Origin of the sequence: Cellvibrio polysaccharolyticus, assembly GCF_015182315.1 — a bacterium.
Taxonomy (GTDB): Bacteria; Pseudomonadota; Gammaproteobacteria; order Pseudomonadales; family Cellvibrionaceae; genus Cellvibrio; species Cellvibrio polysaccharolyticus.
In genome coordinates, this window is the sequence record NZ_PRDL01000001.1 from 4,030,858 (window position 1) to 4,146,200 (window position 115,343).

99 protein-coding genes (2 of these 99 only partly in view) are annotated in these 115,343 nt (G+C 54.0%); 60 read left to right on the forward strand and 39 right to left on the reverse strand.

What is annotated here, in order from left to right; all coding sequences use genetic code 11:
* The 4 genes from C4F51_RS17015 to C4F51_RS17030 form a co-directional block, all read left to right on the forward strand.
* Positions 1–2,414, forward strand: partial view of a TonB-dependent receptor gene (locus tag C4F51_RS17015; protein ID WP_193911862.1) — the 3' portion only. Its footprint begins 331 nt before the window's first position; the window shows 2,414 of its 2,745 coding nt (coding positions 332–2,745); its start codon lies beyond the left edge, outside the window; its stop codon occupies positions 2,412–2,414.
* A gap of 242 nt (positions 2,415–2,656) precedes the next feature.
* A complete protein-coding gene (locus C4F51_RS17020) occupies positions 2,657–5,176 on the forward strand; it encodes a DUF4861 family protein (protein WP_407926926.1) in 2,520 nt (839 codons plus the stop codon).
* A 111-nt stretch (positions 5,177–5,287) separates the two neighbouring features.
* A complete protein-coding gene (kduI, locus tag C4F51_RS17025) occupies positions 5,288–6,130 on the forward strand; it encodes a 5-dehydro-4-deoxy-D-glucuronate isomerase (protein WP_193911864.1) in 843 nt (280 codons plus the stop codon).
* 12 nt (positions 6,131–6,142) lie between these two features.
* Entirely contained in the window at positions 6,143–6,937 is a 795-nt protein-coding gene (locus C4F51_RS17030) for a gluconate 5-dehydrogenase (protein ID WP_193911866.1), read from the forward strand.
* 82 nt (positions 6,938–7,019) lie between these two features.
* Here C4F51_RS17030 and C4F51_RS17035 read toward each other — a convergent pair whose 3' ends face one another.
* Positions 7,020–7,268: a hypothetical protein gene (locus C4F51_RS17035; RefSeq protein ID WP_193911868.1), complete on the reverse strand. Its 249-nt coding sequence runs from the start codon at positions 7,266–7,268 to the stop codon at positions 7,020–7,022.
* A 313-nt stretch (positions 7,269–7,581) separates the two neighbouring features.
* On the opposite strand from C4F51_RS17035, the gene C4F51_RS17040 reads away from it, so the two are divergent.
* The 3 genes from C4F51_RS17040 to C4F51_RS18375 all read left to right on the forward strand — a co-directional run bounded on the left by C4F51_RS17040 (position 7,582) and on the right by C4F51_RS18375 (position 9,850).
* A complete protein-coding gene (locus C4F51_RS17040) occupies positions 7,582–8,475 on the forward strand; it encodes an SDR family oxidoreductase (RefSeq protein ID WP_193911870.1) in 894 nt (297 codons plus the stop codon).
* A 33-nt stretch (positions 8,476–8,508) separates the two neighbouring features.
* Positions 8,509–8,754, forward strand: a complete 246-nt coding sequence (locus C4F51_RS17045) for a hypothetical protein (protein WP_193911872.1) — start codon at positions 8,509–8,511, stop codon at positions 8,752–8,754.
* 256 nt (positions 8,755–9,010) lie between these two features.
* On the forward strand, positions 9,011–9,850 hold the full coding sequence (locus tag C4F51_RS18375; protein WP_202987716.1) for a phosphatase PAP2 family protein: 840 nt from the start codon (positions 9,011–9,013) through the stop codon (positions 9,848–9,850).
* Between the two features lie 46 nt (positions 9,851–9,896).
* On the opposite strand, the gene C4F51_RS17055 is transcribed toward C4F51_RS18375, so the two are convergent.
* The 5 genes from C4F51_RS17055 to C4F51_RS17075 are packed head-to-tail and all read right to left on the reverse strand — an operon-like array spanning position 9,897 to position 17,155.
* A complete protein-coding gene (locus C4F51_RS17055; protein ID WP_235992357.1) occupies positions 9,897–10,805 on the reverse strand; it encodes a siderophore-interacting protein in 909 nt (302 codons plus the stop codon).
* A 29-nt stretch (positions 10,806–10,834) separates the two neighbouring features.
* The gene (locus tag C4F51_RS17060) at positions 10,835–11,374 is read right to left on the reverse strand and encodes a glutathione peroxidase (protein ID WP_193911874.1); all 540 of its coding nucleotides are present in this window, start codon (positions 11,372–11,374) and stop codon (positions 10,835–10,837) included.
* Between the two features lie 26 nt (positions 11,375–11,400).
* Complete coding sequence (locus C4F51_RS17065; RefSeq protein WP_193911877.1) at positions 11,401–11,589, reverse strand: hypothetical protein; 189 nt, start codon at positions 11,587–11,589, stop codon at positions 11,401–11,403.
* A 50-nt stretch (positions 11,590–11,639) separates the two neighbouring features.
* Positions 11,640–15,308, reverse strand: a complete 3,669-nt coding sequence (locus C4F51_RS17070; RefSeq protein ID WP_193911879.1) for a translocation/assembly module TamB domain-containing protein — start codon at positions 15,306–15,308, stop codon at positions 11,640–11,642.
* On the reverse strand, positions 15,305–17,155 hold the full coding sequence (locus C4F51_RS17075; RefSeq protein ID WP_235992358.1) for an autotransporter assembly complex protein TamA: 1,851 nt from the start codon (positions 17,153–17,155) through the stop codon (positions 15,305–15,307). The genes C4F51_RS17070 and C4F51_RS17075 overlap by 4 nt, the downstream gene beginning before the upstream one ends.
* Positions 17,156–17,461: 306 nt before the next feature.
* Between C4F51_RS17075 and C4F51_RS17080 the strand changes: the two genes are divergently transcribed.
* The 3 genes from C4F51_RS17080 (at position 17,462) to C4F51_RS17090 (ending at position 20,013) form a co-directional block, all read left to right on the forward strand.
* The gene (locus C4F51_RS17080; protein WP_193911882.1) at positions 17,462–18,301 is read left to right on the forward strand and encodes a 23S rRNA (adenine(2030)-N(6))-methyltransferase RlmJ; all 840 of its coding nucleotides are present in this window, start codon (positions 17,462–17,464) and stop codon (positions 18,299–18,301) included.
* 88 nt (positions 18,302–18,389) lie between these two features.
* Positions 18,390–19,907 carry a sodium-dependent transporter gene (locus C4F51_RS17085; RefSeq protein ID WP_193911884.1) on the forward strand — a complete coding sequence of 506 codons (1,518 nt, stop codon included), beginning with the start codon at positions 18,390–18,392 and terminating at the stop codon, positions 19,905–19,907.
* A complete protein-coding gene (locus tag C4F51_RS17090) occupies positions 19,900–20,013 on the forward strand; it encodes a methionine/alanine import family NSS transporter small subunit (protein WP_193911886.1) in 114 nt (37 codons plus the stop codon). Before C4F51_RS17085 ends, C4F51_RS17090 begins: the two co-directional genes overlap by 8 nt.
* Before the next feature lie 9 nt (positions 20,014–20,022).
* Here C4F51_RS17090 and C4F51_RS17095 read toward each other — a convergent pair whose 3' ends face one another.
* From C4F51_RS17095 to C4F51_RS17110, 4 genes are all read right to left on the reverse strand, one after another.
* Positions 20,023–20,859 (reverse strand): M90 family metallopeptidase, encoded by an 837-nt coding sequence (locus C4F51_RS17095; RefSeq protein ID WP_193911889.1) that lies wholly within the window; start codon positions 20,857–20,859, stop codon positions 20,023–20,025.
* Between the two features lie 9 nt (positions 20,860–20,868).
* Positions 20,869–22,434, reverse strand: a complete 1,566-nt coding sequence (locus tag C4F51_RS17100; RefSeq protein ID WP_193911891.1) for a TonB family protein — start codon at positions 22,432–22,434, stop codon at positions 20,869–20,871.
* Positions 22,435–22,544: 110 nt separating this feature from the next.
* Complete coding sequence (locus C4F51_RS17105) at positions 22,545–23,927, reverse strand: MATE family efflux transporter (RefSeq protein WP_328701412.1); 1,383 nt, start codon at positions 23,925–23,927, stop codon at positions 22,545–22,547.
* Positions 23,928–24,374: 447 nt separating this feature from the next.
* Complete coding sequence (locus C4F51_RS17110) at positions 24,375–25,946, reverse strand: GDSL-type esterase/lipase family protein (RefSeq protein ID WP_193911893.1); 1,572 nt, start codon at positions 25,944–25,946, stop codon at positions 24,375–24,377.
* A gap of 200 nt (positions 25,947–26,146) precedes the next feature.
* On the opposite strand from C4F51_RS17110, the gene C4F51_RS17115 reads away from it, so the two are divergent.
* The 4 genes from C4F51_RS17115 (at position 26,147) to C4F51_RS17130 (ending at position 27,561) form a co-directional block, all read left to right on the forward strand.
* Positions 26,147–26,413 (forward strand): type B 50S ribosomal protein L31, encoded by a 267-nt coding sequence (locus tag C4F51_RS17115; RefSeq protein WP_193911895.1) that lies wholly within the window; start codon positions 26,147–26,149, stop codon positions 26,411–26,413.
* 5 nt (positions 26,414–26,418) lie between these two features.
* The gene (gene ykgO / locus C4F51_RS17120) at positions 26,419–26,547 is read left to right on the forward strand and encodes a type B 50S ribosomal protein L36 (RefSeq protein WP_193911896.1); all 129 of its coding nucleotides are present in this window, start codon (positions 26,419–26,421) and stop codon (positions 26,545–26,547) included.
* A gap of 486 nt (positions 26,548–27,033) precedes the next feature.
* Positions 27,034–27,303 (forward strand): type II toxin-antitoxin system Phd/YefM family antitoxin, encoded by a 270-nt coding sequence (locus C4F51_RS17125; protein ID WP_193911898.1) that lies wholly within the window; start codon positions 27,034–27,036, stop codon positions 27,301–27,303.
* Positions 27,304–27,561, forward strand: coding sequence for a type II toxin-antitoxin system RelE/ParE family toxin (locus C4F51_RS17130; RefSeq protein WP_193911900.1), 258 nt, complete (start codon positions 27,304–27,306; stop codon positions 27,559–27,561).
* Positions 27,562–27,600: 39 nt separating this feature from the next.
* On the opposite strand, the gene C4F51_RS17135 is transcribed toward C4F51_RS17130, so the two are convergent.
* The 4 genes from C4F51_RS17135 to C4F51_RS17150 all read right to left on the reverse strand — a co-directional run bounded on the left by C4F51_RS17135 (position 27,601) and on the right by C4F51_RS17150 (position 35,187).
* A complete protein-coding gene (locus C4F51_RS17135; RefSeq protein ID WP_193911902.1) occupies positions 27,601–28,848 on the reverse strand; it encodes a dicarboxylate/amino acid:cation symporter in 1,248 nt (415 codons plus the stop codon).
* Between the two features lie 534 nt (positions 28,849–29,382).
* On the reverse strand, positions 29,383–30,639 hold the full coding sequence (locus tag C4F51_RS17140; protein WP_193911904.1) for a 3-phosphoshikimate 1-carboxyvinyltransferase: 1,257 nt from the start codon (positions 30,637–30,639) through the stop codon (positions 29,383–29,385).
* Positions 30,640–30,947: 308 nt separating this feature from the next.
* On the reverse strand, positions 30,948–33,341 hold the full coding sequence (gene pbpC, locus C4F51_RS17145; RefSeq protein ID WP_235992359.1) for a penicillin-binding protein 1C: 2,394 nt from the start codon (positions 33,339–33,341) through the stop codon (positions 30,948–30,950).
* Positions 33,342–33,423: 82 nt separating this feature from the next.
* A complete protein-coding gene (locus tag C4F51_RS17150) occupies positions 33,424–35,187 on the reverse strand; it encodes a DUF4153 domain-containing protein (protein ID WP_193911907.1) in 1,764 nt (587 codons plus the stop codon).
* Positions 35,188–35,571: 384 nt separating this feature from the next.
* On the opposite strand from C4F51_RS17150, the gene C4F51_RS17155 reads away from it, so the two are divergent.
* Both C4F51_RS17155 and C4F51_RS17160 read left to right on the forward strand, forming a co-directional pair.
* On the forward strand, positions 35,572–37,005 hold the full coding sequence (locus C4F51_RS17155) for a phospholipid carrier-dependent glycosyltransferase (RefSeq protein ID WP_235992360.1): 1,434 nt from the start codon (positions 35,572–35,574) through the stop codon (positions 37,003–37,005).
* Positions 37,006–37,009: 4 nt separating this feature from the next.
* Positions 37,010–37,570 (forward strand): PA14 domain-containing protein, encoded by a 561-nt coding sequence (locus C4F51_RS17160; protein WP_193911911.1) that lies wholly within the window; start codon positions 37,010–37,012, stop codon positions 37,568–37,570.
* A 285-nt stretch (positions 37,571–37,855) separates the two neighbouring features.
* Here C4F51_RS17160 and C4F51_RS17165 read toward each other — a convergent pair whose 3' ends face one another.
* The 5 genes from C4F51_RS17165 to nudE all read right to left on the reverse strand — a co-directional run bounded on the left by C4F51_RS17165 (position 37,856) and on the right by nudE (position 41,895).
* A complete protein-coding gene (locus C4F51_RS17165) occupies positions 37,856–38,821 on the reverse strand; it encodes a GGDEF domain-containing protein (protein WP_193911913.1) in 966 nt (321 codons plus the stop codon).
* Positions 38,808–39,626, reverse strand: a complete 819-nt coding sequence (locus C4F51_RS17170; RefSeq protein WP_328701413.1) for an alpha/beta fold hydrolase — start codon at positions 39,624–39,626, stop codon at positions 38,808–38,810. Before C4F51_RS17170 ends, C4F51_RS17165 begins: the two co-directional genes overlap by 14 nt.
* 434 nt (positions 39,627–40,060) lie before the next feature.
* A complete protein-coding gene (locus tag C4F51_RS17175) occupies positions 40,061–40,276 on the reverse strand; it encodes a hypothetical protein (RefSeq protein ID WP_193911917.1) in 216 nt (71 codons plus the stop codon).
* 163 nt (positions 40,277–40,439) lie between these two features.
* Positions 40,440–41,354: a 3'(2'),5'-bisphosphate nucleotidase CysQ gene (cysQ, locus tag C4F51_RS17180; RefSeq protein WP_235992361.1), complete on the reverse strand. Its 915-nt coding sequence runs from the start codon at positions 41,352–41,354 to the stop codon at positions 40,440–40,442.
* Positions 41,347–41,895, reverse strand: coding sequence for an ADP compounds hydrolase NudE (gene nudE / locus C4F51_RS17185; RefSeq protein ID WP_193911919.1), 549 nt, complete (start codon positions 41,893–41,895; stop codon positions 41,347–41,349). The genes cysQ and nudE overlap by 8 nt, the downstream gene beginning before the upstream one ends.
* A 36-nt stretch (positions 41,896–41,931) precedes the next feature.
* Between nudE and yrfG the strand changes: the two genes are divergently transcribed.
* From yrfG to hslO, 3 genes are all read left to right on the forward strand, one after another.
* Positions 41,932–42,600, forward strand: coding sequence for a GMP/IMP nucleotidase (yrfG, locus tag C4F51_RS17190; RefSeq protein ID WP_193911921.1), 669 nt, complete (start codon positions 41,932–41,934; stop codon positions 42,598–42,600).
* 44 nt (positions 42,601–42,644) lie between these two features.
* Positions 42,645–43,034: an RNA-binding S4 domain-containing protein gene (locus C4F51_RS17195; RefSeq protein WP_193912654.1), complete on the forward strand. Its 390-nt coding sequence runs from the start codon at positions 42,645–42,647 to the stop codon at positions 43,032–43,034.
* A 133-nt stretch (positions 43,035–43,167) separates the two neighbouring features.
* On the forward strand, positions 43,168–44,067 hold the full coding sequence (hslO, locus tag C4F51_RS17200; protein ID WP_193911923.1) for an Hsp33 family molecular chaperone HslO: 900 nt from the start codon (positions 43,168–43,170) through the stop codon (positions 44,065–44,067).
* Here the strand turns inward: hslO and C4F51_RS17205 are convergent.
* Positions 44,010–45,257, reverse strand: a complete 1,248-nt coding sequence (locus tag C4F51_RS17205; RefSeq protein ID WP_193911925.1) for an MFS transporter — start codon at positions 45,255–45,257, stop codon at positions 44,010–44,012. The two genes, hslO and C4F51_RS17205, sit on opposite strands and share 58 nt — an antisense overlap.
* Before the next feature lie 110 nt (positions 45,258–45,367).
* On the opposite strand from C4F51_RS17205, the gene C4F51_RS17210 reads away from it, so the two are divergent.
* Positions 45,368–45,964 carry a TetR/AcrR family transcriptional regulator gene (locus C4F51_RS17210; protein ID WP_193911927.1) on the forward strand — a complete coding sequence of 199 codons (597 nt, stop codon included), beginning with the start codon at positions 45,368–45,370 and terminating at the stop codon, positions 45,962–45,964.
* Between the two features lie 96 nt (positions 45,965–46,060).
* Here C4F51_RS17210 and dbpA read toward each other — a convergent pair whose 3' ends face one another.
* Entirely contained in the window at positions 46,061–47,449 is a 1,389-nt protein-coding gene (gene dbpA, locus C4F51_RS17215; RefSeq protein WP_407926938.1) for an ATP-dependent RNA helicase DbpA, read from the reverse strand.
* Between the two features lie 125 nt (positions 47,450–47,574).
* Between dbpA and C4F51_RS17220 the strand changes: the two genes are divergently transcribed.
* Positions 47,575–48,384, forward strand: a complete 810-nt coding sequence (locus tag C4F51_RS17220; protein WP_193911931.1) for a MipA/OmpV family protein — start codon at positions 47,575–47,577, stop codon at positions 48,382–48,384.
* On the opposite strand, the gene C4F51_RS17225 is transcribed toward C4F51_RS17220, so the two are convergent.
* Together C4F51_RS17225 and C4F51_RS17230 are read right to left on the reverse strand one after the other, a co-directional pair.
* The gene (locus C4F51_RS17225; protein WP_193911933.1) at positions 48,378–48,614 is read right to left on the reverse strand and encodes a helix-hairpin-helix domain-containing protein; all 237 of its coding nucleotides are present in this window, start codon (positions 48,612–48,614) and stop codon (positions 48,378–48,380) included. The genes C4F51_RS17220 and C4F51_RS17225 overlap by 7 nt on opposite strands.
* Positions 48,615–48,649: 35 nt before the next feature.
* Positions 48,650–50,245 carry an ABC-F family ATPase gene (locus C4F51_RS17230; protein ID WP_193911935.1) on the reverse strand — a complete coding sequence of 532 codons (1,596 nt, stop codon included), beginning with the start codon at positions 50,243–50,245 and terminating at the stop codon, positions 48,650–48,652.
* A gap of 396 nt (positions 50,246–50,641) precedes the next feature.
* Between C4F51_RS17230 and C4F51_RS18280 the strand changes: the two genes are divergently transcribed.
* From C4F51_RS18280 to C4F51_RS17245, 4 genes are all read left to right on the forward strand, one after another.
* A complete protein-coding gene (locus tag C4F51_RS18280) occupies positions 50,642–50,767 on the forward strand; it encodes a hypothetical protein (protein WP_268905066.1) in 126 nt (41 codons plus the stop codon).
* A gap of 158 nt (positions 50,768–50,925) precedes the next feature.
* Positions 50,926–52,260, forward strand: coding sequence for a glycosyltransferase family 4 protein (locus C4F51_RS17235; RefSeq protein WP_193911937.1), 1,335 nt, complete (start codon positions 50,926–50,928; stop codon positions 52,258–52,260).
* Positions 52,247–52,972 carry a class I SAM-dependent methyltransferase gene (locus tag C4F51_RS17240; protein ID WP_193911938.1) on the forward strand — a complete coding sequence of 242 codons (726 nt, stop codon included), beginning with the start codon at positions 52,247–52,249 and terminating at the stop codon, positions 52,970–52,972. The genes C4F51_RS17235 and C4F51_RS17240 overlap by 14 nt, the downstream gene beginning before the upstream one ends.
* Positions 52,969–54,006 (forward strand): prenyltransferase/squalene oxidase repeat-containing protein, encoded by a 1,038-nt coding sequence (locus C4F51_RS17245; protein ID WP_193911940.1) that lies wholly within the window; start codon positions 52,969–52,971, stop codon positions 54,004–54,006. The genes C4F51_RS17240 and C4F51_RS17245 overlap by 4 nt, the downstream gene beginning before the upstream one ends.
* 41 nt (positions 54,007–54,047) lie before the next feature.
* Here the strand turns inward: C4F51_RS17245 and C4F51_RS17250 are convergent, their stop codons facing one another.
* Both C4F51_RS17250 and C4F51_RS17255 read right to left on the reverse strand, forming a co-directional pair.
* A complete protein-coding gene (locus tag C4F51_RS17250) occupies positions 54,048–54,398 on the reverse strand; it encodes a DUF805 domain-containing protein (protein WP_193911942.1) in 351 nt (116 codons plus the stop codon).
* A gap of 194 nt (positions 54,399–54,592) precedes the next feature.
* Entirely contained in the window at positions 54,593–55,597 is a 1,005-nt protein-coding gene (locus tag C4F51_RS17255) for a metal-dependent hydrolase (protein WP_193911944.1), read from the reverse strand.
* Positions 55,598–55,674: 77 nt separating this feature from the next.
* On the opposite strand from C4F51_RS17255, the gene C4F51_RS17260 reads away from it, so the two are divergent.
* Positions 55,675–56,406: a 16S rRNA (uracil(1498)-N(3))-methyltransferase gene (locus C4F51_RS17260; protein ID WP_193911946.1), complete on the forward strand. Its 732-nt coding sequence runs from the start codon at positions 55,675–55,677 to the stop codon at positions 56,404–56,406.
* Here the strand turns inward: C4F51_RS17260 and C4F51_RS17265 are convergent.
* The 8 genes from C4F51_RS17265 to pilG all read right to left on the reverse strand — a co-directional run bounded on the left by C4F51_RS17265 (position 56,366) and on the right by pilG (position 68,922).
* On the reverse strand, positions 56,366–56,893 hold the full coding sequence (locus C4F51_RS17265; protein ID WP_193911948.1) for a chemotaxis protein CheW: 528 nt from the start codon (positions 56,891–56,893) through the stop codon (positions 56,366–56,368). The genes C4F51_RS17260 and C4F51_RS17265 overlap by 41 nt on opposite strands.
* A complete protein-coding gene (locus C4F51_RS17270; RefSeq protein WP_202987718.1) occupies positions 56,868–57,848 on the reverse strand; it encodes a chemotaxis protein CheB in 981 nt (326 codons plus the stop codon). The genes C4F51_RS17265 and C4F51_RS17270 overlap by 26 nt, the downstream gene beginning before the upstream one ends.
* A 4-nt stretch (positions 57,849–57,852) precedes the next feature.
* Positions 57,853–64,260 carry a hybrid sensor histidine kinase/response regulator gene (locus C4F51_RS17275; protein ID WP_193911950.1) on the reverse strand — a complete coding sequence of 2,136 codons (6,408 nt, stop codon included), beginning with the start codon at positions 64,258–64,260 and terminating at the stop codon, positions 57,853–57,855.
* A gap of 18 nt (positions 64,261–64,278) precedes the next feature.
* Positions 64,279–65,136 carry a CheR family methyltransferase gene (locus C4F51_RS17280; protein WP_193911952.1) on the reverse strand — a complete coding sequence of 286 codons (858 nt, stop codon included), beginning with the start codon at positions 65,134–65,136 and terminating at the stop codon, positions 64,279–64,281.
* Positions 65,137–65,168: 32 nt separating this feature from the next.
* Positions 65,169–67,310 (reverse strand): methyl-accepting chemotaxis protein, encoded by a 2,142-nt coding sequence (locus C4F51_RS17285; RefSeq protein ID WP_193911953.1) that lies wholly within the window; start codon positions 67,308–67,310, stop codon positions 65,169–65,171.
* Positions 67,311–67,389: 79 nt separating this feature from the next.
* Positions 67,390–67,935, reverse strand: coding sequence for a chemotaxis protein CheW (locus C4F51_RS17290; protein WP_193911955.1), 546 nt, complete (start codon positions 67,933–67,935; stop codon positions 67,390–67,392).
* A gap of 108 nt (positions 67,936–68,043) precedes the next feature.
* Entirely contained in the window at positions 68,044–68,406 is a 363-nt protein-coding gene (gene pilH, locus C4F51_RS17295) for a twitching motility response regulator PilH (RefSeq protein ID WP_193911957.1), read from the reverse strand.
* Between the two features lie 120 nt (positions 68,407–68,526).
* Entirely contained in the window at positions 68,527–68,922 is a 396-nt protein-coding gene (pilG, locus tag C4F51_RS17300; protein WP_193911959.1) for a twitching motility response regulator PilG, read from the reverse strand.
* A 276-nt stretch (positions 68,923–69,198) separates the two neighbouring features.
* Between pilG and gshB the strand changes: the two genes are divergently transcribed.
* From gshB to ruvX, 4 genes are all read left to right on the forward strand, one after another.
* Positions 69,199–70,152: a glutathione synthase gene (gene gshB, locus C4F51_RS17305; protein WP_193911962.1), complete on the forward strand. Its 954-nt coding sequence runs from the start codon at positions 69,199–69,201 to the stop codon at positions 70,150–70,152.
* A gap of 9 nt (positions 70,153–70,161) precedes the next feature.
* Positions 70,162–71,070: an energy transducer TonB gene (locus C4F51_RS17310; RefSeq protein WP_193911964.1), complete on the forward strand. Its 909-nt coding sequence runs from the start codon at positions 70,162–70,164 to the stop codon at positions 71,068–71,070.
* Positions 71,071–71,200: 130 nt separating this feature from the next.
* Positions 71,201–71,788 (forward strand): YqgE/AlgH family protein, encoded by a 588-nt coding sequence (locus C4F51_RS17315; RefSeq protein ID WP_193911966.1) that lies wholly within the window; start codon positions 71,201–71,203, stop codon positions 71,786–71,788.
* A gap of 3 nt (positions 71,789–71,791) precedes the next feature.
* Positions 71,792–72,214: a Holliday junction resolvase RuvX gene (ruvX, locus tag C4F51_RS17320; protein WP_193911968.1), complete on the forward strand. Its 423-nt coding sequence runs from the start codon at positions 71,792–71,794 to the stop codon at positions 72,212–72,214.
* A 13-nt stretch (positions 72,215–72,227) separates the two neighbouring features.
* On the opposite strand, the gene C4F51_RS17325 is transcribed toward ruvX, so the two are convergent.
* The 3 genes from C4F51_RS17325 to C4F51_RS17335 all read right to left on the reverse strand — a co-directional run bounded on the left by C4F51_RS17325 (position 72,228) and on the right by C4F51_RS17335 (position 75,521).
* A complete protein-coding gene (locus C4F51_RS17325) occupies positions 72,228–73,373 on the reverse strand; it encodes a PilT/PilU family type 4a pilus ATPase (protein WP_193911971.1) in 1,146 nt (381 codons plus the stop codon).
* A gap of 12 nt (positions 73,374–73,385) precedes the next feature.
* On the reverse strand, positions 73,386–74,420 hold the full coding sequence (locus C4F51_RS17330) for a type IV pilus twitching motility protein PilT (protein WP_193911973.1): 1,035 nt from the start codon (positions 74,418–74,420) through the stop codon (positions 73,386–73,388).
* Positions 74,421–74,669: 249 nt separating this feature from the next.
* A complete protein-coding gene (locus C4F51_RS17335; RefSeq protein ID WP_193911977.1) occupies positions 74,670–75,521 on the reverse strand; it encodes an SDR family oxidoreductase in 852 nt (283 codons plus the stop codon).
* Positions 75,522–75,643: 122 nt separating this feature from the next.
* On the opposite strand from C4F51_RS17335, the gene C4F51_RS17340 reads away from it, so the two are divergent.
* The 6 genes from C4F51_RS17340 (at position 75,644) to C4F51_RS17365 (ending at position 83,438) form a co-directional block, all read left to right on the forward strand.
* Positions 75,644–76,621 carry a hydrogen peroxide-inducible genes activator gene (locus C4F51_RS17340; protein WP_193911979.1) on the forward strand — a complete coding sequence of 326 codons (978 nt, stop codon included), beginning with the start codon at positions 75,644–75,646 and terminating at the stop codon, positions 76,619–76,621.
* Entirely contained in the window at positions 76,621–78,171 is a 1,551-nt protein-coding gene (locus C4F51_RS17345; protein WP_193911981.1) for a tryptophan halogenase family protein, read from the forward strand. The genes C4F51_RS17340 and C4F51_RS17345 overlap by 1 nt, the downstream gene beginning before the upstream one ends.
* 23 nt (positions 78,172–78,194) lie before the next feature.
* Positions 78,195–80,294 carry an ATP-dependent DNA helicase RecG gene (recG, locus tag C4F51_RS17350; protein ID WP_193911983.1) on the forward strand — a complete coding sequence of 700 codons (2,100 nt, stop codon included), beginning with the start codon at positions 78,195–78,197 and terminating at the stop codon, positions 80,292–80,294.
* 281 nt (positions 80,295–80,575) lie between these two features.
* A complete protein-coding gene (locus C4F51_RS17355) occupies positions 80,576–81,976 on the forward strand; it encodes an aminoacyl-tRNA deacylase and HDOD domain-containing protein (RefSeq protein WP_193911985.1) in 1,401 nt (466 codons plus the stop codon).
* A gap of 194 nt (positions 81,977–82,170) precedes the next feature.
* A complete protein-coding gene (locus tag C4F51_RS17360; RefSeq protein ID WP_193911987.1) occupies positions 82,171–82,956 on the forward strand; it encodes a 2-keto-4-pentenoate hydratase in 786 nt (261 codons plus the stop codon).
* A gap of 80 nt (positions 82,957–83,036) precedes the next feature.
* Positions 83,037–83,438 (forward strand): acyl-CoA thioesterase, encoded by a 402-nt coding sequence (locus C4F51_RS17365; RefSeq protein ID WP_193911989.1) that lies wholly within the window; start codon positions 83,037–83,039, stop codon positions 83,436–83,438.
* Positions 83,439–83,477: 39 nt separating this feature from the next.
* On the opposite strand, the gene C4F51_RS17370 is transcribed toward C4F51_RS17365, so the two are convergent.
* Positions 83,478–84,761, reverse strand: coding sequence for a dicarboxylate/amino acid:cation symporter (locus C4F51_RS17370; protein WP_193911991.1), 1,284 nt, complete (start codon positions 84,759–84,761; stop codon positions 83,478–83,480).
* A 437-nt stretch (positions 84,762–85,198) separates the two neighbouring features.
* Between C4F51_RS17370 and C4F51_RS17375 the strand changes: the two genes are divergently transcribed.
* The 24 genes from C4F51_RS17375 (at position 85,199) to C4F51_RS17490 (ending at position 111,741) form a co-directional block, all read left to right on the forward strand.
* Entirely contained in the window at positions 85,199–85,810 is a 612-nt protein-coding gene (locus C4F51_RS17375) for a chorismate--pyruvate lyase family protein (RefSeq protein ID WP_193911993.1), read from the forward strand.
* A 52-nt stretch (positions 85,811–85,862) separates the two neighbouring features.
* Positions 85,863–86,759 carry a 4-hydroxybenzoate octaprenyltransferase gene (gene ubiA / locus C4F51_RS17380; RefSeq protein ID WP_193911995.1) on the forward strand — a complete coding sequence of 299 codons (897 nt, stop codon included), beginning with the start codon at positions 85,863–85,865 and terminating at the stop codon, positions 86,757–86,759.
* A gap of 101 nt (positions 86,760–86,860) precedes the next feature.
* Positions 86,861–87,559, forward strand: a complete 699-nt coding sequence (gene phoB, locus C4F51_RS17385; RefSeq protein WP_193911997.1) for a phosphate regulon transcriptional regulator PhoB — start codon at positions 86,861–86,863, stop codon at positions 87,557–87,559.
* Between the two features lie 168 nt (positions 87,560–87,727).
* Positions 87,728–89,011 carry a phosphate regulon sensor histidine kinase PhoR gene (gene phoR / locus C4F51_RS17390; RefSeq protein WP_193911999.1) on the forward strand — a complete coding sequence of 428 codons (1,284 nt, stop codon included), beginning with the start codon at positions 87,728–87,730 and terminating at the stop codon, positions 89,009–89,011.
* Positions 89,012–89,127: 116 nt separating this feature from the next.
* Positions 89,128–91,503 (forward strand): ATP-binding protein, encoded by a 2,376-nt coding sequence (locus C4F51_RS17395; protein ID WP_193912001.1) that lies wholly within the window; start codon positions 89,128–89,130, stop codon positions 91,501–91,503.
* A 155-nt stretch (positions 91,504–91,658) separates the two neighbouring features.
* Positions 91,659–92,009 carry a thioredoxin TrxA gene (trxA, locus tag C4F51_RS17400; RefSeq protein WP_235992362.1) on the forward strand — a complete coding sequence of 117 codons (351 nt, stop codon included), beginning with the start codon at positions 91,659–91,661 and terminating at the stop codon, positions 92,007–92,009.
* Between the two features lie 363 nt (positions 92,010–92,372).
* Positions 92,373–93,632: a transcription termination factor Rho gene (gene rho, locus C4F51_RS17405; RefSeq protein ID WP_193912003.1), complete on the forward strand. Its 1,260-nt coding sequence runs from the start codon at positions 92,373–92,375 to the stop codon at positions 93,630–93,632.
* A 229-nt stretch (positions 93,633–93,861) separates the two neighbouring features.
* Positions 93,862–95,331 (forward strand): 4-hydroxy-3-polyprenylbenzoate decarboxylase, encoded by a 1,470-nt coding sequence (ubiD, locus tag C4F51_RS17410; RefSeq protein ID WP_193912005.1) that lies wholly within the window; start codon positions 93,862–93,864, stop codon positions 95,329–95,331.
* A gap of 28 nt (positions 95,332–95,359) precedes the next feature.
* Positions 95,360–95,494 carry an entericidin A/B family lipoprotein gene (locus C4F51_RS17415; protein WP_193912007.1) on the forward strand — a complete coding sequence of 45 codons (135 nt, stop codon included), beginning with the start codon at positions 95,360–95,362 and terminating at the stop codon, positions 95,492–95,494.
* A 316-nt stretch (positions 95,495–95,810) separates the two neighbouring features.
* Positions 95,811–96,224 (forward strand): large-conductance mechanosensitive channel protein MscL, encoded by a 414-nt coding sequence (gene mscL / locus C4F51_RS17420; RefSeq protein WP_193912009.1) that lies wholly within the window; start codon positions 95,811–95,813, stop codon positions 96,222–96,224.
* Between the two features lie 397 nt (positions 96,225–96,621).
* Positions 96,622–97,677, forward strand: a complete 1,056-nt coding sequence (gspC, locus tag C4F51_RS17425) for a type II secretion system protein GspC (protein WP_193912011.1) — start codon at positions 96,622–96,624, stop codon at positions 97,675–97,677.
* Positions 97,678–97,689: 12 nt separating this feature from the next.
* Positions 97,690–99,705, forward strand: a complete 2,016-nt coding sequence (gene gspD / locus C4F51_RS17430; RefSeq protein WP_193912013.1) for a type II secretion system secretin GspD — start codon at positions 97,690–97,692, stop codon at positions 99,703–99,705.
* Entirely contained in the window at positions 99,702–101,249 is a 1,548-nt protein-coding gene (gspE, locus tag C4F51_RS17435; protein ID WP_193912015.1) for a type II secretion system ATPase GspE, read from the forward strand. Before gspD ends, gspE begins: the two co-directional genes overlap by 4 nt.
* 11 nt (positions 101,250–101,260) lie before the next feature.
* Positions 101,261–102,487 (forward strand): type II secretion system inner membrane protein GspF, encoded by a 1,227-nt coding sequence (gene gspF, locus C4F51_RS17440; protein WP_193912017.1) that lies wholly within the window; start codon positions 101,261–101,263, stop codon positions 102,485–102,487.
* A 32-nt stretch (positions 102,488–102,519) separates the two neighbouring features.
* Entirely contained in the window at positions 102,520–102,981 is a 462-nt protein-coding gene (gspG, locus tag C4F51_RS17445) for a type II secretion system major pseudopilin GspG (RefSeq protein WP_193912019.1), read from the forward strand.
* 30 nt (positions 102,982–103,011) lie between these two features.
* Positions 103,012–103,620 carry a type II secretion system protein gene (locus C4F51_RS17450; protein ID WP_193912021.1) on the forward strand — a complete coding sequence of 203 codons (609 nt, stop codon included), beginning with the start codon at positions 103,012–103,014 and terminating at the stop codon, positions 103,618–103,620.
* On the forward strand, positions 103,620–104,021 hold the full coding sequence (gene gspI, locus C4F51_RS17455) for a type II secretion system minor pseudopilin GspI (protein ID WP_193912023.1): 402 nt from the start codon (positions 103,620–103,622) through the stop codon (positions 104,019–104,021). Before C4F51_RS17450 ends, gspI begins: the two co-directional genes overlap by 1 nt.
* The gene (gene gspJ / locus C4F51_RS17460) at positions 104,011–104,706 is read left to right on the forward strand and encodes a type II secretion system minor pseudopilin GspJ (RefSeq protein ID WP_328701414.1); all 696 of its coding nucleotides are present in this window, start codon (positions 104,011–104,013) and stop codon (positions 104,704–104,706) included. Before gspI ends, gspJ begins: the two co-directional genes overlap by 11 nt.
* Complete coding sequence (gspK, locus tag C4F51_RS17465; protein WP_193912025.1) at positions 104,675–105,685, forward strand: type II secretion system minor pseudopilin GspK; 1,011 nt, start codon at positions 104,675–104,677, stop codon at positions 105,683–105,685. The genes gspJ and gspK overlap by 32 nt, the downstream gene beginning before the upstream one ends.
* 115 nt (positions 105,686–105,800) lie before the next feature.
* Positions 105,801–107,060 (forward strand): type II secretion system protein GspL, encoded by a 1,260-nt coding sequence (gspL, locus tag C4F51_RS17470; protein WP_193912026.1) that lies wholly within the window; start codon positions 105,801–105,803, stop codon positions 107,058–107,060.
* 14 nt (positions 107,061–107,074) lie between these two features.
* Positions 107,075–107,557 (forward strand): type II secretion system protein GspM, encoded by a 483-nt coding sequence (gspM, locus tag C4F51_RS17475; RefSeq protein WP_193912028.1) that lies wholly within the window; start codon positions 107,075–107,077, stop codon positions 107,555–107,557.
* Positions 107,558–107,594: 37 nt separating this feature from the next.
* A complete protein-coding gene (locus C4F51_RS17480; protein WP_193912030.1) occupies positions 107,595–108,398 on the forward strand; it encodes a type II secretion system protein N in 804 nt (267 codons plus the stop codon).
* A 405-nt stretch (positions 108,399–108,803) separates the two neighbouring features.
* Positions 108,804–111,068, forward strand: a complete 2,265-nt coding sequence (locus C4F51_RS17485; RefSeq protein ID WP_193912032.1) for a TonB-dependent receptor — start codon at positions 108,804–108,806, stop codon at positions 111,066–111,068.
* 139 nt (positions 111,069–111,207) lie between these two features.
* Complete coding sequence (locus C4F51_RS17490) at positions 111,208–111,741, forward strand: DP-EP family protein (protein WP_193912034.1); 534 nt, start codon at positions 111,208–111,210, stop codon at positions 111,739–111,741.
* Positions 111,742–111,776: 35 nt separating this feature from the next.
* Here C4F51_RS17490 and C4F51_RS17495 read toward each other — a convergent pair whose 3' ends face one another.
* A complete protein-coding gene (locus C4F51_RS17495) occupies positions 111,777–114,404 on the reverse strand; it encodes a serine/threonine-protein kinase (RefSeq protein ID WP_193912036.1) in 2,628 nt (875 codons plus the stop codon).
* Positions 114,401–115,343: the 3' portion of an FHA domain-containing protein gene (locus C4F51_RS17500; RefSeq protein ID WP_193912038.1), read on the reverse strand. It continues 65 nt past the right edge of the window; only the last 943 of its 1,008 coding nucleotides appear in the window; its start codon lies off the right edge, out of view; it ends in the stop codon at positions 114,401–114,403. Before C4F51_RS17500 ends, C4F51_RS17495 begins: the two co-directional genes overlap by 4 nt.

Below are 115,343 nucleotides of genomic sequence, written 5' to 3' on the forward strand. Positions count from 1 at the left end.
ACGGTATTGAAGCAATCTCCACCACTGGTGGTACAGACGCCGTTGGCGGTACCAACCGTGGTCGTGGTTTTGACTTCAACACCTTCTCATCCGATCTTTTCTCAAGCCTGACCGTTAACAAAACAGCCATGGCTTCTATTGAAGAAGGTTCACTCGGTGCAACAGTTGACCTGAAAAGTGCGCAGCCGTTTGATTACAACGACTTTGTACTGACCGCGTCTGCTCAGGGTGGCTACAACGATTCATCCGAAGAAGTAGATCCATCTGCTTCATTCCTGATCAGCAACGTATTTGCTGACGGCACTTTGGGTGCGCTGTTCTCCGTGTCCTACTCCGAGCGTACTGTACGTGACGAAGGCTCTTCCACTGTTCGTTGGGACGATGCATCCAACCAGCGTTTTGGCAGCCTGAACGGCAATGCGATTGACGCAACTCACGAAGCCAATACCGCCTTCCGTCCGCGTATCCCACGTTACGATTCTTTCAACCATGACATCTCCCGTCTCGGTGCCAGCACCTCTTTCCAGTGGCGTCCAACCGACGTTACCGAAGTGAGCCTGGACGTGCTTTATGCAAAACATGAAGCCAACCGTCAGGAAGTTTTCATGGAAGCTTCCTTGAATGGTACGCACAACAACAACGTTAACATCAATGATTACGCCATTCAGGGTAACTCTTTGGCGTACGCCGATTTGTCCAACGTGCGTTTGCTGGCTGAAAACCGTTACGACGAAATGGAGACCGAGTTCCATCAGGCTACCATCAACGTTAAACACGATTTCTCTGACAAGCTGAAAGGCTCTTTCACTATCGGTACCGTGAAATCCGAATACGACAACCCGCTGCAAAACACCGCGATTACCCGTGCTGATGGCCAGAACTTCAGCTACGATTTCCGCGATGGCAAGAAAGGTGATTTCGTATTTGGCAGCGGCGCTTATGAAGGCAGCTCCTGGTACCTGACCGAAATGCGTCAGCGTCCACAAGGTTCTACCAACGAATTCAACAACGTATTGTTCGACCTTGAGTACGCCATTAACGACGTGCTGACTGTTAAAGGTGGCCTGAACTACAAGAAGTTTGAGTTCTCTACCTTCGAACAACGTCTGAAGTCTGAAGCGGCTCCGGCTGGCGCTAACAACGTAACCGTTGGTGGCTCTACTATTGCACGCATCGACCCGCAATACCTGTTCAACTACAACTCCGGTCTGGGTAGTGGTGGTGCATGGTTGATTCCAAACCGTGGCGCTATTGCCAGCGATTTCTCCATTTTTGATCGCGGCTACAACTTCCACAACCCGAACACCTTCAATTCTGAAGAAGAAACCACCGGTGGTTTTGTTCAGTTGGATTTCGATACTACCTTTGGCGACACCCCGATCCGCGGTAACATCGGTCTGCGTCATTACTCTACAGAGCAGTCCACTTCCGGCTGGCTGGCTGGCCAGCAAATCTGGGTAGACCACAAGTACGACGACATTCTGCCGTCTGCCAACTTGTCTATCGAACCTATCGAGAACGTCATCATCCGTATGGCTTACTCTGAAGGTATCGCTCGTGCCGGTCTGGGTTCAATCAAGGCGGATACTTCTGTCAGCGTGGCAGGTTCCAACCTGAGCGTAAGCGGTAGCAACCCGTTCCTTGAGCCGACCAAAGCCAAAAGTTATGACGTCGGCATAGAGTTGTATTTCGACAACGAAAGTGCTCTGGCCATGACCTTGTTCCGTAAGGATCTGGACAGCCAGGTACAAACTTACCGTACCACCAAGCCTTTCCAGGAAATCATCTCCGGCTACTCACCTTCCGAGCAAGCGGTGCTGACCAACCTGGCAAATACCCAGTGTGATGCGCAAATTGCAATCGGCAACGTTTCTGCGGCTGACTGTAACACCAACGCTGTGTGGAACTACTCTGTTCCGTTGAATGCACCCGGTGGTGATCTGTACGGTTTCGAAATCAGCTACCAGACTCCATTCACCTTCCTGCCAGGTTTCCTGAGCAACTTCGGTTTCATCGGCTCCTTCACTTACGTGAAAGGTGAAATCCAGTATCTGGATGGCGACGGTAACGTAGAGCTGGTAAGCGACCTGGAGAACATGTCTATCAATACCTCCAGTGCAACCCTGTACTACGAGCAAGACAAGTTCAACGCTCGTGTGTCCATGGCTGACCGTAGCGGTTACATCACCAACGCCCGCGGCAGAAACAACAACTCTGCTGAAGGTACTCGCGGTACTATCAACGTTGACGCCTCTGCCGGCTATCAGCTCAATGACAACTGGAAGGTAACTTTCGAAGCATTGAACCTGACCGACGAAGCGGATGATCAGTGGGTAGATAGCAACGACGGTCGTCTGTCGTACTATCACAAAACCGGTCGTCAGTACTACCTGGGCGTTCAATACAAGTATTAATACCGCTTGTATTACCGCTTGCATGACAGGGATGCCGGGTTCCGGCATCCCTGTTTGCACAAACGGGGTTATGATTATCAAGCGATGTGCTATTTCCACAATGGCGACGATAACAACAGGTTTTCGCTATTTTCGAAATATCATGTAGCCATGAATTTACCAGGGATGTCTCTGCACATTTCCCGGCTTGTAAAAGAGGTTTGAGTAATAACATTCCTGTTCAATAACATCTCATAACAAAGGTGATTCCATTGAAACTGAAACAATTTGCCTCCGTTACCGGTAGTTTGTCCGGCGGCATCCTGCTGGCGCTCCTTGCCGGTTGTGACTCCGGAAAAACAAACTCCGCACCCGCCGCCGTTACCGAACAACCGGCGTCATCCACTGCTGCATCCATCCAGGTTGTTGCCAACATTCAGGTTTCCAACCCGTCTGATTTTGAACGCACGCAAGAGCCGCTGTATTTCTCCTTTTACGATCTTGGTGTTGACCCGGGCAAACTGGCCACCGACGATTTGCTGGCGAAAACTGGCGGTCGTGTGTTGCCTTCGCAGCTGATTGATAAAGATGCCGACGGCGCGCCCGATGGCATTTTAATTTCGACCGAATTCGCCGCCGGTGAAACCCATCAGCTGACGCTGGAAGTTGACGCCAATGCAACCCGCCCCAATGTAATCAAACAAACCCAGGCTGAAGTTTCCCAAAAAGTGGGTGGCGAATGGCAGGACAAGAAATACATTGGCGGCACTTTTGAAAATGTGCAAACGCTGACTACCCCGCCGCAGTACACCGACCATTCCGAATATATTCGCTACGAAGGCCCGGGCATCGAGTCCGATAAAGTGGCCTACCGTTTTTATATGGACTGGCGCAACGGCTTTGATATTTTCGGTAAAAAAATTCCGGACATGGTGCTGCAAAACGTGGGACAGGACGGCTACAAGTCCTACCACGAAGATGCCGACTGGGGTCTCGATATTCTTAAAGCAGCCAAATCATTAGGTATTGGCAGCTTCGGTTTCTGGAATGGTAAAAATACCGAACTGGTTTCCGATGTACGCGAGCGCACGGCAACTATCGTTAACAATGGCGATTTGTATTCCGCCTTGACCATTGACTACGCCGACTGGAAAGTGAATGATCAGACCCTCGACGTAAAAGCACACCTGGCAATGAACGCTGGCAGCCGCCTGGTGCACACCCGCATCACCCTGTCGGAAGATTTACCCAACCTGGCGATCGGTTTTGTTAAACAACCGGACACCAAAATTTTCCACGGCCCGGAAGAAATCAGCGGCTATGCGTGGACCTATGTGGCCAGCTGGGGCAAACAAAGCCTGAGCGGCCCGGATAGCAACCTCGGTTTGGCAGTTATTTTCCGCAAGCAGTATCGCAGAGAACAAACCGAAGATGATTACAGCCATGTGTCAGTCATGAGCACTGCCGGCAAGGAAATTGAATATTACTTCCTGGCGGCATGGGACGGCGAACACAACGGTATTAAAACCGAAGAAGAGTTTGTTGCTTATCTGGATTCAGAAATCAAACGTCTGACCTTCACTCCACGTGTTCGTCTTGACACGGCTTTGGATGATGAGCAAAAACAATTCCCGATCACCGCTGAAAGCGCCCTGAAGTGGAGCCAGCGTCTGGCTGATTCCGAACTGGAGCGTAAAGCACTGGATTACCATGCTGACGGCTGGGACCTTAACCGTCGCCGTGTGCCCAACTTTGAATACGACATTATCGGCTTGCAGCCATTGGCGTTTGATGAGTTGGCCAAAGTGATTCCGGACGATAAATACCAGCAAGTTATTCATAAAGTAACTGGCAGCTTCATTAAAGACGACGGCGGCATTCGCGGTTACAAGATCGAAAATTACAACATCGATGCCATCAAACCTGGCCGCGCGGTACTGCGTTTGTATCAGCACACCGGTGAAGAAAAATACCGCAAAGCAGCAGACCTGCTGAACAAACAATTGCAGCAGCACCCGCGCACCAGCGAAGGCGCCTTCTGGCACAAGCAGTCTTATCCGCATCAGGTATGGCTGGATGGCGTTTACATGGGCATGCCGTTCCTTGCTGAATACTCCTCGCTGTTTGAAGAAGGCAAGCATTTGGACGAAGCGGTAAAAGAATTCAAACTGGTTCATGAAAGACTGCGCGATAGCAAAACCGGCCTTTACTACCACGCGTGGGATGAATCCCGCCAAATGAACTGGGCGGATGACGAAACCGGTTTGTCATCTTTCTTCTGGGGTCGCGGTTTGGGCTGGTTGGCCATGGCGCTGGTGGATGTTCTCGATTACATTCCGGAAGACAATACCGAACTGCGTCAACCGCTGCTGGATATGATTACCGAACTGGGTAATGACCTGAAAACCTTCCAGGACACTACCGGTACTTGGTTCCAGATCATGGATCAACCGGAGCGTATTGGTAACTACCGTGAGTCCAGCGCTTCGGCCATGTTTACCTACTTCTATGCCAAGGCCATCAACAAGGGTTACCTGCCAGATTCCTACAAGGAAACTGCGGTTAAAGCGTACGAAGGTCTGATCAATGAATTCGTTACTGTGCATCAGGATGGCTTGATCAGCATGACCAACCAGTGCCTGGTTGCCGGCCTCGGATTTGGCCGTGACGGCAGTTACGATTACTATATGAGCGAGCGCATTTTTGAAAATGACCCGAAAGGCAATGGCCCTTTCATCCTCGCAGGTATTGAAGTTCACAAACTGCTAAAAAATCATCCGTGATCGTTGTGCGGGCAGGATATGATTCTGCTCACTGAAATACTCTGCGGTACCCGGGAGCTCCCCGGGTACCGTTTTCTTTTATGCAATATCAGGTAACACTGCAGGTGCCTTATGAGAACCATTACTGACGAACGTTTTGCCGTCCATGCTGATGATTTCAAACACTACGATACTGAAAAGCTGCGCAAGCATTTTCTAATCGAAAAAGTTTTTGTACCGGGTGACATCACCTTCTCTTACACCCATTACGACCGTTTGATGGTTGGCGGCGTTCAGCCAACCGTGCAACCGATCAAACTGGACACTTACGACCAGCTGAAATCCGAACATTTTCTGGATCGCCGTGAACTGGGTGCCATCAACGTTGGCGGCAATGGCAAGGTACGTGTTGACGGCGAAGAATATGCTGTTGCCCACAAAGAAGCCATTTACGTAGGCCGTGGTGCCAAAGAAGTTATTTTCAGCAGCGACAACGCTGAAAGCCCGGCCAAGTTTTATTTAAACTCCACCCCGGCGCATCACACCTTCCCGACCCGCAAAGTCGGCAAAGCCGATGCCAACGTGTTGCAACTCGGCTCGTCCGAAACCTGTAACGAGCGCTCTATTTATCAGCTGCTGATTCACTCCGTGCTGGAAACCTGCCAGTTGCAAATGGGGATGACCGAGCTGAAATCCGGCAGCATCTGGAACACCATGCCGATGCACACCCACAGCCGCCGTATGGAAGCCTACTTCTACTTTGAAGTACCGCAAGACCAGGCCGTTTGCCACTTTATGGGCCCGGCCCAGGAAAGCCGTCACCTCTGGGTAACCAACGAGCAGGCTGTTGTTTCTCCGCCCTGGTCGGTACACTCCGGTGCTGGCACCGCCAACTACACCTTTATCTGGGGTATGGCGGGTGAAAACCTCGATTACTCCGACATGGACTTTTACAAGCCCAGCGAATTGCTATAAGGATTACTGACCATGACAACTTCTCTTTTTGATCTGACCGGCAAAGTTGCGCTGGTGACCGGTGCCACTCATGGCCTGGGTATGGCGATGGCTTCCGGCCTTGCCGGTGCGGGCGCAACCCTGATTATCAACGGTAACTCCTCCCAGGAAAAAATTGATAACGCGGTTGCGGCTTATCGTGCAAAAGGCTTCAAGGCTTTCGGTTACAAATTTAACGTAACCGACGAAGACCAGGTAGAAGCTGCTGTTGCGCAAATCGAAGCCGATCATGGCCCGGTAGATATTCTGGTCAACAACGCCGGCATCATCAAACGTATTCCGCTGCTGGAAATGCCGCTGAGCGAGTTTGAAGAAGTGATCAAAACCGACCTCACCGGTGTGTTCACCATGACCCGCCCGGTTGCCCGTCGCATGGTTGAACGCCGTGCCGGCAAGATCATCAATATCTGTTCCATGATGAGCGAATTGGGCCGTAACTCGGTAGGCGCTTACGCGGCGGCCAAAGGCGGTTTGAAAATGCTGACCCGCAACATGGCGACCGAATGGGCGAAATACAATGTTCAGGTTAACGGTATCGGCCCAGGCTATTTTGCCACCGCCCAAACCGAGCCAATCCGTGTTGATGGCCACCCGTTTAACGATTTCATTATCAACCGTACCCCGGCTGGTAAATGGGGTGATCCGGACGACCTGCAAGGCGCCACCGTTTTCCTGGCATCCAAAGCCAGTGATTTTGTGACCGGTCAAATCGTGTATGTGGATGGCGGTATTCTCGCCACGATTGGCAAGCCGTCCAACGAAAATTAATCGTCGACAGCTAACCGAAAAAGCCAATTAAAAAGGGCGCCCCGCAACAGGGCGCCCTTTTTAATTCAGAAAAAAACCCACGTTATGGCCAGGGCGCCGGGCTCACATTAACGTATTGCGCGCCGCCATCCTCCGGCTCGGGTTCAGCCTCCAGCGGATTTTCCAAATGGCTGGCGATACGAAGAAACTGCTCCCGTACCTCAGCAAACTCATCTACAGACAAGGTTGACCGCCGCACCGGTGCGTTTTCTGCTGCCCATTGAATAACCCCATCAAGCCGTGCTGACAGATCCTGTAAAAAATCGTCATCAAAAGTTTCATCAACCATCATATTCTCCCATTCAATTAAGCCATCACCTTAAAGATAGTGCGTCCTTGTCAACAAAACAGGCGTGGCCTCTCTTTAAACACAGCGGGCAGCTGCAGTTCACAATTTGACAACTTTATCGCAGCATGGAAAAACTGCGTCGCAAATTCACTATCTCCAGGAAAATTTTCTTTGCAATTCAAGCTCCCAGCATCAATGGTTACTTAAACGTAACGATTGTTGGCAGTCGCTCTCATCCATGCAAAACACCTATGCAGGATTTTTTCAAAAAAGGCGGGTAACAACAATGTCCACTGATTTGCAAAGGAGATTTGATATGTCAGCAGCGGTACAACCTCGCCTTCAGGATCCGCGTTTCAAACACCCGCGCCCGGATTTTTCCGATCAACCACAATCCATTCCTGGCGATGAAAAAGATATGCATCCTGCTGCTGATCATGGCGAAAAATCCTATCGTGGCAATCAACGCCTGCAAGATCAGGTAGTGCTCATCACTGGCGGTGACAGCGGTATTGGTCGCGCCATTGCCCTTGCCTGCGCTCGCGAAGGTGCCGATATTTTATTTACCTGGCTGGATGAAACAGACGATGCTCAAATCACCAAGGAATTAATTGAAAGTACCGGACGCAAAGCGGTTTCGGTGCAAATGGATCAGACCTCACGCCAGGCCTGCGATGAAAGTGTCGCCCGTTGCATTGATGAACTGGGTCGCATCGATGTATTGATTAATAACGCCGCTTTTCAAAAAACTTATGAAACCTTGCAGGATATTACTGACGAAGAGATTTCATTGACCTTCAAAACCAATATTGAAGCCTTCTTTTATTTTTCCCGTGCGGCACTGCCTCATATTCCACCGGGTGGCTCCATTATTAATACCACGTCCATTCAGGCGTTCGCCCCCAAACGCTTCCTGCTGCCTTATGCGGCGACCAAAGCGGCTATCGCCAATTTCACCATTGCCCTGGCACAGGAAGCCATCGACTACGGCGTGCGGGTGAATGCGGTGGCTCCGGGCCCGGTGTGGACACCGCTGATTCCATCCACCATGCCCGCTGAAAAAGTCGCGACTTTTGGTGAGAACACCTTGTTCGGCCGACCTGCGCAGCCTGCCGAACTGGCTCCACTTTACGTTTTTCTGGCGTCTGAAGATGCCAGTTATATATCCGGTGAAATTTACGGTATCACCGGTGGCAACAAGCAGTTGTAGTACTCCATTTTATTGTTCACAGGAGATTTTTTTATGAACAGAGTTGATGTTGATTCACTGAAGCAAAGCAATGGTCGATTGAAAGAAAATTTTTCCAATCACACCCTGAAACGCCAGGCGCTGAATGTTTCTCGCAAACCATCGCATTTATCCATAGATAATATGAGCTACGAAAATTGGGGCTGGGATGATCTCTATCGCGAAGCTGCAGACATGGGCATTAAAAACTGCGCTCGTTTGACCCGGCGTGATTTGATCAGCAGCCTCACCAACCATTAATAATGGCTGTAATTATTTACAAGGGTGTAAATAAAGTGGGTGAAATTTTAGTGCTATTCAGGTGATGCAAAGTCAGGCAATACCGGGTGATGCTCCGCAATACAACTTTGCGTTTTAAAAAAATGTAAAGTTACGTTTGAAAAATTCGGGGCTTCCGACATTTTTAGCACCACGCTTTTGCGGCGCCGTTCATTCGGAAAACAGAGGCCATTAACCTATAATAGCTCCCGATTTTTTAAGCCGTAGGGGAGTTATTGTGAAAAATTTTGGTCATCAAAAACCTGTTAGCACTAAACCTATTACTGCAGGATGGCAGTGGAAACCTTTTATTGTATGCCAGCTTCTCGCCGTGCTGGTGTTATGCAGCTGGCTGTGGAGCCCTACCCGCACACTTTGGGATTTGGCAGACGACCAATTGTTTTTATTGCTCAATCAGCCGCTGGCCAATCATGGTTGGTGGGCCTGGATCTGGGCGATCGGCAGTTTGCGCCCCATGGATATACTGGTGGGTGTGGTGATGCTGGCATTTTTGATGCGTGGCAATTTTATTTTTCCTACCCGCCAGGTACAACGCGCGCTGTTTATGTTTATCAGCGTACTTTTTCTTCTGCTAATAATGCGCACCCTGTTCAGTGAAATTCTCAAATTACTGGATTGGCAGCGCGCCAGCCCGTCCCTGATATTTGAAGATGCGGTACGCCTTTCTGAATTATTTCCCGACTGGCAATACTGGCAACCGAAAGATTCCTCTTCGACCAGCTTTCCGGGTGACCACGCCTCGGTAATGTTGTTGTGGGCTTTGTTTCTGAGTTTTTTTGCACGCGGCTGGCCGCTGGTGATGATCTGGCTGTTTGCCACCGTGGGCATGTTGCCTCGCCTGGTAGCTGGTGCACATTGGGGTTCAGATGATTTTGTGGGCGGTTTATTTTTAGTGTTGATAGCAATTGCCTGGGGATGTTACACACCCTACGCGCATCGCTGCAGCGAAGTGATGATGCGCATCATGGCACCGCTGTTTCGCTTTGCAGCCCGCATTCCCCCGCTGCACCGGTTAAGTCTGTTGAAAAAACCCTCGGCGGAATTACCGACCCGATGACGAAATAAAAAACGGGCCGCGAGGCCCGTTGTTATTTCTCTGATGCTCAACCGGCGGGTTGTGCATCGGCGTCTTCACGCTTATCGGCTTTGTGCTGGTCTTCAGAGCGACCAATTTTCCAATAGCTGCTGATGTAAAAATCACCGCGTCCTACTTCACGGTCACGCTTGAGATATTCGCGCAAATTACGCATGGTGGAAAACTCACACGCGACCCAGGCCGATACACGACCTTCTTGCCAGGGCACCGCACGCACCGCATCGGCCAGCACGGTGGATGGCTGGTCAGGGTGAGGATTGATAACCCAGCGAATATCTATTCCGGCCGGAACCGTCAATGCCTGCTTGTCGGCCTCATCAATAATTTCGATGACGGCATAACCGCGTGCCGTAGCGGGCAATTGCTCCAGGTTACAGCTGATAGCGGGCAGCGCGGTCATATCGCCCGCGATTAAAAACCAGTCGGCTTCATTGTTCACCAGCTTGGTCGGGCCGGGCCCGGCAATGCTGAGTGTGTCACCCGGTTGTGTGTGTCTGGCCCAGCCGGAAGCGGGCCCGGCATCTTCGCCCTCGCCATGCAGCACCAGATCAACCACCAGTTCTCTGGCGGCGAGGTTGAAGGCGCGAATGGTGTAAGTGCGCATGATGGGCCGCAAGGCTTTGGCGTCGGGTTCTGCGGGCTGGTCGGCGGGCTCCCGCGGGAATAACAACTTGATATAGCCACTTTCCTGGCCTTCGGGGAAATCGGCCAGATCATCACCGCCCAGGGTTACACGTTGCATGTTGGGCGTAATACGTTCGGTTTTCACGACCGTCAACTGTCTGATCGTTGGTCCTGCCATTAATATTACCTCTATCAGCCTGTGGTTTTCCTCACTGGAAAAACCCGGCAACGACTCTATCACAATGCCAACTGACAACAAGGCGTTGCCATTGATACCGAACAACAGGTTCAACGGCAACGCCTTGTAATAAGGCTAAACGATCAAAGCACTTTTTCGATGGCACCGGTCAGTTTTTTGGAGTCTGGCGCGGTGGAGCTGCCGAAATGTTCTACCAGCTTGCCCTCGCGATCCAGCAGGTATTTGTTGAAGTTCCACTTGGGGGCGTCGGCCTTGTCAGCCAATTCTGCGAAGAGTGCGTTGGCATCGTCACCTTTTACATGGGTCGGCGCAATCATGGTGAAGCTGACGCCGAAGTTGGTGAAGCAGATGTCGGCAGCCTCGGCTTCGTCTTTGGCTTCCTGGTCAAAGTCGTTGCTGGCAAAACCGATCACCACCAGACCTTGATCCTTGTACTGCTGGTGCACCGCTTCCAGCCCTTTGAATTGCTTGGTGAAACCGCAGTGGCTGGCGGTGTTGACCACCAGTACCGGCTTGTTTTCTACCAGCTGGCATAAATTGACGTTGTCACTGGAATGCAGCTTGCGGTATTCGCCTTGCAGATAATCCGGGCAGGCGGCAAACGCGCCGGAGGTCATCACCAGCAGTGCCGCAACACCGGCGATTTGAGAATGATTGTTCATTGATAAACTCCATACCTTGTTCAAAGTTAGTCAGCTGCAATACGGCAAAAGCCGCCGCAGGCCAGGCACACGTTATAAGCCGGAAAGTCGGTGGTAATGACCAGCCTCCAGGCAACCCTGAGATGGAGTTGTTCACTACTGGACGCAGCTTGCCACTGCTGCACCCGCACTGCAAGAAAGGCGATGCTGCCGAGTTCTGACAGCCCGCTTGCCACAGGCGTTTACTGGCGCGCCGGGCAGCCATCACTGGCCGGCGAGCCGCTGATCAGCGCTCGATCTTATAGATCAGATCCACGCTTTGTGCTTCGCCGGACTCCGCCTCGAGGCGCAACCGGTCAGACATCTGGTAGCGCATACCGATGCGCGAGCTCTGGTCAAATAACCCCACCACATAACGCACAAACAAGCGCGGGGTGAGGTATTTACCCATCCATAAAGCACTGTGCTCCAACCCGTCATCGGCGTTGATAGAGAGTTCGTCCAGTTGCAGGGTTTGCGCAATTTGCCCGGTAAAGGAACCACCGCCATCCATACCAATACCGCTCATGGCGGCCACAATGGCGTAGGCATCACCAGCGGAAGCTTCGGACAAAGGCTTGCCGGTGAGCAACAGCGCCATCGCCTCACCATCGCTTTCTACCGGCGGGTCAGAGTAAACGCTGCTGGTCGGTTTTTGCAGTGAACCACCGATTTCCAGGCCAACAATATGATCATTGGTGCCCTTCAATACCCGCTGGGCGCGAATTTCCAGCGCCGGATTATCGGCAGGCCCCTGGAATACCAGACGCCCGCGGCTGATGGTCAGTTCCTGGCCGTAGGCTTTGTATTTACCATCAGTGACGGCGACAAACCCGCTGGTCAGCAACTGCCGGTCCGGGGTTTTGACCAGCTCCATCCGACCGGATAATCCGCTGGTAAGGCCGAAGCCGTTAAAGGTCACGTCCTCACCCACTTCAATTACCAAATTCATGAAGAAGGCCATGGGTATCGGCAGGTCGGTGACTTCATCTTCATCTTCAAATACCACATCGCTGGACACATTGGTGGCCGAGGGTGGCAGGGTTTTGATGTCGATACGGGCATAGGGAATCAGCGCCCGCCCGGTGAGACGCGCTTCGTGAGGCGTAGCACTCAGCTGGATGTCAGGGCTGACCCGCGCCTTGATTTGCGATTGATCAATCACCTGGAAGTTTTCACCACGCAGCGCACTGGTCAGCTGCCAGTCGGTTTTGCCCAGCCCATCGAATTCACCACTCAGCTGCATATTGCCTTCGCCCGACTGCGCGTTGCCACGGAAGGTAATGCGCCCGTCGCTGTGGCTATCGAGCGTAAAGCCCACCGCCTGAATATCCAGCCCCAGCTCGGTCATGGTGGCGCCGCCCTCAACCAGGGTTAACTGCCCGCTGAGCTGCGGTTGTTGCAAGGTGCCGCCGAAGCTCAGGTCCGTCACCAACCGACCGCGCAAATCATCAACGGTGGGAATAAAGGCGGCAAAAGGAGAAAGATCAGCAAAGGTGCCAACAAGTTGACCGCCCAGCTGCTGGTTGTCGAGATTGAGGTTAAGGTCAGCGTCCAGATTACCGAAGGGCGCCCAGTCGATATCGGCTTTGGCGTTCAGGCGGTTGTTTTTGAAAGAAGCGGTGACACCGGCATGTTGCCAGCGATAGCTTTCTTCCGCCTCTTCATCAAACTGCAGCTGCAATTCGCCATCGCGGGTTTGCAAGCTGGCCTCGCCTTCAATTTTGCCCTGCGCATCCAGCCGACCTTTCAGCTGGCCGTCAATCACACCGGCGATATCGACACCCGGCTTGAGAAAACCGCGCAACTGACGCAGCGGAATGGCACTGAGAATAGCGTTGATATCGGCACCATTGGCCACTGACCAGCGGCCATCCACACACAACTCCGGCGGCTCGACGCTCACATCTTCCGACCGGGTTTCGGTGTTGTCCACCACCGTAATATTGCCGTCTGCGCCGGTGGGCTGTTCGGTTTGCGGTGGGCGGAATCCGGTGCGGGTGGTCAGGCATAATTCGGCCAGCTCGGCTTTTTCCCGCGTAGCGGTGGAAGTGCCGCTGCGCAATAGCCACCAGCGCGGCAACTGCGGGTAACGCACATCGAAACGGGTCCATTTGCCTTGCCATTGTTCCTGCTGGTAGCCGCTGTCCAGGCCAAGGCCAATATCGCCGTATTGCTCGCTGATCACATCAAGCGCGATTTTGTGCGCTTCCATCGAGCCGGTAGCGGCCAGGCTGACGTTCTGCACCAAAGTGCCGGCGGCGTGAATGTTGTTGGCCTGCAGCTGAATATCGTATTGATCGCGGCGTGGCGAGCTCGCTTGCACGTCCAGGCCGGCCAGCTCATAGTCCTGCCACTTGAGGTTATTGGCGCGGATTTCCAGTTCGATTTGCGGATTTTCCAAGGTACCTTTTACATCGCCCCGGCTGCTGATGGCACCGGTCAGGGCGCTGTCGATTTGCGACAATAAAGGTGCTTCCAGCTGCCAGCGGATATCGGCCTCGTCGCCCACCAGCCCGTCGATGCGAATGTGGTTGGCGCCCATCGACAACAGCAGGCCATCGGTTTGCAATTGGTTGTCGGCCCAGGATGCGGCACCGCTGGCGCTGACTTCACGCCCGCGTAACTGCCCCCCAAGATCCAGCTCTTCCAGCAAGGCCTGTATTTGTCCATCCTGAAGCTGCCCACGGGTTTTCAGAGCCAGCGTCATATCACCCGGCCAGTCCGGGGTGTAAATAGCAGGGTCCAGCCCGGTGCCACTCAGGGCAAGATCCCAGACAATAGCCGGCAGCCAATCTACCCGGCCTTGCAAGGTCAGCGCCATATCCTGATCGGAAGCCGGCACCCTGGTGTTCACTTGCAGGTTGGCGATGTTGATATGTTCTGTGTTGCCACGGGTATTGGCCTGTACCCTCAACTGCGGATATTCACCATAAGTGACCAGGGCATCGACATCGGCCTGAAAATCGGCGATCCAGCCTTTTACATCAATGCGCCCTCCCACAACCGGGATTGGTGTATCCGCCGGAAACCATTGCGCCAGCAGCGCCTGTTCGGGAATTTCATTGGTCAGCTGGATTTCCGGATCCTCCAGCGCCGTAACGGCTGCCGGTGGCTGGCTGAGATTGGGAATAACATGACCGACAGAAGTGATTTGCAATGGCGAGGTCAGCTGATGCTCCAGCGACAGCAGCTCAATATCACCGCCAATTTTCGCCTTGCCGCTGAGCAGCATTAACTCCGGCGGCTCGGTGGCAGATGCCAACTGGAATTGCCACTGCACGTTCAAATCCGCATCGTAGGGATAGCGCAAGGCGGCGCGACCATCGGCAATGACGGTGTAGTCTTCAGTCACGACCACCACATCAGTCAGCCGCAGATTAAACGTACCCAGGCTGACCGACCCACTGACCCGCTGCAATTCAACCAGGGTTGCCGGTTCTTCGCCGATGCGGGTTTGGGCAACGTGAATATTGTTAACCTCGACTTCGCCCAGCTCGATTCTTACCGGCAAGGCCAGCACCGGCCACGCCATAGGTACCGGTTCGGCAGTTTCATCCGCAGGCGGAATTTGCACATAAACCTGCTGCGCGGTAAATGACTGCACCGACGCCGCGTTATAAAAAAGTGCCAGTGGCTGCCAGCGGAAAGATACTTTTTCGCCACGGTAATGCTGCTGAACGACACCATCTGCCTGTTGCTGGTAGTCGAAATAGTCGATATCCAGACCGGTGAGCAAATTGCCGCGCACCTCGCCCACGTCCAGCGGCACAAACCGTTGCGCCTGGCTGATTACCCAGCGGGTGCCCGGTTCGGTACTCACTACCATCGACACAGTGGCAACCAGCGTTACCACCGTCAGCGCGCCAATTAAAATGGCCCAGCGCAGTAAAACCCAGAGGCTTCGCAGGATCATAAGTCAGGCCCTATGCTGAAATGGAAGCCCCAGCCATCCAGGCCACTTGAACCGCAACGCACATCATCCAGCGCACAGGCGATGTCGAAACGTACCGGGCCAATCGGGGAAATCCAGCGCACACCCAGGCCGACACTGCGTCGGAAATTGAATTTGAAGTCGTTTGACGCATCGCCCTGGTCATAAAAGGCCGCTATCGCCCATTGTGGGCGAATCAGGTAATCGTATTCGATGCTGGTGACCAGCAAATTCCGCCCCCCGATCACTTCGTATTTCTTTTCCGGCGGCTTGCCCGGCTCGCCCTCCTCTCCCGGTGGCGCGGCAGGCGGCTCCTCGCCTGGCTTGGGAATGACCTCGTCACGCTCACCGATTGATTTATAGCTGTAACCGCGCACACTGGCGTCACCGCCAGCAAAGAAGCGCAACGATGCGGGCAAGTCCGGAAAGTTATTCACTTCCGTAACGCCGAGATCCGCACGCAGGATAATGCGGCCGCCCAGTGCCGAACGAATGTATTTACCCCGGCCAAACCACTGCAAAAAGCTGACATCCGAACCCAGACTTTCCGGCGAACCCAGCACCCCGGTTGCCAACCGCCAACCCCTGAGCGGATAGGCGCGGCCATCGGTTCTGGTGCGGGAAAACTGCAAGGACGGAATCAATAAATGCGTGCGATTCATAGGCTGACTGCCCACCTGGGATTCTTCCATCGCATAGTCGAGGCCCCAGGTTTGCAGCCATTCGTTATCGTGAAACACCGTATAGCTGGCACCCACCCGGTAAAGGTCACTCAGAATGGAGCTGGTGTCTTCGCGGTGATAACCGGCACGCAGCCGCACGTATTCATAAGCCGGGCGATGCATGGGGATTGTATAAGCGGCTTCGAAACTGGACTGAACCGTTGCCAGATGCAGATTGGCCGTTATGTTGTGACCACGGCGATTGAAATAGCGATCTTCATAACCCAGCAGCAGACGCGGCCCGGTATCGGTAGCCACACCGGCACCCGCCGAATAGCTGTAGCGTTTACGCGCTTCCAGCTGCACTTTCACCGGCACGGTTTTATCGCCCAGCGCATTCAAATCCGGCGAGGTCATCACCGCGGCAAAATAATTACTGGAGCTGTAGAGATTTTTCAGTTCCAGCAGCTGTTCGGTGTCGTAGGGCTCGCCTTCCTGAAGGTTGACGTAACGACGCACAAAATCATCATCGAGAATATCCTGCTGAATCTCGACATTACCAAAACGGTAGCGGGAACCGGAGTCGTACACCAGTTCAACCCGGGCGGCATTGGTAGCCCGGTTGATAGAGATACGCGCCAGATCAAATTTGCCATCAAAATAACCCCGCGCAATAGCCAGGTTACCGAAACGGGACTTCAGCGTTTCATAGCGGCCATGGTTCAACCGGTCGCCCACTTTCATACCGGGATCGTTATGAATTGCCTGAAAGGCGCGGTCTTCCGACGCTTCGCCGGTAATCACAATGCGCAGCTCGCGAACCCGCACCGGCTCACCGGGCGTTAACCGCAGGGTAACGCCCCAGCATTCGTCATCGCGGGAAATTTCGGTATCGAATTGCAGTTGGTAATAGCCGAGGGCTTCACCGGCTTTGTGAATTTGCGTTTGTGCATCGCGCATCAACGAGCGCAAACGCCACGGCTGTACCTGGCAACTTTCATCGGCAAAAGGCAGAAAGTGACGGACATTGTCCTGCAAGGTTTTATTGCCACCTTCAATGGTGATACGAGGGGTAGGTGCCGCTTGCACTGCCAGCGCACCGAACAGCGAGACACCAAGGATGCACTGTAAAAGACGCGCACCGAAAACGGGGATAACGTTCAGCAAGACCAATTCCTATAACCCAACCGCGGGATTTGTTTTGCAAGTATAGTGCGCGGATCGCATAGCAGGGACGTTAACGCCCCGCCTAACTTTACCGGTTTGAGCCACGGACTCAAAGCCTGCAGCGCCGGTGGATGTTATTTTTTGTAAGCCGGTCATCACTTTTTACACGCCATTACCCTGAAAATCCTGCCGCTCTTTGCGGCACGCACTCCAGCATAGACCGGGTCGCCACGCCCTGCCGGGTTTTCAGATACAATACCGGCCTTTGCCCAGCAACCTCACTTCTGCTTCCGGACACCCGCCGCTATGCTCAGCTATCGCCACGCCTTCCACGCCGGCAATTTTGCCGATGTGCTCAAACACAGTGTGCTTGTTCATACGCTGGATTACATGGCGCAAAAAGACAAAAGCCTGCGCATCGTCGACACCCATGCGGGTGCCGGTGGGTATTCGCTGGACTCCCGGCAACCGATCAAAAATCGCGAAATTGACAACGGCCTGCGCCAGCTTTGGCTGCGCACGGATTTGCCGCCGTTGCTGGAACGCTATCGGGATGTTATCCGGGGCTTTAACAAACAGCAGGCGCTGAGCTTTTACCCCGGGTCGCCATTGCTCGCCCAGACGCTTTCCCGCCCGCAAGACCGGTTGTATTTTCACGAGCTGCACAGCACCGACCACCGCTTGTTAAAAGAGGCACTGGGTAACGACAAGCGCATAAAAGTGCTGGATGAAGATGGCATGAAAGGCCTGCAGGCGCTCTTGCCACCACCGGATCGCCGCGCGCTGGTATTGATCGACCCGTCTTACGAGATCAAAAAAGACTATCAGGATGTAGTACAGCAACTGATTAAAGCCTGGCGCCGCTTTCCTACCGGCACTTTCGCACTCTGGTACCCGGTAGTCACCCGTCAGCGCATTGATGAAATGGAACGCGCGCTGGTGCGCAGCGGTATAAAAAACATTCAACTGTTCGAATCAGGCATTGCGCCAGATAGTGAAGAACACGGCATGACCGCCAGCGGCATGATCGTCATCAACCCGCCCTGGACGCTTTGGAAGGAAATGGAAACCGCCCTGCCGCTGCTCACCGAATGGCTCTCTAACGGTGAGGGACACTTTCGCCAACTGCAACTGGTTGCCGAATAAGGCCTGGTGTCTATCCCCCTTTTACCTCGCCCCGCGGAATGAACTACCATGGTGACTTATTAAACAATAAATCACTTGGGAAGATGGCATGACAATAGCGAGAGAAAGCTGGTCGGCGCGCTCGGGTTTTATTTTTGCCGCGGTCGGGTCGGCCATCGGTCTTGGCAATATCTGGCGCTTTCCCTACGTAGCTTACGAAAACGGCGGCGGCGCTTTTTTAATTCCCTACCTGGTCGCACTGGTTACCGCCGGTTTGCCGCTGCTATTCCTCGACTATAACGTTGGCCACAAATACAAAGGCGCCGCCCCTCTCGCCTACCGGCGCCTGCACCGGTACGCCGAAGCCATCGGCTGGTGGCAAGTGGCGGTGTGTATTTTTATCGGGCTTTACTACGCCAGCGTACTGTCCTGGGCCGGCAGCTACATTGTGTTTTCCTTTGGCCAGCAATGGCAGGGCGCGCCGGAGCAATTTTTCTTTGAGCAATACCTGCAAGATAGCGGCAGCGCACTGAGCTTCAGTTTTGTACCGCAGTTGTTTTACCCGCTGGCTATCGTCTGGACCATTACGCTGTTTATTTTGTATCTGGGCGTACGCAAAGGCGTGGAATGGGCCAATAAAATTTTTATTCCGCTGCTGTTTTTACTCTTCAGTATTCTGGTGATACAGGCGCTGCGGTTGCCTGGCGCCGTCGATGGCCTCAACGCGTTTTTCACCCCCAACTGGCCTGCCATGCTGGACTACAAAGTGTGGCTGGCTGCTTACGGTCATATCTTTTTTTCGCTGTCGGTCGGCTTTGGCATCATGGTCACCTACGCCTCTTACCTGAAACCCAAAAGCAATCTCACCGGCTCCGGGCTGGTGGTCGCGTTCGCCAATTCCTCCTTTGAAATACTGGCCGGTATCGGCGTATTTGCGGCGCTGGGCTTTATGGCGTTATCGCAAGGGTCAACCGTGAATGACGTGGTGACCGGTGGCATAGGGCTGGCTTTTATTGCCTTCCCCAAATTAATCAGCAGCCTGGGCGCGGGCGGTGACTTGTTCGGATTTTTATTTTTTACCTCGCTCAGCATTGCCGGCATCACCTCGCTGGTAAGCGTTATGCAAGTGCCCATTGCCGCCATGCAAGACAAAATCGGTTGCAGCCGACACAAAGCCGTTACTCTGGTGGGCGGCACTACGGCGGTGCTTTCCACACTGATATTTTCCACCCGTAGCGCGATCAGCCTGGTGGATGTTATCGACCACTTTATTAACAATATCGGTATTGTCGGCGGCGGCTTGCTGTCGATCATCGCCGTTTCCTGGTTCAAACGCTCTCTGCTGCCCCCGCTGATTGATCACAACAACAGTGTGTCCAGCGTACGACTCGGCAAAGGCTGGGTGTTTATGCTCACGGTCGTAACCCCCGGTGTGTTGCTCACCAGCATGGCGCTGAGCATCAAGGCGCTGATCCATCACGGGTACGGCAACTACAGCCAGCCGCTGGTACTGATTGTGGGTTGGGGCAGCTTGCTCTGTTGTCTGATCGCTGCGCTGTGGTTATGCAAACTCCCGCAACATTCACTGCCGGTGAAGCCTGTCGCACAAGGGGAACGCCATGAATAAAGAAGCACTGCTATTGATGCTATTTTCCATTGCGTTTTTATGGGGCGGGTTTGTGCTGGCACTGATTCATCTGTACCGGCATCCGGATGACGACGACGCTGATTAAACCAGCGCCCTACTCCATACGGCAGTCAGCGATCCAGCTGAGCGGGTCTTCCTGATAAAACGCAGCAAGTTGCTGGTAAACCTCGGGGTAGTCTTGCTGCAACGCTTCCGGGCGGGTGAAGAAAGTCTCGCTGATAACCGCGAAAAACTCTCCCGGATTGGTCGTCGCATAGGGGTCAATGCTCGCGTCGCCGCGCTCCTCTACCCGGTTGCACAAATCATCGTAGGCGGTTTGCATAATGGCTGGCCAGGCAGCAAAAATTTGCCGACCGCCCAAGGGTGGCGAACCGTTCATAGAGCCGTCGTAGCCGTCAATCTGATGGGCGTATTCATGAATCACCAGGTTGTGGCCATCGAGCCGATCCGCGCCTCGCTCCACATCATCCCATGACAGAATCACCTTGCCCTGCTCCCAGGACTCGCCAAGCAATTCGTGGCGCTCTTCACTGACCAGCCCCAGCGCATCCACCGCCTGGCCGTGCCGCACAAACGCCCCGGGATAAATCAACACCACCGGAAAATCCCGCCCGCCTTCCTCAAGAACATTGCCATACAGCAAAGCCGCCTGCGCGAGAATGAGTACCTTCATCTCTTCGGTTACCACCACACCATCGCATCCGTAGAAATCGGTTTCCGGCAACATGACTTGCAGTTGCCGTTGGATGCGGACGCGCACCGACAGCGGCAAATGACAATACAACCGCCAGCGATTGAAAAGCAGCTGATGCCATGCCTCGGGAAATTCGCTGTGGGTTAATCGATCACGCCGCCGGGAGCGGACGATGGGCGCCAGAACAAGCCAGGCGACCACAGCCACTGCTATCGCGAACAAAAACCAGGTGAGCATATCCAGCTCCTATTCGGTGGATGATTCCGATGATTCCGATGATTCCGATGATTCCGATGATTCCGATGATTCCGATGATTCCGATGATTCCGATGATTCCGATGATTCCGATGATTCCGATGATTCCGATGATTCCGATGATTCCGATGATTCCACAGTAGTGTCCCCGGTATCCGATGCAGCGGAAGCACTTTGTTCACGCCACGGCTTCTTACTGTTGTAAGCACTCAAGCGGCGGTTATCCACCGAATAACGATAACCATCGCGACGCCCCAAACGAATCGCCTCGCGCTGGTTCTTCACCGCCTCATCAAAATTACCGGCAGCCGCCTGGCTGGCCGCCAGTACCGTTAACCGATAATGACCATCCAGATAGGCCGCGCCCACACTCTCCGCCAGTTGCAGCGCCCGGCCGCCGAGCGTCTCATCACCCACCGTGGCAAACCACCAGGCCTGGCGCAACACCGCATCGGCATAACCGGAACGGGCCGCCGTATCCAGCCAGCTGAGCGCCTGTACCCCTTCAATTTGCGGCAGGCGACCATCCAGGGCTTCATTGGCCAACAACAACTGCGCCGGGGCGTAACCGCGCTCGGCGGCCAGCGTCAGCCAGGCCAGGGCTTTATTGCCGTCTGCTTCGCAGCCTTTGCCGTACAACAAATTGCGCCCCAACTGGTATTGCGCATGAACCAGGCCGGTACGCGCAGCGGCAAAATACCAGCGGTTGATCTCATCCCAGGCAACCAGTGATTCACCCAGCATCTCGCCGATAAAAGCGTAATTGAACATATCCGCCGGGTCTTCACCGATCGCTTCATGGTGCAAATCGGCCACCTGTTTTTGCAGCGCGGTACCGCCGGAATAGGATTCTTCCAATGCCTGGTTCAAGCGAAAATGCACCCGTTCGCGCACGCCAATCACCGCGATTGGCCCACCGTGCAATTGATAGGGCTGATAACGGCGGGCTTTGATAGCGGCGAGCGCCGCGTCATTGAAGAGAGAGTTACTGCTGGTAAGAATAGCGTGGCGGCGGGTGTAACCGCGGGTATCCACGTCAAAAATAATATCCACCGAACCCTGCAACCCCAGGCGGCGCGCCGCACGGGGATACACCGGCGAGGGCGTACGATTGGCCTTTAGTTGAAAGCGGCTGTCCGCTTCACTGAGATAAACAGGTTGCAGGCGGTGCTCCAGCACTTCATCGCTGTAGTGAGCAAAAAGTTCGTTGGCGCGCGCCTCGCCGAGCGGCTTTTGATCTTTGTTCAAGCGGGTAAAAAGACTATCGCGCAACGCGGCGCGGGAAGAACCGGCTTCACTGGCCGACAAGGCAATCCAGGCAAAGGCTTCTACCGGGTCGCGGTCCACGCCTTCGCCCCGCAGGTACATAGCACCAATATTGAATTGGGATTCTTTATGGCCCAACGCCGCCAGCTGCAAAAAATGTTCACGCGCTTCGTGGTAACGCTTGCTTTCGTAACTGCGCATGGCTTGCGAAAAATCCGCGCTGGCGTTTACCGACCACAGACATACCACTATTAACCACAAACTGTAGCGCCACCAGGCTCTATCGCGCATGCCTTGTTCCTTGTTTAACGGGCTGCAAAAAACTGCAAATACCGATTCGTTGTCAGATGGCTGAAAACCCGGTCGGCAACACCGGTAATGTTTCCGCCAGTTGTCGAAGATTAATGAGAGTGTGTCAGGTTCCGCATCCATTTGCGATGACGGATGCGGTGCATTACCGGCCATAATTTGAGCGCATCCTCCAGATACATCAAGGCGTAAATCCAGATAAAGCTGATATGCCCGAAGAACACGGCAACCGCATAAATAGGCAGGCCGACCAGCCACATCACCACAGTGTCGGTGATCAAACAAAAACGGTTATCACCGCCCGCCCGCAGCACACCGATGATGCGCATCATGTTAAAAACTTTCAGCCAGACCAGCGCACAAAAAACAGCCAGGGTGTCGTAGAGCAATGCCGTTGCTTGCGCATCCAGTTGATCAAATATAGCTAATACCCACGGACGGGCAAACCACAGCACCAGACTCAGCAGAATTACCAGTGTGAATGTGAGCTGGTTAAAAAACCGGTACAAGCGCATCGCATCGTCCTGGCGGTCAGCACCCAGCGAGCGACCAATTAAAATCGCCGAGGCATTGGCAAAGCCGATAAACAGTGCAAAAAAAGCGCTCTCGATCGGCACCAGCACCCCCATCACCGCCAGCGCATCGGTACCGGCAAATCCGGTGACCACGTGATATACCGAATTGCCCACCGCCCAGATGGTGTAGTTGGCAACCAGCGGCAAGACAAAGGCGATGTAGCGCCCCATGTACACTTTATCGAACCCCGCCAGCAGCCCTTGCCAGTCCAGCGCAAAACCGTGGCGCCGCCAGTAAATCCAGCCGACGATAAAGGCCAGTTGCAGGCCGCGAGCAATGACCGTTGCCCAGGCCGCACCGGCTACGCCCATCGCCGGAAACCCCCAGTTGCCGTAAATCAACGCATAGTTGAGCGCGACGTTAGCAACCGCGGCAATCATGCCGCCCATCAACGGCATGGTGGTGTTGCCAAGTGCTCGCAACGAGGCTTCGTAAATCACGATCAATTGCGTTAACCACAACACCGGCGCGGTAATGACCAAATAGAGCGCGGTAAGACGAACGACTTCGGGGTCGGGATTGATCCAGTTCACCCAGCTGTTGGCGCCCAGTGCAAAGGCCAGCACAAACGGGGTAATGACCACCATGCCGATAATCAGCGTGACCGATAAAATGCGCCGGCAACCGGCGTCGTCACCGGCGCCGGAATATTGGGCAATCAACACACTGCAGCCGGTGGCGAAGCCGCTCATCAGCACAATCAGCAGAAAGTGAATTTTCGACGCGAGGCCCACCGCCGCCACCGAGGTCGCGCCCAGATCGCCAATCATAATAACGTCGGTCATGCCGATGACCGACTGCAACAGCATTTGCAAAGCCACCGGTAGAGCCAGTGACATAACCAGCCACCAGAAGGCCCGACGGCTTTCAGGTAATTGCGCAACAGAAGTGTGTGACACGGGGAGTAACCTGCAACAAACAAAACCAGTATCGAAAAAACACCGGCCGAAGGAAAGGGATTGGAAAGGTGGCTATTAGAGCAGATTCAGCGAGTGCAGGCTTGCAGCTTTACATTCATCAACATGAGTAAGTTCACGCGTTACCGTCGGAGTGCTCATGTTGTCCGTTGGTCGTCAGGGCAACTTTTCCAAAAACGCCTCAATATCCCCGGCGGAGCCGGCCAATCCTTATAGAAGATCATCGTTCCGCGCGCGCAAAACCTGTTTTGCTGCCTCTCCGGCGAGCCAACGAGCCAACGAGCCAACGAGCCAACGGCAATGCTCCTGCATCGCGCTGACTGGCGCCATCCATGGCGGGCGTTCAAGGTTCGACGGTTTTGGAAAAGTTGCCCTGACGACACACGCCTATTGTGCCGGCGGAAAAAGGATTTGCAGCCTCCTCGCGGTTTATTTTTCGATCAGATACGCCGCTACCTTTTGCAGAGCAGGTTGCTGACGGATTCCGTTGGCAACCAGACCCGCCACCACGTTGGCGCCAGCTTCCTGAAAGTGAGTGGTGTCCGGGTTGGTGCTGCTGCCCGGTGCGTCATTGGCGTAGAAGCTGTTCACTGCAGGATCAATCACCAGCCAGTATTGCTTCCAGCCATCCGCCGGCAAGCCGTTGGCAAAGTCGATGGTTTGCTGCTCGATATCGATAAACGGCAGATTCTCCTGCTCCGCCAACTGGCGGATAGTGGCCGCGTAATCCCCGACAAAGTCATAACCCTGCTCGGCGTTCTGGCGGGTGAAATGGTTGTGAGCAACCGGCGTGCCCTGCTGACGTTCGGCAGTCATAACACGGGTGGTCGGGGTCATTATCAACACGTCAGCGCCTTTATCCCGAGCGAAGGTGATGTAACGCTGCAGTGAGTTTTGAAACGACAACTCAGGCTTGCCTTGCGGAAATTGCGGCTGGCCCTGTTCGTCATTCGGGTAAGTGCAAAGATTGCCAACGTCCGGCGTGCCACGTACAGCGCGGGCAGCGTTACAGTTTTGATCGTTGTGGCCGTGGTGCAATATGACCAGATCACCTTCGCGAATCAGCGATTCCAGCTGACGAAACCAGCCGCCGTTGTAATAGTCACGCGAGCTGCGGCCAGCGCGACCGCCATTCACTACTTTGATATTGGCATCGGCCTTGAACTCATGCTGAAACTCCTGCCCCCAACCGGAACGCGGCTGACGCAGCACTTCATAGTTGGCAGCGGTGGAATCACCCACAATAAATACCCGCACATCGGCATTGGCAATCGCGTCTTTTGCTGCGCTGGCGCGTGCGTAATTCAGCGGTTCGTAAGCACCTTCACCGTACAGGCCAACAATGGGGCGAAACTCACTGTCGGTCAGCACTGTATGACCGGCTTCGCCGGAATCATTATGGTAATTACGGTTGTGGTTGATCAGCGACAGCAGCGGCGAAATCACACTGTGGCGCTCAATCGGCCAACTGACCGGGTCAAACGCCAGCGGCTCGGCCACGCCCGCTTCGCGCAGCGCATCGGCAAAACCGTCACGGAAATGCTGCAAGGCGGTGGCCACTGCATCGCGGTCCTCAACCGAAGCAACGCCGGTATTGACCCATTGCTGCGGCCCGGCAAAACCCTGGCTTACGGCAACGTCAGACACCATCCGGTCAGTCCAGGGATTGACGTTAACGATATTGGCCTCACCACCTTTGAGCTTCAGCACCAGCGATGCCATGCACAGCGCCCGCAAACTTTCGTGGCTGGTGCAATTGCGGTTTTCGCCCTCGGCAATGGCAGAAATTAGTAGCGGCGGCGTCAAGCCGTTGGTCACAAAGCGATACACACCTTCGTGGTCAGTTTCAACGATACGCTGGTTGCCTTTGCTATCAACTACCGTCACTTCGGCATAGCGCCAGAGCTGTTGCTGAGCCACCGTGCCGGTCAAAACCAGCGTGCCGGGTGTGGGGTCGCACGCAGCCAACAGCAGCGCCAAAAGAACAGAAACGTATCGCATCACTTACCCTCTCACATCGTTGGTGCTTTATCGCACTCGAATTTAACTATCGGAAAGCGGGCATTCTATCTGCCATAACCCGTGATTGAAACGTAAAGCAGGCCACCCCTTGCCCGCGATTTCCATAAGAGGGCTTTACTTTACGTGAAAAAAAGCGTTCAATTATTGTTATATTATAACGTATCTATTGAGGAGTTTTTATGCAAAAGTCTATTCACCCCAATTATCACCCGGTGGTTTTCCGCGATGTGAGTTGCGGATTCACCTTTTTGACCCGCTCTACCTGTACGTCCAATCAGACAATCGAGTGGGAAGATGGCAATACTTATCCGCTGATTACGTTGGATATTTCCAGTGCTTCACACCCGGTATATACCGGTGCTCGTCAACAACAGAAAGCAGAAGGCCGTATTGCACGCTTTAACAGTCGCTTCAAACGTAGCAACACTGCTGCCCCGCAGGAGTAATCGCGATGCAGGTACTCGGTTCATTAAAGTCCGCCAAGCTACGGCATAAGGATTGTCAGGTAGTGAAGCGCCGTGGGCGGTTGTATGTGATTTGCAAGACCAACCCGCGGTTTAAGGCGAGGCAGGGGCGGTAGGTTGTTCGGTGCTTGGCTGCGAGTAATACAGCTACCAGGAACACGCCGTGAACCCCTCCATGGGGGCTCGACTGCCGCATCCCTGCGGCAGACGGTTCCCGGTAGCTGTATTACTCACATCCCTTTGACACTGAGGTTTTGTTTGGCAAAAAGCGGTCAGGATTTCTTCCTTTGTAATCCGGCCAGTTTTCCCTCGTCCCCGAAATAAATCTCCGATCTTTCGGGAGAGAGGCATTGTTTCCTTGAGAACCGTCTGCCGCAGGGATGCGGCAGTCGAGCCCCCATGGAGGGGTTTACGGCGTGTTCTTAAGGAAACAATGCCTCTTTTCCCCAGCTCTGCTCCTATCGTTTAAATCACAACCCCCAGGAAGCTTTAGCCGTGAGATACCGGTACCAAGGGTCCCGACTTGCCTCATCTCACCTCACACCTTGACCGCACCTTTAAACAGGTGCTATTAATGGCTCCGTTAATAGTGAGGCGTTAAAATGCAAACCAAATTCTCTGAAGATGTTATTCCTCTATCTGACCTGAAGATCAATCCTGGCAAAGTGGTGGGTCGTACGAATGACACACATCGGCCCATTCTCCTGACCAGCCGGGGCAGAGGCGTTGCGGTAGTGCAAGGTCTTGAAGATTATGAAAAAACTGCTGAAGAACTGCGCTTCGTCAAGGCGGTAGCTCAAGGACTGGCTGATGTCCGCGAAGGCGATACTGTCACCCTGGACGAGGCCAGAAAAATACTCGGTGTGATGTAGGTGAAGCTTGTCATCGCGCGATCTGCGTTAAACGATCTTCAGAACATTAAGGCTTACTACCTCGAACAGGGCGTTCCGAACATCGGTCAGCAGTTTGTGAGCACTATTCTGGAAAAAGTGCAGAGACTGATTGATCATCCTGACTCCGGCAGGAAGGTTCCGGAGCTTGATCAAGAGCAGATTCGGGAACTCATTTACCCGCCGTTCCGCATTGTTTACATGCGGCATACTTCTACCATCAGTTTGGTGCGGGTTTGACGTAGCGAAAGATTACTGCAACTTTCCGGGGACTGAACATCAACCCTGCCCTCGAGCCTCCGCATCATTGACAATTTTTTCCACCACCAGGCTGCCGACAATATCGCCCTCGACATTTACCGAGGTGCGAATCGTATCCAGCAAACGATCCACCGGTAGCAAGATGGCAATGGCCTCCGCCGGTAATCCTACTGCCTGCAACACCATCACCATGGTCACCATACCGGCACTGGGAATACCTGGCGCACCCACCGAGGCGATCATCGCCATAAAGAACACCACCAGTTGCTGGGCAAGATTCAACTCAATACCCACCAGATTGGCGACAAACAGCGCCGCTGCTGCCTCATAAAGCACCGTGCCATCCATATTCACCGTGGTGCCAAGGGGAATGACAAACCCCGCAACATCGCGGCGCACTCCCAGATTATCCTGCACACAGCGCAGCGTAATCGGCATGGTGGCGGTGCTGGAGCTGGTGGCGAAGGCGGTTACCAATGCCTCTTTGGAGCCGCGCCACAACCACAAGGGAGAACGGCGGGTAAAAGCGTAAAGAATGCCCGGCAATACCACGGCGCCGTGAAACAGCGTAATGCCAAAAATCAGCGCAATAAAAGTGAGCATGGTGGTGAATAACGCCGCATCCTGCTCTGCTACCAGTTTGATGAGCAGCGCCATGATGCCAAGCGGTGCCAGATACATAATCCAGCCGATAATACGCAACATCAGATCCAGCGCTTCCTGGAAAAACTGGCGAATGGTGCGGTAACTTTCCCCGCCCATCACCAACGCTACCCCGAGAAACAACGCAAACACCACCACCGCCAGCACACTGCCATTGGCAAAGGCGGCGAAGGGGTTTTGAAAGAGGGTGGTGATAAAGTGCAGGAAGAACTCCGGCAACGTCAGCTGTTTGCCTTCAAACTCATTCATGGCATCCGCAAACAGCGACAGCGACATGCCCTTACCCGGCTCGAAATAATTGGTCACCGCCAGCGCCAGCAAACTCGCCAGGGCTAATGTAGAAATAAAATAAATCATCGTGCTAACCCACACACGATGCACTTGGCGGTGTGCCTGTAAATTCGCCACCCCCACGGTGATGGAAGCAAAAATCAGCGGCACCAGCACCATTTTCAGCAGGCTGATAAACACACCGCCTACCATCGCACTGGCGTAGAGCGTGCCTTCGCGCAGTGATGCGTCTTCCGGCAAATAACCGATTAACCAGCCCACTACTACGCCAACGATGGCAGCAATCAGAATTTGTTGGTTAATACCGGGCATAGCTTTTCCTTAGTCAATATGACGCGCGAGACTGGTGAAATTTGCGCACTTGCTGATAACCCGACAGTGGTTATTACACAGGTTGGCGATGCGGCCAGACAAAGAGCCGGCGGTTAACGCACTACAAGGCGAAACCTACCGGAGGAATCAAGATTCATACCAGAGAGCATAGTCCCCGGTTTTGGTGAGGGCGGGCAAGCAATTAACGCCCTCCCTTCTCGAAGGTTTCCACAGATTTTAGAGTTCGAATCGAGGTGCAAGACGAGGTTTTCATCAGGGTATTGATTGCAAAACCGTCGAATCACTCGCCACTTCCCTGTGGCTCGCCCTTCGGGCGGCTCCGTTGTGTTCGTTGGCAGTCCTGCCAACAAATCAGGGATGACTCGATGGAGCTACAGGGATGTATTTATGCGTTTTTGGAATCAATACCCTGATGAAAGCCGGACAGACGGAGAACGACCGCCATGTAAGAGAAAACAAGGACGTCCGAATCATTCAATCGCAGGAGTCCATTGCCCCTTGCAATCCGGTCTTTTATTGCTCGGTAAAAGTCACACCCAATGACGCCAGTGCTTTCCAGTAACCGGGATAGGTTTTGCCAACACACAGCGGGTTTTCGATAGCGATACCGGCGATTTTCAAACCGGCTAGCGCAAAGCTCATCGCCATGCGGTGGTCAGCAAAAGTGTCGATAGAACATGACACAGTTGTACCGGCCAGTGACGGATCAGCGTGCACCACCAGATCATCACCTTCTTCCACCGCAAGCCCAGGTTTGATGGCATTCAAACCCAGCGCCAAGGCGTGGGTACGGTCGCACTCTTTTACGCGCAAGTTGGCAATACCGACAAAGCGCACCGGCGTGTTGTTAAAGGCAGCCAGCACCGCGATGGTGGGGATAGCATCCTGCATTTGCGAACCGTCAATCACCGCCGGCAAATTGGGGAATTGGGAAATCACATCGTAAGCGCGGGCATCGGGCTGGGAAAACTGCTCGGTAGGCACGCCCAGATCAATACGGCCACCAGTCAGTACTTCAGCCGCCCATAAATAGGTAGCAGCCGAGGCATCCGGCTCAATCAGGAAATCGGTGGCTTTGTAGCCGGTTGGCAACACGCGCCATACCGACGGGCTGACCCGCTCAACCTGCGCACCGAAAGCTTCCATGGCAGCAATGGTGAGATCAATGTAACCACGCGCGCCAATATCTTCACCGGCCAGCACGATATCCACCGGCTGATCGGCACAGGCAGCGGCCATCTGCAAGGCAGACACATACTGACTCGACAGGCCGGCATCAATGGTCACTTTATAAGCTGTAAACCCTTTACCGCCGTTCACGGTAACGGGCGGGCAAGCGGTGGGTGCATCGGCATCCACACCCAGTTGGTGCAGTGCTTTTACCAGCGGCTGAATCGGGCGCTTGCGCATATGTTCGTCGCCATCCACCACCACGGTGCCATCAACAAAGGCGACCGCTGCGGTCAGAAAGCGGGTTGCCGTACCGGCATTGCCGAGAAACAAAGGCTGCGCCGGTGCTTGCAGCTTGCCCTGACCATGCACCACAAAGGTTGTATCGTCCGGCTCATCCACCTGCACGCCCATCGCCCGCAGCGCTTCGGCCATATAGCGGGTGTCGTCACTTTTCAGGGCGCCGGTCAAACGGCTGATGCCTTTGGCGAGACCGGCCAGCAGCAGCACACGGTTGGTGATGGATTTGGAGCCCGGCGGCTGAACCTTGCCAACCAGAGCTTTGTTGGGCGGGGTGATGGTCAGGGTGTTGAGTGTCATGCTGTCATTCTCATTGGATAAGGCGCGACTCAGTGTTGAGCCACACGCCGAAGGCCGGATTGCCATTTGTTGCTACAGGCAATAACGTCGCCCCCGGTTCAGGCCCGCCATTGTCCGGAAACTGCTGCACAATTTCCAGTCTGATACTGCGGAAATTGGCACAAGCGAGTTTGACGTCAGGGCAATTGTTCCAAAACCGTTAGTCAGGGGCGCCCGGCGAGGGATGACTCGTCGGAGCTACAGGGATCCTATTCATGCGTTTTTGGAACAATTGCCCTGATGGCAAACGGACAGGCAAACTACCGCTTTTAACTATCAGGCTCCCCTTCCCCCAACACTCGAAACCAGCGCACCAGCGTATAACCTTGCTGATCGACCAGCACCAGTTTATGCCAGCCCGGTTCCAGTGCCACGCTTTGCTCGTGGAACAGCCGGGTTTCACCCAGAAAGCGGTCATCAATATGCCAGAAAAGCACCGCATCACTGCGGCGGTGTACCGCCTGTAATAGCGCTCGCGAGCGGCGGCCGTCGATATCCACCGGAATATAAAGGCGACTCCCCTCGTGGGGATACAACAACTCCATAGGCTGGTCATTGTCCAGCTCGCTGCTGTCGGCAAGACAGTCCTTTCGCCAGGGCGGCAGCGGTTTGTAGTCGCTGCGGTATTGCTTGCGGAAAAATTCCTGCGCAGGGGGCAATACAAACCAGTCTGCCGCTTGCATGCTGGCCACGGCTTCGCAACGGCTGTGCACCCGGTATTGGCCGCTGACATCGAGGTGAACGCGGCGATGGTAAGGCGTAACTGTTTGGAAATGGCTCTCTACCGGGATCGACATATTGATAGCTTCGCATTGCCCACCGGCTAGATAGCCGTCATCGCGACATACGCGGATGGTTTTCAGGGCATGATCCGGGCGGGCAAACCAGGCTGATGGCCCGAGCACATCAAAAATATCAAACAGAATCGGCGCCGCCGTGCTCTGCCCGCTGAGCAATGGCGCTGGTTCGCCACCGGCATTGCCAGCCCATACGCCCACGGTATAACGGCTGTTACTGCCAATCGCCCAGGCATCACGCAATCCGAAGCTGGTGCCGGTTTTCCAGGCGATGGTCTGACTGCCGGAAAAGTCCCGCCATAAAGCATCGGCACCCGGCCGAACCACTTCGATCATCGCCTGCAAGGTGAGCCAGGCAGCACCTTGCCCCAACACCGGCAACTTTTGCGGCCCGGTCTCACCCACCAGCAAACGCGGTTGCAGCGGTTGCTCGCGACCACTGCCATCACGCGCAGCGGCGGTCAGCCGGGCGTACATAGCAGTCATTTCCCACAGCGTGCCCTCGGCACCGCCAAGTACCAGTGTCAGGCCGTAGTCATCGGCGGGGCGAAACAGCGTGGTCATTCCCAACGCCTGCAATTGATGCTGAAAACGGCCAATGCCGTACTCCTGTAACAAGCGCACCGCCGGAATATTCAGCGACCAGGCAAGTGCCTGATGGGCCGGCACCGCGCCGCGATAATCGCGGTGATAGTTTTGCGGGCTGTAGCTGCCGAAACGGGAAGGAATATCCGGGATCAACCGCGTCGGGGTCAGCTCGCCTTCCTGCAACATCAACCCGTACAGAAAAGGTTTCAGCAAACTGCCGGTAGAACGCGGCCGCTGGATAATATCCACACCCGGCGAATACGCCGCACGTTGCTGCCAGGCCTGGTTGCCAATATACGCACGGGCTTCCATGGTGCGATGATCCAGCACCAGAATGGCGAGATTATGCACCCCTTCGTTGGCGAGCAGGCGACCATGCCGCCCGGCAATGGCGGCGACTCTGTTTTGCAGCACGGCATCAATAGTCGAGTGATAAACCGCCTCGTCGGGGGCGCGACTGCTCAGGGTATCCAGCAGATGGTTGGCAACCGCAGGCAGGGCTTGCGGACGCTCCGGCAAAGGCTCCAGCAAAGCCAGTTGCAAATCGCGTTCGCCGAAATACCCTGCCTGTTGCAACCGGGTTAGCAGACGATCGCGCTTTTGCTGCAAGCGATCCCGCTGGCGGCCCGGATGAATCAGCCCGGGGCTGTTGGGTAACACCGCCAGCAATGCTGCCTCGGCCCACGACAAGTGCTCGGGGGCGCGGCCGAAATAACGCCAGGATGCCGCCTGCAAACCGACAATATTGCCCCCGAAAGGCGCATGAGCGGCGTAATGCACCAGCAGCTCATCTTTGCTGAATCGCCATTCCAGTTGCAGCGCCCGCCAGGCTTCGATGCCTTTACTGGCAAAGGAGCGCGGCGGCTGGGCATCCTGTTGTAACAGGTAATCCTGCTGCCGCAGCAACCGCGCCAGCTGCATAGTGAGGGTGCTGCCGCCGCTGGTTACGCGGCGGTGAGACAGGTTGCGCCAGGTAGCACGGGCAATGGCAAAAGGATCGATGCCGGGGTGCTGATAAAAGCGGCGATCTTCAAATAGCAACAAGGCTTGCCGGTAGCGCTCCGGCACCTGTTGGGGTGGCGCAAATCGCCATTGCTGGTCGGCGGCAATGCGCGCGCCCAGTAATTGGCCGTCGCGGGACAGCAGCATGCTGGCGTAGGGCTGTTGCTGCAGAGAAACCGGTAACGGCCACCACTGCAACCACGCCAATGCCGCGCCGATCGCCAGGGCAATCGCCAGCAACCCGGTATGTTGACGCCTGCGTTTAGTGTTCAGCAAAAGTGCCACAACCCATAGCAACAGTGACCATCACCCTAAAAGTCCATTATTCATTCCGGTTACTCGTCACCCACTTTTGTTGTCAGGGCGTTGGCTCTGCGGGTTCAGCAACGAGCTCGCTCGGCCAATTACTATCGGTTTGCAGAATACGCTGACCAATTTTCAATAGCGGCCACTGCGGCTTGAGCAGGACTACGCCCGTCTCATCATCCGCTGCTGATTCATCCCGCTGTTGAAAACGGTATTGCTGCACCTGCCAGCTATCGCCAGAGCGATAAAACACAGCGGTTTCCCGCCAGTCTTCTTTGGCCCTCGCGTCCAGCACGTAATCATCTTCGCCATCACCATTCACATCCATTTGGTGCAGGAAGGCGCCCTTGAATTGCGTCTGGCGCAATACGCCGATGTTCAGCCAATCACCAATCGCGGCTTTCAGCCCCTCCGGTAGCGGTGCTTCCGGTTGCTGCTGCAAGCTGGCAAAAAAGGCATCACTGACCACCGCTTTCAGAGCCGGGTCAAATTCACCCTCGCTGTAAAGGCGGTCAATCCGCATCGCGATATCCGCCTGGTCTTCACGCAGCGACGCCTTGAAGGTCATCAGCGCGTCGTAACCGGGTTTTTCCAGCGAGTAGCGGAAATAATAAAAATCAGCCTCATCCAGTTTTTGCTCCCCGCTTTGTAAACGGGCCAGCTGGCTGTCGGCAGAAATTTTGCGAAAATCCAGCAACGGCGAGTTGATCAACAGCATCGCCGCCAGAACCACCCAGGCCAGCGCCTGGTTAACCGGTGCCAGCGCTTGCAAATAGCGCTCGCGGTAACGCAACAACAGCAAGCAATAAGCCACTGAGAAAACCGTCAGCAGCAACCAGATTAACGCGCCGGTACAACGCGCCAGGCTCCAGCCGTACTGATCTACCCGCAGCCATAAACCGTAAGAGGCAATGACACTGTAAACCGGTAGCGACAATACGCCCAGCGCCACCAGCCAATGCAACCACACCGGATATACAGGCCTGGCATCCTGTTCACGATAAACCGCGTTAACGAACAACAGCAAAAAGGCCTGCATCCATAAAATCAGCGTACTGCCGCGCCCGGTTTCCCACAGCACGCCCAGACCGGTAAAGGGCAGCGACACCAGAAACAGCAAGGCGATAACCACCAGCAATACCAGCAAAAACCGGATCATGGATTGCTGCAAGCCGATCACAGTATCGATGAAGTGCACATGCTCGCGAAACATCACCACGCCAAACCCCAGCGCCATTGACAGGATGGGGTAATAAAACCAGCGGGCGGTAAACAGCTCATGAAAAAAATCGACCTGAATCAAACGGAACAAACCGGCCCACAACATCAGCAGCGACCACACCGCCAACATAAACAGCAGCGACCAGGCCAGCGTGAGCGCATTGCGCCACGACAAGGTACAGAGTTTGTCAGAAAGATTTTCTGCGCTTCGGGTGTGGCGTTGAATCAACAGCAAGGCAATAAATGCTGCCACCGCCAGCGAAAAGGTCATGGAAAAATGCAGCTCTGCGTGCGAAGAGTCGGTGCCGGGTAAAATCTGGCTGCCGGTATAAAAACCGGCTAAACCCGCTAACAGCGAAAAGCCGGCAATCCAGCTCACCACCGCTTTGGTGTTGCTGCCCGACAAAGACAACAGCAACAACACCGGGCCAATCGCCGTCAATGCGTACAAGCCGGTCAACCAGGCGAAATCATTGCCCGGCCAGAAATTCAGCAATCGGGATTCATGCAAAATCAGTAGCGCCAGCCCCTGTAATAAAGCGATCAACAGCAAAACCGATTTGCCCGTCTTTTTCTGCATCGCATCTACCGTCATTTATTCTGCTCCTGTACGGCGCTGTTGACCGTTTTGCTGTCCGGTTACCCGATATCCCGGAGGATGTGGGCAATGTCATTTTTTGGTAAAAAATTGTGCTCACTATTTGCCTGACCTGGCATAACAGGGCAAGATTGGCAGCTGCCATCTCCCTGCCACTCCAACACCATAATCCGTGCAGGATGAGATCCATCGGCCTGGCTTTTCTACTTTGCCCGAATTGCGCCTTAATTTCGTGTGCGCATGATGCAATTTTTGCAACCCGGTTAAAAGTCAGGAAGTTCTCCACCAGCCGTTTCCATTGCCAGAATGTAAAACGAGAAGAGCATGCTTAACCTGATCAAAAAACACGCAAAGCACCTGTTCCCTGCGGGACTCCTGCTGATGGCCTTATTGACCTACGGCGTTAATTACGGCTACCCCAATTCCCTGTTCTGGGACGAGAACTATCACATCGCCTCGGCACAAAAACATATTGACGGCGTGATGTACATGGAGCCGCACCCACCGCTGGGCAAAATGTTGATGGCGCTCGGTGAAACGGTTTTCAACTCCAACGATGGTCTGAATAAAGCTGCCTTCAATAACACCGATTACATTACCGGTAACGACATTCCGGCGGGCTTCAGTTTTTACGGGTTCCGCTTTGCCTCGGTGATTATGATGGCCTTCGCGGTGCTGTTTATGTACGGCATTTTGCACCGCATTATCGGCCACCGTTTTATTGCAGCGGCGTTCAGCACCCTGGTAATTTTTGATAATGCGCTGGTGGTACATTCGCGCTCGGCAATGCTGGAAGGCATCCAGTTATTTTTTATTCTCGCATCGCTCTACTATTTCACACGGGTAACAACCTCCGGCAAACCGATACGGTTAGGCCATTACGCCTGGCTGGGGGTTTTGATTGGTTTGACTATCGCCGTAAAAGTGAACGGTGCCATTTTATTATTATTGATGGTGATGCTGTTCGGTGTCGATCAATGGCACAACATTAAAAGCTGGAACCTTGTCGCGCTGCTTAAACGGCTGGTGCAAACCGTACCTAGCGGCACCCTGCCGGTGGTTGGTGTTTTTCTTGCGGTGTTTTATTTTCATATCGGTTTTGGTTCGGAAATTGTTAACAACCGTACTTACAAAGCCTCGCCGGAATATCTGGAGTTGATCCGTAAAGGTGAAACCTTTTCCTTAACCGCGTTCCGTACCGGCATGAAAGACCACTGGCGCTACATGTCGGAATACGCCGATGGCGTACCGCGGCTGGACGTGTGCAAACCGGGTGAAAACGGCAGCCACGTAACCGGCTGGCCATTAAGTGCCAAAACCATCAGCTACCGCTGGGGCAAAGACACTTATGACGGCGTGGTAAAAACCAATTACACCTATTTGATTGGCAACCCGATTGTATGGTTCTCGGCACTGGCGGGCATTGTGTTATCGCTCGGGCTTATCATCAGCCGCTTTGTTTACGGCAACCCGGAAAAAGACCGCTCACTGTTTTTATGGATTTGCGGGTTTACATCGCTCTATGTGATTTACATGCTCACCATGCTGCAAATTGAACGGGTGATGTATCTGTACCATTACCTGATACCACTGATCTTTGCCGTGATTAATCTTTCGCTGGTTTTCAGTTATATATATCGCGATGAAATTTTGCAAAACAACAAACACACGCTGATCAATGCCGGCGCTTTTGCAGTGCTGGTGTTCGCGGTATTTGCGTTCTTTTCACCGTTCACTTACAGCATTCCGATCAGTGCCGATCAATTTGAAATGCGCGAATGGTTCAAGTTCTGGCGACTGGAAGTGGTGAGATAAAACAATGACTGCCTATCTGAATAAAAACACCTTGCTGTCGGTATTGATGGCGCTTGTCACCCTGCTGATTATTTACCGCATTACGCCGGTTACGGTTGATCCGGTGCTGGAGCTGGTGATCAGCAAAAACCGCGTTGGTATCAACAGCATTAACCAGCAACGCGACATCACTAACACTCAAAAAGTGATGGTCGATATTTTAAATATCGCCGAGCAAAACCGCTTCAAACATCCGAAACTGGGTGAGCTGGGTTACGGCACGGATTTTTTTGTCGATGTAGAAACGACCTTCACCGTTAAAAAAGCCGGCAGCTACCATTTTCTGGTGGGCAGCGATGACGGTTTCAAGCTGATTATTAACGACCGACCGCTATGCCAGTTTCCCGGTAGCCGACCACTCGCCGTACAAACCTGCGCGATTGACCTCACCGAAGGCGAACATGTATTCAAGCTGTCTTACTATCAGGGCTTCGGCAATGCCGGCCTGAAAGTGGAATATCGTCTGGCGGGTAATAATTCCCGTTACTGGGTTGGCCAGAACTCTTCTTTCCTGCGCTTTCATTAACGCCATCCCGACCACAAATCGCGTTAATTATTAAAAGCGATGGAACCGCTGAAAAACTGGAAGCCATCTCAAAAATCAGCTGGCGAGATTCAGGCAAGGCAAAAGGTTGATGAGGAGCGGAGTTTACTTAAGTAAATGAGCACCGGAGTCAGCTTTTTACCAAAAGTAGGCGCTTGGAAGCGACATAGCATGAAGCCGTTAGATGATTTTTGAGATGGCTTCTACCTGCACTGACGACCTCGACAATGTTTTTCAGCGGTTCCCTGGGCTTTTAGACTGATGTGCTTATCGATAGCAGACGCTGCGATTGCGTCCTTCGGCTTTTGCCTGGTACAGTGCCGCGTCTGCCTCTGTGAGCAGCTGTGCAAGGTAATGTTCCGCCGTTTGCCCCTGATGCGATTGGGTAGTAAAGCCAATGCTGACGGTTATCTGGCGACCCTCCAGGCGGATTTGCGCAACCTGTTCATGGACGCGCCGGGCGATGCATGTGGCGGCATCGCTATCCGAGAGTGGCGACCAGATGGCAAATTCTTCGCCGCCATAACGCACGACGGTATCCTGAGTGCGCACGCTTTTCAGCAGTTGTTTGGCCAATTCGGTCAGTACACGATCTCCTTCGTTATGGCCGAAGTTATCGTTGATCTTCTTGAAGAAGTCGACGTCGATCAGCAGCAGGCTACCCAATGCCTGGGCGCTACTCGCGCCGACCCACTGTTCGACCTGCTGGGAAAGCGCCCGTCGGTTGCCCAAGGCCGTGAGCGGGTCGGTATGGCTGAGTTGGGCAAACTGCTCAGCCTCACTCCTGATCTCGACGGCATATTCGGTCAATTGAGCGTTGGCGTGCTGCAGCGCCAGGTTAGCCTTGGCCAGTTGTGCAGCAGTTTCCTGAGCCTGGCTGCGTGCCTTGAGCAGCTCGGCTTCGAAACGCTGGCGATCCTTGGCGACGAAAAACAACCAGAGTACTTCGCGCTCGCCATCGGCCTCGCTGATGCGAGCGTTCGCCATTACAGGTATGTGCTGTTCGTCGGCGGCCAGTAACTGCAGGTAGAGCTCGTTGAATTCGCCATTCTTGAGCAGCATGGGCCAGGCGTGAGTTTGCAGGAAAATGCGGCTGGCAGGTGGAAAGTAGTGATTCATGTCCTCGGCCACTGCAGCGCCGGCCAACTTCTTGAAGTCGAGATTGGAGTGCTTCACATAGCCATTGCAGTCGGTGACCAGAATCGGGCAGGGCAGACGCTCAAGGTAGAACATGATGCAGGTATCTTCGCATGGCGGCTGCGACCAGCTCGGGGTGGCTCATGTGCGCGCAGTGGCCATTGACGTCGAGTACTTCCAGGGTACTGTCATGCAGCATCATGTGCAGGTAGTCGGCCACCGTGGTCGGCACCAGGGCATCGCGGCTGTGCTGCAGGATCAGGCTGGGCGTCGGACAACGCGTCAATTCGTTACGGATGTCGGAGAAGAAGGTGGCTTCGGCGAACAGCCTTGCCATCAAGGGATCGGTTGAGCAGAAACTGTCGGACAGTTGCGTGGTGATTTGCCCATCTGACCCCATGCCCGATACCAGTGGCGCAAAATAATGCGCCCAGCCAAGATGGTTATGCGCCATCAGTTCCAGCAGCGCTTCCAGATCACTGCGTTGAAAACCGCCATGGTAAGCAGGTGGATCATTGAGAAAGCAAGGTGACGGGCCAATCAGTATCAGGCGCGAGAATAGCTCCGGGCGCTGTATGGCGGCGAGGATGCCGATGCTGCAACTGACCGAGTGGCCGACGAAGATCACCTCCCGAGTAAGGTCGAGGATATCGCAAACCTCGAGCAGATCCTGGGCGTAGCCGTCGAGTGAGCGGTAACGAGTGGCCTCGAAGGCGCTGGCGTCTGAGCGGCCACTGCCTACGTAATCGAACAGCACTTGCCGGTAAAGGCCGGAAAATGCGGGAGTCAGCAGGCCCCACATCTCCTGGTTACAGCCGAAACCGTGCGCGTACACCATTACAGGGGCGTCTGGATCTGCGGGTAGTAATTGCTGCACATGATTGCGCTGGATAATATTCACACGGAGCCTCGCCAGGCGGCAAAGCTGATAAGTATAAGACTCCGTCGTCAGGCATGGATGGAAAGTTGGCGTCAGTATAATGTTTTTGTCTGGCGCGGGAAGGCCAGGTGCCATTACTCGCGTTATATAGCTCTTGGGAACCTTTGAAAAACTACCTGCGTTGCCATCACAGCGTCGCCCCAGGCGCCTACCTCTAATAAAAACAGGCTCGTGTACGAGTCCAATCAAAATGCGCATTGACTAGGTGTAAAATCGGCTTTTGTGCTTCTCGGCTTTAACAAGTCGCCTGTTTTTTTTGCCTCGCCTAAAGCGCCTACGGTTGGTGCGCGCTCGACCTCGATAACGTTTTTCAGAGGTTCCCTATAAAAAACGCCGGACACCTTCCCAGGTAGCCGGCGTTTTTTATCTGAATGCGAAGCTGTCTTCAGAAGACACTAGAGCGCTGGAGGCAACTTATCCAGCATTGATTGTCGTGCCTGAATCAATTCTTTATAAACCTGTATCATCCCGAAATTTACGCCGGCAGGATCAACTTCCAAACCGACTTGCTGACGCTGGTACTCGATGATTTCGGCGATGAGCTTTTCGCGCACCGGCTCAATTCGCACCAGATTTACGCCTACACCCACGCCTTTGGTATGCCTTGCCATTGTCCGGCTCCTGTCAAATGATTGCGATAAAAGTATCGAATGCACCAATCATGCGATCTGAAGCATAGCCTGGGAATGTCAAAATCCGGGCGATGAAAGCGTTATGTCGTTTTTTTTACTGTGTTTTGTGACCTGTACGGCTCAATCCGGCTCATTAAGCGAATCAGTCGTTGTAGGCGCTCGCCACCGGAATGGTCTGCAACAACGCAGACCAGTCAAAATGGCGATCCGCCACCGCATAAAAAAACGGGTTTAATAAAGATTCACGGTTGTTGTAAGCGAGCGGCTGCCATTCGCCCAAATGCATCGCAACGGCTTCAACAATTGCCCCGCCTGCTGCTTCAAGCACCGCCTGGGAAGCGGCGGTATCCCATTCGGAGGTCAAACCGTGGCGCGGATATAAATCTGCCCGGCCTTCCGCCAGCCAGCAAAATTTCAGCGAGCTGCCGGCATGCTCTACGTTTACACCGGCCGGCCATTGCGCTTCTATCGGTTCAATGATCGGCTGCAAATCGGCACGCTCATGACGGTGGCTGGCCAGCAGCGCCAAGGGTAATTGCGCGGCGTTCGGCCCGGTAAGCGAGCGCCCGTGAATCACCACGGGCGAAGAATCGCCGTCTATTTTCAGCGCCACCACCTGATTTTCATCAGGCAAATTAATCGCCGCATAAGTGACCTTATGCACCGGCACATGCACCACCCCCAGCACCGGTTTGCCGTCTTCTATCAGGGCGATATTGACGGTGAACTCACCGTTGCGGGTGATAAATTCACGGGTGCCGTCGAGCGGGTCAATCAGCCAGTAGCGCCGCCATTGCAGCCGCTCGGCCAGCGCGGGAATTTCCCCTTCTTCGGAAATCAGCGGGATGGCGAGAATGCCTGGCAACGCATCGGCCAGACAATGGTGCGCGGCTATGTCAGCGGCGGTGACCGGTGAGTCATCACTTTTAAAGGCGATGTCAGCATCGGTCATGGTCTGGTAAACCTCAAGAATGCGGTCACCGGCTTCGCGGGCGAGTGCCACCAGCGCCATCAGCAAGAACTCATCGCGAAAGCGGTAATCCATCGTTTCAGCCATGATGCTTCAACCACTCCTGCGCTAATAACAACGCGGCAAGGGTGCGGCCTTCACAGACATCGTCGCGCTGTAACAGCCCGCTCACATCTGCCAGCGGCCAGGATTCCACCTCGATCGGTTCCGGCTCATCGCCTTCCAACCGCTCCGGGTAGAGATCCCTTGCCAGCACGATGTTGATGCCGTGTTCCATGTAAGCCGGTGACAGGTGGACTTTTTTCAGGAATACCAGCTCGCGGGCGCCGTAGCCGATTTCTTCTTTCAATTCCCGGTTGGCGGCATCCATCAGGGTTTCGCCCTGGTCTATCGCGCCCTTGGGAAAAGCAAGGTGATAATCTTCAATGCCGGCGGCGTATTCGCGCACCAGCAACAGCGTGTCTTTGTCCAGCAAAGGCACGACCAGCACCGCGCCAGGCCCACCGGTACAGAGTTTTTCGTAGATACGCTCTTCGCCATTGGCAAAGCGCAAATGCAATTCGTCGGCCCGGAACAGACGGCTGCGCGCTACGGTCTTACGCTTTAATATCTCCGGTTTAACCGGCATACTGCTCCCCCTTTTGACATCCTGACTTATTCGCCCATGATCAACTGGAACGCCATAGATACAGTGTTACTGGATATGGATGGTACCTTGCTGGACCTCCATTTCGATAATTATTTCTGGCTTACGCACTTGCCGGATCGCTACGCCGCCATCCATCAACTGGATGCCGAAGTCGCCAAAAATCGCCTGCATGAACAGATTCGCGCGCTCGAAGGCACGCTGAACTGGTATTGCCTGGATTACTGGTCTGACACGCTGCAAGTGGATATCCCCGCCCTGAAGGCCGAAATCAGCGACAAAATTCAAATTCGCCCGCACGTAGAGCTGTTCCTCGACCGCCTGCGCGCAGCCGGCAAAGCCTGCGTGCTCATCACTAACGCCCATCCTGACAGCCTTTCATTAAAGCTGAAAGTGACCGGCATTGGCGCCCGGCTGGATAAGGTAATTTCTTCCCATGAGTTGAAATATCCCAAGGAGGCCCAACCTTTCTGGCAGGCGTTGCAGCAAAAGCTGCACTTTGATCCGGCGCGTACTTTGTTTATTGATGACACAGTGCGTATTCTCGCCGCGGCGCAAACCTTCGGGATCGCCCACCTGTTGTGCATTCATCAACCGGACAGCCAACAGCCCCGAACCATTGAAGGTTTCCCGGCGATTGACCATTTTGATGAGATCATGCCGGCTATTTACCAAAGACCCGATTAAATTCCGTTATGCGTACACAATCTGATAACCGCACGCCTCCCGAATTGGCCAAAGTCCGTATCGACAAATGGCTATGGGCAGCGCGTTTTTTTAAAACCCGCAGTCTGGCCAAACAGGCGGTGGAAGGCGGCAAAGTGCAATGCGATGGCCAACGTGTAAAAGCCAGCAAAGACGTGATGGTTGGACAGATGCTGACCATTCGCCAGGAACACGATGACAAGACAGTGGCGATTACCGCCCTGTCCGAACAGCGGCGCGGCGCACCGGAAGCGGCCTTGTTGTACGAGGAAACGGAAGAAAGCCTGACGCTACGGGAAAAACGCGCTGAAGAGCGCAAAGCCGGCTACGCCAACTACATCATCAGCGACCACCGCCCGAACAAAAAAGAGCGCCGCCAGATACACCGTTTTCAACGGGATGCGCAGGACGACTGACGCTTGCGCAGTCACCCTGACGACCTCGCAGGCGTTACGGCCTGTACCTGACTGCTTTTATTGAGTTCTTTATTTAACCAGCTTTGCGACGGGCAACTGCGCCGTCCATCATCCTGTGATAACCGGAAACCCTATGGCCAGCAACGATTTACTGCATCGTTTTATTTTCGACCACTGCGACGTTCGCGGTGAAATTGTCACCCTTACCGACAGCTACCGCGAGGTGCTGGCCAACAACCCTTACCCGGCTGCGGTACAAGGATTGCTGGGCGAATTTCTGGCGGCGGTCAGCCTGCTGTCCAACACCCTGAAATTTGACGGCACTATTATTCTGCAAGCACGTGGCGAAGGTGCGGTTTCCACCATCATGGCGGAATGCTCCAACCACAAACAGCTGCGCGCTATTGTGCGTTTGAATGAACAGCAACCGCTGGATGCCGACATTACCGGCAACCTGAGCGACTTGCTGGGCAAGGGCGTACTGTTTATTACTATCGAACCGAAGCGCGCCGACAATTTTCAGGGCAAGCTGGAGCGCTATCAGGGCATAGTGCCAATGGATTCCGACACCCTGGCCGGTTGTCTGGAACATTACTTTCAGCAATCCGAACAATTGGCCACCCGCCTGTGGTTTGCCACGGATAACAGACATGCCAGTGGCCTGATGATTCAGGCGTTACCACAGCAATTGCATACCAACCCGGAAGACAACCGCGCTCATTGGGAAACCATCACGACGCTGGCGGCAACCACGACTCCGGAAGAACTGCGCGAACTGGAGCATACCGAATTACTCTACCGTTTGTTCCACGAGGAATCAGTACGGGTGTTCGACCCCGAAGCGCTGCAATTTTCCTGCAGCTGCTCGCGAGAACGCAGCGCCGGCGCACTAATCGCGCTGGGCAAGGAAGAAGTAGAAGCCCTGCTGATTGAACAGGGCACCATCAATATTGACTGCCAGTTCTGCAACCAGCACTACGAATTCAATTCAGCCGACGTGCGCGAATTGCTCGGTGGTGATGTGTTGCATTGATTGGCCAGGGTAGCGGCGATATGGCGCGAGCCAAAAACAGCTGCGAATAGCACCACGACAGCCGCTACCAGCGCCACCACAAAACCGGCCTTTGCGCCTTGCCAATCCACCATCTGACCGGCGCTTACCGCGCCGGCTGCGATGCCAACATTAAGACCGCTGATTAACCAGGTCAGCCCTTCGGTAAGGCGCTCTGACGGTACACTTTGTTCAATCAGCGCCATGCAAACAATCATGGTGGGGGCGAAGAACAAACCGGAAATGAACATCACCAGCGCCAGTGAAGCAATATTGCCTACCAGCAACAACGGCAAGGTGCTCAACGCCGTCGCCAACCCGCTCCAGAACAGCAAGCGGGTAAGCGACCACTGCCATTGAATGGCACCGAACAACAACCCTGCCCCGCACGAACCCAGCGCATAAAGCGACAACACAATACTGGCCGCTGCCGGTTTTTCCAGCTCGGCGGCAAAGGCGACGCTGACGATATCAATGGTGCCGACAATGGCTCCCAATGCCAGCATCAACAGCGCCAGCCAGCGTACGGTGGAGAGGCGGATAATCGATTCGCCCCGCCTGCCGTTATTGCTTGCCGGTTGTACCGGCGGCTCGGTGCCACGCTGCATCACCAGCGCGAATACGCCCACCGCCAGTAACAACACCGCCACCAGCGGTCCCGCTTGTGGAAACAGCGCCACACTCAACCCTACCGCCAGCGGCGGGCCGATGATAAAGCACAGCTCATCCACCACCGATTCCATGGCATACGCGGTTTTCAGTTGTGGCGAGCCCCGAAAAATCGCTGTCCAGCGTGCCCGGATCATCGCCGGCATGCTGGGAATAAAACCGGCTAGAAACGCCGCAACAAACAACGTCCAGTTGGGCGCCTGCCAACGGGAACAGGCGAGCAAAACAAGAATGCCGACAACGCTGATAGCAGCGGCAAACGGCAGCACCCGAAACTGACCATAACGGTCCACCAGTCGGGAAATTTGTGGCGCCATCAACGCCGATGTCAGCACAAACACCGCTGCCACACCGCTCGCCAGACCGTAGCTGCCATGCAACTGCGACAGCATGGTGATGATGCCGATGGCGATCATCGCAATCGGCAAACGGGCCACAAAACCAGCCAGGGAAAAGCGCACCGAACCGGGTGCGGCAAATAATTCACGATAGGGATTGGCCAAAAACAGTCTCCAGTCAAAATATAAACATACGCTGCGTATGTTAGATGCATCGTATTGACATACGCAGTGTATGTCAAATAGCATTCCTGGCAACGCGCAGGAGAATTGCCATGACACGCCGCACCCGGGCCGAAATGATCGAAACAACACGCAGTAAATTATTGGCCACCGCTCGCCAGGCGTTTGCCACGCAGGGTTACGCCAATACTTCCATGGACGACTTTACCGCCGCCGCCGGTCTTACTCGCGGCGCGCTCTACCACCACTTCGGTGGCAAAGAAGGCTTGCTCGCGGCGGTGGTAGATCAAATTGACCGGGAAATTGATCTGCGTCTGCAAGCCATCTCCGCCGCTGCCAACAACCCGTGGGAAGGTTTTCGGCAACGCTGCCGTGCTTACCTGGAACTGGCAATCGAACCGGATATTCGCCGCATCGTGTTACAGGATGCCCGCGCCGTATTGGGCGATATTTCCCCCACCGCGCAAGGATATTGCATCGCCTCGATGCAGGAATTATTACAACAGCTGATGGACGACGGCACGGTAGTCGCGGTGGATGCGCAAGCGCTGGCGCAAATGATTTATGGCGTGGTAACCGAAGGGTCTTTCTGGATCGCAGAACACGAAGCCTTGCATGAAACCCGCCTGCAACAGGCGCTGGACGGGCTGGATCTTTTATTGCGAGGCTTGCTGGCACAACCACGCTGAATACGGCTTAACGCGGAAGATCGCCAACCAGCGGTAATAATTGGCGATCTTCCTGACTTTTAAAGCAAGAACTCAATTGCCCAACCGCTGCAACGATTAAAACCGCGCCAGTTTGCGGGCGCGGAACTTGCGGCCTTTGATTTTGCCCTTGTCGAATTGCTGCAACGCGGTGCGGGCCGAGGCATGAGCAACCGCCACATAAGCCGCGTTATCAAAAATATCGATCTTGCCAATATCGCTACCGGGAATACCGGCATCGCGGGTGAGTGCACCGAGAATATCGCCAGCACGCAATTTGTCTTTCTTGCCGCCATCAATATTGATACACACCATATCCGCTTCGCGGTTATAGGCTTTGGTAAACGCCGGCAAGCTTTCGGTGTTGACCGGCGCCTTTAAATAATCTTCCAGACGATTCAACCGACCGGCTTCCTTGGCGGAAAACAGCGTTACGGCAATACCGGCTTCACCGGCGCGACCGGTACGGCCAACGCGGTGCACATGCACTTCCGGGTCGTGGGATGGCTCGCTGTTAATCACCAGATCCAACTCTTTGACATCCAGCCCGCGCGCGGCCACATCGGTAGCAATCAGCACCAGGCAGCTCCGGTTGGCAAAGCGCACCAGCACCCGGTCGCGGTCTTTTTGTTCCAGGTCGCCGTGCAATGCCAGCGCGCTAACGCCCTGATCGTTCAAGTCATCGGCAATCGCCTGGCACTGCTGGCGGGTGTTGCTGAACACCAGCGTCAGCGCCGGGTTGAATTGCCCCAGCACGCGCAACACCGCCTCGCTGCGGCTGATGGCATCCGGCAGTTCGTAAAAATGCTGCACCAGTTGTTGCGGGTGATGCTGCTCTTCCACCGTTACGGTGACCGGCGATTGTTGATAACGGGCACTGATCTTCTGGATGCCATCCGGGTAAGTTGCCGAAAACAGCAGCATTTGGCGGTTGGCAGGACAGGCCGCAAGAATAGTTTCTACGTCATCGGCAAAGCCCATGTCCAGCATGCGGTCGGCTTCGTCCAGCACCAGCTGGTCAACATGTTCAAGGTTGAGGGTTTGTTTTCTGAGGTGGTCAAGCAGACGCCCGGGTGTACCGACAATAATGTGCGCACCGTGCTCCAGCGAGCCGATTTGCGGGCCAATGGAAACGCCGCCGCACAAGGTTAATACTTTGATGTTATGGGTAGCACGCGCCAGCCGGCGAATTTCCCGGGCAACCTGGTCGGCCAGTTCACGCGTAGGGCACAGCACCAGTTTTTGCACACGAAAGCGCTCCACCTGCAAACGCGCCAGCAAACCTATGGCAAAGGCGGCGGTTTTACCGCTGCCGGTTTTGGCTTTGGCGATCAGATCCTGGCCCGCGAGAATCACTGGCAGGCTTTCTGCCTGAACCGGTGTCATTTGCTGGTAGCCGAGGCTGTCGAGGTTGGTTTGCATGGCCGGGTCGAGCGGCAGGGAAGAAAAAGAACGGCTGGTCACAATAAAAACCTGTCTGCTTGGAATGTGCGTGAAAAAACGGCAGGATACCAGCATCGCGAATCCCGGGTCGGATTTATATGCCGCCGCTGGCCAATTTCACTTCATCATCGTCATTAAAGGGGCCCATTTTGGCGTCATTGTTCATAAAATCCGTAGCAACGCTGGCCGGTATCGGGCTCAGTGCTTCATTGGCCGCTTCGGAATACGAAGTGCAGAAAACCTGGGAATTTGGTCTGGGGGTCGGCGCCGTAGCAGGCCCCGACTACCGCGGTTCGGATGAGTCCCGCAGTTATGTGGCGCCGATTCCTTACGTGGTCTATCGCGGCAAGATTATCCAATCGGATCGCGACGGCGTGCGCGGGCAATTTATCAAAACCGATAACTACGAATTTACCCTCAGCCTCAGCGCCAACATCACCCCGGAAAGCCATAAAAACGGCTTGCGCCGCGATCTGGATTTGCCGGAGCTGGGCTCCACCATAGAGATTGGCCCTGCGGTGAATATTCGCCTGTTCGGGGAAAGTTTGACGCAAGGTTTGCAGCTGAGCCTGCCGGCCCGTGCGGTATTTTCTATTGGCGGTGATGAGAGCGGCTATATCGGTTCTTTATTCCAGCCGCAGCTGATTTACCGCGAACGCCTCGGCAATTGGGGCTTTGCCTGGCGTTCCAGCCTGACTTGGGCGACGGAGGATTATCACGAGTATTACTACAACATTGGCGCTGCTAACGCGACCGAACAATTCAATGCCTATAGTGCAAAAGCGGGTTACAGCGGCTGGGCTAATCAGGCGTCGCTGGGTCGTCAGTTGGGCGATTGGCGGCTGGCCTTTTTTGTCCGCCACGATTATCTCGGCGGCACCGAATTTGAAGACAGTCCGCTGGTAAAAACCAAACACGCAACGCGGGGTGGTCTGGCGCTTATCTGGGTGTTTCAGTAGGAATTGGCGAGATCAATAACAGCCTGAATAGCAGCCCGCGCTTGCGGGCTGTTTTTCCAACATGAAGAACCGGTTAAAGCGGCACCCTGGGCAAGGATCTCCCCGGCAGTTACTCCACGAAGATCACTCAGGCGGTAAAAGCCCATTTGCTCAAGCCGCGCAATCACAGTGCCGCCAACACCTTTCAGCGCCAGCAACTTTTCACGCTCCTCATGGGAAAAGGCGGTCATTCCTTTTATCTCTTTCAGTTGCGCACATCAGATAATCAGTGTTCGTAAATACCCTGGCTGCGCAGGTAGTCGTCGTAGTTGCCGTGAAAATCCACCAGACCTTCCGGGCGCATATCGATAATGCGGGTGGCCAGCGAAGAAACGAATTGACGGTCGTGGCTGACAAACACCAGCGTACCGGGGTAGTTTTCCAGCGCCAGGTTCAGGGCTTCAATAGATTCCATATCCAGGTGGTTGGTCGGTTCGTCCATCACCAGCACGTTGGGGTTGATCAGGCTTAATTTGCCGAACAACATGCGCCCCTGCTCTCCACCGGAGATTACCTTCACCGACTTTTTCACGTCATCGTTGGAAAACAGCATGCGGCCCAAAGCACCGCGAACCAGCTGCTCATCGCCCATGGTCCACTGTTTCATCCAGTCGAACAGGTTGTCATCGGCGGCAAAATCCGCAGCGTGATCCTGAGCGAAATAGCCGATTTCGGCCTGTTCGGCCCATTTAATGGTGCCGGTATCCGATGGAAGATCACCGGTCAAACAGCGCAGCAGTGTGGTTTTACCGGCACCGTTGGGGCCGATGATGGCAATACGCTCACCGGCTTCAACCAGCATATTCAAATCGCTGAACAAAGGCGCCTGGCCGTCGAACTGCTTGCTGACTTTTTCCAGGGTAACTGCTTGTCTGTGCAATTTTTTGTTTTGCGTAAAGCGAATATAGGGGCTGACCCGGCTCGACGGTTTCACTTCGTCCAGCTTGATCTTGTCGATTTGCTTGGCGCGTGAGGTTGCCTGCTTGGCCTTGGAGGCGTTGGCCGAGAAGCGGCTGACGAAGGTTTGCAGTTCGGCAATTTGCGCTTTTTTCTTGGCGTTTTCTGACAACAGACGCTCGCGTGATTGCGTCGCGGCGGTCATGTATTCGTCGTAGTTGCCCGGGAACAGGCGCAGCTCGCCGTAATCCAGATCCGCCATGTGGGTGCAAACGCTGTTAAGGAAGTGACGGTCGTGCGAGATAATAATGATAGTGCTGTTGCGTTGCGCCAGAACACTTTCCAGCCAGCGAATGGTGTTGATATCCAGGTTGTTGGTCGGTTCGTCCAGCAGCAGCACTTCCGGGTCGGAAAACAGTGCCTGCGCCAGCAGTACCCGCAACTTCCAGCCCGGCGCTACCGCGCTCATCAGGCCAAAATGTTGTTCCAGCGGAATTTCCAGCCCCAGCAATAACTCACCGGCACGGGCTTCGGCGGTGTAGCCGTCCATTTCGGCAAACTGCACTTCCAGATCAGCAACACGCATGCCGTCGTCTTCGCTCATTTCCGGCAAGCTGTAAATGCGATCCCGCTCCTGCTTTACCTTCCACAGCTCGGTGTGACCCATGATGACCGTGTCGATCACGGTGAAGTCTTCATAGGCAAACTGATCCTGCTTCAACTTGCCCAGGCGGGTGTTGGGTTCCAGCATGACCTGCCCGCCGGACGGCTCAAGATCGCCGCCGAGGATTTTCATAAAGGTGGATTTGCCACAGCCGTTGGCGCCAATCAGCCCGTAGCGATTGCCGTTGTTAAACTTGACGGAGACATTTTCAAATAACGGTTTGGCACCGAATTGCATGGTAAGGTTGGCTGTAGAAATCACGAGGGAACCTGAGAAAAATAAGTGAGAAAACCGCGGGCTGGTAGCGTGTAGCGGGGCTCTGTTTCGAAGAAAACGGCTATTCTACCCCGGTTTGGGGGTAACGTGGCGAAAAGTGCAGCAACTGGCCGTTTGCCCCTGCAGAGTTTGTTCCCAAAATACCGGAATAGCGGCAGGCAGAAGCGGCCAATCATCACCGCGGATTCCCCAGGCGGGCGACGCCAAAGCTTTGTCAGCTGTAATGTAGAGGCCCTCTGAAAGCACCTTTTATTTGCGCTGGATCAACTCTGCTACCGTTCCAGCGCCAGCAGCCTTCCGGAGTTGATCTCCATCAAGAACCGCTACCCGCCAACTGTCAGGATAAAGACGAATTCACTTCATCCGTAAAGGAGATTGATCATGTCTGTTATCCCTGGCGTTATCGCCATCGTGTGCCTGGTGGGTATTCTTGCGGTAGGTTTATTGGGCGGTTTGGGTTTGATGATGATAGACCGTTACTGGCATCGTTTTCGCGCTGACCACTGATAGCCGGTGCAGCTGTTGAAAAACCGCTAGCCTTTCACGCGGTGGAGGCGGACCCGTTCCGTTAAACCGTTGCCGCCAGCATAGGTTTTTCAACAGCCTGCTATAATGCCGTTACGATTAACGGGCCTGTTTGGCCCTATGTAACGGACGCCACCGGTTTGACCTGCAATCCCCCGCTTTCTCCTGCTATCGCCATTTCAACGACGGTTGCTGCACTGCAGCGACGGCCATTGCGTATTGCGCTGTTAGGTTATCGCAGCCATCCCCACGTTGGCGGACAAGGTATTTATCTTCACTATCTGAGCAAAGCGCTGACCGACCTCGGTCATAGCGTTGATGTGATTTCCGGCCCACCCTACCCCGAGCTTGATGAGCGCGTAACGCTGATTAAAATTCCCAGCCTGGATTTATACGCCAGTGAAAATCATGTGCGGGCACTGCGCTGGCATCACTTGCGCTCGTTTACTGACACCTGGGAGTGGTGGATCATGTTGACCGGCGGCTTTGGCGAGCCTTACACCTTTGGCCGGCGGCTGGTGAAATGGTTTGCCCGGGAAAAACCGGCCTACGATATTATTCATGACAACCAAAGCCTGTGTTACGGCTTGCTAACACTGCAAAAACAATACGCGCTGGTGGCTACCGTGCACCACCCTATTACCCGTGATCGCGATATTGCCCTGGCCGCTGCCTCCGGCAAGGGCCATCGCTGGCTGATCAAACGCTGGTACAGTTTTCTTACCATGCAAAAAAAAGTGGTCAACCAACTGCAACACGTCATTACCGTATCGCAAACTTCTCGCGATGATATCGCCCGCGAGTTTGGTCGCCCGGCGGATAGCATTCAGGTTATCGCTAACGGGGTAGATACCGATATTTTCAAACCGCGCGCGGACATTATTCGCAAACCCTTTCATCTCATCACCACCGCGTCCTCTGATCAACCGCTGAAAGGTCTATCGGTTTTATTGCAGGCCTTGCATCAATTGCAAGCTGACTATCCGCAATTAACCTTGACGGTAATTGGCAAGTTGAATCCCGGTGGCAGCACCGAAAAAGAATTGCAATCTTTACAACTGGCAGACAAGGTTAATTTCGTCAGTGAGCTGTCGCGTGAAGATATAGTCGCGCACTATGCCGAAGCCACCATGGCGATTGTTCCTTCCCGCTACGAAGGTTTTGGTTTGCCGGCGCTGGAAGCCATGGCTTGCGGTACGCCCTTAATTTGCAGCAATGGCGGCGCCTTGCCCGAAGTCGTTGGCAATGCCGCGCTGGTGGTAGCCGCAGGTGAAGTTGACGCACTGGCAATGGCGATTGCACGTTTTTTAAATGACGCTGCCCTGCGCCAGCATTACGCAGAAACCGGCCTGCAACATGCCCACCAGCATTACCGCTGGGAAGTGATCGCCGAACATCTGGCCGATTATTACTACGCATTATTGCAGCCCGAACACCATCACCTCACCACAACGGCCAGCCATGTTAACCATTGATTTTCGTTACCTGCCATTAAAAGCCGGCGATCACGTGCTGGATCTTGGCTGTGGCGAAGGCCGTCACGCGATTAATATCTATCTTCAGGACGCGGTCACGGTGCTGGCGATTGACCTGAGCCATAAAGACATCAGCGTTGCACGGGAAAAATTTTTACCTTTTGAAAATAAAGATGATTTACAACGGCAACTTTTTTTTCAGGTTGCCAATGGAACGCAATTGCCTTTTGCAGACAACACCTTTGATAGCATTGTGTGCAGTGAAGTGTTGGAGCATGTTGAAAACTACCTTGCTATTCTTCAGGAAATTCGCCGCATCCTGAAACCCGGTGGACAATTGTCCGTCAGCGTACCGCGCCAATGGCCAGAAAAAATGTGCTGGTGGCTGAGCGATGCTTATCATCAGGTAGAAGGCGGACACATTCGAATTTTCAACGCAAAAAAATTGCGCCAGCAAGTAGAAGATTGCGGCTTTTTATTTTCCAACCAACATTGGGCCCATGCCTTGCACACCCCTTATTGGTGGCTGCGCTGTCTGTTCTGGAAAAATCAGGATAACAACCGCCTTATTAAAATATGGCATCGGCTGCTGGTCTGGGATTTGATGGAAAAACCCTGGCTGACACGTTGGCTCGAACGAGGCTTGAACCCGGTACTGGGTAAAAGTGTTGTTATGTATTTTCGAGCCGATGCAAAAGGAGTGAATTCATGAACACGTTTCAGCATTTACCACTGTTGTTGCAACAACAACTTACCGATGCCGCGGCTTTTATCGAACGCCAGCAATTACCCGACGGCTGCATCCCCTGGTTTAGCCAGGGTAAATGTGACCCCTGGGATATGGTCGAAGCCGCGATGGGCTTGACGGTGGCCGGCAAGCTGCTGCCCGCCAAAGCGGCCTACCAATGGTTATCAGAACAGCAACTCGACGATGGCAGCTGGTTTGCGCATTACCAGCATAACCAGCCGCAAGAACAACACCATCGCGAAACCCATTTTGTGGCTTACATTGCTACCGGTATCTGGCATTACTATTTGGCAACCGGTGATCACCCCTTTTTGCAGCGCCATTTCCCCATGGTCACCAAGGCGATTAATTTTGTGCTGGCGCATCAGGCACCCGACGGTGAAATTTACTGGGCGGTGAATGAAGCCGGAGAGTCGCAACGGGATGCGCTGGTAACTGCCTGTGCGTCTATTTATAAAAGCCTTGAGTGCGCACTGGACATTGCCGATGCGCTGGCCACGCCACAACACCACTGGCAGCAGGCACGCGAAAAACTGGGCGAGTGTTTACGCAATAAACCCTACTGCTTTGATCGCACCTGGGAAAGTAAAGAACGCTTTTCCATGGACTGGTTTTATCCGGTACTGGCAGGCGTTTATTCGCAAGAAGAAGCGCAGCAGCGGTTGCAACAGCGCTGGCATGTTTTTGTTGAAGAGCCGGTTGGTTGCCGCTGCGTTAGCGATGAACCCTGGGTGACTATTGCCGAATCCTGCGAGTTAACCCTGGCGTTAGTCAGTATTGGCGAAAATGACAAGGCAGAGAAAATTTTTACCCAATTACAACGCTGGCAAGATGAAGACGGCGGTTACTGGACCGGTTTTAACTTCCGCGACCAGGTAATCTGGCCGGATGAAAAAACCAGCTGGACTGCCGGTGCGGTTTTGCTTGCTGCGGATGCGCTTTACAACCTGACGCCTGCCAGCCAACTGTTTCAAAACTGTTACGAAACCATCACCTGAAAAAAAACCGCCAGCAGGCGGTTTTTTTTCAGCATCGGATATCAGCCGTTAATACCCTTCGGATTAGAGCCGTATTTGTTATCGCCCGGGGTACTGTCTTGCACCAGAAATATAATGACTATAATGGCACCAATCAGCGGAATTAACGCCAGCAACTGCCACCATCCCGAACGGCCGGTATCGTGCAAACGACGAGCAGCAACGCTGATAGAAGGAAGCAGTAACGCAAGGGAATAAATGAGTGCAATCAAGCCAAGACCGATTACATAATCAATAATTACCGCCCCCACATAAAAAATCAAATAGAAAAGAATGTACATCCAATATTCGCGGCGTCTGGCTCTGCCTTCAAAATTGACATATTGCTTAACCACTGATAAAAAATATTCCATAACCAAACTCCTGTTGTTTTCATGGATAGCTGTGACACCACCACAATCGGTGGTGCCAGGCAGAGCATGATTCTGCGGATATAAACAAAAAATGACAACCAGGTCATTTAGCGATTGTGATATAGGGCGCCAATTTTCCTGGCAGCAAGGGCTTTTCCTTTAGCACCAGGATAATAGATCCGAAATTCTGCAAGTTATTGTTCGACCGGCTTGCCCGCCAACATCGTTAAAAAATGCTGGCGCATGGTTGCATCCTGCTTACGTCGCGAGACAAACACGACAGAATCCGGGTGTATTTCCAAACCCCACAAAGGTTCCAGCGAATCGGGCAGCATGGCAAAGCGTGCATCACCAATCATTAAAGGATCACCGCTATGCACTACCAACCAGGGCGCATAGTCTTTTTGATAGCGCAGCACCATCTCAATGGCTTCATTATTCAGAAAATTTTGATTCTGTAACTGCTGGCGCAATTGCGTTTCGTCCAGCAAGGTTTTTTGTTCGCCGGAATAAATACGAGCAGAAAACCCCAGCCGAATGGCATCCGCATATATGTTCTGATGCTGATCAACCATGATCGAACGCCACAACAACAGGTTGCCCATCGTTGGTTTGACTTCAACAGCTGTCAGCGATAAATAGCGCTCCAACGCCAGCTGGTTCGCCTGCTGCATAGCCCGCAGGTGTTGCACTCCGCCCAACAGCAAATAAGCCACGGCGATGCACAAGGTCATTCTGGCCGGGCTAATCGCTGCCTTACGTAATGCAATAATCAACCCGGTAGCCAACACCAGTGTAAAAAGCGGGTCCACTACCGCAATAATCGAAAGCGCCAGCGGTTCTTTTATCAACGGCCACAACAAGTGGGTACCGTAACTCGTGCACCAATCCAGTAAACAGGCCGATGCGTAAACCGCTAACACGATGGAAAAAACACGCACCGGCGTCAGCGACCAGCGCAGCCAATAACTGATTAGCGCCGCCAGTGCAGCAACTACCGGCGCCAACAACAGACTGTGGGTAAAATGCCGATGCCATTCGAGCAGCTGCAAGGGGTCGCTTGCATCGCCCATAAAAATATCCACATCGGGAACCAGTGCAATCAAGGCTCCCGCCAGAGCAGCACGCCGACAATAGCGCGGCTCAGCCAAAGCGACCGCGACTGTCGCGCCTAACAGACTGTGGGTGACCAGATCCATAATTTATTTCCGTATCAAAAAACAGGTAAGTGCCAGGTTACAATAGAGCATAGCTTTTTTGAGAAGAGTGGCCTGTTATGCGAATCCCAAGAATTTATACAACATCCCTGCCGGTAAGCGGCAACACCCTGGCACTGGAAGAAGGGCCGTCACATCACCTCGGCAAAGTGTTGCGCATGCAACCGGGCCGTGAGCTGGTGCTATTTAATGGACAAGGCGGCGAATTTCAGGCGGTGATCAGTGCCGTGAACAAAAAAACCGTGGAGGTGGATGTTGGTGAATACCGGGAGGATGACCGGGAGTCGCCACTGCCACTGGAGCTGGCGATCGGTATTTCCAAGGGCGAGCGGATGGATTGGGTGCTGCAGAAAGCCACCGAACTGGGCGTAACGCGCATCAGTTTATTGCAAACGGAACGTACCGAAGTGCGCCTGAATGGCGAGCGGCTGGATAAAAAAATGGAGCACTGGCAAAACATTATTGTCAGCGCTTGTGAACAATGTCAGCGCAACCGCTTGCCAACCCTTAACCCGCCGGTTGAGGTGGCGCGCTGGCTCGATACAGTAGAGGCCACTCATCGCTTTGTGTTGCATCATCGTGACAACCAGGGGCTGCCAGAGGCGCAACAATCAAACAGCGTGGCCTTATTGATTGGCCCGGAAGGCGGCTTGTCGGAAACAGAAATTGATCAGGCGCTGGAGAAACAATTTCAACCGTTAACCTTGGGACCGCGTGTTTTGCGCACCGAAACGGCTCCGCTGGTAGCCATCAGTCTGGTGCAATATCGCTGGGGTGATTTTCGGAGCTGACTGCTGGCTGCCACCAGGGCAAAAGAATGTGTTCCATCGCGGTAATATCGGGAATTACCGCACTTTCTCCCGCCCAGGAAACATTCAGCAAATCGAAAGTTTTCGCGGCAACACCGTCACGAACCGACAACTCTTCTTCCGTTACTCGCGCCAGACGCGGCAGGCCGCTGGTGAGCACCGCAATAAACGGCAGCTCTTCATGCACACCGGTGGCATTCAGCACCGCCAGACGGGCGGTGCGTTGCACTTGCGGTAGCGCGGCCTGATTCAGACGTTCAAAAGAAACAACCGGGATGCGCTGCTCACGCCAGAGACAATCGCCGAGATACCAGTCTGGCACCTGCTCGACCGGCACCATGTCTGGAAGAGGCACAATTTCCGCTACGGTAACGTTGGGCAGCAATAAAGAAAGCCCGGCCAATGGAATTAGCAGGCTGGCAACTTCCTGAACTTTTTTTTGCTCAATTCGCTGCGGTTGTGCTTTCATGGGGAGAATGTCCTGTAGCGGAAATGGCTTTCATATAACGGTTTAATTGTTCGGCCAGAGCGACCGGCGTACCTTCAAAATCAGCAGATATGCTGTCTATTACTGCTTCCGGCATGGAAGCGCTGGTGCAGGATGACGGTGATTGTACCCACACTTGCCCATCCCACTGTCTCACCATGCGAGCGCCGGCAGCGCCGTCATTACCCATCCCGGTAAATACAATCAACCCGCAACGCTCGCGATAAACTCTCGCGATATTGGCGACTACCTGATCAATCGCCGGGGCATAATCGCCGCCCCATTCGGCGCGCGTATCCCTGAAGGTGCCATTGTCCAGCAGCTCGACGCGGCTGGCAGCGTCCACCAATAACAATTCACCGCCTTGCAACACCCGACCATGCGATGCGGCAAACGCCGGGTAATGCCCGGCGCTGCTCATCATCCGCAATAGCGTATGACCGTATTGGCTGTCGATGTGTTGCACATACACAAAGGCAACATCGGCATTGGCGGCTACCGAGGATAAAAATGTTTTTACCGCTGCCGGGCCGCCGGTGGAAGCCGCGAGAATCCATACATAAGGCGCTGTGTTCGCCTGCTGTAAATTCACATCACCGCGCAGTCGCTCAAGGCGCTCGGCAATGCGGCGTAACCAGTCGGCATAAGCCACACTGCCCGGCACCAGCTCATGACTGTGCGCCAGAATGACCGGCACCGCTGCGTGCTCCAGCAGCCAGGTTACTGCGTCCTGATCATCCGAAGCCGCGAGTGATTCATCATCCGGCGTATCGCTATCGACAATCCAGGCATCCACCGCCTGCTCAAGATCCGACAAGGTGCAGGTTTGTACATTGAGGCTGGTCACCACCTGGTGGCCGGCCATCCGCGCCATATGCTGCAAAGGTTGCTGACGCTGCAATGCATCAACCAGCACGCCCACCCGCAGCCCGGCCATGGTGTCAGGTCACCGTCCGGGCAAGCAATTCACGAATATTGTGTAACAGCAAATCTTCCTGATACGGCTTGCCCATGTATTTGTTAACGCCTAACCCCAACGCGTGATCGCGGTGTTTTTCACCGGTTCTGGAGGTGATCATAATAATCGGCAATGCTTTCAGGCGCGAACTGGTGCGAACATTACGCACCACTTCAAAGCCATCCATGCGCGGCATTTCGATATCCAGCAACATCACGTCCGGTATATGGTCCTGCAATACTTGCAACGCTTCTACACCGTCTTTCGCGGTCATTACATGGAAGCCTTCCCGCTCCAGAAAACGACCGGTTACCTTGCGCACGGTTACCGAGTCATCCACCACCAGAATCGTTTTTTCTACCTGTTCATCGTCGTTGGCGGCGTGAGTGATTGATGCATCGAGCAACAGTCCCTGGCCATATCCCAGCGCCAGTTGTTGGCGAATCATGGCGTGCAAATCCAGAATGACCACCACGCTACCATCGCCCATCACCGTAGCGCCGGAGACACCGGAGACCGAGCTGAATTGAATGCCGAGCGTTTTTACAACAATCTCGCGGCTGCCCAACAGACGATCAACTTGCAGGGCTACTGTATGTTCCGCGCTTCGCACCAGCACTACCGGCAGCGGTAACATCTGCCCGTCCAGTTTCGGACGGGCATCGCTGTCGAGCATACTGCCGAGATAGCGCACATGATAATGCTCACCGGCATATTCAAATTGCGCTTGCTCGTCCTGATAATAATGTTCAAGTTCAAACGGGCTGACGCGCACAATACCTTCGATGGTGTTCAGCGGAATTGCATAAAGATCATCGCCAATTTGTACCATCAACGCGCGGTTGACTGACACCGTAAAAGGCAAGCGCACAATAAACGCTGTACCTTCGCCATCGCGGGAATCAATAAACATGGCGCCGCCCAGTTGTTTGATCTCGGAGTGCACCACGTCCATACCCACGCCGCGCCCGGAAATTTGCGTCACTTTATCGGCGGTACTGAAACCGGCGTGCAAAATAAATTGAATAACGTCCTGATCGCTAAGCTGCACATCGCGGCTCATCAAACCGCGTTCAATGGCTTTTTCACGAACCCGTGCGAGATTGATACCACGGCCATCATCACTCAAACGCAACATCACATCGCCACCCTCACGGGCAAGGCTTAGCGAAATAACACCGGTGGCCGGTTTGCCAGCGGCAATACGTTCTGCCGGTGATTCGATACCGTGGTCAACGGCGTTACGCAGCATATGCTCCAGCGGTGCAACCATGCGCTCCAGCACCGAGCGATCCAGTTCACCTTCAACATTATCCAGCTCAAATTCAACGTCCTTGCCCAACTCGGTAGCCGCCTGCCGAACAATGCGACGCAAGCGGGGAACCAGGCGGGAGAAAGGCACCATGCGCGAACGCATCAGCCCTTCCTGCAGGTCGGTATTAATACGGGACTGTTGCAACAACAAGGTTTCCGCGTCGCGGGTTTTGTCGGCCAGCGTGTATTTCAAATCCATCAGGTCGGATGCAGATTCGATCAGCGAGCGCGACAACTGTTGCAGCTGTGAATAGCGATCCATCTCCAGTGGATCAAAACCTTCGTGCTGCGCCATTTGCTCCTGACGGAACAACACCTGCGCTTCCGTCTCAATATCCAGACGGCGCAGCTGTTCTTGCAAACGGATAATCGTTACATCCATCTCTTCGATGGCATGCCCGAGGTCGCTGACCTGCTGCTCCATGCGGCCGCGGCTGATCGACGTTTCACCGGCGAGGTTTACCAATTCTTCCAGCAACTCTGCCGAAACTTTAACAACTTCTTGCGGGCCACTACGGCGAGTCGCCAGATGTTGTGCTGGCGCCAGCACACCACCCGGCAACATTTTTGCACCTGATGCGGCAACGGGCGCAGCCGGAACATTAACCGGTACAACAGGAAAAGCCGGACGCTTCACCGGGAACGGCAGCACCCGAGCTTCGCTGGCGGCGTCGGCAATGCGGGACGGCGGCAAATCGAGCGGCTTGAAAAAATTATCGGCCAATTCGTTATCGTCATCGCTCGCCGTTAATACCGGCAGCTCAGGCAAGGAAATATTGGTTTCCGCGGGCTCGGCAATTTCCTGCGCAGGCTCCACCTCGGCTTTCGCTTTTTCAACCAGTGTGTGCAGTTGATCCTGCCAATCAATCAGGGCTTTAAAAAACGCCTGATCCGGTTCGGCATGGCGATCCCGTTCTATTAATACACTTTCAAATTCATGAGCAAGGTCACCGATAGCCGTAAGCCCGGCCAAACGCGCACCGCCTTTGAAGGTATGCAAACTGCGTTTGAGGTCTTCAATCGGCGCAGGGTCGGCAACATCTTCTTGCCAGTCATGCAAAGCCCGCTCGATGTCTTCCACCAGTTCAGTGGCTTCTTCGAGAAAAATTTCGATAATTTCCGGATCGAAATCTTCGTCATCCTGAATATTGGTTACAGGAGGTTCAGCCGGTGGGCTGACCGGTGTTTTGGTTAAATCAATATTGGCTTCAAAGCCAAACACCGGTGAAGAAATTTCGGCTTCTGCTTCTGCTTCTGCTTCTGCTTCTGCTTCTGCTTCTGCTTCTGCTTCTGCTTCTGCTTCTGCTTCTGCTTCTGCTTCTGCTTCTGCTTCTGCTTCTGCTTCTGCTTCTGCTTCTGCTTCTGCTTCGTCAATAATGATGGTGTCGCGCGCTGGCGATGCAAGATTATTTAATGCATCGAGAATATGCGGCGGAATACTGGTCAGGTTTTGCCCTGCAGCAACCGCATCAACCATATCCAGCAAGGCGAGGTGCGCTTCATTCAAGGTTTTGCATAATTCATCGGAAACTATAATTTCCTGCTGAATAATACGCTGATAAATTTGCTGCAAACGTTCGCCCAATTCTGCCATCGGCGGCAGGTAGGCATGTGCTGCGCCTTGCTTGAGCTTTTGCAGTTCATCAACCATGGGTTGCAACTGTTCCAGCGGCTCGGGAGATGCCTGCCATTGAGCGATGATTTGGTCTGCATTCAGCAACAGATTCATTTCTTCGGCCATAAAAATGGCCAGCAATTCCGGATCAACCGGGCGTTTTCCGCCGGCATCGGCTTCACTCAAGCGCGCCAACGGAGCAACGTGCAACTCTCTCAGCTCATTAACGCGGGCAACAAATTGTTGCAGCTTCGGAATCTCAACCGGTTCTTCACAGGCAATACAATCCAGCGCGAATTGTGTGTAACTGACGGCGTCACGCAGCAGCTGTAAAATATCATCGTTGATATTGATGTGATAACTGCGCAGTTCCTTGACGAATTTTTCCAACGGCGTTGCCAACTCGGCAACCTGGGTAATGTCTGCCATGTGCGCACTGCCTTTGAGCGTGTGCAAGGCGCGCTGCATATTTTCACTGGGCGGTTCATAAACCGGTGCCACAGTTTCCATATGACTGATGTAGTCCTGAACGGTCTGCAAGTGGGTGATGGCTTCTGCACCAAAAATATCCCACAGCTGCCCATCCACTTCTTCTGCATCGTCATCGTCTTCCAGAAAACTGACGGCTGGAATTTCCATCAACGCAGCATCAGCGGATGCGTGCTCGGCAATTAAATCCTGATAAGCCTGCGCCAGAATACTGGCCGCTTCTTCATCATTATTTTCCAGTTCCTCGTCATCGACTTGCACAGACAGAAGAGGAATATCGTATTCCGCTGGCGATGACTCATCAGAAGGCGGGTCAACGACTTCGCTTAAGGGCAATAGCGGAACAAGATCTTCGGAGAAGGCGGTATCGTCTTCAGCGGTTTGCCCAACAGAGAAAGTCTCTGGCGCGCTGGCCACGTCAGTCAGATCATCAGAAAGCGCATTCTCACTGTTTTCTATACTTTCTGAAATATCGGCCGGTGGCTCTTCACCTGCAAGTGCCTCAGACAAATCCTCTACATCAGACGTCGCAGGTTCATCCACAACGTCTTCGTGTATGTCGCTCAGCAGAGGAGGTTCTTCTTCAACCGCAACGAGATCATCCGGCACAATGCCTTTGGCGAGCGACTCTGCACGTAATCGCCAGCTTTCGGAGAGTTCAACGCAGGGGTTGGCTTTTCGCTGATGAAACGCGGCTACCATTTCCGGCAGGATATTTCTGACTTGCTCAATGGTGTGAACGTGAATGTCACCCACCTGAATCGTGCCATCAATAATGCGATTCAGCATGTTTTCAATCGACCAGGACAGCTCGCCGATATCGACGGCGCCTACCAGACGGCCGCTACCTTTCAAGGTATGGAAACCGCGACGGAATTCCCTGAGGGCGACTTCATCAGCGTGATTTTCTGCCCAGCGCGGGAAATATTCTGCAATATTGTCGAGAACTTCCCCGGCCTCTTCGGCAAAAATATCGATGATCTCTTCATCGAAATCATCGTCATCTTCGCTTTGTTGTGCTTCGTCTTTTTGTGCTTCGTCTTGCTGCGCAACGTCCTCTTGCGCGTCGGTAGCAAGGTTTTCCTGAGTCGCCGTTTCCGGGACCGCAGCTACAGAATCACCGGTTGAATTTTCGCTGGCAATAATTTCACTTTCAACGTCGCCACCGACGGTAGAAGCTGCGGGGTCACCAGTTGATAGATCTATATTGCCGAGTTCAGGGAGATTGTTTTCCTGGCTCTCCAGCTCAAGCGCAGCAATTGGTTCGGCCGCTTTGGAAACTTTAACCACCGCATAGCCGAGTGTGGCAACGCTCTCTTCAGCCACATCCAGCAACAGTTCGTTTTCTTCGCTGTCGGCCACGCCGAGGCGCTCAAGAAAATATTCAACACTGGTAATCGCATCAGCCAGAGTGTCCATGGACGACCATTCCGGCGTGATACGTTTTTCCAGTAACTGCTCTTCAATATAGCGAGCGCAGGCGCCGAGAATACGCGCCGGGCGCGCTAACGGAATAATGTCCAACCCGCCGCGAATTTCACGCAGCGTTTCCGGAACGCTGTGCAGATGCGCCACATCCCACTGCGATGCAATATATTCAACAATCGAATCCTTGGCGTGCTCAAGACCATTCCTGGATTCGCGCAATACCGAGTCGCGTGCTGCCAGCAGCGTACTATTGCCCTCGTCTTGCTGGCTGTGTGCGCTTTGCACAAATTGATCGAGCGATTGTTCGATACCAATAATGTTTGCCGCTACGGCCATTAACTGCTCGTCCGGCACCGCGTCCTGGCGATGCGCTATGGCATCAATAACAGCGCCCTGTTCGAGCAGCTGTTTACGCAGTTCCCCGATGCCGAGCATGGCGAGGGTGTCGGCAACACGTTTAATAACCGGCAGGGTTTCGGCCAGCGAAATACTGGCATCGTCCTGCTGCAAAGAACTGTCGAGCGCTTGTTTGACAATATCCAGTTCATCGCGAATCGCTACTACCACCGAGCGCATGGCGTCAGCGTCGGGTGATGCTATCGGGCTGTCGGAATCCAGCGCGGCGTCTTTACCTTCGAGTAATGCCTGTTCCAATTGATAGCTGTGGCAAATGCGTTGCAGATGCGAGTCGGCAGCAAAACCCGGCGCCTGTTTGCCGGCACGAGCAACGTAATAGAGCAGATTTTTAATCAGGTCATCGCGAGTAAAGGTATCCAGTGCGCGGTTGCCGTGGGTAACCAGCAATTTTATTTCGCGGTCGAGCTGGCGCAATAAATCCTTGACCGACACGCTGATCTCCAACGCATCCATTTGCAAGGCTTCAACCATTGCCTGGCAGATATCCCATAAGGGCTGACGAGCGGTGCCCTGTGTCAACTTGTGCAGACGGGAAAAAACTTTTTGCAAGTAGCCGAGGTTTTCATCGGTGTTGACGCCGCGAATAAAACCGGCGGCAGCGTACTGATACATCTGACGCAATTTCAGAACCATGGCTTGAAATTGCGTATTGTCGCGAGTCGCCGCGAGGCGCTCGCCGCTGATGCGTTTTGCCGGGGCAAGATTGGGTACGAACAATTTGGTGTCGGTTAATAAACTTTCACCACGCACCGCACGCAGGTCATTCAACAACGGCAGAACCACCAGCGGGTTATCCTTGCGCGTTGTTTTTACCTGTTCAAGATAAAGCGGGAATTGCAGAATCGCGCGCATCAGTACTTCCTGCGCTTCGGCAGGATTACTGACTTTGTTCTGAATCATGGCCTGGGTGAGTCGTTCCATTTCATCGGCGAGCAAGGCTGCGCCGTAGAACTCGACCATTTGCAAACTGCCGTGCACCTGATGGATATGGGTGAGACAGAAACGAATCCGCACGGTATCCGCCGGATTTTCCACATAGGCTTCGAGCGACTGCCGCGCTTCTTTCAGCGTTTCGGCGATTTCGTGAATTAGCCAATCCAGTGCGGCAAAGTTACGATTATCAGCCATGGAGAGTCATCCTCATTATTATTCCTGGCCATCCCGAAGATATGCCTGCACATCGTCGCGAACAAGACGTCGCATGCCGGGGTGCTCCCAATCAGTTACTTCACCGGTACCGATAACCAATAATCCACCTGGCTTCAGACGTTCGGCAAAAACATTCAAAATATCGCGGCGCAGCCAACGTCTGAAATAAACCAGCACATTCTGACAAAAAATGACATCTACCTTCATCGCCGGCAGCGAACCCGGCTTGATGATATTGGCGTGGCTGAAGCAAACGCGATCGCGCAATTTACTGACCACATCAAAGCGACCATCGCTGGTCATTTGCAAATAGCGCTGCATTTCATCGGCTTTGACGCTGAGCAGTTTTCGCTCCGGGTACTGCGCCTGTCGGGCTTTCGCCAGTGCCGATAAGCTGATGTCCAAGCCGGTGATGCCGTAGTAAGGCTCCAGCGATGCCAGTTCAAAACAATCGTTTACCAGCATCGCCAGTGACCAGCATTCTTCACCGGTTGAGCAGCCCACACTCCACACATCAAAACTGCCATCAACACGGCGGTTATTAATTTTTTGCTGCAGGTAACGGCGCACCAGCTCGAGCGAAGGACGGTGCCGAAAGAAACTGGTTTCCTTAATGGCGATACGATCAATTAGCACAGACCATTCCAGTTGTCCGGAAACACCCCGGCAAACCTGCTGGTAATAATCGTCGTAATCGTCAAAACCCAACTCGCGCATGCGAATGGAGAGCTGCGATTCAATCAACGTTCGTTGTGAATGTGCCAGCTGGATACCGGTACGCTCTTCGAGCAGTTTGCTCCAACGAACAAACTGCACTTCCGAGAGTGCCGGCAATCGCTGCAGAGACCACGCCATATGCGAACCCGATGCCCGTGCCAATTGGCCGGTCAGACTTTGGCCAATTGCTGGTAGTGGTCTTCAGGGAGAATTTCGTCATCCAGGTTGATGACTTCCAGATCATCTGCCCCCTGGGATGCGGCATTATTGCTGGCGAATGGATGGGCGTGCCGGACTTCTTCCGGCAGTTTGAAACCGGCTACCGATTCACGCAAATCAAGCGCCATCTCGGCGAGGTTACCAATCGACTGCGCCGTGGCTGAGGTACCCGCAGAGGTTTGCGTAGTAATTTCCTGAATAACATTCATGGTGTTGGAAATATGGCCGGCAGACGATGCCTGCTGGCGTGCAGCGTTGGAAATGTTTTGAATCAATTCGGCGAGACTGCCGGATACGTTTTCAATTTCTTCCAGTGCCACACCCGCATCCTGTGCGAGGCGCGCACCGCGAACCACTTCAGAGGTGGTTTGTTCCATCGAAATTACCGCTTCGTTGGTATCGTTCTGAATGGTTTTTACCAGCGCTTCAATCTGCTTGGTTGCAGCGGCAGAACGTTCCGCAAGGCGTTGAACTTCGTCCGCTACCACCGCAAAGCCGCGGCCTGCGTCACCGGCCATGGATGCCTGGATTGCCGCGTTAAGTGCGAGGATGTTGGTCTGGTCAGCAATGTCGTTAATCAGGCTGACGATGTCACCAATTTCCTGTGACGATTCACCGAGGCGTTTGATACGTTTGGAGGTGTCCTGAATCTGCTCACGGATGGTATCCATGCCGTGGATAGTATTTTGTACCACTTTCGCGCCGTTACCCGCGATGGATACCGCGCGCTCCGCTACCGCGGCCGATTCGGCGGCGTTGGCAGATACCTGGTCAATGGTCACCGCCATTTCATTTACCGCGGCCGATGCACCGGCAATTTCCTGCGCCTGGTGCTCGGATGCTTCCGCAAGGTGCAGTGCCGTTTGCTGGGTTTCTTGCGCTGCCGCCGATACGTTTACGGCGGTTTCGTTGATTCGCGCTACCAGAATACGCAGCTGGTCGATGGTGAAGTTGATGGAGTCCGCGATGGCACCGGTGAAGTCTTCGGTTACGGTTGCGGTGGTGGTGAGGTCACCGTCTGCGAGGTCGGCCAGTTCGTCAAGCAGACGCAAAATTGCAGTCTGGTTACGTTCATTGGTTTGGGCGGTGTCGATCAAACGGCGGCGTGTACCGCGATACATGGTGTAGCCGATGGTGCCGAGGAAAATAAACACCAGCAACAGCAAGCCGAGAATCAACTGGTTATTCAGCGGACGGGAACCGGCCTGGGCGTTGATCTGGTTATCAATGGCAACCAGCGCCTGCTGCAGCACAGGAGAGTCCTGGAAGAGTTCTTCTACCGCCTGACGCGAGCGTGACAGGGGCGCAGCGCCGTCAAACATTTCCTGAACCGATGTGTTGACCGTGTCAAACAAACGGGCAATTTGCTCCAGACTGGCACGTGAACCCGGGTCAGTTACGCGGGAGATACGCATGGTGACATCGCCCTGTTGCATGGCAGTTACCACACGACCATAAATATTCGCATCAAGATTAAACTGGTCAGCTGCCTCTTTGGCATCGGCATCACCACGGAGCATCTTGTCCACGTTACGACCAATTCGCTCGGCACGCAGCGATTGCATTTGCGCCTGGGAAACCTGGTCAGCCGGTGCGTTATTTTCCAGCAGGGTTTCCACGATATTAACGTGCTGCGCCTGCAGTGTCGGCAGGTTTTCGTTCAAGGTATTACCGACCGTATTGAGCGTTACGATCAGGTCGCGGTTATCGAGAATGATGCCGGTATTATTTTTAACCCGGTTCCATACATGATCATAGGCGGCGAACTCCTTGTCCAGCTCACGGCGGGTGCGTGGATCGCTGTTACGCAACTCGCCCCAGGTGTTGGTCATGGTCGTAACGGCGCCCTCCAGTTCGGTAAACGCTTCGGCATTGCCCGAGGTCGCTTCACGTGCGAGAGAAGCCAACCGGTAGGATTGCGCACGCAAGTCAGCAACCCGCTGCCCGTAGCGCTGATCGTTGGCAGCACCCTGCTGAACCATCACGTAAATTACCGGGATGGCAATCAGACAGGCCACCAGCAGTGGCACGACAACCAATATCACCCGGCTGGCTTTCAAAGCCGCAAAGGGGCTTCCGGTTATACTTTTCATCCAAATACTCCTGACCAACTATGTCTTGTGTGTATCGACCTGATCCTTTTGAATGCAGCCTGGATAGAATCCGGGCTACCTATGATTTGGCCGCATTGATAAAACGGGCATCTTCAGCCAGCAACGCCGGGCGAAAAAGCGACCACTGCCGTCCACCGAGTGGGTAACTTCCTGTGATGAACGGCAGGATGTCGGGAACCACATCATCTCCGGCCTGTTCACGGTACTCATCCATGGGAAAATGTTGCATCCCGAACACCTGATCCACCATCAAACCGCTGTAGAGGGTACGGGTTTCCAGTACCAGCACCCGCCGTTGCTTGCGCGTACCGGTCAATTTGTCACCAAAAAAAGCCGCCAGATCAAATAAGGGCAGCAGACGACCACGCACATTGGCAACACCGCGCACCCAGGGCTGAACGCCGGGCAGATGGGTAAAGGGGGGAATTTCAAGCATTTCAGATACCTCTCCCATGGGCGCAACAAAATATTGCCCCATCAGGGAAAAGCCGATGCCGCTCCACAGCGGACGAATATCCGCCTGGGCTGGCAAACCACGCGCAACCGCACGGCTATGTTGAGCAAGTTGAAGAAGCGTCTGGAAGGCTTCCTGAGAGTCCGACATAAAAAATTCCGCTTTACCTGCGACAGATCAAAACCGGATCCCAAGCCTGATTATTATGCTTTTACCCGATCCGCTTTTAACCTGGAAGCGACATTGCTGTCGCTGATATCAAGCCAGTGCCTGAGCCATCGCCGTCATCAATACATCGGATTGAATCGGTTTGGTGAGATAGGCACGGGCGCCCTGACGCATGCCCCACACACGATCGGTTTCCTGATCCTTGGTGGTAACAATGATGACCGGAATGTGTGCCGTTTCCGGTGACTTGGCCAACTGACGAGTGGCCTGAAAACCATTCAGACCCGGCATGACGATGTCCATCAAGACCAGATCCGGTAATTCTTTTTGCGCCAGCTCAATACCGGCTTCGCCGTTATCGGCGGTTAATACCACATGGCCGTTTTTTTCCAGCATGCTGGTGAGTTTGTAAGTTTCTGTTGGCGAGTCATCAATAATCAACACTCTTGCCATAACCGCTCCGCTCCAGGTTAATTCAAACAAGTTATCCGGCTATCTGAATGCGATACCACTGAAAATTACCAGCAAATAAGATGCCGGTTTTTCACAAACGCGACTATCCCGTTACCGGTCTCAGGATACTTTTAAATGCTTCACATGGGTTTCAATCGCGCCGAGCAGCTCGCTTTTACTGAAGGGTTTGGTCAGGTACTGATCTGAACCGACAATACGGCCCTTGGCCTTGTCAAACAACCCGTCCTTGCTGGATAACATAATTACCGGCGTCGATTTGAATTCACTGTTATTTTTGATCAATGCGCAGGTCTGATAACCATCGAGACGCGGCATCATAATGTCGACAAAGATGATGTCCGGTCGCGTGTCGGCAATTTTGGCCAGCGCATCAAAACCGTCCGTTGCGGTAACCACTGTACAGCCGGCTTTTTTCAGCAATGTTTCAGCGGTGCGACGAATGGTTTTACTATCGTCGATGACCATTACCTTGAGGCTTTCCAAACTCACATCCATACTTTCGACCTCTGATGTCTTATTGCCCATATCGTCTTACAGGACGATATGCCTCGTATTCGGTTATTAGTACGCGTGTCGCATTTATTTGAGTCGGCAACTTTTATCACAGTTTGCAGGCGTAAGCCATAACTTGCTGAATATATGACGAATTTGCTGCTCGAACGGTTTATTTAGAGCTTTCAATTATGGTGCTTGCTTTCAGCCGTTTTTGGTCTTAACGTTATCGCCGCCCTGAACCCCGGCCTGCGGCCTCCAATCAGAAGAAGTTTATCTATGAGCATATCCCTTGGCGTTGTTATGGATCCCATCGCAACCATCAAGCCCTATAAAGACACCACCCTGGCATTGCTACTGGCCGCTCAGGAGCGGGGCTGGGATTTGCACTATATGGAGCAGAGCGACCTTTATTTGCTACAAGGTGAAGCACGCGCCCGCAGCCGTCCGCTGCTGGTCGCCGATAACGCCACCGCCTGGTATGAACTGGGGCCAGCAGCAGATATTCCACTGCACTCGCTGGACGTGGTGCTGATGCGTAAAGACCCCCCGTTCGATAATGAATACATTTACAGCACCTATATTCTTGAAGCTGCCGAGAAAATGGGCACCCTGGTACTGAACAAACCGCAAAGTTTGCGGGATTGTAATGAAAAGGTATTTGCCACCCAATTTCCGCAATGCTGCCCGCCGGTGCTGGTCAGCCGCGACAGCGCGCGGCTGCGGGATTTTCACCGTGAACACGCCGATGTTATTTTCAAACCGCTGGACGGCATGGGCGGCAGCAGTATTTTTCGCTGCAAGCAGGACGACCCCAATGTTGGCGTTATCCTCGAAACCCTTACCGCTCACGGCCAGCAACTGATTATGGCGCAACGCTATATTCCGGAAATCAAACAGGGCGACAAGCGCATCCTGGTGATTGATGGTGAAGCGGTGCCTTATTGCCTGGCGAGGATTCCTGCAGCAGGCGAAACCCGTGGCAATCTCGCCGCCGGCGGCACCGGTGTACCGCAACCGCTGACCGATCACGATCGCTGGATTGTGTCCCAGGTGGCGCCCACGCTGAAAGAAAAAGGCTTGCTGTTTGTCGGCCTTGATGTAATTGGTGAATACCTGACCGAAATCAACGTGACCAGCCCGACCTGCGCCCGTGAAATCGACAAAGCGTTTGATACCCGCATCGGGGCGCGCTTTATGGATGCCATTCAACTGCGTCTTGGCCAGCGATAGAAGATAGCGATGAGCGTGGCAGTTACTTCACAGGATGCGGAGTCCCCGGTTGCCGTTAATGCGGGCGACCGGCTCGGGTTTACCCTGTTTTTGGCATTGGCGATTCACGCCATGCTGATCCTGGGCATTACCTTTAAATTGCCCGAACCCTCCACCGCTTCGCAGACCATCGAAATCACCCTGGCAACCCACAAGTCTGCCAAGGCTCCCGAAGATGCCGACTTCCTCGCACAATACAACCAGGAAGGCAGCGGTACCGAAGACACCGCGCGGCAAATTACTACTGAACACCTGGCCGACTTTGACGATACCCGCATCCAGGAAGTGAATCCGATGCCGGTGGTCGCTGCGGTGTCCGAACAGCTATTACAAGACCAGCGCATTATTACCACCACCGGTAACAGCGAGTTGCGCGCACCGCTGCCGGAAGATGCCGACTCCCGACAAAACGAAGCAGCGCGGGACGGTGACCTTATTGAGCAGCCGCTGCTCAGCAACGAAATTGCCAGCCTGCAAGCCAAGCTGGATCGGCAGCGCCAGGAATACGCCAAGCGCCCGCGCACCCGCACGCTCACCTCGGTGTCCACCCGGGAATCCCACGATGCGCGCTACCTGCATGAGTGGAGCACCCGCGTGGAGCAAACCGGTAATCAACATTATCCGCCTGAAGCCCTGAGCCGCGGCCTGACCGGCAACCTGCGGCTGTCGGTGGTGATTAACCCGGACGGCACCCTCCATGCCATCGATATTTTGCAATCGTCCGGGCATCGCGTGCTCGACGACGCCGCTCGCCGTATCGTGCGCCTGGCTGCGCCCTTCCCGCCTTTCCCGCCGGAAATTCGCCAGCATACCGATCGCCTCAACATCATTCGCACCTGGAATTTCGAGATCAACGGTTTATCGACCAGCGCCAGATAATTACCCCGTATTGCCAACTCCTGCCGGTATAAACGCCTGGCCGGTGATCTTTTCCGCATTTTTTTAACTCGTTGCAACTTATTGTCGCGGCAAACTTGTTTTCGCCAACATTGCCCCCAATACTGCACTCATGACAACACATACCGAAGTTCCCGACCTGAACACACCGGTGAGTTTGCGCGATCACTTCCTGATTGCCATGCCGGGAATGCACGACACCCGCTTTAATCACAGTGTCACGTATATTTGTGAGCACGGTGAAAAAGGCGCAATGGGTATCGTGATCAATCAACCGATGTCGCTCAATCTGGGCCACATCATGACGCAGCTGGAGTTGCAGGACGTGCACCACGTCGGCCACCATCCAGTGCTTGCCGGAGGCCCGGTACAAACAGAACGCGGTTTTGTTCTGCACCCGCCAGGCAAGGAGTGGCAATCTACCCTTCAGGTTTCCGATCAGGTTTGCCTGACCGCTTCGCGCGATATTATTGATGCGTTGGCGGCCAAACAGGGGCCGGAAAAATTTCTCATCGCCTTAGGCTATGCAGGCTGGGAACCCGGCCAACTGGAAGACGAGATCATGGCTAACGCCTGGCTTACCATTCCGGCCAGTCATTCGATTATTTTTGATACCCCTCTGGATCAGCGCTGGAGCCTCGCCGCCCAACCACTGGGAATTGACCTCAACCTGATTTCCAGCGTGGCAGGACACGCCTGATTGATGACAACCACTTCTTTACTGGCGTTTGATTACGGCACCAAAAATATCGGCGTTGCCTGCGGGCAAACCATTACCCGTTCAGCCAATGCACTGGCACCGTTAAAAGCACGTGACGGTGTTCCGGACTGGAATCAGATTGAACAACTGTTAACGGAATGGAAACCGGATCTGGTTCTGGTGGGTTTGCCATTGAATATGGATGGCAGCGAAAGCGAACTCAGTACACGGGCCCGTAAATTCGCCAACCGGATTCACGGCCGCTTTGGCGTCAAGGTCGATACCGTTGATGAGCGACTTTCCAGTTTTGAAGCCAAAGGTGAGGTGATTCGCCAGGGTGGCTCGCGAGACTACAAAAATAATCCGGTCGACTCTATTGCCGCCCGGATTATTCTCGAAGGCTGGTTTGAACAACAAACCGGCTGATTTTTTTACCGCCTTAAAACAGTCGGCCGCGATCGTTTGAAGAATCTTCCTGAATCGAAAGACTGTCCGCGGCATTGGACAGATAGCTGGCATCGGTTTCTGAACCCAGCTTGATCATCAGGCGCAAGTCATTCGCCGAGTCAGCGTGCAGCAGCGCATCCTCGTAAGTGATCTCACCCGCATCGTAAAGTGCGTAAAGCGCCTGATCAAAAGTTTGCATACCCAATTCAGTCGACTTCTTCATCAACTCTTTCAGCTCACTCACTTCACCCTTGCGAATTAAATCCTGCGCCAGTGGGGTATTGATCAGAATTTCCAGACAGGCGCGACGGCTGTTGCCATCCGGTGTTGGAATCAATTGCTGGGCAATAATGGCTTTCAGATTGAGCGATAAATCCATCCACAACTGGCGATGACGGTCCGCCGGGAAAAAGTGAATAATGCGGTCGAGCGCCTGGTTGGCGTTGTTGGCGTGCAGCGTACATAAACACAAATGGCCGGTTTCCGCGAAGGCGATAGCGTGGTCCATGGTTTCGCGGGAACGCACCTCGCCGATCAAAATAACATCCGGCGCCTGACGCAAGGTATTTTTCAAGGCAATCTCAAACGAGTCGGTATCTATGCCCACTTCGCGCTGGGTAATAATGCAACCTTCGTGCTGATGAATAAATTCAATCGGGTCTTCAATCGAAATAATGTGGCCTTTGCTGTTGCGATTGCGGTGGCCAATCATCGAGGCGAGGGAGGTGGATTTACCGGTACCGGTTGCGCCGACAAACATAATTAAACCGCGCTTGGTCATCGCCAGATCTTTAACAATATCCGGCAAACCCAAATCATCGACGCGGGGAATTTTGGTTTCAATACGACGCAACACCATGCCGGCCAGATTACGCTGATAAAAAGCACTGGCACGGAAGCGGCCAATACCGCGCGCACTGACCGCGAAATTCAATTCTTTTTTGTCGAGAAATTCCGCGCGCTGTTTTTCATTCATTACGCTCAACACCACTTCGCGGACTTTTTCCGGCGGCAATGGCGAGGCGGTAACGGGAACTATTTTTCCGTTCAGTTTAATAGACGGCGGCACACCGGCAGTAATGAATAAATCCGACGCACCTTTTTCTACCATCAACGCCAACAGGCGATCAAAATCCATAATGATTCCCTTTTAGAAATTTTCCGGCATCTTGGCTTTGGTACGCGCCGCTTCGCGGCTGACCACCCGGCGCGCAACCAGATCAGCCAGACACTGATCCATGGTTTGCATACCGAGTGATGCACCGGTTTGAATCGCCGAATACATTTGTGCCACCTTGTCTTCGCGGATCAGATTTCGAATCGCCGAGGTGCCGCGCATAATTTCGTGGGCAGCAACACGACCACCGCCATTTTTCTTCATCAGGGTTTGTGAGATTACCGCTTGCAGTGATTCCGACAGCATGGAGCGCACCATGGATTTTTCATTGGCCGGAAATACGTCGACGATACGGTCAATGGTTTTTGCCGCGGAGGTGGTGTGCAAAGTGCCAAACACCAGGTGGCCGGTTTCGGCGGCGGTCAACGCCAGGCGAATGGTTTCCAGGTCACGCATCTCGCCCACCAGAATAATGTCCGGGTCTTCCCGCAGTGCCGAGCGCAAGGCTTCGGCGAAGCCGTGGGTATCGCGGTGCACTTCGCGCTGGTTAACCAGACATTTTTTACTTTCGTGAACAAATTCGATCGGGTCTTCAATGGTCAATACATGCTCGTATTTGTTGTCATTGATGTAGTCAATCATCGCCGCGAGAGTAGTGGATTTTCCGGAACCGGTGGGCCCGGTGACCAGCACCAGCCCGCGCGGAACCGCACAGATATCGCGAAACACGTTGCCCATGCCCAACTCTTCCATCGTTAACACTTTGGAAGGAATGGTACGGAACACTGCGCCAGCGCCCCGGTTCTGGTTAAACGCGTTAACCCGGAAACGGGCCACGCCGGGCACTTCGAAGGAGAAGTCGGTTTCGAGGAATTCTTCGTAGTCCTTACGCTGCTTGTCATTCATGATTTCATAAATCAGCCCATGCACCTGTTTGTGCTCCATGGGCGGCAGGTTGATACGGCGAACGTCGCCATCGACCCGAATCATGGGAGGCAAGCCTGCCGAGAGGTGCAAATCCGAAGCGCCTTGCTTGGCACTGAAAGCCAGCAGTTCCGTAATATCCATACTGTGCGTTACCCTGCTAAGGTTGAAATCATTATTGTTGCCATCCCGGAGCGCAGCCTGCTTGCAATAACAGCGGATCGCTACACCATCATGGAGCGGTAGCCTGAAGTCATGATTGGCCACGACCTCTGCCGACAAAAATCGCCCCCTGTGAATGCCATATCTCGCGACATTGTAACGACCGCCGGAGGAAAAGTTGAAGCAATCACTGCCGCAAAAACAGGAACTGCTTCACACTTATCCGGCAAGTCATTCCCCACCGGTCATGACTTGCCGGTAGCCTTGCTGATAATCGGGATACTGAAAAACAAAGCCACTTTTTAACAGCAGCTGGTTACTGCAATATTTTCCGGAGAGTGTTGCCGGTGTCTCCAGCGCGGCGGGCGGCGGCACCTTCATTTCCGCAGCAAGCCATTCAACCACCTCACTCAAGGGCACCGGCAGCGAGTCGGACGCCAGATAAACCGTTGGCGAATCAGCGGTGTGCTGGCGAATAATATGCGCCAGCACCGCCGCGCAATCATCGGCATGAATACGGTTGGTAATGGTGTTATCGCGGGAGACTTTACCGTCGAGAATCTGGTTGAGCAGCCGCGAGCGGCCAGGACCATAAATGCCGCTGAAGCGAACAATACAATGCGGCAAACCGCTGTTGCGAACCACCTGCTCGGCTTCCAGCAAACGCTGGCCAGCAAAACCTTGCGGCACGGTGGGCGAATTTTCATCGACCGTTTCGCCCTGGTTTTGCGCATAAACGCGGCTGCTGGAAACAAAAATAACCAGCCGTGGCGGCACCGCTTGCTGGCCAAGATAGTGGCAAACCTGATGGCAACTGGTGACATAAGCCTGCTGATAACCTGCATCGGTGAATGCCGAAGGCGTCATGGTAATCACTACCACCGAAGGCGCCAGCGATGCCAGCTGTCGATAATCGGCCGCGAGGGTGGCGTCCATGGCAAGATATTGCACCGGATTATCGGCAATTCTGGACGGAATTCGCCGCCGTACCCCGATGATTTCCTGAAAATCGCCTTGTACACGCCGGGCCAGCCGGTGGCCCAAATCACCGCAACCGATGATTAATAGTTTTTCGCTATTCATCTTCTTCGAAACTCTTTAACCTTAGGGGTTATTCAATCCCGGGAGCTTGCCAGTGCAGGCTCCGCGATGCCGACAGCTTATCGGGATATAACTGTCGCTGCTTTTACCTGTGGATACCGGTTATGACGCTTACTGAACTTCGCTACATAGTGACACTTGCCCAGGAACAACACTTTGGCCGCGCCGCCGAACGCTGTTTTGTCAGCCAGCCGACGCTGAGCATTGCTGTGAAAAAACTGGAGGATGAACTGGGTGTGGCGCTGTTTGAGCGCACCAAATCCCGCGTGCAAGCCACACCGCTGGGCGACCAGATTGTGCGCCAGGCACAACTGGTGCTTGAGCAAACGGCGGCTATCAAAGACATCGCCGATGCCGGTAAAGACCAGCTGAGCAGCCCCTTATCCGTCGGTGCCATTTTTACCATCGGCCCCTACCTGCTGCCGCAGTTTATTCCTTATTTGCAACGCATCGCCAGCAAAATGCCCTTGTATATTGAAGAAGGCTATACCGCCGGCTTGCGCAAGAAGCTGCGCAACGGCGAATTGGACGTGATTATTGTCGCCCTGCCTTTTACCGAGCCGGACGTAGTTACCCAGCCATTGTTCGAAGAACCCTTTGTCGTTTTACTGCCGCACAACCATCCGCTGGCGGCTAAAGACGCAATTGATCCGGATGAGCTGGACCGTGAAAGTGTGCTGCTGCTGGGTGAAGGTCACTGCTTCCGCGATCAGGTGCTATCCACCTGTCCCAACTTGCAACCGTCACTGGAAGAAAGCTCCAGCCGTATCCGCACGGCATCCGAAGGCAGCTCGCTGGAAACCCTGCGGCACATGGTCGCTTCCGGCCTCGGCATCACTATTCTGCCGCTGTCAGCGGCGCAAACTACGCTTTATGCGGCCAACCAATTGGTCACTCGCCCGTTTAAAGACCCGTCGCCGAGCCGCACTGTTGCTCTGGCGTGGCGAGCCAGTTTTCCGCGGCATAAAGCGATCGATGCGTTGCGCGAAGCCATTCACGCCTCCACATCGGCTCATTTGAATTTCACCACCCGTCGCGAACCGGCCGGTTCCGGCTTGCTGGTGGAAAACGGGAACTGGTAATGAGCGCCCCCGGAACTCAACTGCCTGCAGCACCGGATGCCTTGCAACGTATCGTCATCGTAGGGGGCGGTACCGCGGGTTGGCTGGCGGCAGCGATGCTGACCCGCCAGATCAAACCGGCGCAGTGCCGTATTGAGGTGGTTGAGTCCGAGCAACTGGGGCGCATCGGGCTGGGGGAATCTACCATCCCGCCGTTTGTGGGTTTGCTGAAAAGCCTGGGCATTGATGAGCAGGATTTTATTCGCAAGACCGGCGCCACCTACAAACTGGGCATTCGCTTCGTCGATTGGAAACAGAAAAACAGCCAGTATTTTCATCCCTTCGGGGTGATAGGTGCGCGTATTGATTCGCAGGATTTTTATCAGTGCTGGCTGAAAGCCCGCCACCTGGGGCACCCCTGGGAATTACAGGAATTTTCGCCCTGTGCGGTGATGGCTGCGCAGGGTCGTTTTTTGCCGCCCAACCAGGCTTACCACTCGCCCATCGCCGGCGCCGGTTACGCCCTGCATGTGGATGCCCGCTATCTCGCCGACTACTTTCGTCACTACGCCGAAGCGGCCGGTGTGCAACGTACCGAAGGACTGGTCAGCCAGGTCACTACCGCCAACGACGATGGTCGCATCGAGACATTGATATTGGCCGATGGCCGCGAGATCAGCGGCGATTTTTTTATTGACTGCACCGGTTTCAAATCGCTGCTGCTGGGAAAAACCCTCGGCGTTGCCTGGCAAGACTGGTCGCACCTGCTGCCCTGTGACCGCGCCGTAGCGGTAAAAAGCGACCATCACCATAATATTCCGCCGTTCACCCAGGCCACCGCTCGCGAGTCCGGCTGGTCGTGGCAAATACCGCTTCAACAAAACACCGGTTATGGCTATGTCTATTCCAGCCAGTTTTGCAGCGATGAAAAAGCCCGCCGCCAGTTATTAAAACTGATTGATGGCTCGCCGGTGAATGAAGTCAAAACCATCCCCTTTGCGACCGGCTGTCATGACGTGCTGTGGCAAAAAAATTGCCTGGCGCTGGGTCTCGCCGCCGGCTTTATTGAACCGCTGGAATCCACCGCTATTCATTTGATCGCCCGGGGCATGGATTTTTTTCTGCGCTATTACCCGGACAAACACTGCAAACCGGCTCTGATCGCCGAATATAACCGCCGTATGCGCAACGATTTTGAAGAAGTGCGCGACTTTGTCTTGCTGCATTACTGCACCACACAACGCGATGATTCGCCCTTCTGGCAACACTGTCGCAACCTGCCGTTGCCCGACTCGTTGCAAGCGCGCATGGAATTGTTCAAGGCCAGCGGCGCGATGCGCGAAGGGCTGGACGAGCTCTTCCGCCAACACAGCTGGCAGTCTATTTTTGAAGGCATGGGCCTGCGCCCGGATCACTATTGCGCCCGCGTGGACAACAGCGATTTTGAACAAATTCGCACCACGCTGACCAACGCCCGCCAGGCGATTGCCGCCATGGTCAATACCTTGCCCTCCCACGATGCCTTTCTGGCCGGCCTGCATAAATCGGCCGCCAACGGCAAATCCGTCTGAGCCGACTTCCTGATGAGCGCCCGATGAGTACCGGCTTTCACGCAATTCGCACCCTCGACAAGGTGCCAGTTTCAGAACTGAAAGGCGTCGGCGCCGTACTGGCTGGCAAGCTGCAACGCATCGGTATTTACAGCATTCAGGATTTGCTGCTGCACCTGCCCACACGCTACATGGACCGCACTCGCATCACCCCCATCGGCGGCTTGCAGCCCAACGCGCATTACGTAATTGAAGGCAGCGTACGTGCCAGTGATATTGTGATCGGCAAACGGCGCAGCTTGGTGGTGCGCTTGCAGGACGACACCGGCACTACCACGCTGCGTTTTTATCATTTCAATAAAGCGCAAAAAGAGCGCTTCGCCCCCGGCGCCCGCTTGCGGGTATTTGGTGAAACCCGGCGGGGGTCAGCCGGTCTGGAGTTTTATCACCCGGAATATGAATCAGCCGATACCCGCAATACCGCCGAACTTGAAGCCTCGCTAACGCCGGTTTACCCGGCCACCGACGGGCTGAGCCAAAGCCGGTTGCGGCAGTTGTCCAGCCAGGCCTTGCAATGGTTGAATCACCACACCTTGCAGGAATTGATTCCCGAACCGCTGCGCGACCGTTTGCAGCAAAGCGCTATGGCCGATGCCATCCGCTTTTTGCACCACCCGCCGGCCAGCGCCAACCTGCAACAATTGGCCGATGGTGAGCATCCCTTCCAGCAACGGCTGGCCTTTGAAGAACTGCTGGCGCACCACCTCAGTTTATTGCTGTTACGCCGTGAAGCCCAGGCGATTGCCGCCCCCCGGTTTAATGAATCAGCCGCACTGGTAAATCAGTTTTTGCAACAACTGGGCTTTTCACTGACCGCAGCCCAGCAGCGCGTCTGCCAGGAAATTTCGCAGGATCTGGCCAGCCCGCTGCCCATGTTACGGCTGGTGCAGGGCGATGTCGGCTCCGGCAAAACGGTCGTCGCCGCCATGGCCGCGCTGGCAGCAGCGGCCAGTGGGCAGCAAACTGCCATTATGGCGCCCACCGAGATTCTTGCCGAACAACACCGCAATAATTTCAGCCGCTGGCTGGAGCCACTCGGCATTTCCGTCGCCTGGCTGACCGGAAAACTGAAAGTCGCCGAGCGTCGCCAGCAACTGGCGGCCATTACCAGCGGAGAAGCCGCCGTGGTAGTGGGCACTCACGCCCTGTTTCAGGCGGATGTTGAGTTCGCCCGGCTGGGGCTGGTGATCATTGATGAGCAACACCGCTTCGGTGTTAACCAGCGCCTTTCCTTGCGACAGAAAGGCGCCAACGGCGACTACAATCCGCACCAGTTAATCATGACCGCCACACCGATTCCGCGTACCCTGGCGATGAGCGCCTATGCCGATCTCGACTGTTCCATCATTGACGAGCTTCCCCCGGGAAGAACCCCGGTCACCACCGTGGTGATCAGCCAATTGCGTCGTGCCGATGTGATTGAGCGGGTACGCCTTGCCTGCAACCAGGGTCGCCAGGCCTATTGGGTGTGCACGCTGATTGAAGAATCCGAAACACTGGAAGCCCAGGCCGCCGAAGCAACCGCTGAAATGCTGGCCGGTTTGCTGGCGCCCTTGCGCGTGGGTCTGCTACATGGCCGCCTGAAGGCGGATGAAAAAGAACAGATTATGGCGGCCTTTAAAGCCGGTGAGCTGGACTTGCTGGTGGCAACCACCGTGATTGAAGTGGGCGTGGATGTACCCAATGCCAGCCTGATGATTATCGAAAACCCGGAGCGACTGGGGTTGGCACAACTGCACCAGCTGCGCGGGCGTGTCGGGCGCGGCACAGCGGCCAGCCATTGCGTGCTGCTTTACAGCGACCCGCTGTCGGCGCAAGGTAAAGCACGACTGAACGTCATGCGTGAAAGTAATGATGGCTTTGTGATTGCCGAACAGGATTTACAGTTGCGCGGTGCCGGTGAAGTATTGGGAACCCGGCAAACCGGTGAGATGCAATTTCGCATTGCCAACCTGCAACGCGACGCGCATTTGTTAACCGGCGTAAAGCAGTGTGCACTTGTACTCATGAGTGAGTATCCTGAAATTTGCGCCGCTATCGTAGCGCGCTGGATCGGGCAAAATCAGCATTATTTACAGGTGTAAATGGCTGTACCTGGCCGCAATCACGGCAAAAATTAACGGGCACGCCAAACACACGGCCTTAAAAAATTTGTCGATATTTGCAACATAAAATGAAAAACGCGACACGCAACAGATAACTGCAAGCGCTTACCTGATACAAATGTTCTTATTTGCCGCGCAACGAATAAATCTGCTTGCTCAAATGCAGATCTTTCAGGAAACTGCCGGGGCATAATCGTCACCATCCCTTATAACCGGCATGGTGAGATTTGACGAAAGACTGGTGTAAAAAGGAGCAGGCTGTGCCCGTACCCGCGAGTGTTCAAACACGACTTGATGATCAAAACGTTCTCTACCATATCGCCACGACACCGGTGGACGACAATAACAACCGTATTTGGCACGACCAGCATTTACGCAATGTTGGAGCCGCCCGATCGGTTTTGTTGCAGGACGAAAACGGCAAGGTTCAGATCATCATAGGTGCCGACCGATTACTGGATTTGCACGCCGTCAATCGCTTGCTCAACCGTCAATTATTCGCGACCAATGCCGACGAACTGGCGCGCTTCTGCCGTAACCACAATGTACAAACGGTACCGGCTCTGCCAAAAATCGCCGGCATGTTAACGCTGGTAGACGAAGACTTGCTGGAGCGGGAAGCGCTGTTACTGGACTCCGGCAGCGAAGAACAACTGCTGCAACTCTCCCGTGAAGAATTCCGTCAGGTGCTTGAAGACGCACGTTTGTGCGATATTTCCGTGGCCCTGGCACCGCTTGAAAACGACCCGTCTGTTCAGCAGGACACTGATTTGATTCTCGGGGCGGTAGAAAACTTCACCCGTTTGCGCATCAAACAGCGGCTGGAAGAAACCCTGGAGTTACCGCCGCTCTCGGAAACCGCACAACGCATTATCAAGCTGCGCGTTAACCCCAATGCGGATGTCAGTGATCTGGCACAAATTGTCGAAACCGACCCGAGCCTCGCCGCGCAGGTAGTAAGCTGGGCGGCCTCTCCCTATTATTCTGCGCCGGGTAAAATCCGCTCGATTCACGATGCCATTGTGCGGGTACTGGGCTTTGATATGGTGCTCAACCTGGCGCTGGGTCTGGCGCTCGGACGCTCGCTGCAAATTCCCAGGCAGGGTCCGCACAGCGCTTTGCCCTACTGGCAACAGGCGGTTTATGTTGCCGCCACCATTGAAGGTCTGGTTACCGCCATTCCTCGCGATCAGCGCCCGGCGTTTGGCATGGCCTACCTTTGCGGGCTGTTGCATAATTTTGGCTATCTGATTCTTGCCGAGGTATTCCCGCCGCACTTCAACCAGTATTGCCATCTGGCCGATGCCAACTCCCACATTACCCATCAAGCCATCGAGCGCCATTTGCTCGGTGTAACCCGCGAGCAAATCGCCAGCACCCTGATGTCGCTGTGGTCCATGCCCGAAGAAGTGGTGGTTGCGCTGCGCCAGCAAAACAACCCGGACTATCAGGGCGAACATCACCGCTACGCCAAACTGGTTTTTGTTGCGCAACGCCTCTTGTTACAACAGGGCATCGGACACGGCCCCAAGCTGGATATTCCCCAGCATGTGTTTGATGAATTGCATCTCGATCCGCAAAAAGCCGTAGCCGCTGTTAAAAATATTCTCGAGTCGGAAACCGACCTGGAATTTATTGCTTTACAGCTCTCCCCGCACTGATCGACGCCATTAAATCTCCATCCCCCGGGAGCACAGCGGGGGCGTCAGTGCGGGTTGCGTCTCTCCTTTTTTCCGAAAGCAGAATGGTTGTCAAACCACCCGGTTTGCGCCATTCTGGTATGGCGCGACCATCGCAACGCGTTGCATAACAGCCGGAATTGCACCGGCGATCAACCACCATTCCGGAAACCACTATGTCCCGATTTTCTGCCGCTGTTGCTGAAGAAGCAGCACAACTGTTAGTTACCCGTCGTCTGGCTGCCACACCAGGCGCCGTGCTTCCCGAGCACCTGCGTCCGCAAACCGTTGAAGAAGCACTGCAAATTCAGCAAGCCTTTGCCAACCTCTGGTGCGAACAAACCGACGACTCCATTGGCGGCTGGAAATGCCTCCAGCCCAGCGAAGATAAATTGATCATCGCGCCGATTTTTACCTCAACCATTAACAGTGTTGCACCGGTTACTGCCGTGACTACCGCAGAAAAAGTGCGCATTGAGCCGGAGCTGGCGTTTTATATTGCCAAAGATTTGCCCGCCCGCGAGACGCCCTATACTGCCAGTGATGTTGATGCCGCTATTGGCCGTACCCATTTGGCACTTGAGCTGATTCACTGCCGCTATGCCGAACCGGGAACCACCACCTTTGCAGATAACCTCGCTGATAACCTGGTCAATCAGGGCTTGTTTGTCGGGCCGGAAGTTGACGCCACACAGGCAGCAAAAGCGTCTACCGTTAACTTTGCGGCAAACGCCAATGGCCAGAGCATTTTTGCCGGCGAAGGCCGTCACCCCAACCTGGGGCCGCGCTTGCCGCTCTATTGGCTGGCCGAATTTTTACGCAGCCGTGGTGAAGGTTTGCAGGCAGGCCAGGTGATTATTACCGGTTCTTATGCAGGTATCTGGGATATTCCGACCGGTTCGACATTAACAGTGGAGTATCAGGGGCTGGGCACCTTGACGGTATCTTTTAACGCGGCTTGACGGCATCCGGACACAGAACGCTAAAGCGCCCGGCGACCAACTCACATGGAAACCGGGCGGGAGTTGTTAGGAGAGATGTTATGAGTGATGAGGCGAAACCTGTTTTTTCCTGTGCCATCCCGGTTCGCTGGGGCGATATGGATGCCTTCGGGCACGTCAACAACACCCTTTACCTGCGCTACATTGAAGAAGCGCGTTTCCTGTGGATGCAAAGCAAAGGTATCCCGATCGGGGGCGATTCCTACCCGGTCGTCGTCACCATTGGCTGTACTTTTTTACGGCCGGTGTTTTACCCGGATACGCTGCGGATTGATTGTTATATTTCCGAGCCGGGACGCTCCAGCTTTATTATTGATTACCGTATTTTTTCAGAATCGGACCCGCTAAACCCCACCGCCACCAGCCATTCCAAAGTGGTGTGGGTAGAGGCCAAAACCGGTAAATCCACGCCTTTACCCGACAGCGTTCGCAGCTGGTTTTAAGGCAATTGCCAGCGACGCTGAAGCCGCTGGCAATCTTCTTTATACGGTTTTATTCATATCGTTGAAGCGCTCGCGATCCAGCAGTTTTTCGCTGTTCGCGACGATACACGACACCACCCCGTCACCGGCAATATTGACCGAAGTGCGCACCATATCCAGCAGACGATCCACACTGAGCACCAGCGCAATACCTTCCAGCGGCAAACCGGCTTGTTGCAGCACCATCGCCAGCATAATCATCCCGGCGCTAGGCACCGCTGCCGTACCAATCGCCGCCAGCGATGCGGTAATAATCACCATTAAATAACCGGATAAGCCGATATCAATACCGTAGGCCTGGGCGATAAATACCGTTGCCACACCCTGCATAATCGCCGTGCCGTCCATGTTAATCGCAGTGCCGAGCGGCACCGTAAACGAAGCCACTTTGTTATCCACCCCCAAATCATGCTGAATGGTGCGCATGGTAAAGGGCATGGTGGCACCGCTGGACGAGGTACTGAAACCAAACAACAACACCGGCCACATTTTGCGGCCAAATTTCAGTGGGCTCAGGCCGGTAAAAGCTTTTAACATCAGGCTGTATACGCAAACACCGTAGAAAATGAGAATACCGAGCAAGGTGAAGAAGTATTTCGCCAGATCCAGCACCGCCTCGTAACCGGTGGTGACAAACAGCTTCGCCAGCAGGCAGAAAACCCCGTAAGGCGCCAATTCCATCAACATCAGGATCATTTTGATCACCACATTGTTCAGGTGATCAAACAATTCAAGAATGTATTTGCGGGACGTTTCCGTGCGCGATACCGCCACACCGAACAGCAGCGAGAAGACAATAATTTGCAGCATGTTGCCTTCGGCCATCGCCTGAATCGGGTTGCTCGGGAAGATACCAACCAGCGTGTCCTTGATCGATGGCGCCGTCGGCAGTGCCACATTCTCCGGCAGCTTCATGTTGAGCCCTTCACCGGGGCCAACCGCCAGGCTGATAGCCAGCGCGATGCTGACCGCGATGGACGTCGTGATGATGTACAGGAAAATGGTTTTGCCAGCCATCCGCCCCATGCTGCTGTGATTACCCAGCGAGGCACTGCCGCCGACCATGGAAATAAATACCAGCGGCACCACCAGCAATTTCAGCGAAGCGAGAAAGATCTGCCCGATGGCATCCAGAAAACCATCCACCACGTACTGCAAAATCCATTGACCAGCCGGTGTTGCCGGTACCGGGTTATCCGGCGTAATGCCAAGGTAATTATTAAGACCGATGCCAACGGCAATGCCGCACACCATTGCCAGTAAAACGCGCTTGGTCAAACTCATGAAAACTCCGTTGTTATTGTTTGCAACCCTGGTGGAAGCTTGCGCAATATTGCGACAGGCCACACCGGTCGCCCGATCTGTATGGCTCGCTATGCTGGCACAAGCAACGCCCGAGCCATAAATTCTCCCCCGCCATAGCGGCGGGAACAAGAGGCAGACCAGGCAAAAGCTGTTCCTGACTCTGCTTGTGTACCGGGCCGTAAGCCGTATGGTCATCCAATATAGCACCGGATTGGCTCGCTGCGTCCAGCGCCATGGCGCGCTTGTCGTTATTGTGAAAGAGGCACTTTTCGGGGTGCAGTCGGGTCAGCAGCGCAAAATCCCGGCGCGGTAAATGCAACAGGCATCTGCGAAGCTTGCACGGGGTATGAATCACGCACCAAAAGCGCGCTTCCTGATACCATGGCAGCTCCACTCATTGTCCGGAGTTTCGGCGCGTGTTATCGCCATTCAGTTTCAGTTCGCAGACAAGCTGTCGCTGGCAATCGCTGCTCGCCATCGCCCCGCAAAACCGCCCGCCCCTGCCGCTGCAAACCTGGTTACTCAATGAAACCTCGCTCACCGCGCGTCTGATTGCGCTCAGCGAAGGGCAGTTTGATGTGCAGATTGTGCGTCAGTTTCGCGGCATCCCCACCCGTGAAGAACAACAGGCGCTGGCGATGCGCAGACCTGGCTTGGCGCTGATCCGCGAAGTGGTCTTGCGCGGCCACCGGCAACCCTGGGTTTTTGCCCGCAGCGTATTGCCGCTCACCAGCCTCACGGGGCGCTTGCGACGGCTGCGCAAACAGGGCAACCAGCCGTTGGGGAAGTTTCTCTTCAAACATCCGCAACTGGAACGCAGCCCGGTCGTGATTGCCTGTTTTGGCAAAGGCAACCGCTACCTGCCGCCGGCATTGCAGGGCGAACAACCCTTGTGGGGCCGGCGCTCGGTGTTTCGCCTCGACAACCGGCCATTGCTGGTCAGCGAAGTCTTCCTCGATCACTTCACCGCCTTGTACCAGGATAGCGACCCCGTCTCTTCACCTGATCGGTCATCCGTGGCAAAGTAGCCCGCCGATGCAGTGCGCGCACTGCCATTTACGCCTTCTGTCGGAAACTTTTATGGCTCCCCTACAAAAAACACCGGCCACCGCCGCCATCTGGCGCGTTAAAGCCGCCCAATACATTCGCCTCACCCGTCTGAATCGCCCAATCGGCTCGCTGTTATTACTCTGGCCAACACTGTGGGCGCTGTGGCTGGCGGCGGGCGGTTTTCCGCGCTGGGATTTATTGGTGATTTTTACGCTGGGCGTTTTTGTCATGCGTTCCGCCGGCTGTGTGATTAACGACTTCGCTGACCGCCGCATTGACGGCCAGGTTAAACGCACCCGTGAACGCCCGCTCGCCACCGGCGAAGTCAGCAGCCGTGAAGCCATTGGTTTGTTTGTGGCGCTCTGTCTGGTGGCGTTTATGCTGGTGCTGTTCACTGACAGTTTCACCGTGCAACTGTCGGTGGGCGGCCTGGCGCTGGCCTTTACCTATCCGTTTATGAAGCGCTACACCCATCTGCCACAAGTTGTGCTGGGCGCGGCTTTCGCCTGGGCGGTGCCGATGGCGTTTGCCGCACAGCGCGGCAACCTCGGCGAAGATGTCTGGCTGTTGTACCTGGCGGTGATTCTCTGGACGGTGGTTTATGACACTTTCTACGCCATGGTCGATCGCGATGACGATATTAAAATTGGCGTTAAATCCACGGCGGTCTTGTTTGGCGATCAGGACCGTTTGATTACCGGTGTATTACAGCTGATGACGCTTTATACCCTGGTGCTGGTCGGTGGCCGTTTTGAGCTGGGTGGCGTTTATTATTGCGGGCTGGTACTAGTTGCCGGCTGCTTTATCTGGCAACAAATACTAATTCGTTTTCGCGAGCGCGAGGCCTGCTTCAAGGCATTTCTGCACAATAATTATGTCGGTATGATTATTTTTGCAGCAATTGCGATAGATTTATTGCTCCAATAGCGTTAAAAGCATAAATCATCAGCCCTTGTCATAATTGTGTAACACAGGCTTTATTTAATAATCCTGTAACTCTTACATGTTTGACAACTTCAGGTGACTTTATGAGCGGCCGCAAAATTCTTATCGTTGATGACGAGCCGGCAATCCGCGACATGTTGCGCGTTGCACTGGAAATGGCCGATTACAATTGCCTTGAAGCAGGGAATGCACAGGATGCCCACGCGCTGGTAGTGGATGAAAAACCGGATTTGCTACTACTTGACTGGATGATGCCCGGCACCACCGGGCTGGAATTGGCCAGACGCCTGAAACGCGACGAAGTAACCGCGGATATTCCGATCATCATGCTCACCGCCAAAGGTGAGGAAGACAATAAAATTCAGGGGCTGGATGTTGGCGCGGATGATTACATCACCAAGCCTTTCTCTCCACGCGAACTGGTCGCCCGGCTCAAAGCCGTGCTGCGCCGCGCCGACCCGCAAATCAACGGTCAGCCGATCATCGTAAAAGGCCTTTGCCTTGATCCCATCAGCCACCGTGTCACCATTCACGAACAACCGGTCGACATGGGCCCTACCGAATACCGCCTGCTGGAATTTTTCCTCACCCATCAGGAGCGCGCCTACACCCGCAGCCAATTGCTGGATCACGTCTGGGGCGGCAATGTGTATGTGGAAGAGCGCACCGTGGATGTACACATTCGCCGCTTGCGCAAAGCGCTGACGGTGGATAATCATGAAAACCTTGTCCAGACTGTGCGCGGCACCGGCTACCGTTTTTCTACCCGCATTGATCTCTAACCGGGCAAACAGCGCCGGTTATTGAGCGACGGCTCAGGAAAATCCTGCCGGGGAAGCGCGCGGGAATGTCCGCAGGGAAGTTCCACCGGCAAAGTTCAGCAGCAAGTTCCGGTGAGGATCTGCCGGAGCGGCTTTTTATTTTCGATTTATTGACGAGGTTACGGAATCTTGCGTCAGGGCTTTTACGCTGAACTCAAACGCCTGGCATGGCTGATGATAATTGCCATGATCATCGGCTGGCTCAGTGGTGCGCTGGCGGTTTGTCTGGTGCTGGCCGGCGTTGCCTACATTGGCTGGCTACTGTGGCAAATGCGCCGCCTGCATATCTGGCTGGCGCGCAGTGACGAAGCCGAACACCCGCCGGAAACCGACGGCCTGTGGGGCGATATTTTCGACAGCATTTACCATTTACAACGCCGCCATCAGCACGAAAAACAGGAACTGCAGGCGGTCGTCAACCGCATTCAGGAAACCACCAGCGCCCTGCGCGATGGTGTTATTTTGCTGGATCAACGCGGCCATCTCGATTTCTGGAACCCGGCGGCGCAGCGCTTGCTGGGTTTTCACGCCCGCGACCAGGGTTTGTCGGTGATCAACTTTGTTCGCCACCCCCGCTTCGTCAGTTATTTTGAAAGCGGCGAATACAGCGACCCGCTGGAACTGCCCTCACCGCGTTTCAACTCCAAACAGCTGCAATTCCAGATCACCCGTTTCGGTAAAAACGAACGGCTTATCGTGGTTCGCGATGTCACCCGCATTCATAACCTTGAACAAATGCGGCAGGACTTCGTCGCCAACGTATCCCACGAACTGCGCACCCCGCTCACGGTAATTAACGGTTATCTGGAAACCCTCGCAGACCACAATGACAAACCGGCGTGGGATAGACCGCTGCAACAAATGCAACAACAGGCGCGGCGGATGGCCTTGCTGATCAACGATCTGCTGCTGCTCTCCCAACTGGAAACCACCGACAGCGGCGTGAACCTCAAAAATATTGCGCTGGGGCCGATGCTGGCGGTGATTCGCTCGGAAGCCATGGCGCTGGGCAGTGAAAAGTCGCAGCAAATTCTGCTCGAATGCGAGCCGGACTTATACCTGTCGGGCAATGAAAAGGAATTGCACAGCGCCTTTTCCAACCTGGTGATCAATGCCGTCAAGTACACCCCGGAACAGGGCACCATTGCCATGAAGCTCTGGCAGGACAAATCCCGGCTGTATTTTTCAGTGACGGATAACGGCCCCGGCATCGAGCAAAAACACATCCCCCGGCTGACCGAACGCTTCTACCGCGTCGACGCCAGCCGCAACAGCGGAACCGGTGGCACCGGACTCGGCCTGGCCATTGTCAAACACGTGTTGCTTCGTCATGATGCTGAACTCAAGATCAGCAGTGAACCAGGCAAAGGCAGCGTGTTTACCTGTGAATTCCCGAGGGAGATCCAGCGTTAATAACAAGTTGGACGGTTTCTGAATCTTCGCCGCGCCCGTCATCGTCAGGCGGACAACGGCAAACAGAAAACCGCCGATAACTTCAGGCACTTTTGCCCGTTCAATCCGGGACAATCATGGTATCGATCAGCAGCTACTTCAAGGACAATCCGATTGCGGCACGATTGCTGGGGCTGATCATTTTATCCAGCTCGGTGATTACCCTCATTGCCATCCTGTTTCAACTCTACACCAGCTACCACGACGACGTAGGCTCACTCGAAAAACGTCTCGACCAGGTACGCAACAGCAGCCTCGCCAGCATTACCAAAAGCCTCTGGGGTTTTGATCAGGAACAACTCGACATTCAAATTGAAAGCCTGCTGGATGTTGACGATGTTATTCAGGTGCAGGTCAACTGGCAGGACTGGAACAACACCGCACAAATTCGCAGCGCCAGCACCGGCCGCTATTCCGCCGACGATATTGAAAAAAGGCCGGGCCGTTTTCTGGTGCGGCAATATCCGCTGATCTATGAAGACAGCAGTACCACGCCGCAAGTGCTCGGTTCGCTGGTCATTACCGCGAGCCTCGAAAGTATTTACGATAAATTGCGTGAACGGGCAATTTTTATAGCCGCGGTACAAACCGCAAAAACGCTGCTGATTTCCTTTTTTATTTTATGGCTGGTGTACACCTTATTAACCCGCCACATGAAAAGTATTGCCTGGTACACCCGGCAATTACATCTGCAAAACCTCGACACGCCGCTAAAACTGCGGCGCATAAAAATCGACCCCACCAGCGACGAACTCGACAATGTGGTGGACGCGATCAATCACATGCGTGAAACACTGCTGGAAGACATTGAGCAGCGGCAAACCATGGAACTGGCGTTGCGCTCGGAGAAACAGGAGCGGCTGGAAACCCGCCGCCAACAACAAGCGGCAGAAGAATCCAGCCGGGCAAAAAGCCAATTTCTGGCCACCATGAGCCACGAAATTCGCACCCCGATGAACGGGGTTATCGGCATGCTGGAAATGCTGCGCGATACGCCGCTGAATGAGCAGCAGCAACATTATGTGGATGTCATTTATCGCTCCGGTGAAAACCTGCTCACCATCATCAACGACATTCTCGATTATTCAAAGATTGAAGCGGGCAAGTTGCAGCTGGAGCAAGTGGAGTTCAACCTCGAAGAATTATTGCGCGATTGCCTGCAATTATTCGGCGCAACCGCCAGCAAACAGAAGCTCGATTTTTTTGGTGGCCTGTGGCCGACCACGCCTATTTATTTGCAGGGCGACCCCACACGGCTGCGCCAGATTATTATTAATTTGCTGGGCAATGCCTTCAAATTTACCCGGCAAGGTTTTATCAGCCTGCAAGTAAAACCGTTGCGACAAACCAGTGACGATGTTGTGCTGGAATTTCTTATTGCCGACAGCGGCATCGGTATTGATGCCAAAGCGATGGAAACTATTTTTGAATCTTTTCATCAGGCCGATGCATCAACTACCCGCAAATATGGCGGCACCGGTCTGGGGCTGGCTATTTGCAAAAGTCTTTCTGCTTTAATGGAAGGCGACATCAACGTCACCAGTACCCCGGAAAATGGTTCCACTTTCCGCCTGACCGCCCGCTTTAATAAAAATACCCGCAGCGGCTCCACCGCTACCGGTACAGTACCGGTGAATGCCCTTGCCGGAAAACAGTTACTGGTGCTCGATACGCATCCGCCGCTGCAAAATTTTTTTCAGGAACACGCTCGCCTGCGTCATATTCATTTGCAACAGACCACCGATATTGCCCAAGCTCTGGGGTACCTGAAGGATATCACCGTCACACCCAATTGCGTTGTTATTCAGGACAGTTTCTGCGCCGACGAAAACATTGTCGACGCACTGGAAACCATTCTGCAACGATCGCCCGGCATTATTCTGATGCTCTTGTCTGATCACGATAACGAGCTGACGCCGCGCGCCGCGACACTGTTTCATCGGCAATTGCGCAAGCCGCTGTTTTTCAGCACGCTTGAACAAGCCTGGTACGCGATGATTACTCCCAACCCGCACCCGGTTGCTATTCACGAACCTGAAGACGTCAGTGTGCCGGCGGCCCTGCGTGTGCTGGTCGCCGAAGACAACACCGTAAACCGTATGGTCATCACCGGCCTGTTACAAAAACTGAATATTCAACCGCTGGTTGTGCACAACGGCTTGCAAGCCCTGGAGGCGGTGCAAGCCGCTCCCCAACCCTTTGATTTGATCCTGATGGACTGCGAAATGCCGGAGATGGACGGTTTCGATGCAACCCGCCATATCCGCAAGCACGAGCAGCAACTGGGGCTGCCGGCGCAACCTATTATGGCGCTTACCGCGCATGCGATGGTGGAGCACCGCGATGCCATCTTTGGCTGCGGTATGGATGATTGCCTGTCAAAACCGGTCACGCTGCACGCGTTGCGCAGCGCTATCCAGCGCATTCATCCCGGCCGCCGATCGACGCCCTGACAGGGTGCAGCAAGCCGAAAACAATGGGCGCATCGGGTGCCATTGTCTCAATTTATGATACCGATTGCTTTTTGCCCCTTGCCTGGCATTCCTGCAATCCTTATGATTCCCGACAATCCTGCGAACATTCGAGACCAGGCCAACCAGTAGCCGTTATGGCTGGGAGATTTAGTTTTATGAGTAGCGATGCCATCATTCACGTCACCGACGCCAGCTTTGCTGCCGACGTTTTAAATTCCGATGTTCCGGTATTGGTTGATTTCTGGGCCCCCTGGTGCGGCCCTTGTAAAATGATCGCACCGGTGCTGGACGAACTGGCCGGACAGTACGCGGGCAAAATCAAAATTGCCAAAGTTAACGTTGATGATCACAAGGAAACCCCGGCCAAGTTCAACATCCGCGGCATCCCTACCCTGATCATTTTCAAAGGCGGCAATGTTGAAGCCACCAAGGTTGGCGCTCTGTCACGCACCCAACTGGTAGACTTCATCGACAGCGTTGTCTAATAGCTGCAAAAAAATCGGGCTGATTCACAATACCAGCCCGATTTTTCTTTACAGTGGCCAAAAAGTATCGCTATACTCAGCGCATCCGAGTTTGCTTTAACTCTGGCCAGCGATTGAAAAAATCTCTTTTCCAACTCTTCTGATTCGGACAACCCGGAATATCTCACGGTTACCTGCAACAGCCCAGATTGAGGCCCCAGCGCCACCTCCAGCCTTTTTCCCATTCTGCAGCAGGCCTCATCAGCGAGGGAACTTTTCATCGCCAGCGAACCGAATAACAGCAATGATCGCTCGATAACAAACACATTACAGCCCAACGACAATCCCGCATCAATTCAATTACTTACTACAAAGTCCCAGTGTATGAATCTTACTGATCTAAAAGCCAAATCTATTGAAGACCTTATTAACATTGCCAGTGAAATGGGCCTCGAAAGTATGGCCCGATCTCGCAAACAGGATATTATTTTCAATATCCTCAAGCGACACGCGAAAAGTGGCGAGGATATTTACGGCGATGGTGTTCTGGAAATTCTTGTCGATGGTTTTGGTTTTTTACGTTCGGCAGACAGTTCCTACCTTGCAGGCCCCGATGACATCTACGTTTCACCCAGCCAGATCCGCCGCTTTAATCTCCGCACTGGCGACACTATTTCCGGAAAGATTCGCCCACCGAAAGAAGGTGAACGTTATTTTGCCCTGTTGAAAGTTAACGAAATCAATTTCGACAAGCCTGAAAATTCCCGCAATAAAATTCTTTTTGAAAACCTGACACCACTCTTTCCTGATGAGCGTCTTGTACTGGAAGCCGGTAACGGTTCCACCGAAGATCTCACCGGCAGAATCATTGATCTGATTGCTCCTATCGGTAAAGGCCAGCGCGGCCTGATTGTGGCACCGCCCAAAGCCGGTAAGACCATCATGATGCAGAATATTGCCCAGGCAATTACTCGCAACAATCCGGAATGCCACCTGATCGTATTGCTGATTGACGAGCGTCCGGAAGAAGTGACCGAGATGCAGCGTTCGGTACGCGGCGAAGTGGTTGCCTCTACCTTTGATGAGCCGCCAGCACGCCACGTTCAGGTAGCCGACATGGTTATCGAACGCGCCAAGCGTCTGGTTGAACACAAAAAAGACGTGATTATTTTGCTCGACTCGGTGACTCGTCTGGCGCGTGCTTACAACACCGTTATTCCGTCTTCCGGTAAAGTACTCACCGGTGGTGTGGATGCACATGCACTGGAACGCCCCAAGCGTTTCTTTGGTGCCGCGCGTAACATTGAAGAAGGCGGCAGCCTGAGCATTATCGCTACCGCACTGGTCGATACCGGCTCAAAAATGGACGAAGTGATTTACGAAGAATTTAAAGGTACCGGTAACCTCGAGTTGCACCTGGATCGTAAAATTGCCGAGAAGCGTATTTACCCGGCCATCAACGTGCGTCGTTCCGGCACTCGCCGTGAAGAGCTGCTGATGAAAGAAGATGAATTACAACGTGCGTGGATTTTGCGTCGCCTGCTGAACGATATGGAAGACGTAGCGGCAACCGAATTCCTGGTCGATAAATTGAAAGATTTCAAAACCAACGACGAATTCTTCCTGTCGATGAAGCGCAAGTAAGATCCTGCAAAAGCACTCCTCCGGAGTGCTTTTTACTTTTCAGCCCCGCATTTTTCTTCACCCACGCAAAAGCCGTGTCCGGTATACTTTCCCGCATTCACTATCAATACCTTCATGCACGCTCGACGTCGGTATGCGCTTTTCCACAGTGCGGCAAGTAGATACCCGCCGATGTCGAGCCTGATTTAACATACCCATTTTCGAATGGCTGACCGGTTAACAGGCTGTTATGAAATACCGCGACCTCCGTGACTTTATTGCACTGCTTGAAAAACGTGGCGAATTAAAACGTATCAAGCAGGAAATTGATCCCTACCTCGAAATCACAGAAATTTGTGACCGCACCTTGCGTGCCGGCGGCCCTGCCCTTTTATTTGAAAACCCCAAAGGTTATGACATTCCGGTGTTGGCCAATTTATTTGGCACGCCAGAGCGGGTCGCTTTGGGCATGGGCGAAGAATCGGTCGAAGCGCTGCGCGAAGTGGGCAAGTTGCTGGCCTTTTTAAAAGAACCGGAGCCACCCAAAGGCCTCCGGGATGCCTGGGAAAAGTTACCGGTTTTCAAACAGGTGCTGAATATGGCGCCCAAGGTGCTTAGCAAAGCGCCCTGCCAGGAATATGTGCTAGAAGGCGACGCGGTGGATCTCGACAGAATTCCCATCCAGACCTGCTGGCCAGGCGATGCCGGCCCCCTGGTTACCTGGCCGTTGGTCGTTACGCGCGGCCCGCTTAAAGAGCGGCAGAACCTCGGCATCTATCGCATGCAGAAAATCGGCAAAAATCGGCTGATCATGCGCTGGTTATCTCACCGTGGCGGCGCGCTGGATTTTCGTGAATGGCAGCAACAACACCCGGGCGAAAATTTTCCGGTGGCAGTGGCACTGGGTGCAGACCCTGCGACCATTCTCGGCGCAGTAACGCCGGTGCCGGACAGCCTTTCCGAATACGCCTTTGCCGGTTTGCTGCGCGGCGATAAAACCGAGGTGGTGAAATGCCTCGGCAATAATTTGCAGGTGCCTGCGTCAGCGGAATTTATTCTTGAAGGTTACATCGCCCCGGGCGATATGGCGCCGGAAGGCCCGTTCGGGGATCACACCGGTTATTACAATGAAGTGGACAGCTTCCCGGTATTTACCGTGAAGCGCATCACCCACCGCAAAGATCCTATCTATCACAGCACTTACACCGGCCGTCCACCGGATGAACCGGCGGTGCTGGGCGTAGCGCTGAATGAGGTTTTTGTTCCTATCCTGCAAAAGCAATTCCCGGAGATCGTCGACTTCTATCTGCCACCCGAGGGCTGCTCCTATCGCCTTGCGGTGGTCACCATCAAGAAACAATATCCCGGTCATGCGAAACGGGTGATGATGGGCGTCTGGTCGTTTTTACGCCAGTTCATGTACACCAAATTTGTGATCGTCACCGATGATGATATCAATGCCCGCGATTGGAAAGATGTGATCTGGGCGATGACCACCCGTATGGACCCGGCGCGGGATACGGTGATGATTGAGAACACTCCGATTGACTATCTGGACTTTGCCTCACCGGTGTCCGGGCTTGGCTCCAAGATCGGCTTTGACGCTACAAACAAATGGGCGCCTGAAACAACACGCGAGTGGGGAACTGCTATTACAATGAATCATACGGTTAAAGAAAAAATCGATGCCATCTGGCATGAGCTGGGCATCGATCAATAACCGCTTATTCCATTAATAGGAGACATCCATGAAACAACTCGTAATTGCCATGTTTGCAACGCTCCTGACATTGGGCGCACTGACCGGCTGCAATACGGTAGGTGGCTTCGGTCAAGATGTACAAAAAGCTGGCGATAAAATTGAGGATGCCGCTGACCGTTAATAACGGTCAGTGCTGTTAGCAAACTGACAGCAAACACTGCATCGCGAAAACACCGGCACTCGCCAACCCGTCCGGCGGGTGCCTGGTTAAACACTTCCCCCAACCCCGCATTGTCTGTTTTTCTTCCTCTTCGCTTATTTCCCGCTCAATAATTCGCCATTACGCGTTTTTTATAGCGTCTGTAATTTTCCTCCTGCGCTTTATCCGCTAAAGTGTTTATCAGATGCTGGCTGCATAAGCGGCGTTGCAGGCAAGGCAGCCAGCATGAAGGCCGCCTTTTGATAGCCATGTTGTTATTACACACCCCGAGGATGTTATGAGCTTTATCAAAGAATTTAGAGAGTTTGCGGTTAAAGGAAATGTCGTCGACATGGCTGTGGGTATCATTATTGGTGCGGCCTTCGGCAAAATTGTCAGCTCGCTGGTAAGCGATGTAGTAATGCCGCCCATCGGCGTACTGATTGGTGGCGTGGACTTTTCCGACCTGGTGATTATTTTGAAAGAGGCGACAGCCGAATCGGCTGCGGTGTCCATCGCCTACGGCAAGTTTATTCAGACGGTGCTGGATTTCACCATTGTCGCTCTGGCGATATTTGTCATGATCAAAGTCATTAACCGCCTCAAGCGCGAAGAAAAGGTCGCCGAGCCGGAACCGGAGCCCGTACCACAACTGACCCAAGAAGAAGTTTTGTTGACGGAAATTCGCGACTTGCTCAAGTCCCGCCCGTAAACACTGCCACAGGAAGTTGGCCGCCAACCGGGGGCTGACTTCTCTGGAAGAACCTTATTTACCCCGGGCACCGGACGAAAAATTAAGAAAATGCGCCGGCTTGTCTTGCTAAGTGTCATATCACTGCCGTATGTTAGCGGCTCACCGATCAGTGATGATGCAGTTTGTGCTTCCGTCATGGTGTAACGCTCTCCGTAACAGGTTTACCTCGAGTCTCTTCATCACGAGTCTCCACATGGAAGGAATCTTCGATTTCGCAAGCGTTTCACTTTTGCGCCAGGGATAGAGTACAATCGGCCGCTTAATAATCATAAAGCTTCTGCCTTCAGGGTCTTGCCCGGGTTTTAGTGGTCGGCAATACATTCACCCGGTTACTCCCAGGTAAAGATGTTCAACCATGCACGATAAAATTCTTTCTCCGCGTTTGGCATTGAATCAACGCACTGCCAGTCTTGAGCAAGCGCTGGAGCGCGGTGCCGGACTTTTCGCGCGCATTCCGCTTCGCACCTGGAAAAATCTGGTGATTTTGTTATTGGTGCTGTGGTTGAGCTTCAGTTTGTCGCGTTTTTTCTGGTTAGTCGTCCCCGATCCGGTTATTCCTGTGGCTAGCGTTGCGCTGGTGCCCGGAAGCACCGGCGCACCGGCTACCGCCGGTGATCTCAATATTGATACGCTGAAGTCGCTGGATATTTTCGGTGAAGCCGATCAGGCCGCTATCGCCGCCGCCAATGAAGCACAAAACACTACCCAAAATAACTTCCCCGCCGGTATGGAAGATAACGCGGTGGATACCCAATTAAATTTGCTGCTGGTAGGCGTTGTTGCCAGTAACGATGAATCTGCCGGCCGCGCCATTATTGCTACCGGTGGCAAACAGGAAGTTTACGGGCCTGGCGCCGAACTGCCCGCAGGGCGGGGCGTCACGCTGACCCGTGTGCTGGATACCCGCGTCATCCTCAATAACAATGGCCGCCTTGAATCCCTCTGGTTGCACCAGGACGATAACGACCCTCGCGCTCGCGCCAATCTCCGCTCTGCAGCACCGCCGGTAGATGCTGGCGGCGGACGCAGCTGGAGTGAAGAAAATGAGGTGGTAGAAGATTCTCAACAAGCGGTCTTTGTTGGCCAGGGTAATGAATTACAGGAAGCTTCTCCCGCCGCCGTTGACCCGGAAAGCGAAGTTGCCCGCAATATTTCCGATGTGGTCGCCATGAGTATTCACCGCGAAGGTGGTCAGGTGGTTGGCTATAAAATTCGTCCCGGCCGTAATGCTGATCAATTTGCAGCATTGGGACTGCAACCGGATGACATAGTGACTGCCGTTAACGGTACGCCGTTGAACAATCCGGGCAAGATTATGGAAATCTATACAAACATGAGAAACGCCACGTCGGCCAACCTTGAAATCAAGCGCGGTGGCAGTGTGTTATCTATCGATGTTGTGCTTCAGTAGAGTGAGGTTCGAGTGAACGCCCGTTACAACCCCCAGACAATTTCCCGCCCCCTGAAGGTCGCCGGCTTGTTATTCGGCCTGTGTCTCAGCTTCAGTGTTGCTGCACAACAAACCTGGACACCCAACTTCAAGGATAGCGATATCCAGGAAGTGATCAAATTCATGGGTGAAGCCACCGGCAAAACGATCATTATTGATCCCAAGGTGCGCGGCCCGGTAAAACTGATCAACACCCGCCCGCTGAACAGCCAGGAATTGTATGCGCTGTTCCTGTCGGTGCTGGATGTGCACGGCTACACCGCCATTGAAAGCGGCAACGTGGTGCGGATTGTTCCCAACCGTGATGCCCGTTCCTTGCCGGTGCCCAACCAGAGCGCCGTCAGCGAAGTTGACGACACCTACATCACCCAGGTGATCCAGCTGAAAAACATCAGCGCTACCAAAGTGCTGCCGACCTTGCGTCCGCTGGTGCCGCAGTACGGCCATATTTCCGCTTATGACGCCAGCAATGCGCTGATCATCACCGACACCCGCGCCAATATTATCCGCCTCAACGAGATCATTGCCCGCATTGACCAATCAGCAGTGATCGGTACCGATGTGATTGAACTGCGTTATGCCCAGGCAACGGACGTTGTTAACATCATCAATCAGATCGAAAAGCCCGACCCCAACCGCGGCACTACGAGTAGCCCGGTGTTGATCGTGGCTGATCGCCGCATCAATGCGGTGGTCGTCAACGGCGACGATTTGCAGCGCCAGCGGGTTCGCGTGCTGGTCGATAATATGGACCGCCCGCAAACCAAAAACAGCAACTTCCGTGTGGTTTACCTGAAATACGCCAAAGCCGAAAATGTCGCCAAGGTGCTGAATGGCATGGTGCAAAGCCTGGGGCAACGCGCACCCGGCGGCGAAGGTCAGGCAGCGTCCAATCAGGTAACGGCTAACATCCAGTCCGATGAAACCACCAACTCGGTGCTGCTTACCGCCGATGGCGATACCATGGAATCGCTGCTCTCCGTAGTCGACAGCCTGGATATTCGTCGTGCCCAGGTATTGGTTGAAGCCATCATTGTAGAAATTTCCGGTGATGTTAACCGTGAATTGGGCGTGCAATGGATGTACAGCAATGGCGATTCCGGTTTCGGCAGCTCTACGCTGGGGGACGGCCGTCTGGCAGCCATTGCCGGCCCGGCTCTCGATATCACCGGTAACGGTTTGGCAGGTCTTGCCACTGGCCTGGCCTCGGTTCCCGGCCAGGTATTCGGCGTTGGCCGCGTGGGCGGCGGCACTGACTTCCTCGCCATTTTGAAAATGTTGCAGTCCAACTCCTCGACCAACATCCTCTCCACACCGAATCTGTTGACCACCGACAACAACAAAGCGTTGATCAAAGTCGGCCAGGAAGTGCCTATTCAAACCGGCTCCTACACCTCGGTTGGCACCGGCGGCAGCACCCCCACCAACCCCTTCTCGACCTTTGATCGTAAGGATGTGGGTATCAATCTTGAAGTAACGCCTCATGTTAACGAAGGCGATACGGTAGTACTGGACATCAAACAGGAAGTTTCCAGCCTGGCCAACATTGCCAGTATTCAGGGCGTAGTCACCAACAAGCGTGAAATTGAAACGCAAATTCTGGTGGCCGATGGCCAGACCGCGGTACTGGGCGGCTTGATCAAAGACGATGTGCAAACCTCCGAGACCCGCGTTCCTTTATTGAGCAGCATCCCGATTCTTGGCCATGCATTCCGCAGCCAGAGCTCGCAAGCGGTTAAGACCAACCTGCTGATCTTCATCCGCGCCACCATTGTTCGCGATGAAAAAGTCCTTACCGGTGCCACCGCTGAAAAATACCGCACCATCCGCGATGAGCAAATGGAGCTGCGCCGTAATCGCGGCATCCTGGTAGAAAGTCGCTCTGTTCCGGTCATACCGGATTGGGCAGAACTGGAAACCTATCGCGCTGAAATTGAAGCTGCACAACGTGCTGCCGATGCACTGCAGGAGCAGGGAGTACCACAGTGATCGTTGATAACCAGGCGACTGAAGAAGCGCTGGGCGAGGTTATTCTTCAGGAAGAAGAAACCCAGGCGGCCAGCGCAGAAGCCGCCGGCAGCTTGCGCCTTCCTTTTTCGTTCGCCTCCAGCCACGGCGTGATGCTCGATGAAGAAGAACACACGACGGTGCTGCATCGCCCGGGCCTGACGCTGGACGTGCTGCTGGAATTACAGCGTTATCTGGGCACCCGCTTTACCCTGGAAGAAATTCCGGCGGTGGATTTTCAACGCCGCCTGACCCGCGAATACCAAAGCGGCGATGGCGCGGCGCAACGCGCCGCCGAAGATCTGGGCGCCGAATACGACCTGTCATCGCTGGCCGATGATCTGGCCGACCGCACCGATCTGCTGGCTGGCGACGACGATGCACCGATCATTCGCCTTATCAATGCCATTTTGTCGCAAGCGGTGCGCGAAGGCGCTTCGGATATCCACCTTGAACCCTTCGAAGACCGCGTTTCGGTGCGCTTCCGTATTGACGGAGTGCTCACCGAAGTACTCTCCCCCAAAGCCGAACTGGCACCGGTACTGGTGTCGCGCCTCAAGGTAATGGCGCGCCTCGATATCGCCGAAAAACGCCTGCCGCAAGATGGTCGTATCACCGTTCGTCTGGCCGGCCATGCGGTAGATATCCGGGTATCCACTATTCCTTCGGCCTTTGGCGAACGTATTGTATTGCGTCTGCTGGATCAGGCCGCCGGTCAATTGAAGCTGGAACAGCTCAGCATGCCAGCCAATGTGCATGACCGACTGTCGCGCGCCTTGCTTAAACCCCACGGTATTATTCTGGTCACCGGCCCCACCGGTTCCGGTAAAACCACCACGCTTTACGCCGGCCTCAGCAGTATTAATAGCCGCAGCCGCAATATTATGACCATTGAAGATCCGGTGGAATATTTGCTGCCGGGCATTGGCCAAACCCAGGTAAACACCAAGGTCGACATGACCTTTGCGCGCGGCTTGCGCGCTATTTTGCGTCAGGACCCGGACGTGGTGATGGTGGGTGAAATCCGCGATGGCGAAACGGCGGAAATTGCCATTCAGGCCAGTTTGACCGGCCACCTGGTGTTATCAACGCTGCACACCAACACCGCGATCGGTGCGGTGATGCGTTTGAAAGATATGGGCGTTGAGCCATTCCTGCTGGCTTCCAGCCTGGAAGTGGTGATGGCGCAGCGTCTGGTGCGGGTGCTTTGCAATCACTGCAAGGAATCCTACCTGCCGGCCGAATCACAGCGGGACATGTTACGCCTGCCGGAAAATACACCGATTTTCCGCGCTACCGGCTGCAAACATTGTAACCAGCAAGGTTATCGCGGCCGTCGCGGTATTTACGAACTGATCGAAATCAACGAGCGCATGCGCCACCTGATCCACGAGCAGGCCGGCGAACACGAACTGCTGGCAGAAGCGCGCAAACACAGTCCCTCCATGAGTGATGACGGTCGCCAGTGTGTGCTGGATGGCGTTACCACCATTGAAGAAGTCTTGCGCGTAACCACGCAGATCTGACGGTAGCGATTATGGGTGCTTACAGTTATCGCGCATTGAATGAAACGGGTAAAACCGTTAAAGGCGTATTGGAAGGCGATTCCGAACGTCAGGTTCGCTCACAACTGCGCGCCAAAAAGCTGAAACCGCTGGAAGTGCTCAGCATCAACGGCAGAGCCGGTCGGGATACTACCGCCAGCACCAGCTGGAGCAGTCGCCTGCGCTCGCGGATCAGCAGCCGCGATCTGAGTTTGATTACCCGGCAAATGGCCTCGCTGGTGCGCTCCGGTTTACCGCTGGACGAAGCGCTGCACGCCACCGCGCGCCAGCACAGCAAACAACATATCAAACAGATCCTTTTGCAGGTACGTACCAAGGTACTGGAAGGTTTCAGCCTCGCCCAGGCACTGGGTGAAAACCCCACCGCCTTTAATGAAATGTACCGCGCCCTAGTGCGCGCCGGGGAAAGCAGTGGCTATCTCGGCCCGGTGCTGGAGCGTCTGGCCGACTACACCCAAACCAGCCAGCAAATGCAACAGCGGCTGAAAACCGCCATGATTTACCCAATCGTGCTGCTGGTTATCAGCCTCTCGGTTATCGTGTTGTTAATGGCTTTTGTAGTACCCGATCTGGTAAAAATTTTCGCCCAGAACAAACGCGAGCTGCCCTTTATTACCCAGGCACTGATCGCCACCAGCGATTTTGTGGTGAACTACGGAATTTACTGCCTGGCAGCACTGATTGGCGCCATCTGGGGCGTGCGCCGGTTGCTGAAAACTGAAAAATGGAAATTGCGCTGGCATCGCTGGCAGCTGCGTATGCCGGTATTTGGCAACCTTATCCGTCAGGTCAACGCCGCCCGCTTTGCCGCTACGCTGAGCCTGTTGTCCGCCAGCGGTGTGCCATTGCTCCAGGCACTGTCCATTGCCGGACAGGTAATGAGCAATCGTGTCTTACAGGAATCCTGTGAAGAAGTGGCCAACGCGGTGCGGGAAGGTAGCAGCCTGTATCGCGCCATGGAAAATGCCGGCACTTTTCCGCCGTTGCTGGTCCAACTGGTGTCCAGTGGCGAGGCCAATGGCACCCTGCCCCAACAGCTCGATAACGCCGCCAAAGATCAGGAGCGGGAACTCGAAAGTATGCTGGGTATGGCCATGGGCTTGCTGGAACCACTGACCATCGTTTTTATGGGTGTATCGGTTTGTCTGATTGTACTGGCGATTTTGATGCCGATTATGGACCTGAACAAACTGGTCTGAGTATTTGTCGTTCTGTTTTGGAGAATATCTTTATGTCCCGATCAATTCCTGTAGCTGCAAAACGTCAGGGTGGTTTCAGCCTGATCGAAATTATGGTGGTGATCGTTATTATCGGTCTGCTGGTCGGTATCGTAGCGCCCAACGTGATTGGCCGTGCCGATGAAGCCCGTCTGCAAAAAGTGCAGGCCGACTTCAAAGCCATCCAGACCGCCTTGAAAATGTACCGCATCGACAACTTCGTTTATCCGTCCACCGAGCAAGGTCTGGAAGCACTGGTTACCCGCCCGTCACTGGCGCCGGTACCACGCAACTGGAAAAGCGGTGGCTACCTGGAAAGCCTGCCGATTGATCCGTGGGGCAACCCTTACGTTTACCTGAGCCCGGGTGAAGCGCGCGAATACGATATTTATACCCGCGGTGCCGATGGTATTACCGGTGGCGACGGCAACAATGCTGACATAGGTGTTTGGGATAAACCGGCCAGCGTTGAATAAACCACGCTTGTGCCAACCTTGTGAAACCCCATGAATTCAAATCGCGCCACTACGTTTCACCGACTCAGCCCGGTATTCCAGCGGGGTTTTACCCTGCTGGAACTGATGGTGGTGGTGTTGATTATCGGCCTGGGTTTGAGCGTTATCTCGGTCGCTATTGGCCGGGATGACGTTTCTGTGGTGCGCACCGAAACGCAAAATTTTATCGCCAAAACCGATTTTGTTGCCGAGCAGGCCTTGTTGAACCGCGAAATCCTCGGACTGTTTGTAGAGCCGCGCACGGTGGTGGATTCCACCAACAACCAGTGGTGTTATCGCTGGCAACGGTTTCGTGATAACAGCTGGCAAGCCGCCCACGAAAACCTCGGTGAAGTCTGTTTACCGCTGGATGTGCAACTGGATCTGGTGATTGAAGACGAGCCCTGGGAATACGACCCGGAGCTGGAAACCCAGCCACCGGTGCTGGTTTTTTACCCCAGCGGTGAAGCAACACTGTTTGAAATGGCGCTGTTCCCGGTGGCTACCAGTAACAGTGCAGTAAATGACGATGATATCCAACGTATTGAAGTCGACATGATGGGTGAAGTGCGCTGGCTTAACCGCGAACGCGAACTGGCCGAACAACGGGCTGGCCGCTGATGAAACGTCATCGTCCACAGCGCGGTTTTACGCTGGTCGAAGTGATGGTCGCGCTGGCGATTGTCGCCATGGCGCTGCCCGCCATGTTGACGCTCATTACGGCGCAACTGGACAGTGCCGGCAGCGTACGGGAAAAAACCTACGCCTATTGGGTGGCAGAAAATGAATTGACCCGCATTCGCTTGCGGCAGGCTTATTTTCCCGACCAGAAATTAAGTGAGCGGGAAACCGGCCAAAGCGAAATGATCGGTGTGCGCTGGCAATGGGAATTGCTCACCGAAGAGACCGAAGTAGAAAATTTTTATCGCATGGATATTCGCGTGGGCCAGGCCGGCGGCGCCACCGAATCCCGGGTTAATGAACCGCTTGCGGTGATATCGGGCTTTATCAGTGAAGAATAAACAGGTGCCGCGCAACGGCGGTTTTACCTTGCTGGAGGTGATGATCGCGCTCACCATCGCCGCGGTTATCGCGCTGATCAGCTATCAGGCGCTGTCTACCGCCTCTGATGGCGCGCAGGCCACCCGGAGCGTTTTCCAGGAAGTGAACCAGCTGGATCGCACCTGGCAAATTATCGGTAACGACTTGCGCCAGGCATTAATTCCCGAACCCGGCCCACGCGGGCTGCGTTTTGAATTTGCCGGTTCCAGTTTGCGCTCTACCGGCATGAATGCGGAACAGGGCATATTGATGCTGACGCGACGCGGTTGGGTAAACCCTCTGGAGCGGTTGCGCAGCGATATGCAAAAAGTCATTTACCGGGTGGAAGAAGGCACGCTGTGGCGTGACTACATGCCCGAGCGCAACCTGAATTACGACGATATTGATTTCGTTGAGGAAGCCTACAACCAGCGCATGCTGGAGCAGGTGAAAGATATCCAGATGCGTTTTCTGTCCACCGCTGTCTTGCAAAGCCGCGGGCGTTCAGCATTGGAAGGCTATCGTTACAGCGACGACTGGGAGCCCGAGTGGCCGTCACCGGCGCAACAGCAGGCTACCAGCACAACCTTGCCATTAGCCGTGGAAATCACTATTGAAATGGAGGCAGGCGGCAGTGTCACCCGTCTGTTTGAAGTTGGTCGTTAACGCCCGGCGACAACAAGGTTCTGTGCTGATTATGGCGCTGCTGATCGTAGCGCTGGTGGCCGGCCTGAGTATTAAATTTTCCAGCGACTATGAGCTGGGCATTGCCCGCGCCGAAAACCGCTGGCACGGTTTGCAAGCTACCGCTTACCTGCAAGGCATTGAAAGTTTCGCGATTAGTGGACTGAAAGAAGATGACCCCACGGTTGATTACATAGGCGAAGGCTGGGACACCGAAATCCCTTACGAGATTGACGGCGGCTGGCTAACCGGGTCACTGAGCGATGCCAGCAGTCGCCTCAACCTGAACAGTTTGAATACACCGCTGGTGCCAGAAAAACCGGCCAACAGCCATGAACGCTACAGCGAAGCACAGCGTCGCTTTCTTCGCTTGATGCAATCCTTTCCGCAAGTGCCGCTGGATTTGAATGAAGCGGTAATGGTGCTTGAGGCAATTGTTGACTGGATGGATGCGGATGATACGGAATCGGGTTTTGGCGGTGCTGAAACCAATTACTATCAATCCACCGAAGTACCTTATCGGGCGGCCAATGGTCCGTTTAAAAGTATTGATGAGTTGCGGCTGGTCAGATACATCACGCCACAACTTATGACGCTGTTACGTCCTTACATCACCATCTTGCCCGGCGATGTAGCGATGAATGTAAATACCTTGCCGCCGGTGTTGATCAGAACCCTGAACGCTGCCGACCAGCTGGTACCGCTGAGCGAAACCGATGCAGCACAAATTATTCAGAACTTTCCGCCGAACGGCTTTTACAGTGAGATTGGCGAATTCAAAGCGGTGTGGGATCAGAGCGTTGGTAACGGCAACCTCGATACCAGCGGGCTGGCAGTTAACACCAGCTTTTTTCTGCTGCGCGCCCAGGTCACACTGGTGGAACAAAGGCGCAGTATGTTGAGCTTGCTGCAACGCGATGGCGAAAGGATTCAGGTGATCCAGCGCCAGGAGGCGTTTTAAGGCTGCCGACAGGGTCGGCCCGCTTTATGGATGCACCGGTATCGCCGCTGTCGATATCATACAACGATGATTTACTATCACTCTTCGGAGTGAGATCAGGAACAATAAAAGCGTTATGTCAGAACAACTTGTGATTTCTGTCGATCAAAGTGGTGATACTTTTCGCTGGTGCTGGCTTACTGCCGGCCGCGAACCGGATCTGTCCACCGCCGCTGCCGGCGATCTCGCCGCGCTCGCCGAAAGCTTGCCGGCCACACCGGTTCAAGCCTGGCTGATTGTTCCTGGCAACCGCGTTGTCACGCGCGAGCTTGAGTATCTCGATAAAGAAAAAAAACACTTACGCACCCTGCTGCCGTTTCAGATGGAAGAAACGCTGATTGGTGATGTCGACAATTTTCATTTTGCGCTCGGCCCACTCAATCAGGGCAAAGTCTGTGTCGCCTGGCTCGAGAAAGCCTGGTTGGAGGCGGTTTACAGCGCACTGTCTGAAATCAATATTGAAGTCACCCGCTGCTGGTCAGCACCGCTGACGCTGCCACTGACGGTGACGCCTGTTACCGACACAGAAACGCCTGTGGACGATCACTGGACAATTCAGCTCGATACCCAGGGCATTCATACCCGCTATGCCAGCGGCATGGGTTTCAGTATTGAACCGGCCTGGTTCGGTCAGGCGTTACAGCTGTTACTCACCGACCAAAAGCGGGTTGATAATTTACCCTTGCTGCACCTTCGCGCCCACACCAAAGAAGATTTGCAAGCGTTGCGTGAACAGATCCCCGCCAGCTTGCTGCACCGTATTGCTGACGAAACGGTGGTCAGCGCCTGGCGTCGCGACTACAGCGACAAGAGTATCAACCTCGGCCAGGGCGAGTTTTCCCAGCGATTACCCATTGAGCGCTGGTGGCGCAACTGGCGCTACATCGCCGCTTTTGCCGCCGCCTGCCTGACGGTGCATGTCGGTATTTTGCTGTACCAACTGCAAGACTACCGTCAGGAAAATATCGCCATTCGCAAAGCGATGGAAGAAGAGTATCGCCGGGTGGTACCGGAAGGAACTTATGTTGATGCAGAAAGACAATTAACCGGTCTGGTGCGCCAGCAGCAGCCATCCGGTCAGGGTGGCAGCGCGGTATCGCTACTGGCAAAAATTTTCCCGTCCTTTGATGACAACAGCAGCATCACCATTCGCAGCGTGCAGTACCTGGGCGACAGCGGCGATGTCAATATGCAGCTGCAAGCTACCGATTTTGCGGCGATTGAAAAATTGCGCAACGACACCGAGCAACAGGGACTGCAAGTTGAACTACTCAGCAGCAGCGTACAAGGCAACGTGCATTCGGCCCGCCTGAAATTTACGCCACCGAGTCGATAATTCCGGACACTATGATGAATAATTTTGTTGCCACATTCAGCCAACTCAATCGCCGCGATCAGGCAGCTCTGCTGATTTGTTCGCTGGTAGTCGGCATTTACCTGTTATGGGCGCTGTTGCTCAACCCGCTCGCCGAAAAACGTGCCGCGCAGCTGCAATCCAACACCGCAGCCAGCCAGTCACTTGGCCGGGTAAAATTGCTCGCGGCGCAGTATCAGCAGTCCCGTGATCAGGCAGCAAGCAGTGCGTCCCCGGCGGGCAATATCAGCCAGCTGATTTACAGCACCTTGCAGGACAACGGCATTACCCTCAGCCAATTTCAGCCCGGCACCGCCGGTGAGGCCCGTATTCGTATTGATCGCACCCCTTACGAGCCCTTAATGCAGTGGCTCTATGAGCTGGAATTCAAACACCGGATTACCATTCGCGAATTATCCATTGCCGGCTCCAATGAAGTCGGGCTGGTGACCGTGAATATTCGCGTACAACAACATTAATTAAAAAATTCCGTTCATCGGTTGCTACAGGACTTTTATGTCGGCTTTATCTTCACGCTTTTCCCGACCGGCTTCGCGCTATTTGCTCTGGGTGTTAACAGGGCTGTTGCTGTGGCTGGTTTTTGTCATCAGCCAAATACCGGCCAGCTGGGCTGCCTGGGCGATGACCCGCAGCGGCCAAGTCGGCCTGACCGGCGTTAGCGGCACACTGTGGCAAGGGAGCGCCAGTCTCGCCAGTTTCCGGGTGGATCAAACCGATTATTCCCTGGGTCAATTGCGCTGGGATCTCGATCCCTGGACATTGCTCCTGCTCAAACCCTGTGCGGTTATCGCCACCGAGCTGGATCGCCAGCATATTGATGGCAAGGTGTGCTCCGGCATCAGCGGCGAGCTTTCGTTGCATGACACCACCATCAGTGCACCGGCATCCTTATTAAAAGCCGCTGTGCCCCTGCCGCTCGACGGGCAAATTTCTGCACAGATCAAACGTATGGATTTGCAAGGCGATTATTTAAAATCCTTGCAAGGCAATTTCAGCTGGACCTCGGCACAGATTAATAACGGTAAAAACTGGATGCGCCTGGGCAGTTACGCTGCCGAATTGAAAGACGATCAACAAGGCGGCATTGAAGCGCAGGTATTTCATCTCGACGGCCCCACCCAGGTAGATATGCAAGTGCATTTATTGGCCGGTGGCGGTGGCTCCGCCAAAGGCAGCCTGATGATGTCGCGGGAGTTTACCCGCGAAGTGGAAGCCGATGCCTGGATCAGTATGTTTGCCCAGCTTGAACAAACGGATGCTGAAGGCAACAACCACTACCGGGTAGAACTGGAGTTTTAAACAACAAAGCGGTCATCGCACAAGATGACCGCTTTGTTGTAGCCAATGTCGCTCTTGAAAATAACAACCTTCCGCTCTAAACCTGGCCGTCAACATAAAGGTATTCGCTCGGCCATTCGAGGTTTTTAATACACCGCATTGCCCATCAAACAAACCGCAGACTTTCCGATTCACCAAACAGATTGTGCACCGGAATTCACCGTCTTAAATAGCGAGCTATTTTCAGCCTCGCTAAAAACTTCAGCTGACAATGTCGCAGGCGCCTGCTTCAAATCGCATACACATCCTGTACTTGCAACATTCCCCGGTTAGCAACCATTCACTCACAAAACGCTTGTGTTTGTGCGCCAAGTGTTCAATCATCGGCAAAAATGCCTTTCAAAATTAGAAGCGTTGGACACACACATGTTGACATCTATTGATCGCAAGTCTGACTTAACGTCAGGCCCTCGTTATCTTATGGCCGGAATACTGGCCTCGGTTATGGCCAGCCCGGCAGTACTCGCTGCGGCGGCGACACCGGCGCTGGAAGAAATTATTGTAACCAGCTCCAAACGCGACCTCTCCTTGCAACAGTTTTCCGGCTCCGCCAGCGTGCTGGATAAAGAAACCGTGCAAGGCCTGTCTTCTCTGAGCGATATTGCGCAGCGCGTACCCGGCCTGGCAACAGTGGATACCGGCCCGCGTAACCCGTCGGCCCTGATGATTCGCGGCCTGCGTTTTGACACCATCAACACCGGTGAATTTGTGGGTGATGGCGCCACTGTTGCCAGTTATTTTGACAATATTCCGCTGCAAGGCTACTACGCGCCGCCGTCACTGAGCCTGAAAGATTTGCAGCAAGTTGAAGTGTTGCGCGGCCCGCAGGGAACACTCTACGGTAATGCCTCCATTGCCGGTCTGGTGCGTTATGTCAGCGCCAAACCGCAGCTGGATCAGCAGTCGTTGGAAGTGGGCACTCGCTTGTCCAACACCCGTCGCAGTAGTGGTATTAACCACGATACCGATATTGTGGTTAATACACCGCTCATCGACGACACGCTGGCCGTGCGTATGGTGATTGGTCAGGAGCGTAACCAGGGTTTTATCAATAACCCCTGGTTGCTGGATGGCCCGCGCAAGGATAGCAATGACGACCGCACCGATATGGCGCGAGTCAGTGCGCTCTGGCAGCTAATGCCCGAATGGCAAATCAGCGGTAGCTATCACTATCAGAAAACCGATATCAGTGACCGTCAGGCCGCCAACCCGGCATTTACCGGCGATGAATTTACCGCATCGACACTCTATCGCGAACCGGTAACAGGTGATTTGCGACTGGCCAGTCTGGAAAGCCAATACCAATTTCCCGGCGCGACACTGACCGCCAGTATTTCCCGATACGATTATGAAACGGTGCATCGCTACGATCAGACGCATTATCTGCTGCAGTTTGAAGCCCCACCAGTAGAGGAGGTATTTTTCTCCGGCTATGATGATTTCTCAGCGTACACAACCGGTGCATTTGACGTAGTCAAAGACAATATTGAAATTCGCCTGGTGTCCGATAGCGATCAGCGCCTGCGCTGGTTGGGCGGCCTGTTTTACACCACCGATGACCTGAATGCGGTTGTCACCGATACCTTGCCAGGCTTCGCCGACTTTATTGGTATGTACCGCCCCGACGAACTGGATTACTACGCAACCCAGCAACAGGATCTGCGCGAGCAGTCTGCCTACGCCGAAGTGGCCTGGGATATTCTTCCCCAGTGGGAAATCAGTGCCGGCCTGCGTTACTTTCATTACAAGGATAATGTAGAAACCTGTAGCACTCTCCTGATCAGCGCCGGTATTGAAGGTACTGAATTGCCGGTTGATTGCCTCGCCAACCGCGATAGCAAATCGGATACGCTGGGAAAAATCAGTACACGCTATGCCTTCAGCGATGACCAGAGTGTGTACTTCTCGATTGCTGAAGGTTTCCGCCGCGGCGGCGCCAACCTTTTACCCGTCGACATTACCGAAGCGCGCAGCTACGCGCCTGATTCTTCGGTCAATTACGAACTGGGTAATCACAGTTATTTGTTTGATCGCAAACTGCGCCTGAGCGCTGCACTGTTTTATATTGATTGGCAGGATATTCAGCTGAGCACTCGGCTGGAGAGTGGATATGGCGTGGTGATAAACGCGCCGGAAGCTCGCGCGCAGGGTGTGGAGTTGGAAGTACAAGCCCAATTGAATGAGCAATGGCGTTTACGCAGCGCGGTTACCTTGACCGATGCTGAACTCAGTAAAGATCTCGTCGACCTTACCGGCAGCGGTGAAGATGCCTACAAAGGCGATCGACTGCCGGGTGCGCCGCGTTATCAATGGACAGTGGGTGTTGATTATCAACAGTCGCTTGGCTGGGGCACCCTCGATGCAAGCCTGAATATCGCTCGTAAAAGTGGTATTCGCACCGCGCTGAATACCAATTTCGGGGATTATTTGAATCTTGAAGGCTACACCACCGCTGACGCCGATATCAGTGTAAGCCGCGGTAATTGGCGCGCAGGGCTATTTATTCATAATATCAGCGACACGCGAGCAATCACCGGTCAACGCACAGCAGCGCTACACGGTGAACAGGGACAGTTTGAATATATGACCCGGCCACGTACCGCCGGTATTTCACTGCGTGTGAAGTACTAATCGGGCAGCATCTGTCTGTCATGGTTTGCGGACATAATCGGTTTGCTCACCTGTTTCAGGGAAGAAGCAGGTTTTCAACAGCAGCAATGTGGTTGAAGGCGTTTATCAGGACTAACGGACTTTTTTCAGGACTTTGAACATGACCAGTGAAAAAAAAACAGCGACAAAGAAAAGTAATAAAAGTGAGCTTTTGACTTGTTGTATCGACGTACCTCACGGCGGGCAAATTCTGCACCATTTCATTCTCAGCCCGAAGTTACCCAAAGACGGCAAAGCGCGTGTGTGGGCACTGACTGATCCGGAAAGCGAACAGGATGTAGAGCTGGTGCAAGTAGGCTTCTGCGAAGATTCAACTGAAATTCAAAGAGCCTTTGAGCGCACCATCTTTATTGTTGATCTGAAAGATAACGGAAAAGACAAAAACGGCATCTGGCGTTTTGTCGATCACGGCGCAATCCCTTGTGAAGGTTCTGAAGATTCCCTGCACGCCATCAGCACCGAAATTATTAACGGTGGCAAAACCTTGCTGGTATATGTGCACATGGATCAGTTGGGCAAGGAAACCATTAACTTCAGTTATCTGGCTTCCTATATTGAAGATGAATCCGGTGAAGTGCGCGTCTATCGCTCTGAAGATCCGGGCATTGTAGTGGGTCGTCCCGTTCGCCCCTGATTTGATGATGGCCTGTGTTCTGACCGAGCACAGGCTTAATGCGAAGCCAGCCGCTCACACCGCGACACCGCCCCGTCACTGTCAAGTAACATCGAAAAGTGTTGTAACTGACAAAGTGAGTCAAACCACGAAAAACGAAACCAGATTTTACTGAGGTTTTTCGCCAGCGCATTTTCTACATTAACCATTGCCGACGTAAGATCACCCGCAAGAGCATAAACCATTGCTGAGGTGTAGTGCGTATCAATATTTTCCGGGTCTGACCGCTGCAATAGCTGCAATAGCTGTATCGCCTCGGAAAATTGACCCAGATGCGCAAAGGCTTGCACCCGATTACGCAAGTGGTCACGGTTATTCGGGTCTGCCGCCAAAGCCACGACCTGACGATAGAGCGCAATAGCACTTTCATGGCGCCCGGCGAGACTCTCTGCATCGGCATGATTTAATAAATACGTGGAATTGTAAGGTGCCAACTCAACCGCCTGGCGAAAGCGAATCGCGGCTTGCTGATAGTCACCATTTAACAAATGACCGATGCCGATATTACTGATGCTGGAGATATCATCACTTTTTTTCTCCAGAATGGACGCGTAAGCCTCAATAGCGGTCGGCGCATCACCTTCATTCAAAGCAATAGCGCCGTACAAGCGATGCGCCTTGAAAAACGAAGGGGACAATTGAATCGCCTTTTCCAACGCTTCACGCGCTTTAACATTGTCACCAGCGTACCAGTAAGCAAGCGAAAGATTGTAGTAATTGTGTCCTGAAATCTTAAGCTTCAGTAATTTTTCGTAGATAGTAATTGCTTTGGGAAATTCGTTATTGGATAGCGATAAGTCAGCTTCCAATTCGTGTAACCGAATGCGGTTGATATCCTGAGTTTGCAAGCGCTTCAGGGTTTCCGCTGCCGCAGTGAAGTTACTCTCGGCAATTTGTACACTGAACAAGCCGTAGAGATACGCCGGATCGTTGGCAATTAATGCATTGGAGCGATACAGCCGTTTCAACTTTTCCAGATAACTGCTATCACTGGATTCATAATAAAGATCTACCGCAATCTGTGTGTAGAGTGCGCGCAGTGCCGACACCCGATTGACGGCGTTGTAAACACCATCCAGTTTCTGCAATAACATGTCGCTTGCGCCTGACGTACGCAATGCCAGGCTGACTTCAATAAATACTGCGTACTCTTCCTCGGTTATACCTTCAAAACCGTTTACCATTTTTTGTGCGAATACCTGCCCGACAGCGGTCTGAACCATATCTGCCATGGGGAGATATTGATCGCGTAGCACGTCAACAGAGCGGGTATTTTTTACCCGCAAACGCGATGGCTCGCCGGCCGGGGCGTCACCCGCTTCAAGGCGGGACAAACTGATAGTGCAGGAATCCTGTCGACAGCGCACGTCGGCAGTGAGTAATTCATCGGCACCGGTAGCGCGCTGGATGCTTTCGTAATCGCCATCGATATCTTCGGTTTGCTCCGGAGGAATCAGGTAATAGCCGTCAAGCTGCACCGCGCTTTGTCGCAGCGCATCATAAACTGCGCCGCGCACCATCGCCTGATGCGATTCATCCAGATCGCGAGCATTGATGACCGGTGTAACCACCGCAAGATAGCGCGGCTCCGGTGCTGGCCACCAATAAAATCCAAGCGCCGAAAAAACACCCACTAACAGAACCAGCGATGCGGCCAGCGTAACGCGCTTGCCCCTCGATGCCAGTGCTGATTGTTCTGCGCTGGTATTGACGGCAGCCAGATGGGTAGCAGACGGACGCACCGGGCGAATTAACAGCTCTGTATCATCGGACTGGCTGTCAGTATCCGGTTGCGCCTGGGCGAAGGCGGCAAAGGCAACGGCAACCGTGCGCGTATCGGGCGGACGCTTGTCGACATTTTTCGACAAAAGCTGTAATAAAAAATCACACACATCGGCCGGCAAATCCGGTTTGACCTGCTTTGGCGGAATAGGCGGATGAGAGATGATGCGCTGCATCAATTGCAGTTTGTTATCGGTTTTACCGAAAGGGTGTGCGTCGCAGAGAAGTTGATAGGCGAGAATGCCCAACGAGAATAAATCGCTACGAAAATCCAGCTCTTCGCCCATCGCCTGTTCCGGCGACATGGAACAGTAACTGCCTGCCACATATTCGTTGATGGTCAGGTTGCTATCCACCGAACGGGCAATACCCAGATCGGAAATTTTAATATCTTCATTGAGCGTCAGCAGAATATTTTCTGCTTTGAGATCGCGGTGAATAATACCGGCATCGTGCGCAATCGCCAGACCGGCGGCAATATGGGACAACCACAACAATCGGGTTCTCAGCGAGACCAGATGTTCTCTCACCCATACCTGCAAATTCTGACCATCGACATACTCCATCACCAGCGCCAGCTGATCATCGGTTTCGATATAGTCGTAAATTTGCACAATGTTGGGGTGGTTGAGTTTTGCCAGCAGCATGGCTTCGCGGCGAAAACGCTCGCGATAGGCCGGCTCATACAGCTCGGCGCGTAAACACTTGATGGCTACAATACGGCCCAGCCGGGTATCGCGGGCGCGATAAACCAGGCCCATGCCGCCGCGGCCGATGCAATCCAGCAGCTCATAATGTCCGTAACGTTTCATCTCCATGTTGTCGGTAGATGAATCGCTCATCGCTGTTCTGCGGTATCCCGAATCGTGAGTTCATCACCACTCATGGCCGTCAATAAATCATTGCCTTTGTAGACTTTGAAGCGGTTGCTGCCAAAACGGATTTTACCGGCACGGCGCTCCAATAAAAGTTGTTGCCCGGTGATACCGTGAAGCATGTCAGCCAGCTGCTTGCGCGCCCGGAAAATCTGAATATTCATATGCGTCACATCCAGCCCAAGCTCTGCTGCCAGTTGTTCGGAATAAAGCCAACCCTGACTTTTCTGGTCAAGACCTTCCTGATGATCACGGGCACGCTGGCGTGCAAGGTGCGTCAACAGGTAATGATGGGTACGCACCCCCAGATCGATAACGGTCTGCAGATGCGTCAACTCCAGCTGGGTGGATTCTTCATCCATGCTCAGCGAGAAGACAAATTCGAAATCGGTCAGTTTCCGGTTGGATAACACCCGCACTTCCGTCGCGCCGTGGATTTGCGCACGCACAAATCGCCATGCGTTACCGGCAATATTCACGGCATCGCCATGGTGCAACGGCGTGGCAGCCGACTCGCTGTTGTCGATATCGCTTTCGATAAACCATTGTTGCTGCTGTTCATCAAAGTAAATCGCCAACTCCGGCGCATTGGCGTCAGGCAACAGATGATAGGAAGAGAGATAAACCGGGAGAATTTCGCCGGGGCTGTTCAGCGGCCACAACATGTCTGCCGGTGGCGCCAGATCGCAAACAAGAAAGCCCGGATCAGTCGGCTCCGCCAGGCGGATGGTGTCGTTCAGATTTAACTCACGGTAATCGTTCTGGCCAAGCCAGTTGTCATTCACCCAGGTACCGTTGGTGCCAAGATTGCGGATGCGCCATTTTTGTCCATTCCATTCGATGGCTGCATGCAATTTGGACACACAGGAACGATCAACGTGGGTATCCACCGTTGACTTCAGTCGT

What these genes read in the sequence shown, in the direction of transcription:
- C4F51_RS17225 (WP_193911933.1), bottom strand. Translation starts at nt 48,614, where the DNA reads ATGACCGCCTTTTCCCATGAGGAGCGTGAAAAGTTGCTGGCGCTGAAA.
- gspG (WP_193912019.1), top strand. Translation starts at nt 102,520, where the DNA reads ATGTCCCGATCAATTCCTGTAGCTGCAAAACGTCAGGGTGGTTTCAGC.
- gspF (WP_193912017.1), top strand. Translation starts at nt 101,261, where the DNA reads ATGGGTGCTTACAGTTATCGCGCATTGAATGAAACGGGTAAAACCGTT.
- C4F51_RS17240 (WP_193911938.1), top strand. Translation starts at nt 52,247, where the DNA reads ATGTTAACCATTGATTTTCGTTACCTGCCATTAAAAGCCGGCGATCAC.
- C4F51_RS17090 (WP_193911886.1), top strand. Translation starts at nt 19,900, where the DNA reads ATGAATAAAGAAGCACTGCTATTGATGCTATTTTCCATTGCGTTTTTA.
- pilH (WP_193911957.1), bottom strand. Translation starts at nt 68,406, where the DNA reads ATGGCAAGAGTGTTGATTATTGATGACTCGCCAACAGAAACTTACAAA.
- nudE (WP_193911919.1), bottom strand. Translation starts at nt 41,895, where the DNA reads ATGCCGGTTAAACCGGAGATATTAAAGCGTAAGACCGTAGCGCGCAGC.
- C4F51_RS17495 (WP_193912036.1), bottom strand. Translation starts at nt 114,404, where the DNA reads ATGAGCGATTCATCTACCGACAACATGGAGATGAAACGTTACGGACAT.
- C4F51_RS17035 (WP_193911868.1), bottom strand. Translation starts at nt 7,268, where the DNA reads ATGATGGTTGATGAAACTTTTGATGACGATTTTTTACAGGATCTGTCA.
- trxA (WP_235992362.1), top strand. Translation starts at nt 91,659, where the DNA reads ATGGCTGGGAGATTTAGTTTTATGAGTAGCGATGCCATCATTCACGTC.
- C4F51_RS17480 (WP_193912030.1), top strand. Translation starts at nt 107,595, where the DNA reads ATGTCGGCTTTATCTTCACGCTTTTCCCGACCGGCTTCGCGCTATTTG.
- C4F51_RS17330 (WP_193911973.1), bottom strand. Translation starts at nt 74,420, where the DNA reads ATGGATATTACGGAACTGCTGGCTTTCAGTGCCAAGCAAGGCGCTTCG.
- C4F51_RS17315 (WP_193911966.1), top strand. Translation starts at nt 71,201, where the DNA reads ATGACAACACATACCGAAGTTCCCGACCTGAACACACCGGTGAGTTTG.
- C4F51_RS17280 (WP_193911952.1), bottom strand. Translation starts at nt 65,136, where the DNA reads ATGGCGTGGTCTCTGCAGCGATTGCCGGCACTCTCGGAAGTGCAGTTT.
- rho (WP_193912003.1), top strand. Translation starts at nt 92,373, where the DNA reads ATGAATCTTACTGATCTAAAAGCCAAATCTATTGAAGACCTTATTAAC.
- C4F51_RS17335 (WP_193911977.1), bottom strand. Translation starts at nt 75,521, where the DNA reads ATGAATAGCGAAAAACTATTAATCATCGGTTGCGGTGATTTGGGCCAC.
- C4F51_RS17125 (WP_193911898.1), top strand. Translation starts at nt 27,034, where the DNA reads ATGCAAACCAAATTCTCTGAAGATGTTATTCCTCTATCTGACCTGAAG.
- C4F51_RS17270 (WP_202987718.1), bottom strand. Translation starts at nt 57,848, where the DNA reads ATGGCCGGGCTGCGGGTGGGCGTGCTGGTTGATGCATTGCAGCGTCAG.
- C4F51_RS17030 (WP_193911866.1), top strand. Translation starts at nt 6,143, where the DNA reads ATGACAACTTCTCTTTTTGATCTGACCGGCAAAGTTGCGCTGGTGACC.
- ubiD (WP_193912005.1), top strand. Translation starts at nt 93,862, where the DNA reads ATGAAATACCGCGACCTCCGTGACTTTATTGCACTGCTTGAAAAACGT.
- C4F51_RS17250 (WP_193911942.1), bottom strand. Translation starts at nt 54,398, where the DNA reads ATGGAATATTTTTTATCAGTGGTTAAGCAATATGTCAATTTTGAAGGC.
- C4F51_RS17345 (WP_193911981.1), top strand. Translation starts at nt 76,621, where the DNA reads ATGAGCGCCCCCGGAACTCAACTGCCTGCAGCACCGGATGCCTTGCAA.
- C4F51_RS17135 (WP_193911902.1), bottom strand. Translation starts at nt 28,848, where the DNA reads ATGCCCGGTATTAACCAACAAATTCTGATTGCTGCCATCGTTGGCGTA.
- pilG (WP_193911959.1), bottom strand. Translation starts at nt 68,922, where the DNA reads ATGGATGTGAGTTTGGAAAGCCTCAAGGTAATGGTCATCGACGATAGT.
- C4F51_RS17085 (WP_193911884.1), top strand. Translation starts at nt 18,390, where the DNA reads ATGACAATAGCGAGAGAAAGCTGGTCGGCGCGCTCGGGTTTTATTTTT.
- C4F51_RS17165 (WP_193911913.1), bottom strand. Translation starts at nt 38,821, where the DNA reads ATGTTCTACCTTGAGCGTCTGCCCTGCCCGATTCTGGTCACCGACTGC.
- ruvX (WP_193911968.1), top strand. Translation starts at nt 71,792, where the DNA reads ATGACAACCACTTCTTTACTGGCGTTTGATTACGGCACCAAAAATATC.
- C4F51_RS17150 (WP_193911907.1), bottom strand. Translation starts at nt 35,187, where the DNA reads ATGACGGTAGATGCGATGCAGAAAAAGACGGGCAAATCGGTTTTGCTG.
- C4F51_RS17260 (WP_193911946.1), top strand. Translation starts at nt 55,675, where the DNA reads ATGCGAATCCCAAGAATTTATACAACATCCCTGCCGGTAAGCGGCAAC.
- gspI (WP_193912023.1), top strand. Translation starts at nt 103,620, where the DNA reads ATGAAACGTCATCGTCCACAGCGCGGTTTTACGCTGGTCGAAGTGATG.
- ubiA (WP_193911995.1), top strand. Translation starts at nt 85,863, where the DNA reads ATGGCTCCCCTACAAAAAACACCGGCCACCGCCGCCATCTGGCGCGTT.
- C4F51_RS17070 (WP_193911879.1), bottom strand. Translation starts at nt 15,308, where the DNA reads ATGATCCTGCGAAGCCTCTGGGTTTTACTGCGCTGGGCCATTTTAATT.
- C4F51_RS17490 (WP_193912034.1), top strand. Translation starts at nt 111,208, where the DNA reads ATGACCAGTGAAAAAAAAACAGCGACAAAGAAAAGTAATAAAAGTGAG.
- C4F51_RS17045 (WP_193911872.1), top strand. Translation starts at nt 8,509, where the DNA reads ATGAACAGAGTTGATGTTGATTCACTGAAGCAAAGCAATGGTCGATTG.
- C4F51_RS17395 (WP_193912001.1), top strand. Translation starts at nt 89,128, where the DNA reads ATGGTATCGATCAGCAGCTACTTCAAGGACAATCCGATTGCGGCACGA.
- C4F51_RS17110 (WP_193911893.1), bottom strand. Translation starts at nt 25,946, where the DNA reads ATGCGATACGTTTCTGTTCTTTTGGCGCTGCTGTTGGCTGCGTGCGAC.
- C4F51_RS17140 (WP_193911904.1), bottom strand. Translation starts at nt 30,639, where the DNA reads ATGACACTCAACACCCTGACCATCACCCCGCCCAACAAAGCTCTGGTT.
- yrfG (WP_193911921.1), top strand. Translation starts at nt 41,932, where the DNA reads ATGATCAACTGGAACGCCATAGATACAGTGTTACTGGATATGGATGGT.
- cysQ (WP_235992361.1), bottom strand. Translation starts at nt 41,354, where the DNA reads ATGGCTGAAACGATGGATTACCGCTTTCGCGATGAGTTCTTGCTGATG.
- gspM (WP_193912028.1), top strand. Translation starts at nt 107,075, where the DNA reads ATGAATAATTTTGTTGCCACATTCAGCCAACTCAATCGCCGCGATCAG.
- C4F51_RS17210 (WP_193911927.1), top strand. Translation starts at nt 45,368, where the DNA reads ATGACACGCCGCACCCGGGCCGAAATGATCGAAACAACACGCAGTAAA.
- C4F51_RS17290 (WP_193911955.1), bottom strand. Translation starts at nt 67,935, where the DNA reads ATGTCGGACTCTCAGGAAGCCTTCCAGACGCTTCTTCAACTTGCTCAA.
- C4F51_RS17100 (WP_193911891.1), bottom strand. Translation starts at nt 22,434, where the DNA reads ATGCGCGATAGAGCCTGGTGGCGCTACAGTTTGTGGTTAATAGTGGTA.
- hslO (WP_193911923.1), top strand. Translation starts at nt 43,168, where the DNA reads ATGGCCAGCAACGATTTACTGCATCGTTTTATTTTCGACCACTGCGAC.
- C4F51_RS17325 (WP_193911971.1), bottom strand. Translation starts at nt 73,373, where the DNA reads ATGGATTTTGATCGCCTGTTGGCGTTGATGGTAGAAAAAGGTGCGTCG.
- recG (WP_193911983.1), top strand. Translation starts at nt 78,195, where the DNA reads ATGAGTACCGGCTTTCACGCAATTCGCACCCTCGACAAGGTGCCAGTT.
- C4F51_RS17060 (WP_193911874.1), bottom strand. Translation starts at nt 11,374, where the DNA reads ATGAACAATCATTCTCAAATCGCCGGTGTTGCGGCACTGCTGGTGATG.
- C4F51_RS17245 (WP_193911940.1), top strand. Translation starts at nt 52,969, where the DNA reads ATGAACACGTTTCAGCATTTACCACTGTTGTTGCAACAACAACTTACC.
- C4F51_RS17040 (WP_193911870.1), top strand. Translation starts at nt 7,582, where the DNA reads ATGTCAGCAGCGGTACAACCTCGCCTTCAGGATCCGCGTTTCAAACAC.
- C4F51_RS17095 (WP_193911889.1), bottom strand. Translation starts at nt 20,859, where the DNA reads ATGCTCACCTGGTTTTTGTTCGCGATAGCAGTGGCTGTGGTCGCCTGG.
- C4F51_RS17310 (WP_193911964.1), top strand. Translation starts at nt 70,162, where the DNA reads ATGAGCGTGGCAGTTACTTCACAGGATGCGGAGTCCCCGGTTGCCGTT.
- C4F51_RS17370 (WP_193911991.1), bottom strand. Translation starts at nt 84,761, where the DNA reads ATGAGTTTGACCAAGCGCGTTTTACTGGCAATGGTGTGCGGCATTGCC.
- C4F51_RS17450 (WP_193912021.1), top strand. Translation starts at nt 103,012, where the DNA reads ATGAATTCAAATCGCGCCACTACGTTTCACCGACTCAGCCCGGTATTC.
- C4F51_RS17255 (WP_193911944.1), bottom strand. Translation starts at nt 55,597, where the DNA reads ATGGATCTGGTCACCCACAGTCTGTTAGGCGCGACAGTCGCGGTCGCT.
- C4F51_RS17285 (WP_193911953.1), bottom strand. Translation starts at nt 67,310, where the DNA reads ATGAAAAGTATAACCGGAAGCCCCTTTGCGGCTTTGAAAGCCAGCCGG.
- C4F51_RS18280 (WP_268905066.1), top strand. Translation starts at nt 50,642, where the DNA reads ATGTCTGTTATCCCTGGCGTTATCGCCATCGTGTGCCTGGTGGGTATT.
- C4F51_RS17340 (WP_193911979.1), top strand. Translation starts at nt 75,644, where the DNA reads ATGACGCTTACTGAACTTCGCTACATAGTGACACTTGCCCAGGAACAA.
- gshB (WP_193911962.1), top strand. Translation starts at nt 69,199, where the DNA reads ATGAGCATATCCCTTGGCGTTGTTATGGATCCCATCGCAACCATCAAG.
- C4F51_RS17175 (WP_193911917.1), bottom strand. Translation starts at nt 40,276, where the DNA reads ATGGCAAGGCATACCAAAGGCGTGGGTGTAGGCGTAAATCTGGTGCGA.
- C4F51_RS17115 (WP_193911895.1), top strand. Translation starts at nt 26,147, where the DNA reads ATGCAAAAGTCTATTCACCCCAATTATCACCCGGTGGTTTTCCGCGAT.
- kduI (WP_193911864.1), top strand. Translation starts at nt 5,288, where the DNA reads ATGAGAACCATTACTGACGAACGTTTTGCCGTCCATGCTGATGATTTC.
- C4F51_RS17160 (WP_193911911.1), top strand. Translation starts at nt 37,010, where the DNA reads ATGACTGCCTATCTGAATAAAAACACCTTGCTGTCGGTATTGATGGCG.
- C4F51_RS17155 (WP_235992360.1), top strand. Translation starts at nt 35,572, where the DNA reads ATGGCCTTATTGACCTACGGCGTTAATTACGGCTACCCCAATTCCCTG.
- C4F51_RS17080 (WP_193911882.1), top strand. Translation starts at nt 17,462, where the DNA reads ATGCTCAGCTATCGCCACGCCTTCCACGCCGGCAATTTTGCCGATGTG.
- ykgO (WP_193911896.1), top strand. Translation starts at nt 26,419, where the DNA reads ATGCAGGTACTCGGTTCATTAAAGTCCGCCAAGCTACGGCATAAGGAT.
- C4F51_RS17360 (WP_193911987.1), top strand. Translation starts at nt 82,171, where the DNA reads ATGTCCCGATTTTCTGCCGCTGTTGCTGAAGAAGCAGCACAACTGTTA.
- C4F51_RS17365 (WP_193911989.1), top strand. Translation starts at nt 83,037, where the DNA reads ATGAGTGATGAGGCGAAACCTGTTTTTTCCTGTGCCATCCCGGTTCGC.
- gspL (WP_193912026.1), top strand. Translation starts at nt 105,801, where the DNA reads ATGTCAGAACAACTTGTGATTTCTGTCGATCAAAGTGGTGATACTTTT.
- C4F51_RS17485 (WP_193912032.1), top strand. Translation starts at nt 108,804, where the DNA reads ATGTTGACATCTATTGATCGCAAGTCTGACTTAACGTCAGGCCCTCGT.
- gspC (WP_193912011.1), top strand. Translation starts at nt 96,622, where the DNA reads ATGCACGATAAAATTCTTTCTCCGCGTTTGGCATTGAATCAACGCACT.
- phoB (WP_193911997.1), top strand. Translation starts at nt 86,861, where the DNA reads ATGAGCGGCCGCAAAATTCTTATCGTTGATGACGAGCCGGCAATCCGC.
- C4F51_RS17275 (WP_193911950.1), bottom strand. Translation starts at nt 64,260, where the DNA reads ATGGCTGATAATCGTAACTTTGCCGCACTGGATTGGCTAATTCACGAA.
- mscL (WP_193912009.1), top strand. Translation starts at nt 95,811, where the DNA reads ATGAGCTTTATCAAAGAATTTAGAGAGTTTGCGGTTAAAGGAAATGTC.
- C4F51_RS17265 (WP_193911948.1), bottom strand. Translation starts at nt 56,893, where the DNA reads ATGAAAGCACAACCGCAGCGAATTGAGCAAAAAAAAGTTCAGGAAGTT.
- C4F51_RS17415 (WP_193912007.1), top strand. Translation starts at nt 95,360, where the DNA reads ATGAAACAACTCGTAATTGCCATGTTTGCAACGCTCCTGACATTGGGC.